Raw genomic sequence first — 115,343 nt, 5'->3', positions numbered from 1 at the left:
CCTGGGCATAGGCCGGGGAAATGGTGCCCATTTCCAGGATGCCACGACTCACCGCGTTGAAGGTGTCCGTGGCCTTGAACAGTGCGCCGGCCTCGTAAAGTTGCAGTTTCAGGCGGCCATCGGTGCGCTCTTCGAGCACTCGTTTGATGCGGCCAAGGCTGTCAGTGTAGGAGCTGCTGGATCCGGGCCAGTGGGACTGAACCTTCCAGGTGAAGGTGTCCTGGGCTGCAGCGGGTGCTGCCGAGAGCGCGGCGGTAATACCGAGGGTAAAGGCTGACGCATACACCGTCAGAGTCTTGCGAGCAGTAGCAAAGAGTTTCATGAGCTTGCCTCGTTGATTGTTGTAGTGGCTTTGCCTTGTTTCACTGTGCAGAACTCACAACTGCAGGGTGAATTGTATTCTCTGAATCTATCACATCATTCGGGCTTTGCAATAGGATGTTTGTCGTTCCGATTCGCAGCTGCGCGTGGTCGAAGAGTAGCTCAAAAGAACCGTTTTCACCGTCGCGGACCTGCGACATCAGCGCCTGACGCCTGATCATGGAAGGCTGTAAGCGGCTTTGATAGCCAAAAAGTTCCGCACGCTACTCGTTGCACTTTTCATTTTTCGTCGATCTTCCTCTATTGTGTTTTGCTAGATGAAACAACCTTTCAAATATATTGACTCAAAACCGTAAGGCGTGACAAATTACAAAAACAACAGAACTACAAAGACAACATTAGCCGCCTGGCCCATCTGGAATGAATGTCTGATGAATGAGGAAAGCCGCCACATTACCCACGGGCAGGATCTGCCCGGTTTTCACAGTCTGCTTGGCTACCGTCAGGCGTCCTGGGAGGAAAATGAAGCGGTCATCGAGCTTGAGTTGACGCCCGTGCATCTGAATCTTGGCGGCGTTATCCATGGTGGTGTGCTGACGTCGCTGTTGGACATAGCCATGGCACAGGCCGGAACCTACTGTCCCTTTCCGGGCCGGATGCGCAAGGCAGTCACCCTGTCGCTTACCACCACGTTTACCGGCCAGTGATCCGAGGGGGTTATTCGGGTAACCGGCAGAAAACGCGCCGGAGGGCGCCGGATCTTCAACAGCACCGGCGAAGTGCATGACGACAAAGGCAACCTGCTGGCCATTGGCGAGGGCACCTTTCGTATCCGCTCTGGCAGCGACAAGCCAGAGGGTGTTCCGATCTGACGGCCGGCCTGGCAGCTCGATGGCCGAAGAACCAATACCAACAAGAGGAAGCGGACATGTTCGATCTGTCTGATAAAGCGAAAGCGCTACAGTCGCAGCTCAGGGCCTTCATGGATGAGCACATCTATCCCAACGAGCACCTGCATCACGAGCAGATCGCTCAGGCCGAGAACCGCTGGGCTCCGGTTCCGATCATCGAAGAACTGAAAGCGAAAGCAAAGGCCGAGGGCCTCTGGAACCTCTTTCTCCCCGAGAGCGACTACGGTGCCGGGCTGAGCAATTACGAGTACGCCCACCTGTGCGAAATCATGGGGCGCTCGGAGATGGCGCCGGAAGTGTTCAACTGTTCCGCACCTGATACCGGCAACATGGAAACCATTGCCCGCTTTGGCAACGCCGAACAGCAGGAGCAGTGGCTCAAGCCGCTGCTTGCCGGGGAAATCCGATCCTGCTTCTCGATGACCGAGCCCGACGTGGCTTCCTCCGACGCCACCAACATCGCCTGTGAAATCCGTCGTGAGGGTGATGAGTATGTGATCAATGGCCGGAAGTGGTGGTCCTCCGGCGCCATGACCACCACCTCGAAAATTGCCATTGTCATGGGCAAAACCGACCCCACCGCCGAGAAACACAAACAGCAGTCGATGATCCTGGTGCCCCTGGATACGCCGGGTGTGAAGATGATCCGACCGCTGACCGTGTTCGGTTACGACCATGCGCCTCACGGCCACGCCGAGATTCACTACGACAACGTGCGGGTACCGGCCAGCAATATTCTGCTAGGCGAGGGCCGGGGCTTTGAGATTGCCCAGGGCCGGCTCGGGCCGGGCCGGATCCACCACTGCATGCGCACCATCGGTGTTGCCGAACGGGCCCTGGAGTTGATGTGTCGGCGTGCCGGCGAGCGAGAGGCCTTCGGCAAGCCGCTGTCGAGTTTCGATTCCATCCGCAAGGACATCGCCCGCAGCCGCATCGAAATCGAGCAGGCGCGCCTGATGACACTCAAGGCGGCGCACATGATGGACACCGTGGGCAACAAGGTGGCGCGCCAGGAGATTGCCATGATCAAGGTGATCGCACCGAGTATGGCGCTGAAGGTACTCGATCGGGCGATCCAGGTTCATGGCGGTGCCGGAGTCAGCCAGGATACCTTCCTCGCTTCAGCCTGGGCCAAGGTACGGACGCTGCGGCTGGCGGATGGTCCGGATGAGGTGCACCTGGACTCCGTGGCCAAGATGGAACTCCGGCAGTACCGCTGATTCACCGGCATGAGGATCAAACCATGACCAATTCGCTGTTTGATATGACCGGCAAGGTCGCTGTCATTACCGGCTCAACCAAGGGCATTGGCCGCGCTATTGCCGAGGAAATGGCACGTCTTGGCGCCAGGGTGGTGATTTCCAGCCGCAAGGCGGACGCCTGCGAGCAGGTGGCTGCCGAACTGAAAGCGCAGGGTTTCGAAGCCATGGCCGTGCCCTGCCATGTGGGCCGGAAAGACGATTTGCAGAATCTGGTCGACCGGACCAACGAAGCCTGGGGCCCGATCGACGTGCTGGTGTGCAACGCGGCCACGAACCCCGTATACGGCACCACGGCGGAGATGACCGATGAGGCCTGGGACAAGATCATGGACACCAACGTGAAGGGCACCTTCTGGCTCACCAACATGGTCCTGCCCCAGATGGCGGAGAAGGGTGAAGGGGCGGTGGTTCTGCTGTCCAGCATTGCCGGCCTTCGGGGAAACACCACCATCGGAACCTACGGGGTGTCGAAAGCCGCCGAGGCGGCCCTGGCCCGCAACCTGGCGGTGGAGTGGGGGCCAAAAGGGATCCGCGTTAACAGCATCGCCCCGGGCCTGATCAAGACCGACTTCGCCAAGGCCCTCTGGGAAGATCCGGTTCGGGTGAAGCGGGCGGAGGACAAGACCCCGCTGCGCCGGATCGGTGATCCGGTCGATATCGCCGGCCTGGCCGTGTTCCTGTCCACCAGGGCGAGTGCGTACATCACCGGCCAGGTTATCGTTGCCGACGGTGGCGAGACCATTTGCTAACGGACTCTATAGAGACGCTATGACAACAGCACCAGAGCTGGTAGACGTTTTACCGGCACACAGGTTTGACGAGGAGCGGCTGCTGGCCTGGCTTCAGGGAGAACTGCCCGAGGTGGGTGAGCGGCTGGACGTTCGGCAGTTCCAGGGTGGACAGTCCAACCCGACGTTCCTGCTGGATACCGATGGCGGGCAATACGTCCTGCGCAAGAAGCCGCCCGGGAAAACCCTTCCCTCGGCCCATATGGTGGAGCGCGAATACCGGGTTATGAAGGCCTTGGCAGACCACACCGGGGTACCGGTTCCCAGGGTGAGGGTGCTGTGCGAAGACAGCGCCGTTATTGGGACACCGTTCTATGTCATGGACTTTCTGCACGGCAGGATCATCAGTCATTCGGCATTGCCGGACCTGGTCCGGGAGGACCGCCTGCTGGCCCACCGCTCGGCCGTCGATACGCTGGCGACCCTGCACTCGGTGGACGTGAACGCGATCGGCCTCGGAGATTACGGCCGTCCGGAAGGTTACGTGGCACGACAGGTAGCCCGGTGGAGCAAGCAGTATCTGGCTTCGAAGACGGACGAGCTGCCCGCCATGGACAAGCTCATGGCCTGGTTGCCGGAGAATATTCCGGCCGCGGACGAAACCGCCATCGCCCACGGCGACTACCGGTTCGGCAACCTCATGCTGGCGCCGGACAAGCCCGAGGTGATCGGGATCCTCGACTGGGAGCTGTCGACGCTGGGCCATCCGCTGGCCGATCTGGCCTACTTCTGCCTGCCGTACTATCTGCCCTCCGATATGGAAGGCATGCGCGGTTTGCAGGGAGAGGATCTGGAGGCATTGGGTATTCCCGATGAACAGACGACGATCGCCCGCTACTGCGCGCAGACCGGGCGCGACGGTATTGATGACTGGCACGTGTTCCTGGCGTTTTCCCTGTTTCGGCTGGCTGCGATCCTGCAGGGGGTCTACAAGCGGGCGCTGGACGGTAACGCCGCCAATGCCAACGCGCTGAGTGTCGGCAAGCGGGCCAGCCTGTTGGCGGACATCGGCTGGCAGATTGCCAGCGAGCACCAATGAATAATAGCTGGCTGCACCTGTGGCCGACTGACTGAACCCTGGAGAGCAACACGCATGTTCACACGCCATTTCAAGGTCTGGCCCCGAGAACTGCCCAAGACCATGACCCTGCCGGAAACCAGTGTTTTCAGGAACCTGGAAATATCTGCGCTCCGCTACCCGGACCATAACGCGATCATCTTCTACGATGCGCCCCTTACCTACCGACGTCTTCTGTCGGAAGTGGAAACCATGGCGGGCTACCTGCAGTCACAGGGCGTCGGTAAGGGGGATCGGGTGCTGCTCTACATGCAGAACTCGCCGCAGTACGTGATCGCCTACTACGCCATCCTGAGGGCAGACGCCGTGGTGATTCCGGTCAATCCGATGAACCGTGCCGCCGAGCTCGAGCATTTTATCGCCGACACGGGAGCCTCAATCTGCCTGGCCGGCCAGGAGCTGGCGGACTTCATCATTCCTCTGTTGCCGGAAACGGATCTGAAGCAGGTTGTGGTGGCCTCCTACAGCAGCTACATCAAACCGGATACCGATCTCGATCTTCCGGCGGAAGTTGCGGCCCCGGTCTGGTCCCGGGGTGTACGGGGTGTGGTGACCTGGGAGGCTGCCCTGGCGGCCGGGTACGAGCCGTCAGCCCACACGGCTGGACCTGCCGATCTGGCCGTCATCCCCTACAGCTCGGGTACGACCGGTGCGCCCAAGGGCTGTATGCATACCCATCGCTCGGTCATGGCAACGGCGATGCACCGTGCCTTCTGGAACCTGAGCACACCGGATACGGTGCAACTGTCCACACTGCCGTTCTTCCATGTAACCGGCATGACTGGCTCCATGAACAGTCCCATCTACAGCGGTTCGACGTCGGTGACCATGACACGCTGGGACCGCACTACGGCTGCCCGTCTGATCGAGCGCTACCGGGTGACCGGCTGGACCAACATCGTGACCATGGCGGTGGACTTCCTGTCGAATCCGGACATTGGCCAGTACGACCTCAGCAGCCTGAATACCATCGGCGGGGGAGGGGCGGCCATGCCGGCGGCGGTGGCGGAAAAACTGAAAACCATGACGGGGCTGGACTATATCGAGGGCTACGGCCTGTCCGAGACCATGGCGGCCACGCACATTAACCCGGTCAAGCAACCCAAGGCCCAGTGCCTGGGTATCCCTGTTTTCGATGTGGACAGCCGGATCATCGATGTGGATACCCTGGAGGAAAAGGGCCCCGGTGAAACCGGTGAAATTGTATCGTCCGGCCCTCAGGTCACCATCGGGTACTGGAACCGGCCGGCGGAAACCGAAGCCGCGTTCGTGGAGATCGACGGCAAGCGTTTCTTCCGTACCGGGGATCTCGGCTACTACGACGAGGACGGCTATTTCTTCATGGTGGATCGGGTCAAGCGCATGATCAACGCGTCCGGTTTCAAGGTCTGGCCCTCCGAGGTGGAGGGTCTGATGTACCGGCACCCGGCCATCCACGAAGTCTGCATCATCTCTGCACCAGACCCGAAACGGGGTGAAACGGTCAAGGCCTGCATTGTCCTGACACCCGAGGCGGAGGGAAAAACCTCGGCAGAAGACATCATCAACTGGTGCCGTGAGCAGATGGCGGCCTACAAGATACCGACCATTGTGGAGTTTGTGGAGGCACTGCCGAAATCCCCTACTGGCAAGCTGATGTGGCGGGCCCTGCAGGAAGAGGAATGGAAGCAGAATGCCTGAACAGGCGGAGAGTCGAGCCTCGTTCGGGCTCCCGCCGATCCGGGCCCGTCAGGCAACATACATCATCAGAGTCTCTGCCACACAGGCAGGCCTGTCTTCACCCCGGATCTCAATAGTGGTCTTGTAGGTGGCTAGCTGGCGCTGATCATCCACCTGATCAACAGAGAGTAGTTCCACGCGGGTACGAATGTCCGAGCCGACTTTCACCGCCGATGGGAAGCGCAGCCGGTTCAATCCGTAATTGATGGTGGCGGACGGCCCGATCACTCGTATTGCCTGGGGGTTCAGTTTCGAGATGAGCGAGACCGTGAGATACCCATGGGCGATGGGGCTTTTCCAGGGTGATTCGCGCCTGGCCCGCTCAACATCAATGTGAATCCACTGGTGATCACCGGTCACATCGGCAAAGGCATCGACCATCTCCTGGGTGATGGTGAGCCAGGGGCTGTGGCTCTCCAGTTGCCCCGCCAGACCTGCCAGTTCCGTAAGATTTATCTCTTTCATGAGCGCTCCCTGGTGATCACCGTTGTCCGCCTCCGGATTAAAAAAGGGGTGGTCTGGCGACCACCCCTCAAAAAGGCCTCAAAATGACAAGGCCCCAGGCTCACCGATGAGGGGATTCTAGCTTGCCTGTAAAAGAGTGGCGTAAGCCTCCAGATGGAAGTCGTCATCGCCGAGCTGATGATTGATCATCACCAGGCGCTTGGCGTAGTGGGCGAAGTTGTACTCCCAGGTCATGCCGATACCGCCGTGGGACTGGACGCCCTGTTCGGAGATGAACTGGCCGCTGCGGCCGATCACGTTCTTGGCGGCGGCCAGGATTCGACGACGCTCGTCGCTCTGGGGCTCGTCGGCCACGCTAGCCGCCAGGATGGCCATGGAGCGGGCCTGTTCCAGCTCGGACATCATGTCCACCATCCGGTGCTGAAGCACCTGGAATTTGCCGATGGGCACGCCGAACTGCTTGCGCTGCTTCAGGTATTCCAGAGTCAGGTCACAGGCCACTTCCATGGCGCCCACGGCTTCACCGCACAGGGCGGAAATGGCGCGTCCGGTCTGGTATTCAATCACTTCGGCAGCTTTGCCTTCCTCGCCGAGCAGGACTTCGGGACCCAGCTGAACGTTGTTCAGGAACAGGTCACAGCCTTTGGAACCGTCAATCGTCGGATAAGTCCGGCGCTCGAGGCCTTCGGCGTCAGCCGGAATCAGGAACAGGCTGATGCCATCGGCATCGCGGCTGTCACCGGAAGTTCGGGCAGATACCACCAGCACGTCGGCACAATGCCCGCCGATCACGACCGCCTTGCGACCATTCAGCAGATAACCGTCACCAGACTTATCGGCGCGGGTTTCCACATCGTTCAGGTTGTAAAAGCTCTGGGGCTCCTGAAGTCCGACAGCAGCCCGAAGCTCACCGCTGGCAATGCCGCCAAGCCACCGTTCCTGTTGTTCGCTGTTGCCGGCCTGACTGATCAGCCCGCCGCCCAGAACCACCGATTGCAGATAGGGCTCAACGCAAAGGCCGCGGCCCAACTCGGTCATCACGCTCTGTACTTCAACACCGGTTCCGCCAAAGCCCCCCAGCTCTTCCGGGAAGGGCACGGCCGTCAGCCCCAGTTCACCCAGCTGTTTCCAGAAATCGGCGCTGAAGCCCAGCTCCGATTCGCTGAACTCCAGGCGCTTTTCAAAACTGTATTCACCGCGTACCAGGCGGGCCACGGTGTCCTGCAGCATCTGCTGCTCTTCATTCAGTCGGAAATCCATGGTCGCCTCCTTAAAGCCCGAGAATCATTTTCGACACGATGTTCTTCTGGATCTCGTTGGACCCGCCGAAAATCGACAGCTTGCGGTTGTTAAAGTACTGGGGAGTAACCGGGGCGGCGTTCTCGTCCGACAGGAAGTCGCCCTCGTAATCCAGGTTCAGTTCCTCTTCCACGAAGGGAATGGCGTAGGGGCCAATGGCCCGGCGAGCCAGATCGTTGATGGTCTGGCGAATCTCGGTGCCGCGGACTTTCAGCATCGAGCTTTCCGCTCCCGGCATGCCGCCGCCCTCCACGGACGCGATGATCCGCAGGTTACTGATCGCCGCGGCCATCAGATCGATTTCAACCTGGGCGATACGCTGGCTGAAGGTGGCGTCTTCGATCAGGGGCTTGCCGTTCTTCAGACGACGGCTCGCCAACCCTTTCAAGTGCTCAAGTGCGGCTTTGGAAATGCCAATGCCGGCCAGGCCGGTGCGCTCGTAGGTGAGCAGGTACTTGGCGTAGGTCCAGCCCTTGTCTTCCTCGCCCACCAGGTTTTCTACAGGAACCTTCACGTCCTCGAAGAACACTTCGTTGACTTCGTGCTCGCCGTCCAGAGTGATGATCGGGCGCACGGTAATGCCCGGGGTGTTCATGTCGATCAGCAGGAAAGAGATGCCCTCCTGGGCTTTCACTTCGGTGTTTGTGCGAACGAGGCAGAAAATCATGTTGGCGTGCTGGCCCAGGGTGGTCCAGGTTTTCTGGCCATTCACAATGTAGTGGTCGCCCTCGCGCACGGCCCGGGTCTTGAGTGAGGCCAGGTCCGAACCGGCGCCCGGCTCGGAGTAGCCCTGACACCACCAGTCCTCGCCGCTGAGGATTCTTGGCAGGTACCTCTGCTTCTGCTCTTCGGTTCCAAACTTGATAATCACCGGCGCCACCATGTTGACGCCGAAAGGCACGGAACGGGGCGCCCCATAGCGAGAGGATTCCTCATCCCAGATGTGCTTCTGAACCGGGCTCCAATTTACACCGCCGTATTCTTCCGGCCAGTGAGTGGCGTACCAGCCCTGCTCGCTGAGTATTTTCTGCCAGCGCTGGTGGTCTTCCTTGGACAGCCGGCGGAACCCTTTTACCTTGGCGGCGATATCCCCCGGCAGCTTTTCATCCAGGAACGCGCGGACCTCATCGCGGAAGGCGAGCTCCTCGGTAGTGTAATTCAAGTTCATGAATAGCCTCTCTTGCTTGAAAGCGAAAACATATACCGCGTGGCAGAATATCTACATATTCGGAGATAAGAGCGGTACATGTCAATATAAATGCAAAAGTGTGTACCGCTAGGCGAAACATGGTATTCGGTGAGGAAGTAAAATCCAGGGCTTACCGAAAAGTCTTTCGCTGTCCATGCACTCTGAACCCCGTATTACATTGCGGAGTTTTAACCCGGAGTTGAGCTTGCATCCGGCCTGAAAGGCTATATGTTTGTATGAGCAAGTGCCTTTCCGCTATCAGCGCAGACACCAATTATGGCGAGTTGTTCCATTAACAGAAGCACCCTGAAGTTCAGCCTGCTGGCATTGCTGGTGACAGGCCTGCTTGTGGTGTTTCTCAATGGAACGTCGCATCCGGCACTGGATCCCCAGCTGGACGATCACTTTGCCCCCACGCTGATTTCAGCGGATGGGACAAGCGACCCTTCGTCGCCAGATGCATCTTTCTCGATCACCTCGCCCCTTCTGTTCCCTGCAGGGGACTTCCGGGCCGTCTACTCGGCCAGCCTCGACTTTATCCAGCCACCGTTTCGGCTGCTGAGCTATCCGGCGCTGCCTCAGGGCCCGCCCAGCCTCGTTTAACTCTGACCAACACGGATTGGTCCCTGCAGACGCAGGGGTCTCCAACCTGAATTCAGATTTACGAGGTTTGTCATGAACAGTGTATTCAACGCATTGCCAGTTCAGGATCTGGCACGGACCGGCGCGCTGCCTACCGCAAAACCCCAGTCCCACATCGGAAGCGACGATTCGGCCGTTCACCTGCTGAGGGATTTCGCTGAGCATAGATTGTCCGTCTTGAGTTCCGATATGTCCGTCTCCGAGGCGAGGCTGTGGATGAGGCTCGCCGACACGTCCTTTAAAGTAGTGGAAAACCAGGCGGGCGATTGCCTGGGGATTCTGGCCATCGAGGATGTGAATGGTGAGAAGGCCATGAGTGTCGCCAATCGACAAGGCGTCCCCCTGAAGGACGTTCGAGTGCGGGATATCATGCGCCCGATAAGCGAGTTGCCAGCTATTCATTATCGGGATTTGCGCGCGGCAACCGTGGGAGATCTGGTCAGTACATTCCGCGAAGTCCACGAAGGGTATCTGCTGGTGCTGGATGACGACAGGCGTCAGCCTTCACGTTCCTTTCTGCGCGGGCTGGTTTGTGCAGAGGAGCTGTTGCAGCGACTGGATCTCGCCATCGACCTGGATCACCGGGCAACCAAGTTCTATGAGATTGTCCATGTGGTAAAAGGCGGCTTCTGAGCTGGTTGATGTCTCCGGCGCAAATGAGGCGCCGGAGACACGTTGTCTTCAGCAATAGCATCGAAAAAATCGATGTTTCTGGCCCAGAAAACCGTATTGAACCGATGCGGTAATCACGTGACACTCTCTACGACTTTAGTCACACCAAAGGACGCCCATGCAGGACGCCCAACAAAAATGCCGGATGCGAGTTCCAAGCCTCTTGATGATTCTGGCATTGGGCCTGATTTCACTGCCTGCCTATGCCTCTGACGCCAACCCTGCTCCCCTGTTCTGTGAGTCGGGTTTCTGCCCGCTATTGTCGGATGTCACAAGCGACGGAGGTCTGGAGGGCGGGCTCTCTGATGGCAACCGCTCACAGGGTTTCAGTCTTCACCAGAACGGCATTCTTTCAGGTATCAAAGGCTTCTCGGGACTGGTCCATTGCGCCAGTTTTCCGGTCTTGCCGCAGGCGCCACCTGCCACCTGAGCCCCCAAGTCCAGAGGGCGTTCCTGCCCTTCGCAACAACCTTTCGACTCAAACGACTTCCATCACCTGGAGGATTTTCCATGGCTATACGGAAGCTGCTGATCGCCAATCGCGGAGAGATTGCGGTCAGGATTGCCCGGGCCTGCAGTGAACTGGGTATACGCTCGGTCGCTATTCATTCGGAGGCTGACGAGTACTCCCTGCACGTCAAGAAAGCCGACGAAGCCTATCAGATCAGCAAGGACCCCCTGTCGGGTTACCTGAACCCACACCATATTGTGAATATGGCAGTGGAAACCGGCTGCGATGCCCTGCATCCCGGTTACGGATTTCTGTCCGAGAATGCCGAGCTTGCAGCTATCTGCGAGCAGCGGGGCATCACCTTTGTGGGGCCTTCTGCGAACGCGATTTCATCCATGGGTGACAAGACTCAGGCGCGCCAGACCGCCGTTGCTGCGGGCGTGCCGGTGACTCCAGGGTCGGAAGGCAACCTTGCTGATGTCGAGGATGCCGTGGCCCAGGCCGCCGATATCGGCTACCCGGTGATGCTGAAGGCCACCTCCGGCGGGGGCGGCCGGGGTATCCGCCGCTGCGACAACGAAAAGGAGCTTCGGCAGAACTACGAGCGGGTAATCTCCGAGGCTACCAAGGCGTTTGGTAGTGCCGAGGTGTTTCTCGAGAAATGCATCATCGAGCCCCGTCACATCGAGGTGCAGATTCTGGCCGATACCCACGGCAACGTTGTGCATCTGTACGAGCGTGATTGCTCCATTCAGCGCCGCAACCAGAAACTGATTGAGCTGGCGCCGTCGCCGCAGCTGGAGGAAAGCCAGCGCGAATACATCGGTGATCTGGCCAAGCGGGTGGCGAAGCAGTGCGGGTATGTGAATGCCGGCACCGTTGAGTTCCTGCTGGACCACGACGGCAGTTTCTACTTCATGGAAATGAACACACGGGTCCAGGTGGAGCACACCATCACCGAGGAAATCACCGGGGTGGATATCATCAAGGCCCAGATCCGGATCGCGGCCGGGGAACCGCTGGGCCTCAGGCAGGAAGACATCTCCTACCGGGGATTCGCAGCCCAGTTCCGTATCAACGCCGAGGATCCGAAGAACGGCTTTCTGCCAAGTTTTGGCCGCATCAGCCGCTACTATTCGGCTGGCGGCCCGGGCGTGCGCACCGATGCCAATATGTACACCGGTTACGAAATTCCCCCTTATTACGACTCCATGTGCGCCAAGCTGATTGTCTGGGCCATGGATTGGGACGAGTTGATTGCCCGCTCCCGACGTGCTCTCGGGGACATGGGCATTTACGGCGTGCAGACCACCATCCCCTACTACAAGCAGATTCTGGAGCACCCGGATTTCCAGGCCGCTGACTTCAATACCGGCTTTGTGGAACGCAATCCCCAGTTGCTTGAGTACAGCAGCAAAACCCGCCCGGAATCCATCGCCACAGCCATTGCCGCCGCCATTGCGGCGCAGGCGGGCCTGTAAAAGAACATCGGAGAGATCCCAATGACCAAGCGCAAGATTCATATTACCGACGTTATTCTCAGGGACGCCCACCAGTCTCTGATCGCCACCCGCATGCGTACCGAAGACATGCTCCCGGCCTGCGAGTGGCTGGACCAGGCCGGCTACTGGTCCCTGGAGTGCTGGGGCGGCGCCACGTTCGACGCCTGTGTACGTTTTCTGAAGGAAGATCCCTGGGAGCGCCTGCGGACTTTGAGAAAGGCCCTGCCCAACACCCGCCTGCAGATGTTGCTGCGCGGCCAGAACCTGCTGGGGTATCGCCATTATGGTGACGACGTGGTCGAGGCGTTCGTGGCCAAGGCCGCCGAAAATGGCATGGATGTGTTCCGCGTTTTTGATGCCCTGAACGATGTGCGCAATCTGGAGACCAGCATCAAGGCCGTCAAGAAGGCTGGCAAACACGCCCAGGGCACCATCTGCTACACCGTGAGCCCGGTGCATGGCACCGATGCCTATCTGGAGCAGGCCAAGGCCATGGCCGACATGGGCGCGGACAGCATCGCGATCAAGGATATGGCCGGGCTGCTGACGCCGGCGGTAACCGCCGAGCTGGTCGGCAAGCTGAAGCAGACCCTGGATTTGCCGGTGTTCCTGCACTCCCACGCCACATCAGGTATGGCTCCCATGTGCCAGTGGGCGGCCATGGAAGCCGGCGTTGACCATATCGATACCGCCCTGTCGGCCTTTGCCGGCGGCACCAGCCATCCGCCCACGGAATCCCTGGTGGCGGCGCTGCACGATGCCGGCCTGGAAACCGGCCTGAACCTGGAGCTTCTGGACAAAGCCACCCGCCACTTCCGGGAAGTGCGCAAGAAATATCACCAGTTCGAGAGCGCCTATAACGGTGTCGATACCTCGGTGCTCCTGTCCCAGGTGCCGGGTGGCATGATGTCCAACCTGGCCAACCAGCTGAAGGAACAGGGTGCGCTGGATCGTATCCAGGACGTCTTCGAGGAAATCCCACGGGTACGCAAGGATCTCGGTTACCCGCCGCTGGTAACACCCACCTCCCAGATCGTGGGTACCCAGGCGGTGATCAATGTGCTGGCCGGCAAGCGTTACGAGTCCATCACCAACGAGGTGAAGAAATACCTCCAGGGCTGGTATGGTCAGGCGCCGGCGCCGGTCGACAAATCGCTCCAGCAGCGCGCCGTGGGCAAGGAAGAGCTGATTGAAGAGCGCCCTGCCAACCTGATTCCCCGGGAGCTGGACGAGCTGCGTAAACAGGTGGGCGATCTGGCAACCAGCGAGGAGGATGTGCTCACCTACGCCATGTTCCCGGACCAGGCCAAGGCGTATCTTGAGCAGCGGCGTGACGGCACGCTGCAGCCGGAGCCCCTGGAGCCGATTCCCACCGGTTCTTCGGGCGGCTCGGTCTCCAGCAAATTCAAGATCACGGTTCATGGCGAGAGCTACGATATCCACGTCACCGGCGCCAACCCCTCCGGTGAGAATGAGCGTCGTTTCTATATGACCGTTGACGGCGTGCCGGAGGAAATTCATCTTGCGTCATTGGGAGAAGATGGCGAGGGCGCCCGCTCCAGCGGTGGCCGGGCGACCGCCACCAAGGAAGGTCATGTGACCACCAGCATGCCTGGCAACATCGTGGATGTGCTGGTGAAGGAGGGCGACGAGGTTCAGGCTGGCGACCCGGTGCTGATCATCGAGGCCATGAAGATGGAAACGGAGGTGAAGGCCACCATCTCTGGCACCGTGCAGAGCGTCGCTATCAAGAAGGGAGACCGGGTTGTTCCAGGCGAAGTGCTGGTGGATATCGAATAACGAACAACGTCTGCCGAACCCAAAAAAGCCCCTCATGATGAGGGGCTTTTTTATTACGTGTCAGTCCAGCTGGGACAGGAATCAGCTGAACGCAGCGATACCGGTCTGGCCACGGCCCAGGATGAGCGCGTGGACATCGTGCGTGCCTTCATAGGTGTTCACCGCTTCCAGGTTCATCACGTGGCGAATCACGTGGTATTCGTCGGAAATGCCGTTGCCGCCGTGCATGTCCCGGGCAACCCGGGCGATGTCCAGGGCCTTGCCACAGTTGTTGCGCTTGAGCAGCGAGATGGCATCGGGTGTGACGGTGCCGGCATCCATCATGCGGCCCAGTTGCAATGCAGCCTGAAGGCCAATGGTGATCTCGGTCTGCATGTCCACCAGCTTTTTCTGGATCAGCTGGTTGGCGGCCAGGGGCTTGCCAAACTGTTTGCGCTCCAGAGTGTAGTTGCGGGCCGCGTGCCAGCAGAATTCGGCGGCGCCCAGAGAGCCCCAGCTGATGCCGAAGCGGGCTTTGTTGAGGCAACTGAAGGGGCCTTTGAGTCCCTCTACCTCAAGGTGGTTCTCTTCCGGAACAAACACCTCGTCCATGAAAATGGAGCCGGTTTCCGAGGCCCGCAGGGAAAACTTGCCCTGTATCTTCGGTGTTTCCAGGCCTTTGGCGCCCTCACGCTCAATCACAAAGCCGTTCACCTTGCCGTCGAGTTTGGCCCAGACTACACAGACATCGGCAATCGGCGAGTTGGTGATCCAGGTTTTGGAGCCGCTCAGCAAGTAGCCACCGTCAACTTTCTTGGCCCGGGTTTCCATGCCGCCGGGATCGGAGCCGTGGTTGGGCTCGGTCAGGCCAAAACAGCCAACGTACTCGCCGGAGGCCAGCTTGGGGAGGATGCGCTTCTTCATCGCTTCCTTGCCATAGGAATAGATCGGATACATAACCAGCGAGGACTGCACACTCAGGGCCGAGCGGTAGGCCGAATCCACCCGTTCGACTTCCCGGGCGATCAGGCCGTAGCAGACATGGTTCAGCCCCGGACCACCGTATTCTTCTGGCAGGGTCGCGCCCAGCATGCCGAGTTCGCCCATCTGGTTGAAGATGGTGCGGTCGAACTTTTCGTGCCGATTGGCCTCGGTGATTCCGGGCATCAGTTGCTCGTCACAGAAACTGCGGATGCTGTCTCGGACCTGACGCTCGGTTTCGTCCAGTTGGGCGTCGAAACCCAGCAGATCATTCCAGGGTGCGGAAGCCATTGTGTACTCTCCTGAAAGCGAATATCGGAAGCCCGACGCTAGGGGCGAGGGACCAATCTGTGCTATCTTTGTATCAACTGTGTTTCATTAAGCGAAACACAGTTTTGTAATTTGCTTCCGAAAGACTAATCCGGGTGTTGTGGAAATGCAAGCAGTGTTCAAGCCTGACCGGGTGCCCCAGTGCTGAGCGGTAAGCTGCAGTGGCTGGTGTCGATGGCGGTGGTTACAGAGCTGGTGGCCATCTGTGTCGATAGCCGCGAGCTCAGTGCTGTGGCCGGCGTCATGTTTGTCACCGCCTTTCTGGCGGGGGCCGGTCGCCTGCAGGGGTACGCCCGCATGCTTCTGGTTATCGCCCTGCTGACGCTGGGCGGTCTTGCCTGGAGTGGCTCTCTGCACGCCGGACAACTGCTGAAGTCGGCGTCTGACGCTGCTTTCTATTCCGCATTTCTGGGTAGCCTGGGCATGATGCAGTGCCTTGTTCGCCGGTTCGAGGTATTGCGCCGGATTCACGATGTGCTGCTGGGTGGAAAGCCTATACTGCTTTATCCCAAGTACGCCCTGGTCAGTTGCGGCGTTGCCACGGTTCTGAGCTTCGGCATGATGAACCTGCTATGCGGAAGCCTCTCTGAAACCCTGCGTGAGCGCGGCATCGGTGGTGAGTCTCGCCTGCAGTGGTTGCGCAGCGTTCTGATCAGTGCCCTGAGGGGGTTTGCTCTGGTGCCGCTGGTAGCACCCACCAGTGTGGCCGTGGCCATTCTTACCCGTGAATTGCCGCAGCTTAGCTGGTCACAGCTGCTGCCATTCGGTCTGGTCGCGGCGCTTCTGATGGTACTGATTGGCTGGGTACTGGAGCAGCGCCGCTTCCGGAAAGTCAGCAGTGAGCGCATCGCCGTGGAAGGCTGGCTGCCGGGCACCGGGCGTCTTCTGTTTCTTATCCTGCTGGTATTCACCGTTATGGCGGGCCTGGTCGCGACAACCGGTTTCAAGGTGTCGGTGGCGGCCATGTTGTCGGTGCCGACCGTGACGCTGCTGTATATGTTCTGGCAGGAACGGGGGCTGATGCCGGTTCTCAAGGAGGGTGCCGGCCAGGTCTGGGCCATGCAGAATGAAATGGCCATCTTCGCCGCGTCTGCCATCCTCGGTGTTGCCCTGTCTGCGGTCATTCCGGCGGATGCTCTAGCCGGCCTGGTCGCCACCGGTGGCGGCGTTTTCCTCGTCGCGATGGTTGGCATGCTGATGCTGCCCATGTTCTCCATGGTCGGAATCATCCCCATCACCGTTCTCAGTGTTCAGGCCGGTTTGCTGCCTCAGCTTGTCGCCGAGGGAATGGAGTTGCTGCCGGTCGCCGTGGCTTTGGTGATCGGCTTTTCCCTGGCCATGATGCTGTCGCCCTTTGGTCCGTCGGTCATGTTGCTGTCCCGGTTCGGGCAGATCCCCCGGTGGGTTGTGGCGTTTCGGTGGAATGGCCTGTTTGCGCTGATCGCGCTGCCTGTGCTGCTGGTTCTTACGGCGCTGGTGGCCTGGCTGGCGCCGATCCTGGACTGACCGGCGCTGCCAATGGCGTGGATCAGTAGCCCCGTTGGGTATCCACGATCCCCGTAATGGCACGGCCCTGGGCATGATCGCGGATCTTGCCGGTGATCTGCTCGATGGTGGCATCCCGGAGGGTCCGGGCCGAGATGTGAGGGGTGATGGTGATTTCTTTCCGTTGCCAGAACGGATGGCTCTCGGGCAGTGGCTCCTTCCGGAACACATCGAGGGAGGCGCGGAGCAAGGTACCGTCGTCCAGGGCCCGGAGCAGGTCGTCCTCGACCAGGTGTTCGCCACGGCCAACGTTGATCAATACGGCGCCGGGCTGAAGCTGGCTTAGCAGCTCATAATCAATGATGTCCCGGGTTTCGTTGGTCAGGGGCAGCGTGTTGACCAGAACCCTGGTGGCTTGCAGAAAGTCACCGAGCTGGTCCGGGCCGGCATAGGTGCTTACCCCATCCAGGCTATGCTCCCCGCGGGCCCAGCCACTCACCTTGTAATCCAGATCAGCCAGCGTTCGGGCCACCCGCTTGCCGATGTGCCCCAGCCCCATGATGCCCACCGGCCACTCGCTGCGTTTGATCGGTCGATGGATCTTCCAGATGTTCTGTCTCTGCTGCTCCCGGTAGGTTTCCATCCCGCGGCTGGCTTCCAGCAGCTGATGCAGCACGTACTCCGCCATCTGCACCGACATACCCGCGTCTTCCAGGCGCACAATCGTCAGGTTTTGGGGCAGGTTGGCAACCTTGAGCAGACCATCAATACCGGCACCCAGATTGAATACCGCTTTCAGATGCTTTTCCCGTTCGAACAGGGCCTCTGGTGGTTGCCAGACAATGGCGTAGTCCGCGTCAACCGCAGGCCCTTCCGGATCCCAGACGTAAACCTCGGCTTCCGGCAGCATTGCCTTGATGGGCACCGTCCAGCGTTCGGGTTTAGGGTCGCCTGCCACAAAAAGAACCTTCATGTTGCCTCCGGGGGTCGCCACAGGGAGTGTTGACTGTTAATTTGTTTTGCGATGCAGAATAAGATATCGGGCTAATGCTTTAAAGTCGGTATCATATACCGCCATGCGATTCCCAATATGAAACATAAGTGATAAGTGTTTCATATTTGGTACGGATTTTGAAAAGACTTTCTGGTACTTGATTTCTGCAGCGATTAAAATGCTTCATCTTTAGTTATTCATCGGATTAATAGACCGGTTTCCGGAGCGGGCGACGCGGTTGGAGGGCGTCCCATTATGGCAGGCAAAAAGCAGATCTCACCCGAACTGAAAGTGGCATCCACTGACGGTGAGCCCGTGAAGCCGGAGAAAGACCGCAAGTTTGTCGAGGCTCTGTCACGCGGCCTGGACGTGCTGCGCGCCTTCAGCCAGGGGCCTGTCATCCTCGGCAACCAGGACATCGCCCGCATCACCGGGCTGCCCAAGCCCACCGTGTCGCGGATGACCTACACCCTCACCAAGTTGGGTTACCTTAGCTACAACACCCAGCTGGAAAAGTACCAGCTCAGTTCAGGGGTGCTGGCGTTGGGTTATGCCTACGTGTCCAACCTCAAGGTTCGCCAGCTGGCCAAGCCCTACATGGACGAGTTCGCCCGCCAGACCAATATGTCCGTGGGGCTGACCTGCCGGGACCGGTTGCACATGATTTACGTGGAAAACCGCCTGCCACCGGAAGCCTCCCTGTTGCGCATGGACATCGGTCTGAAACTGCCCATGGCCACCACCTCGGCCGGCCGCGCCTACTACTGTGCCATCAGTGACAAGGCCCGCTTGGTCATCGACGATGCCATGGCCGCCAAATTCGGAGACGACTGGCCCGAGAAAAAGGCCGGCCTCGACCAGGCCATGAAGGATTACAAGGAACATGGCTTCTGCCTGTCCATAGGCGAATGGGACCGCAACATCAACTCCGCCGGCGTGCCCATCCACCTGCAGGACGGCACCATCATGGCTCTGACCTGTGCTGCACCGTCCTATCTGGTCCCGGCCGAAAAGCTTCGTGGTTCCATTGCCCATCAGCTGGCCATGCTGGCCGGCGATATTGAATCTTTGGGTGTCTGATAACAGCCGTGAAGTTACGAAGGGAGGTGGCGAGTAGGTCCTACAGAAACCGTGCGGAGCCATGGATGGCGGAGCCGAGCGTACACGGACGTATTCACAGCGTGTTTCTGTAGGGCCTACTCGCCACCTCCCGACAAGCTCCAAACCAAAAAAACCGCAGAGTAAAGACTGCGGTTTTTTTGTGCCTGTAGTTTAATGGATGGTTGAAACCACCAACGAACTTGTATTAAATCGTACGCATGTTTCGCTAGTTAAAATCATATTTCAGAAAGAATGCGAGGAGAAATCATGTCTGAGGTCGTTAGCTATAACCGGGAAGGCAACATCGGCGTCATTACCGTGAACTACCCGCCGGTAAATGCCCTCGGCCAGGCTGTTCGTTCCGGTCTGCTCGCAGCCCTGGAACAGGGGCAAAAAGATGCGGAAGCCAAGGCGCTTCTGCTGGTCTGCGAAGGGCGCACCTTCATTGCCGGTGCCGACATCCGTGAATTTGGCAAGCCCATGCAGGAGCCTACACTGCCGACACTGGTCAACACCTTCGAAAACAGCGACAAGCCGCTGGTCGCCGCCATCCATGGCACGGCCCTGGGTGGTGGTCTGGAAACCGCGTTGAGCTGCCATTACCGGGTAGCCCTGAGCAGCGCCAAGGTGGGCCTGCCGGAAGTGAAACTGGGGCTGCTGCCCGGCGCCGGTGGCACCCAGCGCCTGCCGCGCCTGACCGGTGCCCAGAAGGCATTGGAAATGATCACCACCGGTGAGTTCGTCGGGGCCAAAGACGCCCTGGCCCTCGGCATTCTGGATGCCGTGGAAGATGGCGACGATATCCGCGCTGTCGGCATGGCCTACGCGCAGAACGTGATCGACGAAGGCAAGCCGGTGCGCCGCGTTCGGGACATCACCGACAAGATCGACGCGGAAAAGGGCAGCGATGTTTTCGGCCAGTTTCGCGAAGGCCTGAAAAAACGGGCCCGCGGCCTGTTCTCCCCGTTCAAGTGTGTCGATGCCGTGGAAGCAGCCTTCAACCTGCCTTTCGAGGAAGGCATGAAGCGCGAGCGTGAACTGTTCATGGAGTGCATGGAATCGCCCCAGCGAGCGGGCCTTATCCATTCCTTCTTTGGCGAGCGTGAGGTCTCCAAAGTCAAGGGGCTGTCCAAGGACACGCCGGTTCGTGACGTGAAAAGCGTGGGCATCATTGGCGCCGGCACCATGGGCGGCGGTATTGCCATGAACTTCGCCAACGTGGGTATTCCGGTCACCATCGTTGAGGTTAAACAGGAAGCGTTGGACAAGGGCCTGGCGATCATTCGCCGCAACTACGAGAACTCTGCGAAGAAGGGCAAGCTCACCCAGGAACAGGTCGAGCAGCGTATGGCGCTGATCACGCCGAGCCTGACCTACGACGATTTCCGGGATGTTGATCTGGTGATCGAGGCGGTGTTCGAGAACATGGCCATTAAGAAGGAGATCTTTGCCAAGCTGGATGAGGTCTGCAAACCCGGCGCCATCCTGGCCTCCAATACCTCCACCCTCGACATCGACGAGATCGCATCCGCCACCAAACGTCCCGAGGACGTTGTGGGCATGCACTTCTTCAGCCCGGCCAACGTGATGAAGCTGCTGGAGAACGTGCGCGGCAGCAAGACTTCCGACGAGGTGAAGGCCACCGTGATGGCGGTCGCCAAGAAGATCAAGAAAGTCGGCGTCATGGTCGGTAATTGCTACGGCTTCGTCGGCAACCGGATGCTGCACAAGCGTGGTACCGAGGCCATGTCCCTGGTGGATGAGGGTGCCACCCCGCAACAGGTAGATAAGGTTTTGACCGATCTGGGCTTCCCCATGGGGCAGTTCGCCATGTCCGATCTGGCCGGTATCGATGTCGGTTACCGCATCCGCGAGGAGCGCCGCAAGGCCGGCGAGGATATCCCGGCCAGCTGGATGGACAAACTCGCCGAGCAGGGCCGTCTGGGCCAGAAGACCCAGGCGGGCGTCTACAAGTACGAGGAAGGCAGCCGCAAGCCGATCCCGGACCCGGAGGTGGAGCGGCTGATCGAGGAGTTCCGCAAGGAGCAGGGCATTACTCCGCGCGAAATCTCCGACCAGGAAATCCTTGAGCGTTGCATGTATGTAATGGTCAACGAAGGCGCCAAGATCCTCGAAGAGGGTATCGCTGACCGTCCCATCGATATCGACATCGTCTGGATCTATGGCTACGGCTTCCCGGCCTACCGCGGTGGCCCCATGTTCTGGGCTGATCAGGAAGGCCTGGACACCATTCTTTCGGCAGTGAAGAAGTACCAGGAAGCCGTTGGTGGTGAGCAGTGGGAGCCGGCGGCTTTGCTGGCGAAGTTGGTTGCTGAAGGCCGTAAATTCGGCGATCTTTAAAGGAGTATTGCTATGTCTGATGCAGTCATCGTTTCCACTGCGCGCACCGGTCTTGCCAAATCCTACCGGGGCTCTCTGAATAACACCCACAGTGTTGATATGGCGGGGCACGTGATCAAACACGCCGTTGATCGTGCCGGGATTGATCCGGCCATTGTGGAAGACGTGATCATGGGGGCGGCCTACCAGGAGGGCGCACAGGGTCGCAATATTGCCCGTCTGGCGGCCATTCGCGCCGGTCTTCCGGTGACTACAGCCGGCTTCTCCATCAACCGGTTCTGCAGCTCGGGGCTGCAGTCCATCGCCCTGGCTGCCCAGCGCGTCGTGTCCGAGAAGGTGCCGGCCATGGTGGCCGGGGGCGTTGAGTCCATCTCCCTGGTGCAGAACGACAAGATCAACCGCTTTCACGCCACCAACGAGTGGCTGATGAAAAACAAGCCGGAGCTGTATCTGTCGATGATCGAGACGGCGGATATCGTGGCCGAGCGCTACAATGTCAGTCGCGAAGCCCAGGATGAGTATTCGCTGATTTCCCAGCAGCGCACGGCGGCGGCCCAGCAGGCTGGAAAGTTTGACGATGAGATCGTGCCTTTCGATGCCACCATGCTGGTGAAGGACAAGGAAACCGGTGAGGTCAGTGAAAAGCAGGTGACCCTGACCGGGGACGAATGCAATCGCCCGAGCACCACGCTTGAGGGCTTGGCGGGTCTGGAGCCGGTGCGCGGCCCGGAGCAGTTCATCACGGCGGGCAATGCCAGCCAGCTGTCGGACGGCGCCTCGGTATGCACCGTAATGAACAGCACCTACGCCGAGAAGCACAACATCGAACCCATGGGGATTTTCCGGGGCTTTGCTGTTGCAGGCTGCGAGCCGGATGAGATGGGCATCGGCCCGGTGTATGCGATCCCGCGCCTGCTCGAGCGCAACGGTCTGACCATGGACGACATCGATCTGTGGGAGCTGAACGAAGCCTTCGCGTCCCAGGTGATTTACTGCCGTGACCGCCTGGGCATTCCCATGGAGAAGCTGAACGTAAACGGTGGTTCGATCTCTATCGGTCATCCCTTCGGTGTCACCGGCGCCCGCCAAACAGGCCACGCGCTGATTGAAGGCAAGCGCCGGGGCGCGAAATACGTGGTGATTACCATGTGCATCGGCGGCGGTCAGGGTGCTGCCGGCTTGTTCGAAGTGGTTTGAAGCCGACCTGTATGAAATCGGGGCCAGAAAAAGCGTTTTTCTGACCCCTTGTTCACCTAAAGGGGAGAAACATGGACAGACAAGCAAAAGCCGTCGTCTGCCGGGAATGGGGCCAGCCTGTTCAGGTGGAGACGATTACGGTGGAAGGCCCCAAGCGGGATGAAATCACCATCAAGATCGCGGCCTGCGGCGTCTGCCACAGCGATCTGTCTGCCACGACGGGCAAGATTCCCTACCCGCCTCCCCTGGTATTAGGGCACGAAGCCGCCGGTGTGATTGTTGAAGTCGGTGAGGGCGTCACGGCCTTCAAGGAAGGCGACCATGTGGTGAGCACCTTCATCTCCATGTGCGGAAAATGCAGCCAGTGTGTCCGTGGCCGCCCGGTTCTCTGCGAGAACGCCCGCAAGGCCATGTTCAACCTGCCGGATGGGACGGTGCGAACCAAAGGCGCGGACGGCGAGCCCCTGAATGTCTTTGGCGCCTGCGGCGTGATGGCGGAGTTCGCCACCATGCACGTGGACAACTGCGTCAAAGTGGATGAAACCGTGCCGATGCAGAACGCCGCCCTGGTAGGCTGTGCCGTGATGACCGGTGTCGGTGCTGTTTTCAACACCGCAAAACTGGAACCTGGTTCCCGGGCGGCTGTGTTTGGCATCGGCGGCGTTGGCCTTAACGCCATTCAGGGCTGCGTGACCGCTGGCGCCGAGATGATCGTGGCGGTAGACAGCAACCCCGTCAAGCTGGCGATGGCCAAAGAGTTCGGCGCCACCCACACCGTGAATATCAACGAGGTGGAAGACGCCGCCAAGGCCGTGAAAAAAATGACTGGTGGCGTCGACTACGCCTTCGAATGCGTCGGTGCCGGGCCAGTGGTGGAACAGGCGTATAAGAGTCTCGGCCGTGGTGGTACCGCCGTGGTGGTGGGCGTAGCAGATCCGAAGGACAAGACCTCGCTGACCACGCTCACTCTGCCCGCCGATGAGCGCACCCTGAAAGGCAGCTGGCTGGGTTCGGCCCGTCCACAGCACGATTTCCCCAGAATCCTGGGTCTATACAAGGCTGGTAAACTCAAGCTGGATGAACTGGTTACCCGAACCTACCCCATAGAGGACGCCGTGCAGGCGTTCGATGATATGGTGGCAGGAAAGAACGCCCGAGGCGTTATCGTATTTGAATGAAGGGGGAAGCATGAACGAGCTGAACAGGAACTACATCAACGGCCAATGGGTTAGCTGGGCCGGTGACATGATCGACGTTCACGAAGCGGGCACAGGCGACGTGATTGCTCGCGTTCCCGCCGCTGGCGCGGATGAAATGGAACAGGCCATTGCCGCCGCGGATGCCGCTTTCGAAAGCTGGTCGGAAAGCTCCCTGGACGAGCGGATCAAGGTGCTGGAGCAGCTGCACGCGGGCCTGAAAGAGCGCGCGCCGGAAATTGCCGAGACCGTCTGCCGGGAAGTGGGCATGCCCATCAAACTGGCCACGCAGATCCAGGCCGGCATGCCGGCTGCAGTGACCAAGAGCTACCTGAAACTGCTGCCCGACTACCCGTTTACCGAACAGTCCGGCAACTCCGAGGTGCAGTACACCCCGGTGGGTGTGGTTGGCTGCATTACCCCCTGGAACTACCCGCTGCACCAGGTGATCCTGAAAATCGTCCCGGCGATTGCCGCCGGTTGCACCGTAGTGCTCAAGCCTTCCGAGATCGCTCCCCAGACGGCGTTTATCCTCGCCGAGATCCTCGATGGCACCGACTTGCCCAAGGGCGTCTTCAACATGGTGTGCGGCTATGGCCACACCGCGGGCGATACCCTGATCAAACACCCGGATGTGCGCATGGTGTCCTTCACTGGTTCCACACGCACCGGCAACCTGATTGCCCATGCCGCTGCCGATGACTTCAAGCGTTATGCCCTGGAAATGGGTGGTAAATCGGCCTCTGTGATCCTCCCGGACGCGGACCTCGCGGCAGCCGTCAAAGGCACCATCAACAACTGCCTGCTGAATTCCGGTCAGACCTGCACCGCACTCACCCGCATGCTGGTTCCGGCCGACAAGCACGACGAGGCCTGCGAACTGGCCGCCGCGGCTGTGGCCAAAATGACGCCGGGTAATCCGCTGGAAGAAACCACCCGCTTGGGCCCGCTGTCCTCTGCCCAGCAGCGTGACAAGGTGATCGATTACATCAAGCTGGGTATCGAGGAGGGCGCCAAGCTGGTCGCCGGTGGCCCGGAAGCGCCCGAGGGATGCGAGAAAGGTTACTTCGTCAAGGCGACCGTCTTTGGTAACGTCAAGCCGGACAGCCGCATCGCCCAGGAGGAAATCTTCGGGCCGGTGCTGTGCGTTATTCCCTACAACGATGAAGCCGAAGCGGTGAAAATTGCCAACGGCACCCAGTACGGGCTATCCGGTGCGGTCTGGTCTGGCGACGATGCCAAAGCCAAGAAAATCGCCAGCAAACTGCGCACTGGTCAGGTATTCGTCAATGGTGGCGCGTTCAACCCGATGGCACCGTTCGGCGGGTTTGGCCACTCTGGTATTGGCCGGGAATTCGGCAAATGGGGCCTGGAGGAGTTTCTGGAAGTTCGGTCGCTTCAGCTGTAAACGTCTATGTGCCTGGCCTGCTGAGACGCGGGCTGGGCCCGAGGTGGGGTACCTTTTCTTCTGGGAAAAACAACTCGCTTTGCTCAGACATTTTTTCCCGCCAGAAAAGGTACCCCACCCCGGACCTGAGCGCGTTCTGAGTCATCCGCTCTATGCTTTTCCTCCAAGCAAAATCCGCACGGCCGTACAGGCATCCTCCAATTCGGCCTCCCTTGGTTCGCGCCCAGCGATGATGTCGCTGTACAGGCAGGATTCTGCCAGTCTAATCATGAAGTAAGACAGGCTGAAGATGTTCATTGGCGGCTTGATGTGACCAGCTGCTACCTGGTCCTTCAGCATCCGTGTGTTGGTCTCCACTGTACGGGTGTGGAGGATCGACTGGGACGAGGTAAGGATCTTCAGGGCGTATTCCGGGTCCTGGTTGATAAAACGGCGCAGCGGCTCGAAACGCAGGATGGTGGAGTTGGTGCGTCGGTATACGCCGACGATATAGTCCACACCGACGCCAGGTGTCTCCGTCATGGCCTGTCGCCAGAGAGGTTCGTACAGAGACCAGAGAATCTCGCCGACCAGCAGATCCTTGTTGCCCACCCAGCGAAACAGGGTAGCCCGGCCAATTCCGAGTTCATCGGCCAGCGGCGCCAGGTGAATGCGTTCACCCTTGAGCCACATGCGACGTGCCCGCTTGAAAGCCTCGGCCGGTGTTGCCCTGGTTACGGTTTTGTCTGCCACTGAAACCTCATGCCCGAATTTGGATTCATTTTAACGGCTAAACCCGGAGCCGGCTATGTGGGCGGTTTCCAAAGGTCGTGATGGTTTTGTGAACTTTTCCGCCTACACTCTGCTCTGAACGCAACGAACGATACAGGGAAGGCAGTGAGCCCCTTACGATGACACGAACGGTACTGATTATCGAAGACAATCCCGGCATCGGTGAGCTGGTGCGTATGCAGGTGTCGGATCTGGGTATGAAGGCGGTTCTGATGGACCGGGGTGATACCGGTCTGGAGCGGTTCCGTGAGGGTGGCATCGATCTGGTGATCCTGGATTTGATGCTGCCCGGCCTGGATGGTCTCGCCGTGTGCCGGGAGATTCGTGCCTGCCCGGGCTACGTACCAGTTCTGATGCTGACGGCAAAAAGCACGGAACTGGATCGGGTTCTGGGCCTGGAAATGGGCGCGGACGATTACCTGACGAAACCTTTCAGCGTGGCGGAGCTGGCAGCCCGCATCAAAGCGCTTTTCCGACGGGTAGACGCACTCTCTCAGGGCTCGTCCGCAAGCAAGGAAGTTGAAGAGATTCAGGTGGATGGGCTAAAAATCGACCCGGTTCGCCGGCGGGTCTTTGTCGATGAGAAGGAGGTGGACCTGACCGCCCGCGAGTTCGACCTGCTCTGGCACTTTGCCTCCCATCGGGGCCGGGTTTTCAGCCGGGCCCAGTTGCTTGATGCCGTCTGGGGCTACAACCATGAGGGCTACGAGCACACCGTGAACACCCATATCAACCGCCTACGCAACAAGATTGAAGCCGACGCCGCCGAGCCCCGATATGTCCAGACGGTCTGGGGCGTTGGCTATCGGTTCATGGATTGATCATGGCCCTGTCTGTCTTCAGAACCCTCTATGCCCGGCTGGCCATTGGTCTGTTCCTGTTGTTGCTGGTGGTAGGAGGCCTCTTCACCTTTCTGAGCCTGTCTTCGGTGCGGGAATACTCGGCCGCGGTGAACCAGCAACTGAACCGGGATCTTGCCCGTAATCTGGTGTCGGACCGCAACCTGGTCACCGACGGCGAGCTCAATCGGGACGCCCTGAAGCAGCTGTTCGAGCTGTACATGACGATCAATCCGAGCATCGAGATCTATCTGCTGGATACTGACGGCAACATCCTTTCCTACTCTGCGGATCCGGCCAAGATCAAGCGCAACCGTGTGTCCCTGGAACCAATCCAGACCCTGATCGAAAACCCTGACGCCTATCCGCTTCCCGGTGATGACCCGCGCAGCCACGACCGGCGAAAGGTCTTTTCGGTAACGCCCGTTCCATCGGCTGAAAACCCGTCAGGCTACCTCTATGTGGTTCTGCGGGGTGAGGAATACGATCTGGCCGAGAGCATGGTGCACAGTAACCGCCTCCTGCAGATGGGCGCAGGCGCGCTGGCGGTGAGCCTGTTCGTCGGTTTGCTGGCCGGCCTGGTGTTTTTCCGGCTGCTGACGCGTCGGCTGTCTCGGTTGACCGAAAGGGTAGAATCCTTCGAGCGGGAAATGTCTCCAGAGAGCACGTCTGCGGTTGCTGGCAAGGGCGATGACATTGATTATCTGGCCGCCCGGTTTGATCAGATGGCGCAGCGGATTGTTGCCCAGCTGGATCTACTGAAGCACAAGGATGCCCAGCGCCGCCAACTGGTTGCCCAGGTCTCCCATGATTTGCGAACGCCCCTGGCGTCCGTTCAGGGTTATATCGAAGCCTTGAGGCTGAAACAGGACACGCTTGGCGCCGATGAGCGTGCCCGGTTCCTGGATGTGGCCCTGGCCGAGAGTCACAGGCTAGGTCGCCTGGTGGAGGAACTGTTCGAGCTTGCGGCGTTGGATGCCCGGGAAAAGCAGCCGAAAACGGAACCGTTTGTGGTTGCCGAACTCCTGCATGATGTGGTGCAGAAACATCAGCCTGAGGCGGAGCACGCGGGTGTTGAGCTCTCGATTGTCTCCGTGGCGCCGGTCCAGGTGCTGGCGGACATTGCCATGACCGAGCGAGTGTTGGATAACCTGATCAGCAACGCCATCAGCCATTCGCCAAAGAACTCGGCGATTACGCTGGGCGTTGGCGAAGGGGAGGGCGATGCCATGATCACTGTCGCGGACGCCGGGCCCGGCATCAATGATGAGGACCTGGAACACATCTTCGAACCTTTCTATCAGGCTACTGGCGCTTCCCGAACAGGACATGCCGGCCTTGGCCTGGCCATTGCCCAGAGAATGGTGTCACTGCAGCAGGGAAAACTCTCTGTTCGCAACGCCGATGGGGCCGTGTTCACGGTCTGGCTCCCCCTGGCCGCCGAAAAATCCACAACGTTATGAATTCGTAACACCTGATGAACGTTTTCGTGAATCCGCGACCTTACGCTTTAGGAATGGAATCACGTTAAGGAGAAGTCTGATGAAACGCAAGATTGTGGGTATTTTTTCGGCACTGGCGCTGGTCTCTGTCGCCGGACTTGTCACCACCAACGCGATTGCCGAAAAGTCGGAGTCGCAGATGAGCATGTATGCACCGGATCAGCCAGGCCTGGCGGTGGCAACTTTCGCTGGTGGCTGTTTCTGGTGTGTCGAAGCCGGGTACGAAAAACGGGTGCCGGGCGTGGTGGAAGCTGTCTCCGGCTATGCCGGTGGCGACGAGGCAAATCCTTCCTACAAGCAGGTTGCCTCGGGGCAGACTGGCCACACCGAAGCGGTACAGGTCTATTACGACCCGAACGAAATGACCTACGAGGGGCTGTTGCAAGCGCTCTGGCGGATGATGGACCCGACCGATAATCAGGGCCAGTTCGTGGACCGAGGCCAGCAGTACCGGCCCGCTATTTTCTACCACAACGCCGAGCAGAAGCGCCTGGCCGAGGAAGCCGTTGCAGAGTTAAAGGCTTCCGGCGTTTACGAGAAGCCCGTGGTGATTGAAATCGTGCCATTTGAGAAGTTCTATGAGGCCGAGGAATACCACCAGGATTACTACGACAAGAACCCGGTGCGTTACAACTTCTACACCTTCAACTCTGGCCGCTACCAGTTTATCGAGAAGGTGTATGGTGAAGACTACGAGCTTGATTACACCCGTTTCCAGGAGAACGCCACGGTGGATTCCAGTGACAACCTGGTGGGCAGTGACAGCGGCAATAAACAATCCGGCCAGATGGGCAGTGGCTTTGACCAGGAAAGCTTTGAAAAGCCGAGCCAGGAGGCGCTGAAACAGCGCCTGACCGATATGCAGTACGAGGTTACACAGGAAGACGGCACCGAGCCTGCGTTCAATAACAAGTACTGGGACAACAAGAAGCCAGGGCTTTACGTGGATATTGTCTCGGGCGAACCCCTGTTCTCATCCCGCGACAAGTACAAATCCGGCACCGGCTGGCCCAGCTTTACCCGGCCGATCACCCCTGATGCAGTGGTGGAACGTGAAGACAATTCGTTCTTCATGACCCGCACGGAAATCCGCAGCGTTCACGCGGACTCCCACCTTGGGCATGTGTTCAATGATGGTCCCGCGCCGACCGGGTTGCGCTACTGCATGAACTCTGCGGCGATGGACTTCATCCCGCTGGAGCAGATGGCAGAGGCCGGCTATGGCAAGTGGATTGACGACGTCAAACCGGCATCATAGCCAGAGATCCCCGATACGGGTCTCCCGGCTGAAATGGTGCAATACCTGTGCTTGCAGCAATTCGGCGGTGGCAACCGCATCAATCAGGGCGTTATGGGCGGCATAATGGGGCAGCCCATAACGCAGCCGGCTGTCAGCCAGTCGAATGGACACGGGCTTTTTCCCCAGCAATCGTTGCCAGCGTGACGGATTACGGTCCGGGTGCAGATGCGCCTCGATAGCCATGGTATCGATCAACGGAAACCGGATGCCTTCCCCCAGTCGCCATTGCAGTGCGACGTCAAAGAACGATCTCTCGATGTTGCGATAGTGGACCACGGGAATACGACCGTTCAGGCAGGCAAACAGGTCCTTCAGGATATCTTTCATATCGGGTGCCTGGTCGATATCACTGTGGGTAATGCCGTGAATCGTGATTGAGGTCTGGTGCAACGGAAGCTTGGGCCGCACGATCCAGTGGCGGGCCTTTCCCAACTGGATGCCATCGAGGGTGAACGGTACAAGGCCGATACTGACAATCGAATGTTGACTGGCGTCCAGGCCGGTCGTCTCGAAATCGAGCGCGACAAAAGGCACGTCGGACATGGGCGTCTCCGGCGACACACACCCGCTTTCGTAAAAGGCTTTCAGAATCGGTGACTTGCTTTGCTCAGCCAGGGCTTCGAACTGCTCGGGCCATGGCAGGCGTGTAACAGAATTCCCGGCCTGCTCCTCACTAGACATTACGAGCCACCGTGGCGTGATACCGGAATTTCAGGAACTTCTGGGCACCGCTGACCACCTGGAAGGCGTCTTTCAGATGGCTGCGCTCAAACGGTGAAAGGTCCTCGGGCCGAACGTTGTTGTCCGGCTGCCGGCCAGCCTCGATGGCCAGGGCCTGGTGGCGGATGCGAACGATGGAGATGAACTCCAGGGCGTCCCTAAGGTTGCCCAGATCATCCTCCAGCAGCAGCTTGGTGTTGCCGATGGCTTTCAAACGCTCGAACGAGTTCTGTGCGCGGGAGCCGCAGGCCAGGGCGTGAACCCGGATCAGGTCTGACAGGGGCGCCGTACCCCGACGTTTCAGGTTGAAGGTCTTCTGGTGCTTGCCATCTTCTTCCAGCACGAAAGTCCGGAAAAAGCCGATCGGGGGCGTGCGGTTCAGGGCATTGCGGGCCAGCATTGCCAGGAACCGCTGGCTGTTGCTGGCCTTTTCGGCCACCAGAGTTTTCAGTTGTTCGGCAAAGTCGGTTTCCCCGTAGATACCGTCCAGATCAAAGAAGATGTTGCTGTTTAACAAGGCTTCGGCCTTGGGGTTATCAATCCAGTCGGTGAAGTAGTCCTTCCAGACCCGCAGTGGCTGCCGCCATTTCTGGTTGGTGGCCATGATGTCGCCGGTGCAGTAGGTGTAGCCGCACTCCGCAAGGCCATCGCTGACAAATTTCGCCAGTGCCAGGAAGTACTCATCGTGCTCTTCCGGCACGAAGCTGTCGTCCAGAATCATGGCGTTATCCTGGTCGGTAACAACCAGCTGTTCGTCCCGCGCCATGGACCCCAGCGCCATAAAACAATAGGGCACGGGTGGCGGCCCCAGTTTCTCCTCGCCCAGGGCCAGCAGGCGCTGGGTAAAGCTGCGCCCGATCCCGGCCATGGCACTGCCAATCATGTGGGAGTTGGCGTCTTCATTCACCATGCGAACAAAGCTGTCCCGCACATCCAGGCTGATTTTCTTCAGGCCTTTCACATCCTGCTGGTGGTAGATGTTGCTGACCAGGTAAAGGCTGCTCTGGCTCTCGTACTTCACGATGTCAGACAGCGCAATGACGCCGCGAACCTCATCACCATCCATCACCGGCAGGTGGTGCACATTGTTGTGCAGCATGGTGAGCATGGCCTCAAAGATGAATATGTTCGAACGGATGGTGATCAGATCCTCCGACATGATCTCGCTGATAGGCGTTTCGGAGGCTAATGCCTCGCTGAGGGCCCGGGTGCGCAGGTCGCGGTCGGTGATGATGCCCTTGAGCAAGGGCTTGTCGCCCTCCTCGTCCATCAGCAGCAGTGCCGAGACGCCGTGCTCGGTCATAATCCGCGCTGCTTCCTGCAGTCGGACGGTGTGGGGGGCGGACACCGGCTCCCGGGAAATCAGCCGGGTGACCTTGGAGGTCATGAGCTGGTTGGATTTTTCCCGCCGGGATACAGCGGAGCGCAGGCGGCTTCGGTCCTCGATCTCAACGAAATCGGCAAAGTTGTCGTCGTTTTCCCAGAGGTACTGGAACGTATCGTAAGGAATCTTGTACAGCAGAACGTCTTCGAGGGCTTTGGCGGGAAAGCGAACTTTCCGGTTCATCAGCAGGCCAAACTGGCCGAAGACTTCACCCTCGCTGATCCGGTTGTAGAGTTCTCCGGTGCGCCGATAGATCTCTACTGCACCACTGCGTACGTAGAACAGCCAGCTGCTGGGATCACCCAGTTCCAGAATCTGGCTCCCGGCCTTGAAGTAAACAACCTCTATGTCGCCAACCACCCGGTCGAGCAGTTCCTCGGTCATCTCGTCGAACGGCGGGTATTGAGCCATGTGATTGCGGATGTCGACCAGCTCGGCCTGCATAAAACTCCCTGTTCTGGCGAAGAAAAAGTGATTGTCAGTCAAGGAATATAGCAGTGGCAGAAGCCTGCGACCATGTCGACCTTTGATGGATTTCATTGACCGGTTACCCCGGTGTTGCTAGCCTTGCCACACTTTTTTCAGGTGTCCGTCGCAAAGCGCGACGGATGAAACGGGAAATCGGTGAGCCTGGCACAGCCAGTGCAAGTCCGATGCTGCCCCCGCAACGGTAAGCAGGACAACGGCAATCTATGCGCCACTGTGTCTCCAAGACATGGGAAGGTGATTGCCCGGGAACCCCAGGTTCCGCCTGCCAGCCCGGAGACCGGCCTGGAAAAACACCCGATGTTGCGGTGGGCAACCTGGGTGGGTGATATGCCGGTTCCGCTTTTCTGTTGCCAGTCTACCGCCTGCCCCTTCTCCCTGTTCCGCAACGAAAACCAGATTCCCGTGCGGGTGCGCGCGGAGTGCGGAGCAAGCTCTATGTTCAGAATTCAATGCCCTGTTTTGTTGGCCGGCGTTTCCCTGGCCGCCCTGCCTCTGGCCGTTTCGGCCCAGTCTTCTCCAGAATCCGATGCCCTGGATCCGATCGTGGTTACCGCGACACTGGGCCCCAAGACCGTTGGCGAGAGCCTGTCTTCAGTGACGGTCATCGAAAAAGAGGATATTGATCGGCAACAGCCCGCGGAATTCCGCGACCTGCTGCGCGCCCAGCCGGGGATCAACGTGGTATCGGACGGCAGCTACGGCAAGACCACCAGCGTTTTCCTGCGCGGCGCGGGCAGCTCAGGTACCGTGCTGCTTCTCGATGGTATCCGCCTGCGCTCTGCCTCCGCGGGTATCCCACCCTGGCAGTTTTTGCCTCCCGAATTGATGGAGCGGGTTGAGCTGGTGCGGGGCGCGAAGAGCTCCCTCTATGGTGCCGATGCGGTCGGTGGCGTCATCCAGGCGTTCACCCTGGAACCCGAGGCCGGGCGCCAGGGTTGGGGCGAGCTGAAAGGCGGTTCCCATGAAACCCGTGAGGTAACGGCCGGACTGGCTGGCCGGGAAGGCCGTTCGTCGTTCCTGGCCGGTGGCGTTTATTCGGATACCGATGGCACGAACCTGCGTGCTGGCGGCGAGGACAAAGGATTCCGGAACGCTGGGGGCCTGGCCAAACTGAGCCACAGTTTTGACCAGGGCGGCGGCGCAGGGCTGACGGTGTTCCAGTCTGAAGGTAATACCGAGTTTGAAGGCGGTGATACCGATTTCCTGATCCGTGCCATGGGGCTGCATCTGGAAGCGGTTGCCAGTGACTACTGGCGCACACGGATCCAGTTCTCGGAAGCCCGTGACGAACAGGATACCTTCGGAGCCAATCCGAGCACGTTCGACACCCTGTCTCGCTCCGCGCGCTGGGAAAACACCCTGACGGCCGGTGTTCATGAGCTGGTTCTGGGTACGGAGGTCATGCTTGACGAAGTCGATGGCACCAGTAACTTCACAGAGGACAGCCGGACCAACAGCGCGGTTTTCGGTCAGGGCCGTTTGAACTTTGATGCCACCGATCTGATGCTCAGTCTGCGTCTGGATGACAACGAGGCCTATGGCAAAGAGGAGACTGGCGGTGTGGCCTTCGGTCACCAGCTGGACCGCGCCCATCGCTTTCGCCTCAGCTATGCGACATCGTTCCGGGCACCCACCTTTAATGACCTTTACCTGACGGTGCCGTTCTACACCGGTAATCCTGACCTCGATGCGGAAGAGGGGCAGATGGTCGAAGCCGGTTTCTCCGGGCGATATGACCAGTGGTACTGGGACATTGCGCTTTATCAGAACGACGTGAAAGACCTGATTACCTACGTGTCTGACCCGGTGACCTTTGAGGGCACCATGGAAAACGTCGAGACGGCCAGAATCCGTGGCGTTGAGGTTTCTTCCGGTATCGAGACGGCTGACTGGAATCTGGCGGCAGCAGTAACCTACGCGGATACCGAGAACCGCGATACCGGCGCCCGTTTACCGCGCCGTGCAGAAAAGAACCTGCGTCTGGATATTGATCGCCTGTTCTCCCAGTGGTCTGTGGGCGCCAGCTTTATTGCTGAGAGTGACCGCTACAACGATGCGGCAAATACCAGTCTGCTCCCGGGCTATGGCACGGTAGACCTGAGAGCGGCCTGGAATTTCCAGCCTGGCTGGTCGGCCTCGTTCAAGGTTGATAACGTGCTGGATCGTCGCTATGCCACCAGCATCGGGTATGACAGTGCGACCTTCGCGCCGTTCGACTACCTGGCTGCTGGCCGAACCTTCATGGCCTCGGTGCGCTATGATTTCCAGCAGTAAATTCATTGATCTGAGAGGCTTCCGCCCTCTATGAGGCACCTCTGGCTCGCTGCACTGTGTGTACTGTCTCTGCTTGCGCCCTCGTTGGCGCTGGCCGAGGGACCCTGCGCACGCGATGCACTGAACCAGAAGGTATGCCTGGCCGAGCCAGCGCAGCGTATTGTTTCTCTGTCACCGGGCGCCACGGAGCTGTTGTTCTCCGCCGGTGCCGGCGAAAAGGTCGTGGCGGCGAGTGCCTGGAGCGACTACCCGCCAGAGGCGGAGAACTTACCGCAGGTGGGTGACAGCAATCGTCTGAACCTGGAAGCGATCGTTTCAATGGCACCGGACCTGGTGGTGGCCTGGGTGGATGGCAATTCCCGCAGCCAGCTGGCACGGCTTTCGGGTCTTGGTATTCCGGTTCTCTGGCTTGCTCCGCGAACCTTCGACGACATTGCGATGGCAGTATCCGATCTGGCGTTGCTGACGGGCTCACCCGAACTCGGCAACGAGCGGGCCGAAGCGTTTCGCGCAGAGATGGCCGAACTGAAAGCCCGGTATGCCGATGCCAGACCGGTCAGGGTGTTCTATCAGATATGGGACCAGCCCCTGATGACCGTGAACCGGGAAGAACTGATCAGCAAAGCCATAACCCTGTGCGGCGGCGTGAATGTGTTTGGCGAGCTGCCACGGCTGGTGCCCCGGATCAGCCGGGAGGCGGTGCTCGAAGCCAACCCCGAAGCCATTATCACGGCCGGCTCGTCGGATGACAGGCAATGGCTCGAGGCCTGGCGAGAGTTCCCGGGCCTTGCCGCGGTAGCCTCAGGCAACCTCTTCCTGGAACCACCCGATCTGCTGGCGCGCCCCACGCTACGTATGGCAGACGGCGCCAGACACCTGTGCCAGACCCTGGAGCAGGCCCGTGCCAATCTCTAGCCCGTACAAACCGCTTTTTGTTCTGTTGCTGGCGGGTTTTCTGGCGGCTCTGCTTTCCGTCAGTATCGGCAGCACCGCCATCGGCTTTGGGGACACTCTGCGGGTGATAACCGGCAGTGGCACTGAACTTCAGCAAACGCTGATTCTTGAATTGCGTCTGCCCCGCACCCTGAGTGCCTTTGCAACAGGCGGTTTGCTGGCCGTAGCCGGGGCTTTGATGCAGGTTTTGTTGCGAAATCCCCTGGCCGACCCTTATGTGCTGGGGCTGTCTGGCGGTGCCGCCGTGGGTGCGTTACTGGCCATGCTGGCCGGCGCTGCCGGTTTCCTGGTGTCCGGCTCCGCGTTTGCCGGTGCCATGCTGGCCACCTTGCTGGTGTTTGGTCTGGCCCACGGCAGTGGCAGCTGGACGCCCTCGCGGCTGTTGCTCACCGGCGTGGTGGTTGCCGCCGGTTGGGGCGCCATCATTACCCTGATCCTCTCGATGACCCCGGCCAGTCGATTACCGGGCATGCTGTACTGGCTGATGGGCGATCTTTCCAACGCAGCCACGCCCTGGCCGGGACTGACTATTCTTTTGCTCGTGTGCCTGATGGTGTTTCCGCTGGGCCGGGCCCTGAACGTGTTGGCCCGGGGTTCCCTGCAGGCGGCGGCGTTGGGCGTTTCGGTGCGGCCACTGGAATGGTCGATTTACCTGATGGCCAGCCTGCTGACCGCATCCGCCGTCACCATGGCCGGTTCGGTTGGCTTTGTCGGCCTGGTGGTGCCCCACATGTTGCGGCTGGCGCTGGGGAACGACCAGCGGCTGATTCTGCCGGCCTGCGCACTGGCCGGCGGCACGCTGCTGGTGCTGGCAGACACGCTGGCGCGGGTAATGATTGCACCGGAGCAATTGCCGGTGGGCGTGATCACCGCACTGATCGGTGTGCCAACCTTCCTGTACCTGCTGTATCGGAGCCGATGATGACACGCCTGGCCACCGAAGCGCTGATGATCGATATTCCCGGGCGAGCCTCAGGTGCCCCCCTGAATCTGGCCATAGAGCCCGGGCAGGTCTGGGGCGTTCTTGGCCCTAACGGTGTGGGTAAAACCACCTTGTTGCATACCCTGGCAGGATTGCGGGAGCCCAGAAGCGGGCAGCTGCTACTCGACGACACCCCGCTGCACGACATCCGCCGCAAGACCGTCTCGCAGCAGATGGGCCTGGTATTCCAGGACCGGCAGGATGGATTCCCGGCCACGGTCCTTGAGACCGCCCTGATCGGCCGCCACCCCTGGTTATCCCCCTGGCAGATGGAGAGTGGCGAGGATCTCGCGATTGCGGAAAAAGCACTGGAAGCGCTGGACGTCATCCACCTGAAGGATCGCCTGGTGAACACCCTCTCCGGCGGCGAACGCCAACGGGTCGCCATTGCCACCCTGATGACCCAAAGCCCGGAAATCTGGCTCCTCGACGAGCCGACCAATCACCTGGATTTACAACACCAGACCGCCGTTATGAAGCTGCTTCGCCAACAAGCGGCGGAGGGCAAGGCAATCTTCATGTGCCTGCACGACCTGAACCTGGCCGCCCGATGGTGCGACCAGATCCTCCTCCTGTACCCCGACGGGCAGGCCTGCTGGGGCCCGGCCCGCGACATGCTGGTAACCTCTGCACTTGAGAGCCTGTTTGGTCAGCGTTTGCTATCTGCCGAACTGGATGGCTTTCCGGTGTTTGTGCCGGGCTAGATTGCGAGGCTTTATCCACGCCTCAGTTACTGGTTATATAGTCACTACATTCCCAACAAGGCCATCACCATGACGTCCCCACTTGTAACCACCGACTGGCTGCAGGAAAACCTCGATAACGACCGTTTGGTTTTGATCGACGCGAGTATGGCTACGGTGATTGGCAAGGAGCCGATCGTTTACGACCATCCGGTTTGGATACCGGGGAGTTTACAGATCGACCTTGAAGGAACGCTCTGCAATAAGGAATCGTCCCAGCTCCATGCGTTTCCAACCGAAGACCAGTTCACGCAGGAAGTGCGCAGACTGGGGATAACGCCCGAAAGCATGGTGGTGCTCTATGACAACCAGGGAATCTACTCGGCGCCCCGGGCCTGGTGGATTCTGCGGTCGATGGGCCTGGACAATGTTTTCGTGCTGGATGGTGGCCTGCCTCTGTGGCTGGCGGAGGGGCGTGAAACGGTGTCGGCTCCGGTTCAAGAAGCGGCTTTTTCCGGCTCCTTGTCGGGCCGTCTGGACTGTGAACGGGTTCGGGATTCCGCGTTCGTGTATCAGCACCTCGACGACGAGCAAGTCTCGGTAATTGATGCGAGATCCCGGGCGCGGTTCCTGGCCCAGGCGCCGGAACCGCGTCCGGGTGTGCGCGGCGGCCATATACCGAACTCTCTCAACCTGCCGTTTACCGAGGTGCTGGATGGTTACCGGTTCAAACCGGTCAGTGAGCTGAAAACAACGTTCAACCAGCTTGCGCCGAATCTTCAGCCTGGAAACGGGCATCAACTGGTGTTTTCCTGCGGCTCCGGCATCACCGCCTGCATCATTCTGCTGGCGGCGGAGCTGGCCGGGTATGACCAGCTCTCTCTATACGATGGTTCCTGGGCGGACTGGGGCAGCGACGAATCGCTGCCGGTGGCTTGAGCCAGGAGGGTTTTCTTGTATTACGGGCTGTCAGGCCATGCGCTTCATGATTCGGTCGCCCAGCAGGTACTGGTGCGCCAGGGCAGCCGCCACGTGTAGGCCAATCATTACCCACAACACGTTGGCCAGTAATTCGTGCACGTCTTCGCCGCTCTCTTCCAGCCATTCCGTTTCCGGACCGTAGCCAAAGACTGTCCAGCCGAAAAAGGTAACCGGATCGCCTTCACCGAGGGACGTCGCCAGGCCTGACAGCGGCATCAGAATCATCAGGGCGTAAAGCGCCAGGTGTCCCAGTTTGGCCAGGGTTGCCCAGTGTGCCGGTGGTGACAGACGTGAGCGGTTAAGCCAGCGCCACAGGCCGCGAAAGATCACCAGCCCGAAGATGGTCAGGCCCAGGCTCTGGTGCCAGGCCATCAACGACGCCTCGGAGAGGGAATGTTCCAAAGCCTCAAACCAGACTTCGCTGGCAAGCATGACCAGCAGCAGAACCGCCATGATCCAGTGCACAGCCCGGGAAACGGCACCATAGCGGTCGTCAGCGTCCATCAATGTCATCGTGATTCTCCTTGATCAAATGATGGCGGGGCACCCTCCGGGCCCCGCGCCTGCTGATGGTGATCAGCTCCGGTGTCCGCCGCGAACCGGGGCGCCGTACTGGTTGAACTCATGCTCCCGGATCAGATTCTGCTCGGCATCTCGCAGCTGAACCCGGTAGGTGCCATCGGTTGTTTCCTCAACGGACACTTCCACGCCCGGGCCGAAGCGTCTCAATGCCTGGCCATAGGCCATGATGCGCATTTCTTCGGTGCTGTACTGTTTGAGATCGGAACCCATGGCTTTGCCGTGGTGGCGATTCTCGTAACGATCGTCACAGTCACCCCGCCCGTAGTCGTCATCGGCAGACGCAAGTAGTGGCGTGGCGCTGAGCAGTGCAGCAATGGAGAGAGCAGCAATGGTGGTAGTTTTCTTCATGGTCGAACTCCTTGGTTGGTGAAACCCATGACGGAATGTCATCGTTGGTCGGGAGTTATTGCACCAAGGAAACGTCGCAGAATTGTCTCGGTGACCCATCGAGTTTGTCGCAACTTGTCGCAAGGCCGGGATTTGCGACGGTTTTTGACAAGATCGCGCCCATTGGGAAACTCGACTCCCCTATAATCGGGGCAGACGGTAATCCAACGGAGTAACGAGTGAGCGACTCTCCCACCATTCTGGTCGTCGATGACCATCGAGACATTCGCGATCTGGTCGGCCGCTATCTGCAGGAGCATGGTCTGCGGGTGCTGCTGGCGGATGGCGGTGATGCCATGAAGCGTCAGTTGCGACAGCAGTCCGTCGATCTGGTTGTGCTGGACATCATGATGCCCGGCGACGATGGCCTCACCCTCTGCCGTTACCTTCGCGAGCACACCGAATTGCCGGTGATACTGCTCACTGCCATGAGCGAGGAAACCGATCGCATCGTCGGCCTGGAAATGGGCGCAGACGATTACCTCACCAAACCCTTTAACCCTCGGGAGTTGTTGGCCCGCATAAAAGCGGTTCTGCGCCGCACCACGGCGTTGCCACCGCAACGTAGCCCCATGGCCGGTCAGTCCCTCACGTTCGAGGGCTGGACGCTGGACGTCGACCGCCATCAACTCATCGATCCGGAAGGTGTCGAGGTGTCGTTGAGTACCGCCGAGTACAAGCTTCTGCTCGCCTTCCTTGAACACGCCGGCCGCGTGTTGTCCCGTGATCAACTGATGGATCTGACCCTCGGCAGAGAGGCGGATGCCTTTGATCGAAGCATTGATAATCATGTCAGCCGCCTGCGCCGAAAGATCGATCCGGACGCCCGCAGCCCCAGGCTGATCAAGACGATCTGGGGCGGTGGCTACCAGTGGATCGCACCGGTCGAAGGGGCTGAGCAATGAGACTCTGGCCAAGGCGCGCCGGTGGGCAGCTGGCGCTGTTGCTGATTCTGGTGCTGCTGGTGGCCCAGGTTATCACCATCGTTATTCTGGCGGGTGAACGCCAGGGTGCGCTGCGCAGTGCGGGCCTGGAACACGTCCTCCAACGGGTTTCTGATGGCTACACCCTGGCTGATACCACGGATCCGGAACGTCAGGAGCGTATCCTGCGGGCACTCTCCAGCCCGACCCTGCGGCTTTCCATCGATTCTGAGCCCTATCTGACCGAGGACCAGGCCTCCGGCATGACGCGCCGGCTGGCCGGGGAGCTGGGGTTGCCCGTTGAGCAGGTTCGAACGGCCATGGAGGCGGACGAGGATGACTGCCGGCCCGATCGCGATGACCACCGGAAACGTGAGCGGCATGACGATGAGGATGATGAGCACCATGAATATGAAGAACATCGTGATGATGACGACCATCGGGATGAACGGCATGAATGCCCCCCGGTCCTGGGGGTTTCCCTGGCCATGTCCTCTGGCCAGTGGTTCAACGCCCAAGCGAGGCCACCAGCGCCTTCCTGGCTCTGGCTAAAGGCCACACTCACCAGCGTCGGGATTACCGCCGTGCTGCTTACGCTGACCCTGTTGCTGGCGGTCCGTCGAATTCTGAGGCCAATGAATGAGCTGAGCCGGGCAACCCACGCGTTTGGACGCGGGGAGAAAGTCCGGATTTCTGAAAAGGGGCCAGAGGATGTTCGTGAGGTAACCCGCGCCTTCAACCAGATGCAGGATCAGGTTGGCCGCGCCCAAGAAGACCGGGCAAGGCTGCTGGCGGCCCTGGCCCATGATCTCAGGACACCCATCACCTCCATGCGGCTGCGGGTGGAAATGCTGCCGGAAGGCGAGGACAGGGATCGCCTTCTGGATGCCCTCCGGGAGATGCAGCATCTGGCCGAGGCCACCCTCGACTTCATCCGGGGCAGCACCACCGAACAGCACCGCCGTTATGATCTGGCCACCCTGCTGGACAGCCTGTGTGGAGACCTACAGGAAATGGGGCTGGCGGTTCACTGCCAGGACAGTCCGAGATGTGTGCTCCAGGGACAGCCCGAAGCCGTCAAACGTGCCCTGCGCAATTTGATTGAGAACGCGGTTAATTACGGCGAGCAGGCGGACGTAACCCTGGCAACAACGGACACCGAAGCGGTTGTGACGATTGTTGATCAGGGTCCGGGTATTCCTGAAGTGGAACGGGAGCGGGTTTTCGAACCGTTTTACCGTTTGGAACAGTCCCGCAGCCGCGAGACGGGTGGCGCAGGCCTGGGACTGGCCATCGCCCGCACGCTGATCCGGGGTATGGGCGGCGACATCCATTTTGACGCCGGCCCAGACGGCAAAGGCCTCAAGGTGTCCGTCACTTTGCCGCTTTAATCGAGCCATCTGCCTGGGCGGGGCGTGGTAAAGCGTTTGATCCTGTCCGGCGGCGTGCAGCCGGGTTTCATTTGTTCATCGGAAAGCAAAAGGTAGTTGTCACGGTGAGCCGTGCCCACGGGAATGGCACCGTCTTTCGTGAAGCAGGGCAGCTCAATTTGATCGGCCACGAGCAGGTAGCTATCCGGTGTTTCCTTCATCCACAACCAGGCATTGCGGTTCTCCTGTTCCCGACCGGTGAAGAAACTGAAATGGGTGAAATCGCGCTTTGAAAACAGCAGGAACTGTTCCCGGAAGTCGATCATACCGAGCTGACCGCCGGCCGGGATATGCTGTTCTGCGGCGGCCAGAACGTTGCGGGGGGTTCGAAGTGGCTCAAGAATTCGATAGCCCCAGGTGCCCAGCAGCAGCCAGGTGATCATCATGGCCAGGAACAGACGCCCGAGGGCACGGGAGCGCCAGAACCCGAACAGACTGATCAGCCAGGCCAGCCCGATAACGAAGATGAACGTCCCTGCCTCATGAAGTTTGGCCGGATCGGTGCTGTAGTTGGCCACTTTTTCAACCAGCCTGGGGTGGTCGTTCCAGGCCAGGATGCCAACTGCCATCAACGCAACACCGAGCAGGAACTGTAAACCCGTCAGGATGGGCGGAAACCAGCGTGCTGGCTTCTGGGCACTGAGAAGCGGGGCGAGAATCAGCGCGAGCATGGGCAATGCGGGCAACAGGTAAACACCGCGCTTGCCGGGGCTGAGGCTGAAAAACACGATAACCAGGGCAATCCAGCCCAGAAGCACCGGAATAATCGGGCGGTACCGGGCGGTTTCAGACAGGGGCCGGATCAAGGCCAGCAGCAACAGCGGAAGCGGAAACCACAGCGAGGGGATTACGCTGGTGAGGTAATAGTACCAGGGCTGGATATGGCCCCATGAGTCGGCATAGCGTTCGCCGGTCTGCTTGAACAGGATATTGTTCCGATAGGCCAGGGCCTCTTCGGTGCCGAGATTGTTAACGTAAAGCACCACGGGAATCAGCCAGGCGGCAACCACTGCCAGCATGGCCAGCGGGCCCAGTGCGCAGCGCCAGGTGAGCGTGCCACGGAACAGTGCGCGATCGCGAAGCTTCATGATCAAGATCGGAATGAGCATCAGCGCCGGCAGGAAGCCAACCCCTTTGGTGATGATTCCGAGCCCCATAAACGCCCAGCCAACGAAGTACCAGCCCCAGGCAGGCCCGGTGAAAAAGTGTCGGATCAGGCCGTAGCAGGCAACCGCAATCCAGCAGGCGACCATGGCGTCGATCTGGGCTTTCTGGGCCTGGATCACGAACTGGGGCGCAAGCATCAGCAACATGACGGCAATGGCACCGGTCCGCTGGTTCCACAGGCGGGTGCCCAGATCAAAGACCAGTCCCAGTGTCAGCAGGCTGCAAAGCGCATTGGGGAGAAGGAATGCAATCTTCAGGTTGCCGGTCAGCCAGTAAAAGAAGGCAATACTCCACATGAACACCGGTGGTTTGTCCGGGTAGAACTCACCACCCCGCATGGGGATAAGCCACTGCCCGGAGGCGACCATTTCACGGGCCACTTCCGCAAACCGCGGTTCGTCGGCAGGCCAGGGGGAGCGCAGTCCGATCCCGGTAAAAAACACGACTGCAGCAATGGCGAGCAGTAACAGCAGGAGTTGATTGCGGGACAGATTGAACAGGGTGTCCGGCAGGTGACGAACGGAGGAGGATGCAGGCATGGTTCGGTCTCAGAGAGAGTCGGAAACGGAATCGGCCAGCGTCCTGGCCCTCTGGTTGTGATAGAGAAAAGCAGCAATGAGCGAGGCGAGAATGAAAAAGCCGATGCTCACCGCAAGCTGATAGGCATTGGCATTGCCGATACCGGCACCGGCCAGGGCAAACACCAGCATCTGGGGCAGGTAGCCCAGTGTGCTGCCAAAGAGAAACGGTGAGAAACGGATCCCGGAGCAGCCGGCGACAAGGTTGGTCACCAGGTTACTGCCCACGGGCAGCAAGCGGACCATGAGAACTTTCAGCAGGGTCTGCTCCCGGAACAGGCGATCAAACTGCTGCATCCGGTGGCTGAACCGCACGCTTAACGGCGTTCGCAGCAGCCAGCGGGCGGTCATGAAACAGCCGGTGGCCCCAATGGCGGCGGCCAGGGTCGACAGCAGCGTCCCGTTGAGTCCGCCCAGCGAAAAACCCAGCACGAAGGCGAGCAACTGACGTGGAGCGCCGAGGCCGGTAAACAATGCGCCGGCCAGGGTAATCACCACCAATCCGCCGAGACCATGGCTGTGGAGATAGTTCGCCACTTCATTCTGGTCGGCAATGAAGTCGAGCCATCCGTTATGGATGGTCAGATAGCCAACCAGCACAAGGGCGGCGAAGGCCAGCCAGCGGGAACCGTTGATCATGTCAGGAGCGCTCCGCCACCGACCCCTGTGGATCGGCCTGACCGGCACTGCTGATGACAGGAACGCGGGTGCGGTGCAGCAACCACAGCACACCGAGCAGGTCCAGAATGCCGGCCCAGGTCCGGTTCCAGGCGTTGTATTTGGAGATGCCGGCCGTGCGTGGGCGGTGGTTGACCTCCACGATGGCAATGTCACCGCCAATTCCCCGTACCAGAGCCGGGATGAAACGGTGGCCGTGGTCGAACCAGGGCAGTTTGAGGAAGGTTTCCCGTGGAAACAGCTTCAGGCCGCAGCCGGTATCGGGCACGCCATCATGAAGCAGCGCATCCCGCACGCGGTTCGCAAGGCGGGACTGGAAGCGTTTCCAGGCGGTGTCCTTGCGATTCTTGCGATAGCCGGCAATACAGAAATCCGGGTTGCGCAGGGTGTTGGCTTTCTGGAGCATGGCGGGGATGTCGGCCGGATCGTTCTGGCCATCGCCATCCATGGTAACGATGAGCCTGCTCCTTGCCTGCCGGATACCCGATGCCAGGGCACCGCTCTGGCCGATGCTGCGCTCGTGACGAATGGTCAACAAGCGGCCACCGAGGGCCCGGGCGGTTCTCACGGCTGTGTCCAGCGTGCTGTCGGTGCTGCCATCATCCACCAGCACCACCTCGAAGCCGTGATAGTCACGCATCACCCCGTAGGCCTCGGTTAGCAGGGTAGCGATGTTGGCTTCTTCATCCTTGGCAGGGATAACCAGCGACAGTGTTCTTTCCTGACCCATGTAGAGACATCCTCGAAAACGGAATATCAACCGGGCCGTCTGGCGGCCCTATTCACTTGGGGCGGAGTATCCTCTTCAAACCTTAAAACAATCTTAAACCTGCCTGAGACGAGAGGGGGCCCGGGCTGGCAGCCAGATGCTGACGCACAGGCCGGAGTTGCCATCCGACCGGTCGCCAAGTGTGAGCTGGCCACCGTGGAGTTCCGCAATACGCCGGGCGATGGCCAGCCCGAGACCCGCGCCGCCACCGAGGCGCTGGTCCAGTCGGACAAAGCGGCTAAGTGCCCGTTCGCGGGCCTCGGCGGGTATGCCCGGCCCCTGGTCGCATACGGTGATGTGGTAACCCTCGCCGGAAGGCGTAAGGTGTGTCTCAATGGTGGTGTGTTCAGGGCTGTACTGTATGGCGTTGGCCAGCAGGGAGCGCATGAGGGTGTTGATCAGCGCGCTGTGACAGCAAACCAGAGCCTGACCGGCATCGTCCTGGAGCACCGGGTCGATGTGCTTTTTCAGGGCCAGAGGTGCCACATCGGCGATGCTCTGTTCCACGATGGCAGACAGGTTGTGGTATTCCGGGGTGAAATCGGCACCGGAGTCGACTCGGTTGAGCAATAGCATCTGCTCAACCAGGTGCACCATGCGGTCCACGGACTGGATCAGGTCACCATACTGTTCCGGATCCTTCTCGTAGACCTTTTCCAGGTTCAGTCGCAGGGCGGTCAGTGGCGTTCGCAGCTCATGGGCGGCATCGGCAGAGAACCGTCGTTCCCGTTCCAGGGCCTGGTTGAGGCGTCTGAGCAAGCCATTCACTGCCTGCACCAGGCCGGCGACTTCCTTCGGCGCCTGGCGGTCGTCGAGGGGGTGGATGTTTTCCGGGGCCATGTTGCGGATCGGGCGCTCAAGCTTCAGGAGCGGCCTGAAGCCGAACTGGATAGCGGCGCTGGCGGCAAGTAGCAGCAGGGGAAGGGCGATCAACAGGGGCAGGATGTTCCCCAGGGCCAGTTCCTCGCTGAGCTCCTCCCGAATATCCTCACGCTGTGCTGTCCGGATCCAGAAGCCGGTTGCCGGGTCCTGAAGAGTGAACACGCGCCAGCGAAAGCCACTGGATTCTGCCCAGGAATAGCCGGGTGTCAGTCCTTCGGTATCGTCGGCTTTGAGGGTATCCAGCAATGGTTCGCGGTCGGGGGTCCAGACCTCGAACGCCAGTTTCTTCTCGTACTTGTGCCCGGTGCCGCCGGGCAGGATTTCATTATTGTCGGCTTCGAAATCCACTCCTGGCGTGTCGGCTCGGGGCAGCTCCAGGGTTTCACTCAGGGTCTTGGGCAGCTGCTCTACAGACTGGGTGTCGGCCAGGTGCTGCACCAGGCCCTGGACGATCCTCGTGCTCTGTGCCAGTTCGGCGTCAAACAGTTCCTCCAGCTCGTGGTTGCTTTCGATGTAGCTCCAGGCTGCGGCTACAAGCGCAATCAGCAGAACGGTGGAGGTAACCAGCAGCGTCAGGGTGCGGGTCAGGGACATTCGGTCACCCTGGCGGCAGCCTGGCTGTCGAGCAGGTAGCCCACGCCGCGTATGGTCCGGATGGTCTCCTTGCCAACCCGGCGGCGCAGGTGGTGGATATGCACCTCCAGGGCGTTGCTTTCTGCGCCGTGATCCCAGCCGTAAAGTTGCTCCTCCAGCCGTCGTCGCGTGGCGACCTGGTCTGGGTGTCGCATCAGGTAGTGAAGAATCTGGAATTCACTGCGGGGCAGTGTGGTGGTCTCGTCGCCGTACGTCAGTTGCCCGGAATCAGGGTTGAGAACCAGCTGGCCCACCGTCAGACCATTCTGCGGCACGGACGAGCCCCGACGGGTGACCGCCCGGATTCGGGCCTTGAGTTCCGCCATGGCGAAGGGCTTGGTGAGGTAGTCATCGGCACCGGCATCCAGACCGGTCAGCTTTTCATCCAGGCCGGCCCTTGCAGTCAGGATGATTACCGGCGTTTGCACACCCTGTTTCCGGGCTGTCTTCAGAATGTCCAGGCCATCTACACGGGGCAGGGTCAGATCAAGGATCGCCAGATCAAAGTGTTCGCTGGTGAGCGCGCCCAATGCCTGCTGGCCGTCGTCGAGCCAGTCCACCGTGTTCTGTCCGTCACGCAACATCCCCAGCATGGTATTGGCCAGGTGATGGTCGTCTTCTACAAGCAATATCCGCATGGCAGGTCCTGTTACCGCTTTGGTGATCATTCTGGCACAGAAATCTTAAGGCCAGCTTAAGAAAACTTCTGGCGGCTCTTAAGCCTGGGTTAAGGCTGGCGCTCTAGTCTGGAAGGCGTACCCAAAGGGAGGCCTTTTATGACAGACCCGCTGATGATGTCCACGTGTTGTCCCCCGGATTCCGGGGAGGTGGTTCCGGTCATCCGTTGTGCCGGTCGCTGGTTTAACGAGATCCGTCCTGACACGGCCATGGCCGAGACGGTTGCGGGTTTTATTCGCCGCCGCTTCCTGCATGCCTATGGCGCTGAACCTTCTTTGCGCATACCTGCGCTCCTGGCCCTGACCACGGCCCAGGGCACACTTCTGGCAGCGGTCGGTGTTCGAAACGCTGCGTTGGAAAAGCTGTTTCTGGAAGACTATCTGTCGGTGCCGGTGGAATCGATGATGCGGGTTGCGGGTGTCGAACGCCATCGGATTGCCGAGATTGCCCATCTGGCCGGCGTTGAAGCCGGCGTCAGCCGTTTTCTGTTTGCCTCGCTGTCGGTGTGGCTGGATGGAGCCGGTTATGACTGGGTGGTGTGTACCGGCACAGACCAGCTGCGCAACAGTTTTCACCGCCTGGGCATTGACACCGAGGTTCTGGCGACGGCGGATCCTGCCCGGTTGCCCGATGGGGGCGCCGGCTGGGGGCGTTATTACGACCATCATCCGGTGGTGATGGCCATCCGGGTAGCTGATGGCATGTCAGCCCTCCGGAGTGCTGGTCTGCTCAGGCTGATTCAGCCCGTTGAGTCCGAAGCCGCCGGGAACGAAGCGATGGCAGGAGGCTCCTATGGCCACATTGCCTGAACTTCTGCAACGCCAGGCCGATAAGCAACCCTCAGGGATCGCGCTTCAGGGGCCCGATTCAGCGTTCAGCTATGCCCAGATGATGCAGGCGGCCGCTGCCCTGGCCGATCAGCTGACACGGTTGGGTGTCCGCCGGGCCGGTTTGTGTGGCGACAATTCCGTGGCCTGGATTCTTGCGGATCTGGCGTGCCTGCTGGCCGATGTGGTGTGTGTGCCGGTGCCGGTTTTTTTCTCCAGAACACAGACTCAGCATCTGACTGAACGTGCTGACCTTGATTGCCTGCTGTCTGCGGACAGAATCGATGGCGGCGAACACATCGGCCATGGCGTCTGGTTAAAGCATCTGCCTGTGTCTGCTGCCGGGGTCTGGATGCCGGAGCAGACTGCAAAGATCACCTTCACCTCTGGCAGCACCGGCAACCCCAAGGGCGTTTGCCTGTCGGTAGCCCAGATGACGGCCACCACGCTGGCATTGAAGGAGCGGCTGGATGGGGTCGAGCTTGAGAAGCACCTGTGCATCCTGCCGTTGGCCACACTGCTGGAGAACATTGCCGGTGTTTATCTGCCCCTGCTGATGGGCAGCACGGTGATGGTCGCTCCCTTGCAGGATCTGGGCATGACCGGCAGCAGTGGCCTGGAATTCGGGCGGCTGGTGCAGGGCATCAACAGACACCAGCCACACTCGCTGATCCTGGTTCCAGAACTTGCCATGGCGCTGGTGTCTGCGGCCGAACAGAAGCATCTTAAAAGCGATTCGTTCCGGTTTCTGGCGGTTGGCGGCGGACGGGTTTCCTCTGACCTGCTTGCCCGTGGCCGCGGTGCCGGCCTGCCCCTATACGAGGGTTACGGGCTGTCCGAGTGCAGTTCCGTGGTGGCATTGAACGTGCCAGGGACCGAACGCGAAGGGTCGGTGGGCAAACCACTCTCCCATGTTCAGGTAAAGGTGGAAGAGCGCGGCCACATTCTGGTGGCGGGCAATACCCATCTTGGCTACCTGGGGGATGAACCGGCAGGCGATGAATGGCTGGATACCGGTGATCTGGGTGCCCGGGATGCCGACGGTTTCCTGTCGGTCAGTGGTCGCGCGAAGAATCTTCTTATCACCAGCTTCGGCCGCAACATCAGCCCCGAATGGCTGGAAAGTGAGCTGATCCAGGCAATCGGCGCGCGCCAGGCGGTGGTGTTCGGTGATGGCGACCCCCGGCCTTCCGCCCTCGTGGTGGCGCAGGATGGCCGCTCACCGGACGCGTTGCGTTCCCAGCTGGAATCCCTGAACGACACCTTGCCCGACTACGCCCGTTTGTCCGGTGTCTATATCCGCCGTCAGCCTCTGAGTCAGGCCGACGGTTATCTGACCGCAAACGGACGGCCTGTACGCCAGCAGATTCAGGCCGACCTGCCGAGCCTGCTGGCCGGCGCATTTCCGGTTTTCATGAACCTTTCCATCTCAACCCCTGATTTTTCAAACACGCCAGGAGGATCTTTCATGGCATTTTTCGATCGACTGCAGTCCGAAACCGCGCAAGCCCGCGCCCACGTAACCGGCGCGCCCGTTATTGCAGCCATCCGCGAGGGTCGGTTCGATCTGACCGGCTATACCTGGTTCCTGACCCAGGCGTATCACCACGTCAAACACACCGTGCCTCTGATGATGGCCTGCGGCGGCCGTCTGCCCGAGCGTCTGGAATTCGTGCGCAAGGCGCTGGTGGAGTACATTGAGGAAGAGTACGGCCACCACGAGTGGATCCTCAACGATCTTGCGGCCTGCGGAGAAGACAAGGAAGCCATCCGTCATGGCAGCCCGGATACCTCCATCGAACTGATGGTTGCCTACCTTTATGACCGCATCAACCGCGGCAACCCGGCGGCGTTCTTCGGCATGGTTCAGGTGCTTGAAGGTACGTCGATTGAGCTGGCGACACCGCTTGGTGAGGCCATTCAGAAGCAGCTCGGGCTGCCGGATGAGGCCTTCAGCTATCTGTACTCTCACGGAGCCCTGGACCAGGAGCATTTTGAGTTTTTCCGGAACCTGATGAACGACATCACCGATCCGGAAGACCAGCAGGCCATCATTGAAGCGGCGCGCATGGTCTACCGTCTGTACGGCGATATGCTGCACAGCATTCCGTTGCCTGCGACTCGCAAGGAGCAGCATCATGAGGCTGCATGACCGGGTGTTCCTGCTGCTGGGTGGCACCGGCGGTATTGGCAAGGCACTGGTGGAACCTCTGGTCAGGGCCGGTGCCCGGGTGATTATTGCTTCCCGGCACCCGGAAAAGCTTGAGCACCGTGAGGGTGTCTCGCTTGCTCACCTGGACCTGGCAGCGCCGGATCTCGACCAGCAGCTGGATCGCCTGGGCGATGCCTATCCGGACATTGATGGCGTTATCCACTGTGCCGGGCAGAACCGGTTTGCCAGCCTGGGCAACATGGCTGTCAGTGACCTGGATGCACAGATCGCCGTCAATCTCCGGTCAGCGATGATTGTGGCCCGGCATTTTGCACCAAGGTTTGAAAAAGCGGGCCAGGGAGCGCTGGTGTTCGTGGGTTCTACCTTCGGCAGCATCGGTTTCCCCGGTTACACCGCCTACTGCGCCAGCAAGTTCGGTCTGCGGGGCTTCACCGAAGCACTGCGCCGGGAACTGGCCGATACCCGGGTCCAGGTCGTCTATGTGGCACCCCGCGCCACCGCCACGGATATGAATCCGGAGGCAGTGAACGAGCTTAACCGGGCCCTCGGCAATGCCATGGATGCGCCTGAAGCGGTGGCGTCGCAGATTCTCGCTGCCATGGAAAATGACGATCGCCGGCGCTACCTGGGCTGGCCGGAGAAGCTGTTTGTGGTGATCAACGGCATCCTGCCGCGAATTGTCGACAAGGCGATGCTGAAGCAATTGCCGGTCATCCGGCGGTTTCTGAATCCGGGAGTGTTGTCATGAAACGAGTGCTATTGGTGATTCTGTGCCTGGCGGCCCAGCCACTCTGGGCGGCGGCTCTGGAGACCGAACTGGCAGGTATCCAGCATCGCTGGGCGGAGATTCAGTATCAGGTACCGGCGGACGAGAAAGAGAAAGCCTTTGAGGGTTTGGCTGATGAGGCAGAACAGTTCGTCGCCCATTATCCGGGCCAGGCAGAGCCGTTGATATGGCAGGGTATTGTGCTCAGCACCTACGCCGGTGCCAAAGGTGGCCTGGGGGCCCTGGGGCTGGTGAAGGAGGCCCGTAAATCATTGGAAGCGGCCCTTGAGATTGATCCGGACGCGCTGGATGGTTCAGCCTACACCTCTCTTGGCAGCCTTTATTACCAGGTCCCTGGCTGGCCCCTGGGCTTTGGTGATGATGATAAGGCCCGGCAGTATCTGCAGAAAGCATTGGCCATCAATCCTGATGGCATGGATGCCAATTTCTTCTTTGGCGATTTCCTGCTGGACCAGGGCGAGCCGGAACGCGCCCGGAGTTATCTGCAGAAAGTCCTCGATGCACCCGACAGGGCCGGACGAGACGTCGCCGACGCCGGTCGGCGGGAAGAAGCCAGGAGCCGCCTGGACTCGCTCTGATTCGTCCTCTTCAGAACGGGTTTGCTTCCTGTCAGCGTGGGCTACACTCTTTAATGGAGAGGGGTGAATCGTCCGTCAGGAGGACGTGTTGTCCATGGCGTCAAGGTCCGGTAACGGGCAGCAAACTGCTTTGTCTGCCCGTTTTTTTCAGAAGCTGGCCTCAGGGGTTCCTGGAGTCCTCTTCGTATATTGGGTGAGTTCGGAAGGAGATTCCCACCGCTGTCCTTTTATCAGCGAACATGTGCAGTCGCTCTTTGGCATTGATCCCGCAGATCTGAGTGATAACGCGGATGCGATTTTCGCCATGATCCATCCGGAGGATGTTGATGCCGTTATGGCCAGTATCCGTGCCTCGGCAGACAGGTTGAATACCTGGAGCTATCGGGCCCGGCTCAGGCTTGAGCATGGCGGTTACGAGTGGTTCGAGGTTAATGCGGAGCCCGAGCGCCAGCCTGATGGCGGCACGCTCTGGTACGGCCAATTCCACAACATCCAGCACTACAAGAACCTGGAGCAGAGCCTGCGCGAAAGTGAGGCGGAGTTTTCCTTCCAGGCCGGGTTCCAGCGACTGATTGCCCGTCTCTCCACCGAATTCATCAATCTGGGATTTGGCACCATTGATCAGTGTATTGATGAACTTCTGAGATCCATCGGAACGTTTTTCAAGGTAGACAGGGCCTACCTGTACTGCTTTTCCGATGACTATTCCGTGATGACCAATACCCATGAGTGGTGCAGGGACGGTGTGCCCGCTCTGATCGACACACAGCAGGAGGTGTCGATCGACAGTTTTCACTGGTGGCAGGAACAGATCGAGGGGATGGTGAGTGGCAGCCGGGTGGTGTTTATTGAAGATGTCGACCGACTGCCCCGGGAAGCTGCTCCCGAGCGGGCACTGCTTCAGGAGCAGGGGGTGTCGTCGATGTTCTGCGTGCCTATCCGGGTACGCGGACGGGTAACGGGCTTTTTCGGCGTTGACTCCCTTCGCCGAAGAACCTGGCGTCTGGACCAGGCCGACCTGTTGATTATTGTTTCCGGCCTGTTATCGGGTGCCCTGGAGCGCAACCGCCTGGAAGAAGAGCTGCTGAACCAGTCCATTCGGGACCCGCTGACCGGCCTGCACAATCGCCGTTACCTGATGCCGAGGCTGGATGAAATGCTCGGCCGGAGCAACCGCCGGGGTGAGCGCTTCGCCCTGGCGATCTTCGACATCGATCACTTCAAAAAGATTAACGACTCCATCGGACACCTCGGCGGGGATTATATCCTGCAGCGGTTTGCCGACATTCTGATCAGCCAGACACGCTCCATGGATGTGGTTGCCCGCTTCGGCGGGGAAGAATTCATTGTTGTCTTCAGCGCTGTAGAGCACGGCGATGTACGACAGCTCGTCCAGCGAATTCTCGAAGCTGTGCATGAGGAGCGTTTTGTCTTTGATGACGATGAGATACCGGTGACCGTCAGCGCAGGTGTGGCCGGAATAGAGGAGTTCGTTGAGCGCCCTGCATCGCCGGATGCTCTTATCGCCGGGGCGGATTACCGACTGTACCTGGCCAAGGAGGCAGGGCGGGATTGTCTTGTTGATGCATCAGGAACATTCCGCATATAAAAAAAGATCATTTCACCTCATATTACCAAATAGTATATCCTTAGATTAAAATGGATATTTGGATCATTCAGAGGTGACTGCCATGAGCAACCCGATCGTTCAGCATTTTTTTGATGAACCCACCAATACGTTCAGTTACGTGGTGCGTGACCCGGACAGCCAGGCCTGCGCCATTCTCGATTCGGTCCTGGATTTTGATTACGCCGCGGGTCGCACCGATGTTCGCTCTGCCGATGAGATTATCGAGTACATCCGCAGCAACGATCTGAAGGTCGAGTGGATCCTGGAAACCCACGTCCACGCGGATCACCTGTCTGCCGCGCCCTACCTGCATGAGAAGCTGGGTGGCAAGACCGGCATTGGTGCGCACATTCGCGACGTACAGGAAATTTTCGGCAAGGCGTTCAATGCCGGTACCGAATTCCAGCGCGACGGAAGTCAGTTCGACAAGCTGTTCAAAGAGGGCGACACTTTTGCTATTGGCGGTCTGGAAGGACGCGTTCTGCATACGCCGGGGCATACCCCTGCCTGTCTCACTTATGTGATTGGCGATGCGGCTTTCGTCGGGGACACCCTGTTCATGCCGGACTTTGGCACAGCTCGCTGCGATTTCCCCGGTGGCGATGCCCGCACCCTGTACCAGTCCATCCAGAAGGTGCTGTCCCTGCCTGCGGAAACCCGAATTTTCCTGTGCCACGATTACAAGGCGCCCGGCCGCGATGAGTACCAGCACATGACCACCGTTGCGGAGCAGCGCGCCGCAAACATTCACGTCCACGAAGGTGTCTCCGAGGAAGAGTTCGTGAAAATGCGCACCGAGCGGGATGCGACCCTGGATATGCCACGGCTGATTCTGCCGTCCGTTCAGGTGAACATGCGGGCAGGCCACATGCCGCCGGCCGAGGACAATGGCCAGGTTTACCTGAAAGTACCGGTTAACCTGTTCTGAGATTCCTGATGAATCTTAAACGTTATCTGCCGATTCTGGACTGGGCGCCAACATACGGCCGTGATCAGGCCACCAGTGACCTGGTGGCCGCGATCATCGTCACCGTCATGCTCATTCCCCAGTCGCTGGCCTATGCTCTGCTGGCCGGGTTGCCCGCCCAGGTGGGGCTGTACGCCAGTATCCTGCCCCTGGTGATTTACGCCGTCTTCGGCACCAGTCGGACCTTGTCCGTCGGGCCTGTGGCCGTGGCCTCGCTGATGACGGCGGCGGCCCTGGCACCGCTGGCCGAGGCAGGAACTCCGGAATACGTGGCCGGTGCCGTTCTGCTGGCCGTTATGTCGGGGCTGATGCTGACGCTGATGGGGGTGCTTCGGCTCGGGTTCCTGGCCAATTTTCTGAGTCACCCTGTGATTTCCGGCTTTATCACGGCCTCTGGCATTGTGATTGCGGCCAGCCAGTTGAAGCATATATTCGGAATTCAGGCCTCCGGCCATAACCTGTTGGAAATCGGTCAGTCACTTTTCCAGTCCATTGGCGATACCAACCTGGCCACCCTGTCTGTTGGCGCCGGGGCGCTGTTGTTTCTGGTGCTGGCCCGCAAACGCTTGAAGCCACTTCTTATGGCGATGGGCCTGGCACCGAGAATGGCCGACATTCTGACCAAAACCGCGCCCATTCTGGCGGTTCTGGTGACCACCCTGGTGGCCTGGCAATTCCAGCTTGATGGCCAGGGTGTGCGACTGGTCGGGAATGTACCCCAGGGGCTCCCGGAGTTCACCATGCCGAGCCTGGATATGGGCTTGTGGCAGCAACTGTCGGTCAGCGCCTTGCTGATCAGCGTTGTCGGTTTCGTGGAGTCGGTGTCCGTGGGTCAGACTTTGGCGGCCAAACGGCGCCAGCGCATCGATCCTGACCAGGAGCTGATCGGCCTGGGGACCGCCAACCTGGGCGCCGGCTTTTCCGGGGGTATGCCGGTTACCGGTGGTTTCTCCCGTTCCGTCGTCAACTTTGATGCCGGGGCCGAGACCCCGGCCGCTGGCGCCTACGCCGCCGTCGGTATAGCCATGGCGACGCTGTTCCTGACACCGGCCATCGCCTATCTGCCCCAGGCGACGCTCGCCGCCACCATTATTGTTGCGGTAGCCACACTGATTGATCTTCCGGCCCTGGGTCGAACCTGGCGCTATTCCCGCACCGACTTTGGAGCCATGCTCGCAACCATCGTGCTGACCCTGGTGCACAGTGTCGAGGCCGGTATTATCGCCGGGGTGGCGCTGTCCATCGGGCTGTTCCTGTATCGAACCAGTCGGCCCCACAGTGCGGTTGTTGGCCGTGTGCCCGGTACCGAGCATTTCCGCAATGTGCTTCGTCACGATGTTGAACTGTGCCCGAAGGTGACCTTCCTCCGTGTAGATGAGAGCCTGTACTTTGCCAATGCCCGGTTTCTCGAGGAAACCGTGATGGATCTGATGATCCGGGAGCCAGAGCTCAAGGACCTGGTGCTGGTGTGTCCGGCAGTGAACCTGGTGGATGCCTCTGCGCTCGAAAGTCTGGAGGCCATCAACGAGCGTATGAAAGATGCAGGGGTCAGATTGCATCTGGCGGAAGTGAAAGGCCCGGTAATGGACAAGTTGAAAGGGACGGAACTGCTTTCCCATCTGGGTGGCGAGGTTTTCCTGAGTACTTATGAAGCCTGGCAGCGCCTGACCGACCTCGGCAAACTCGAAAAACAGGTCGCCTGATCAATCTGGGCTCGCTTGCACCGGGGGTGGGGCGAGCCGCTATGATGTCATTCCCGACCCCGTTGCTGCGGTAAGTTCACTATGGGCATGACTGAAAACCTGCTATCCACCAGCCAGTGGATCATCACGCTTCTGCTCTTTCTGGTGATTCTGGTCCGGGCGCTGCGCTCGATTGACTGGCAGGCCTTTCGCAAGGACAACGCACTCCAGCACTCGTTCTTCGGTGCTGCCGTGGTGCTGGGTTTTGTCTGGCAGTTGCGGGCCGGCATTTCACCCGGCCTCGCCATCCACGTTTTTGGTATCACGGTGATCACGCTGATGCTGGGGTGGGCCCTGGCAGTGCTGGCGGGCCTTATGGCACTGGTGATCACGGTGATCACCGGTCGCGAGCCTCTGATCATGTTTGCCGCCAACGGGCTGATCACGGTGATGGTGCCTGCCATTGTCAGCCACGGCATCATGCTGTGGGAGCGCCGACGGGATTTTCGGAACTTCTTCGCCTACATCTTCTTCTGCGGGTTCTTCGGTGCGGGCATTTCTGTAGCGGCGGCCGGCACGGTCATGTGCCTGATGCTGTGGACCAGCGGCGTCTACACGTTTGATGAACTGGTGCACGAGTACATCCGTTACCTGCCACTGTTCATGATTCCTGAGGGATTTGTGAACGGCACCTTTGTAACCGGCCTGATGGTGTTTCATCCCGACCGGCTGACCACGCTGGACCAGAGACGGTATCGCTAGGGTGATCCGCCCTAGCGACCCTCGCCCCGGGCCACAACGGGATTGAGCATGTCACCGCTCTTGCCGGACTCTGCCTGTGCCCGCCAGTGACGGGTCCAGCCCAGCACTTCACCGGAAGGCATGGGGCGGGCAATGCCGTAACCCTGAACGAAATTGCAGCCCATCCGGCGCAGTGCCCGGGCATGCTCCATGGTTTCCACGCCCTCGGCCAGAACCGGGTGGGCGAACCGCTGGGCCAGGAAGATCACGCTCTCCACAATGGCATGGTCGCTGGCATCCTCAAGCATGTTCCGAACAAAACTCTGGTCGATCTTGATAATGTCCACCGGCAGGGTGCGCAAATAGGTCAGCGATGAGAAGCCGGTGCCAAAATCGTCCAGCGCCACCTGAAGGCCAAGGCTCTGGCAATGCGCCAGAACATTGCTGGCCCGTTGGGTATCCTCCAGGGCGGTTGATTCCAGCACCTCCAGGGTGATCTGGCCGGGCGCTATCTCGGGATGGCTGTGCAGATAACTCTCAAGATAGTCGGCAAAGGAGCGGTCCATCAGGTGTTGAGCGCTGATGTTGATGCTGACCGCCAGATCCTCGCCAGCCTCTTTCCAGGTGTTCATCTGGTGAATCGCTTCTTTCAGTACCCACTGTCCCAGTGGTACTTCCAGATGACTGTTCTCCACAATCGGCAGAAACTCGCCCGGTGAGACAAGCCCTTTCTGGGGATGATTCCAGCGGATCAGCGCCTCGAAACCGAACAGCTGGCAATCGGTCACGCGGATCTGGGGCTGGAAAAACAGTTCGAACTCCTCGTTTTCCAGAGCACGTGTGAGTTCCATCAACTGGTTGCGTCGGTTCCGGCGATGTTCGTCCAGCCCGGGATCGAAAAAGTGATACTGGTTGCGGCCTTTTTCCTTGGCGGAATACATGGCCTGGTCGGCGTGACGAATAAGGCCTTCCGCCTCTGATCCGTCTTCCGGGTAGCGGGTGATGCCAAGACTGGCTGTGAGGGTGACGGTTTGATCGCCCACGGCGACGGGGTCGCCTACAGTGGCCAGGATCCGCTGGTACACCGCATCGTGGTTGTCGTCCCCCTGCAGCAGGAGGACGAATTCGTCGCCACCGATGCGAGCCACGGTGTCGCCGCTCCTCAGAGCACGGGTCAGTCGCTCGGCGAGGGTTCTGAGGGCCTGGTCGCCCGCCAGATGGCCCCATTTGTCATTGATAGCCTTGAAGCCATCCAGGTCCAGATAGCACACGGACACAGTGCGATGTTGCCGGTCGGCGTGATTACGGGCCGTGCGCAGGCGCTCTTCCAGCAACTGGCGGTTGGGCAGGCCGGTCAGGTCGTCGTAGTTGGCTGCCCGGTCCAGCTCACGCGCATGGTTCTTGAGCGCCGTGATATCAGAGAACGCTGCCACGTGGTAATACTGCCCCGGCTCCTCCAGATGGACACGGCTGATGGAAAGCAGTTCAACATACTCTTCACCGTTTTTCCGCCGGTTCCAGATTTCGCCCCGCCAGTGGTCGGTTTTCTCGATGGTGCGCCACATGGAGCGGTAGTACTCACCGGAGTGGCGGCCAGAGCTGAGGATCGCCGGGTTCAGTCCCAGAACTTCCTGCCGGCTGTAGCCGGTGATCCGTGAAAACGCGGGATTCACATCCAGGATCCGATTGGACTGGTCGGTGATCAGGATGGCTTCGTGGCTGCGATCGAACACGCTGGCCGCGATGCGCAGGCCCCGTTCGCCGTGCTTCCGGTCCGAGATATTGTTCTGAATGGCGATAAAGCCGGGTGCGACGCCCTGTTCGTTGCCGATTGGAACGCAATAGGTATGCACCCAGTAAGGTTCGCCGGCCCGGGTGTAATGGAGGATGTCTTCCTCAATGACCTCGGCCTTGTGCAGCTTCTGGTTGATGCGTTTGATGGTGTCAGGGTCTGTGTCCGGCCCGTACAGCACTTCCTTTGGCAGACGTCCGCGCACCTCCTCAAGCTGATACCCCGTGTGCTCCTCAAAACTGGGGTTTACCCATTCAATGCGACCGGCATCATCCAGCATCACCAGAAAATTGGGTGTGACCGACGCAATCATTGCCAGGCGATTGGGGTCGATGTCTGCGGGCGGTGCAATCGTGGTGGGGGATCTGGGCATGAGAGTAAGTAATGTGTGCTCCGGCGTGTCAATTTACGAACTCCCCTCCCTGTGAGACCTGTCGTAAGTGTCAGGGCATGCTACCGGAATAGACCTGAAAAGCCATGGGTAAATGGTCTGGATGAGTTGATAGATGTCAGTTTTGCGCCAATTACCTATCGGTCAGCGCCAGCGCGAGTGTTTCTGGAGTTTGCGTTGCAGGGTGCGGCGGTGCATGTTCAGAGCCCGGGCCGTGGCAGAGACGTTGCCCTCGTTCTCGTTGAGAACCCGCTGGATATGCTCCCACTCCATTTCCTCGACTGAAGGCGGCTCCGCCCGGAGATCGGGTGGTGCATCGATCGGCTCGAACCCGGCCAGCAGCTGGCTGACCGTGACCGGCTTGCAGAGGTAGTTTACCGCGCCCCGGCGCATGGCCTCGACCGCTGTGGCGATGCTGCCGTAGCCGGTGAGCACCAGTATTTCCAGATCCGGATGCATATCCAGGAGCTCTGGCAGAAGCTGGAGCCCGCTTTCGCCTGCCAGGTTCAGATCAAGAACGCACCGATGGAAATGTCCTTCCGACAGGAGAGTTTTCGCCTCCTGGTGCCCGTGGGCAAGCTGGGCCTCAATACCCTGGCGGGCAAGTGAACGCTGAAGCACTTGCAAAAAAGCGTCGTCGTCATCAATCAGTAGCCAAGCCTGTTGTTTGCTCACGCCTGTTCTCCCCATGGGCTGTTGGTCGCTGACGCTATTGGCAGCTCAATGATGACGGTGGTGCCTTCGGCGCTGCCGCGGGCTTTCAGGTTACCGCCAAGACGCTGGATGGTAGCGTTGGAGAGGAAAAGGCCAACTCCCAGCCCGTTCTCTGAACTGACCACCCTCTCCCCGAGCGTACCTTCCGGGGTGGATTCCAGACCGTCGCCGTGGTCCTCGACAACCAGTTCCATCAGGCCGTCGGCACTTTCCCGGGCGGACACGGCGACCCAGGACGGGCTGGCTGTCACCGCGTTGGCCAACACATTGAGCACGGCCTGATCGAGGGTGGCGTCCACGGCCACCGGGCAGTCCGGCACCGGCTGTCGCCATTGAATGGCTGCACCCGGCCATAGCAGAGTCGCAGATTCCCGGAGTCGGGCAACCCAGTCCCGGGCGCTCAGGGTCTCCAGTTGTGCGGTTTTGGCCTGCATGGCGGCGGTGGACAGCTGTTGCAGGTGGCCGCTGCACAGCCCCAGTTGCGTTTCCATCAGGGTAAGGTCGTCCGCCAAGGGGTCGTTGCCGGCAACTGCCGATTTCATTTCCTCCACCAGCAGGGTCATGGTGTTCAGTGGTGTGCCCAGACGATGGGCGACGGCAGCGGCGGACAGCCCCAGGGCGATGATCTGTTCATCCCGAAGCCGAGTCTCCCGTATCTGGGCAAGCTGGGCCTGTTGCTGGCGCAAACGTCGGGCCAGCGCGCCGACAACCAGGAGCAGGATAGCGGCAGTGGTGGCGAAGGTGACCCACATGCCAACAAGATGCAGTTGGGCGAGGTTGGCACTGTGATGTTCGTGGGTTATCGGGGTATGCCAGATCACCAGGCCGGTGTAGACCGCCACCCCTGCGACGGTGACGGCAATACTCTGGCCCAGAGGCACCAGCACAATGGCAACGGCGATGGGCAGCAGTAACAGGGAAACCAGAGGGTTGGTGTAGCCCCCAGTCAGGTAAAGCCAGGCTCCGATCAGAAGCAAATCGACGATCAGCGCCAGGCTGACGGCCTTGGTCGAGCGCGGCGGGCGCCGGGTGAACCAGAGCCAGGCCAGGGTCGCCAGAACGCTATAGGCAAGAGGCAGGATAACCGCTTCGGCCCGATGTGCCAAGGTTACCATGGTTTCCGCCACGGCAATAGAAATCAGCTGCAGCGCAACAATAGTCAAACGCATGCCCAGCAGATAGCGGGCAGTCTGTTGAAAACCGGTCTGTGAGTGGGTTAGCCATTCCATGCATCGGATTCTATCAGCAGTGCCGCCAGAGCGGCGGGAAATCGCATCCCAGATTGCCTGGCGTCAATCGGCGAAGAAACAGGCCAGCTGCTGACGCACAACATCACCTCGCAACTGCAGCGGTCGGTTGCCGACATCATAAACCCTCACGGCAGCGGCTGGTGCTGTGGAGCGTGTTCCAATTTCGGGAGATTCGCCAAGAATGTCCGGAGAGTACCGGCACTGATCGGCCTCCGGGAACAGAGCAGCAAAGGCAATGCCTGTCTCGACCAGATCCTGGAAAAAATGCGAGCCATAGGAAAGGTCTGGCACCATGTGCCCGGCGTTCTCCGATACTTCCACCAGAGCGGCTACCCCGGCAATGTCCGAGAAGCGCACGGGAACGCCCAGTTCTGGGCTGGACGTGCCCCAGCGCCCGGGCCCGATCAGCAGGGTCGGAGCATGTGTTGACCGAACCTGCTCGCCAACAAGGCGGGCTACCTCGAAGCGTTCGCTGGTTGAGAGCTGGCTGTAAATGCCTGCATCCACGCGGATGACCCTGTTCAGGGTCAGGTTGATGTTGCCTCCCATGAAGTGCCCCTCGGTGCGGAAAAGCAGATTCTTCCCGGGAATGTTGTCTGGCAGGTTGACCGGTCCGGTTTCCCCCACGGTAGCCAGGGGGCGGCACTGAACCAGATTGAACGACGGATCGCCATCTTGATCGAGATGCAGCGTGAATTCCACATCGACCGGGTGCCGGTAACCTGCTTCCAGGGTTTTCAGCAGGCAGGAAAGTCTTTTGATAAAGGCGCCCTGCTGTACCAGCGGCCGGAATGTCAGGCGCCAGACCGGGCCTTGCAGGCCTATTCGTTCGGCCCGGTTGGTGGCCTCCCGGTCCACTTCCGCCAGGTGTGACATGGGCAGCTCCACGGCGCTTTCCAGCACCTGGCTGAGTGGCCGGGTATCGAGTGCGCCGTCCTGCAGGTCTAGAAGGTCCACCAGATGTTGGGAGAACCGGTAGGACTCATCCTGGTTGCGAAAAGGTTGGCGCAGGGGATGGTCCAGTGCCATGACACAGGCATGGTCGCCTTCGATGCGGTCCACCGCCCGGGTTCCCAAGCCCATCACCAGCCGAACCATGCCCGCTTTCGGGTCCATGTTGCTGTCCCAGGCAAAGGTGTTGCGGGAGACGCCAACGCCGGCTGCATCGGGGAGATAGTAGCGGCCGTGGAAACGGCCGTTTACCCGTTGGATCAGCAGCGCCATGGGCTCTTCCCGCTGATCCAGGCCTCGCTGCTTGCGGTAATGCAGAGCGTCTTCACTCATGGACGATGCATACACCTGTCGGATGGCATCTTCCAGAGAGGCCAGACGATCTTCCGGTGAGCCCTGGTTGACCAGGAACACGCTCTCGTACTTGCCGGCGAAGGCGTTACCGAAACCATCTTCTTGCAGGCTCGATGAACGCACCAGAATCGGATACTGGCCGTAATGATCCAGGAGCCGTTCCAGCTCGGGCCTGATCTCATCGGGAAACTGGCCAGCAAGAATAGCCTCCTGCAATGCCGGCGCCTCTGCCAGGTAACCGGCTTCCGAACGCTGGCGCATGATTGCCGACCACAAGCCGTTGTGCACCAGGAATGCGTAGTAGGCATCGGTGCCGAGGTAACTTGAATCGTGAGGCTCCAGGTAGTGTTGCCACAGCGCCGGTTCTTCCTTCTGCAAAATATCTCGCGCGATCAGCATGCCGGTTGCCTTGCCCCCGATGGAGCCACTGCCGACCAGACGGCTTCGAATCCCGAGCAGGTCTTCCAGCGACAGATAACGTCTGGCCAGCTCCAGAATTTGCGGATCGCGGCTGATCAGCACTTGCAGAACCTGGGTCTGTAACTCGGCAATGCCGTTTTCGTCCTGTTCAGACAGCGCCCGGCTTGCGTCCTGAAACAGGCGGTCCCAGTAGTCGAGCAGAGGCTGGCGGTGCAGGTGCTCCCGTTCCAGGCTGGCCTGCAACCGGGTTGCATCGCTGCTGTCGGTGATTGGCTGGAAACGACCATTTTCCTCGCGGTGAGGCAGGAACATGGTGGGCGATTGCCGGCGCCACGCCTTGATGGGGTGAATCTGGACGTTGTCGCCATGGCGATGGACGTCGATCATTACCTGGGTGGTTTCGCGAATGCGGTCCAGAGTCATTCGGGAGTGCCGGTCCGGGTGCAGGGCAAACCAGGCAACGGTATCCAGTTCAAACAGGAACGGGCAGATTACCCGGAAGAAGTTGCCCACCATGGCATCTGTGGCCCAGGCATTGAGCAGTTCGCTGAGGCTGTCGCACACGTAAAATGCGCCCCGGCCATGCTGCTCGATCAAATGCCAGACCCGGCTGGTAAAGCTCTCGAAGCCTCCGAGCGCGTCGATCTTGATGGTCCGAACCGCGTCGTGCTCTTCGATTATGGGAGGGTGCTCGCCAAAGCGCAGATAAATGATCTGCCTTCCGGCATCCGCGGCGGCGTTCAGAAAGGGCAGTACGAACCGGCGATAATCTTCAAGGTCGGAGACCCGCCAGACCACGTTATCGCCGATTCGCAAACGATCGAGAACCTCATCCAGCCCGGCCAGGCCGGTGGAGACCTTATCGGCAGGCTGGAGAGGTTCTTTGTTGCTCATGGACAGATCAGATCACGCCCATGGCGTTCATCGCCCTGGCCACACGGAGGAAACCGGTGATGTTGGCGCCCAGCACATAGTTGCCCTCGGAGCCGAACTCGGCGGCGGTTTCAAAACAGTTCTTGTGGATATCGATCATGATTTCCTCAAGGCGCTTCTGGGTGTAGTCGAAGGTCCAGGAGTCGCGGCTGGCGTTCTGCTGCATTTCCAGGGCAGAGGTGGCAACCCCGCCGGCGTTGGCGGCCTTGCCCGGGCCATAGGCCAGCTTTGCGCTCTGGAAGATGTCGATGCCCTCCGGTGTAGTGGGCATGTTGGCACCTTCGGCAACGGCAATGCATCCGTTCTCAACCAGTGTCTTGGCATCTTTGCCGTTGAGTTCGTTCTGAGTGGCGCATGGCAGGGCTACGTCACAGGGCACACTCCAGATATTGCCGCCTTCAACGTATTTTGCGTCTTTGTGAAACTCAGTGTAGGCGCTGATACGACGACGCTCTACCTCTTTGATCCGTCTGAGCGTCTGCAGGTCAATGCCTTTTTCGTGCACGATCATGCCGCCCGAATCGGAGCATGCAACAACCCTGGCGCCCAGTTCGTGGGCCTTTTCGATGGCGTAGATAGCCACGTTGCCGGAGCCTGAAACCACCACGGTTTTTCCGTCCAGGGAGTCGCCACGGGCTTTCAGCATTTCCTGGGTGAAGAACACCGTGCCATAGCCGGTTGCTTCGGTACGGGCGCGGCTGCCGCCCCATTCCAACCCCTTGCCAGTGAACACCCCGGATTCATAGCGGTTGGTGATGCGCTTGTACTGGCCGAAGAGATAGCCAATCTCGCGGCCACCCACGCCGATATCGCCGGCTGGAACGTCGGTATACTCGCCGAGATGACGATAGAGCTCGGTCATCAGGCTCTGGCAGAAACGCATGATTTCATCGTCGGATTTGCCCTTGGGATCAAAATCGCTGCCGCCCTTGCCGCCCCCGATGGGCAGGCCGGTCAGGGCGTTCTTGAAGATCTGCTCGAAGCCCAGGAACTTGATAATGCCCAGATAAACGGAGGGGTGAAAGCGCATGCCGCCTTTGTAGGGGCCCAGGGCACTATTGAACTCGACGCGGAACGCACGGTTGATGTGGATCTCGCCATTGTCGTCCTGCCAGGGCACACGGAAGATGATCTGGCGCTCGGGCTCGCAGATACGCTGGATGATTTTTTTCTCGGCGAACTCGGGGTATTTCACGAGAACAGGGCCGAGGGTCTCAAGAACCTCATGGACAGCCTGGTGAAATTCGCTTTCACCGGGGTTTCGGTGCAGTACGTCCCGGAAGATGGGTTCCAGCTTCTCGTCGAGTTTTGCAGTCATGTCAGTCAAGCCCTCGGAATACGCCTATAGAACGCTGCAGCAAGGCGGCAGCATAGAAAAAAGGGAATCGATTGCACCACAAAGGTGCATATAAGGGCAAGTGGGCTCATTGGGCAGTGACTTTCCACATGGGAATACCTCCAATTGGGTGCGGCATTGTGTCCCACGCCAGGATGGCCCTGGCGCCATAGACTATGGCCTTCGAGCAAGACCCTCTTGATGACTTTGGCAGTAAGAAGGATTCCTGACAGATGCCTACCAAACTCCTGGTTCGTTGTATCGGGCTCAGCCTGGCCGGTTGTACCTTGTCCCCGTTTGTTCAGGCCGAAATTGAACAGGTGGATCAGATGCTTATCCGGGTGACGGAGGGGCAATCTTCGGAAATCGCCCGGCTGAATGAATCCGCATTAAGCCAGGAGCCGGTAGCGCGTCTGTCTGTCGACCCTTCAGTGTCGCTTTCCCGGATGGGCGGTCGCGGGCTGGAACCGGTCATTCGGGGCCAGAGTCAGGAGCGGGTGGATGTGCTTCTGGACGGCATTCGCGTTGAAGGGGCCTGCCCGAATCGCATGGACCCGCCGACCAGTCGTTTGAGTTCGGCGCTGGCGCCCTTGCTGGAAGTGCGTACCAGCAACCAGACCCTGCGCTGGGGCCCGATTACCGGTGGCCAGGTGGTTGCCACTACCGCGGCGCCGGTGTTTGACGGCTCCGGGACCACGGGTCATCTGACTGTTGGCGGCGCTGACAACGGCAATGGCAAGCTGGTCAATGGCAGTGCCGCAGTGGGCAGCGACAGTGCCTGGCTTCGCCTCGCAGGGGGATACGACGAGGCGGACGATTACGAGGACGGCGACGGCAACGAGGTCCGCAGCGCCTACAAGAACTCCGAGGCTCGCCTGGATGCGGCGTGGAAGGCGGATAATGGTTTCTTCATCAAGGGTCTGGTGAGCCGGCAGGAAGAGCGGGATGTCAAATACGCCGGCTCCGGCATGGATGCGCCGAAAACCGATACCGACATCATGCGCCTGGAGCTCGGTTCTCCGCTGGCGAACGGCAACTGGAACCTGCTGGCCTGGCAGGCGGATGTCGACCACATCATGGATAACTTCAGTCTCCGTGAATCCATGATGAAAATGCTGACGGATTCCGAGACCGAAACCCGGGGCTTGCGTCTGACCCTGGATCAGAGCCCGGATGCCCGAACAGACTGGGCCATTGGCGCCGATGTTGAGACCAATAACTGGTACGCCGAACGGTTCGGCGGAGCCGATCTTGATGTGCTCACCTCCGTACTCTGGCCCGACGTGGATCGAGACCGCTTCGGCCTCTTTGCCGAGCGCTTCTACCGGGTAACTCCCGAATTGAAGCTTGGCGGTGGCGTGCGCTACGACCGCGTGGAAATGTCTGCAGCGGCAGCCGATGATGTGTTCGGCAGTGGCATGATGGCCATGTCCGCGGCCGACGCCTACGAGTCGATCTACGGCACCACGAACACCGATGTTGCCGATGATAATTTCAGCGGTTTTGTCAGCAGCGATTGGCGATTCTCTCCGGTCCAGTCGATGATGGTTACGGCCAGCCACAGCGTCCGCAGCCCGGGCGTGACGGAGCGTTACATTGCCAGCTGGAACAACATGGACCCGTCCAGGCGCTGGGTAGGCAACCCTGCACTGGACCCTGAGACCCACCGCAAGCTGGAACTGGCGATGCCCGGCCAGAGTAACGGCTGGAACTGGCGTCCGGCCGTGTGGGTGGATCAGGTGAATGATTTTGTCCTGCGTACCCGCAATGCTGACCAGGTCAGCGTCTACCGCAATATTGATGCGCGGCTGATGGGCGTTGAAGCACAGCTTGGGTGGAGCAATGGCACCTGGAACACCAACAGCAGCCTGGCATCGGTTCGGGGTGAAAATCGCGACGATAACCAACCGCTGCCGCAGATTCCGCCGGTGCAGTTTGTTCAGACCCTTGGCTGGCAGCGCATGGGCCATGCCCTTGAACTGGAGTGGGTGCTGGCCCGCCGCCAGGATCGGGTAGATCTGGAATCCGGTCAGGATCCCGGCACGTCCCCGGGTTATGGCGTGCTGAACCTGTCCGGCAGTCACCCTCTTGCAGACTATCTGAGTGTTACCTGGGCCGTGGATAACCTGTTCGACAATACCTGGGCACCCCATGTCAGTCGGGCCAACACTGATCCATTTAATCCCGAAGCCGTAAGAGTTAATGAGCCTGGCCGGACCCTGCGTGCCGCACTGACAGCCAGGTGGTAAGACCTTGTATGGCGGTTACCCGTTTCTCATAGCTGGCGGGTGACATTGATGCCCCGGGTGGATCCAACTCCTCCACCCGGGGCTTTTTTGTTCCTGCTCAATGTAAGCCCTGCCTCAGCCTGTTAAACTTCTTGTTAATTAAAGAATATGCTTATAACCAAAACAAGGTGGCTGTATGCATCCGGCGGGACGCTTTTTCAATGTGATTGTGTTGGCGCTCATGCCTGCGTGGGCAACGGCTCAACCGGATTACGAGGTTGTGGAACGAGTCACTCTCCGTGAAACGATCCATCTCGATGGCGTCATTGAGGCCGTACAGCAAAGTACCGTCTCTGCCCAGACCAGTGGCACTGTCCAGAGCCTTCCCTTCGATGTGGATGATTCCGTGACCGCCGGTGAGCTGATTGTCCAGCTGGAGGACAGTGAGCAGCGATCCCGTTTGCGCCAGGCACAAGCCGGGCTGGAAGAGGCCGAGGCCGCGCTGGTGGACGCACGCCAGCGGTTTAACCGGATTGAGGCAGTCCACGAACGGGGCCTGGTATCCCGGCAGGAGTTTGATCAGGCCCGTAATAATCTGGTCGCGGCCAGGGCCCGGGTAGAGCGCGCCAGGGCTGCGGTTGCCGAGGCTGAGGAGCAACTTTCCTATACCCGTGTGGTGGCGCCCTATGGCGGCATCCTCACCGAACGCCACGTTGAGGTTGGCGAAGCGGTCAATCCCGGCCAGCCGCTGCTCAGTGGCTTGTCCCTGGAGCAACTGCGGGTTGTCGTCGACCTGCCCCAGAAATACGCCGAACTGGCACGCACGGAGCGTCAGGCCCAGGTTACCCTGGCCGACGGCCGGGTGCTGGAAACCGGTGAAATGACTTTCTATCCCTATGCGAATCCGCAAACCCACACCTTCCGCCTGCGGATGCGCCTGAGTGAGCCCAACGGTTCCCTGTTTCCCGGCATGTTGGTGAAAGTCAGCGTGCCGGTTGCCACCCGGGAGGCCCTGTGGGTTCCGTTCAGCAGCCTGATTCAACGCAGTGAACTCAGGGCGGTATTTGTGCTCGATGATCAGGATCAGCCCAGGCTGAGGCAGGTTCGCACCGGGGCGCGAGACAATGGCCGGCTGGAGATTCTTGCGGGCCTGAGCGAGGGCGAGCGGGTAGTCACAAATCCGTCTGTACTGGTGGGCAGCGAGCGACTGAATCCGCTTGAAAGAACGGGCGAGGAGTCGAATCCGTGAGCCGTGATCTGCCGCCCGTTGGTCCATCCGGTGCCATCGCCCGGGTTTTCCAGAACAACCATCTGACACCGCTGCTGGCCATTCTGGCAATTATTCTGGGCATCCTGGCCATGGTGGTCACGCCCAAAGAAGAAGAGCCCCAGATTGACGTCACTATGGCCGATATCATGGTGGCCTTTCCCGGCGCCAGCACCCGGGAGGTGGAAAGCGCGATTGCCACGCCTGCCGAACAGGTGATGAGTGAGATCCAGGGCGTAGAGCACGTTTATTCCGTGTCCCGCCAGGGGCAGGCGGTGATCACGGTGCAGTTCGAGGTGGGTATTCCGCGGCAGGAAGCCCTGGTGCGGCTGTACAACCAGGTGTACTCCAACCAGGACTGGCTGCCGCCCAACCTGGGCGCGACCCAGCCGGTGATCAAGCCCAAGGGCATCGATGATGTGCCGGTGATGACACTCACTCTCTACGATCCGGTCAACGGCCATACGGGCGAGGAACTGACCCGTCTGGCGCACATGCTGGAAGTGGCCTTGAAGCGGGTTCCCGGCACCCGGGATGTCTATACAACCGGTGGCATTCCGGATCGCGTCGATATCCGCTTTGATCCGGCATTGTTGGCCGGCTTCAACCTGACCATCGACGATATCCGTAACGCCCTGGCGGCGGCCAACACCAGCAGCCAGGAGGCCCGGATTACCCAGGATAACCTGTCGATACCTGTCCAGGCCGGAACGCTTCTGGAAACCGTGGAGGATGTCCGGCGCCTGGTGGTGGGTATGTACAACGGCGCAGCGGTGTACCTGGAAGATGTGGCGGATGTCAGCCGCGGTGGCACCGTGGTGGACCAGAGCGTGATGACCGGATTCGGGCCGGCCCACGAGGCCGGCCCGGTGAGGTTTACCCGGCGGTGACCCTGGCCATCGCCAAGAAGCCGGGCGAGAACGCCATCAACATCACCACGGCCATTGAAGAGCGTCTGGAGCAGTTGCGCAACCGGGCCCTGCCGGAATCCGTGGAGGTTCTGGTGACCCGTGATTACGGTGTGACCGCCTCCCAGAAAGCCCGCAAACTGATTACCGATCTAATCTCCGCCACCCTATGCGTTGTGCTGCTGGTGCTGGCGGCCATGGGTTGGCGCCAGGCGCTGATTGTCGGCATTGCGGTGCTGATTACCCTGCTGCTGACCCTGGTGTTCTCCTGGGCCTGGGGCTTCACCCTGAACCGGGTCTCCCTGTTTGCGCTGATCTTCTCCATCGGCATTCTGGTGGACGACGGCATCGTGATCACCGAGAACATCAACCGGCGCATCCAAAACACCCGGCGAGCGGTGAAGGACATTATTCCCGTTGCGGTAGACGAGGTGGGCACCCCCACCATTATGGCCAGCCTCACCATCATGGCGGCTCTGATTCCGATGGCGTTTGTCAGTGGCCTGATGGGCCCCTACATGAGCCCGATTCCGATCAACGCATCGGCCGGTATGGTGCTGTCGCAGATCGTGGCCTTTGTGGTGGCGCCCTGGTTGGCTTTCAGGCTGCTAAAACACAAGAAGGGCGAGCAGGCCGCCGAAGCCGAGGAGGCTTCCAGCTCTGCCGATGGCGTCAGTCCATTGTCCCTGCGAATTTTCCGAACCGTGCTCGGGCCGTTCCTGGGCGAGCATCCCTGGCGGCGCCGTTTGCTGGCTCTGGGTGTGGTGGGCCTGACCCTGGCGGCCACCTCCCTGCCGGTGTTCCAGGCAGTGATCCTGAAGATGCTGCCCTTCGACAACAAGTCCGAGCTGCAGGTGGTGGTGGATATGCCCGAACGCACGCCCATGGAGCAGACCCAGCGGGTGTTGATGGAAATGGGCAGCTACCTGGAAACGGTGGATGAGGTGGCCAACTGGCAGACCTACGCCGGCACCGCATCGCCGATCAACTTTAACGGTCTGGTCAGGCAATACTACCTGCGTGGCGACCCTTACCACGGCGATATCCAGGTCAATCTGGTTCATGAGGAGCGCCGGGACCGGCAGTCCCACGAGATTGCCCAGTCCCTCCGGGGTCCGCTGACTGAAATCGGCAAGCAGTACGGTGCCAGCGTCAAGATTGTTGAGGTTCCGCCTGGTCCGCCAGTGCTGTCACCCGTGGTGGCCGAAATCTACGCGGTGGATGAAACCCGCCGGGCGGAACTGGCCCGGCAGGTGGCCGAGGGCATGACCGAGGTGGATGGCCTAGTGGATATCGATACCACGCTTGAGGCACCCACACGGCAGTGGGAAGTGGTTGTGGATCGGGACCGCGCGGCAAGGCTTGGCGTGTCCCAGGCCCAGGTGGTCGGTGCCCTCCAGACGGCCCTGGGCGGTACCAGTGTCAGCTTCCTGCACGATGACCATGCCAAGTACCCGGTTCCGATCCGGGTGATCCTGGGTGAGGGCGACAAGGCCCAGCCTTCGGTCCTGCTGTCCCTGAACGTGCGCAGTCGTGATGGCAACTTGGTTCCTTTGGCGAGTATTGCAGACGTTCGCGAGGCCGACTGGATGGGCGCGATCTACCACAAGGATTTGCTGCCGGTGACCTACGTGACGGCGGATATGGCTGGAGAGGTCGATTCGCCGCTGTACGGCATGTTTGCCATGGTCGAGCGCCTGAACAAGCAGGAAGGGGCGCCGGAGCAGTATTTCATCGATCAGCCCCCGTTGCCGGAAAAAGGCACCCTGAAATGGGACGGTGAATGGCAGATTACCTACGAAACCTTCCGGGATATGGGGGCCGCCTACAGCGTGGGCGTGTTCATGATCTTCGTGTTGCTGGTGGCCCAGTTCCGCTCCTACATCCTGCCGCTGGTGATCATGGCGCCCATTCCCCTGACGATGATCGGGATCATGCCCGGCCATGCCCTTCTGGGGCGGGAATTTACCGCGACCAGCATGATCGGCATGATTGCCCTGGCCGGAATCATCGTGCGCAATTCCATCCTGCTGGTGGTGTTTATCCGGCAGTTGATCGAGGAAGGTGTCGAACTGGACGAAGCGGTGGTCCTGGCCGGCGCGGTGCGCATCAAGCCCATCGCCCTGACGGCGATTTCGGCGATGGTGGGGGCGTACTTCATCCTGAACGATCCGATTTTCAACGGCCTGGCGATATCCCTGGTGTTCGGTCTGGCCATGTCCACGTTACTGACCGTGCTGGTGGTGCCCCTGCTGTATTACACCCTGGCGCGCTGCAAGTGGGTGTGACGCGGGGTGTTTACGCCTGGCATGGCACCAGGACGCTGTCGGAACTGATGATCCGGTTCCGCCCCGCGTTCTTGGCGTTATAGAGGTACTCGTCGGCACGGCCGATCAGGCTGCGAAGGTCGGCGCCGTCCGGACCAAACTGGGCAATGCCGCCGCTGATGGTGAGCCTGATGGCCTGGTCCTGATAGGACACGGGGTTTGACTCGATCTCATTCCGGATCTTTTCGGCCACCCGATGAGCCTGGTCTGCGGTGGTGTTGGTGAGCAGAATGGCGAACTCTTCACCGCCCAGTCGTGTGGCAAGATCGGTTGCTCTCAGCGATGCCCGCAGTGTGCCGGCAACATGCCTGAGCGCCCGGTCGCCCGCCTCGTGACCATGTTGATCATTGACCTGTTTGAAGTGGTCCAGGTCCAGCACCAGCATGGACAGCGGGGTTCCGTTGCGGAGGCTGCGTTTGCGCTCCTGCTCGAAAACGTCGCTCAGGCGTGCGCGGTTGGCGAGACCTGTCAGCGCATCGGTCTGGGCCATTTTCAGCAGGCGTGATTCGGATTGCTCGCGGGTGATCTCGTAAATGTGGGAGAACGCGAGAATGGTCAGCGACATCAGCCCCATATTGGCAACCGGAAGCGGCTGCATCATCTCCGGAGCATCGTGGTATTTGAAGAAGAAAATCACGGCCGCCGTACCCATGAAAACAGCGGATACCAGGAGGCCCAACCGCCGCCCCATCAGAAGATGGGAAAGGATGGGGATCAACAGGACCCAGGCGAATACGGTGGTTGTGGCGCGGGGCGATGTGAGTGCGAACATCATGGTGATGCAAAAGGGCAGGATGAACGCCAGGATCCAGCGTTCAAGGTGCTTGGTGTTTCGGATCGCCCAGAAAATGACAACCGAGTAGCACGCCATGCCAATCTCGGCAAAGGCCAGGGGGTAGTTCCCTCTCTGTATGTTGAGCATAAAGAACAGCAGACCGCTGATTGCTGTGAGGATCAGCAGCGTTTTTAGCACGGCTTTGCGGTACGGACGGGCAAGGTGCTTCTGTGATTCCCTATAGCTTTCCATGGGTCTGGTCTGGGTATCCGGGGCGCTGGAGCGATATGTATAAAGAGAATGCACATACCGCAGGATTCGGCTATTAGAGCAGAAATCAGGCAGTGTAGCCTTTGGTCTTCGACTAAAGTCTACATCTCAGAGGTTCCTTAACGAGTCGGCCAGTAGCGCTGCATTTCCACGAACAGGAAAGAGGCGCTCCAGGTGATCAGAACCAGTCCGGCCAGCGACTCTATGCCGGTGAGAAAGCGCAGAATACCGAAAGGTTCGATATCGCCGTAGCCAAGAGTCGTGAAGGTGGTGAAGGAAAAGTAGGCGCAGTCCAGGATGCTGCCGCTGAAATTGCCGGTTAAATGGCCCCAGCCCTCGGCGTGGTGCATGAAATAGAAGGCACTGGCAAAGATCCAGACCTGGAGGGTGTGAGCGGCAAGAATGCCGAAGACGGCAGCGATCAGTCGGAAACGGTGGCTCTGGCGCATTCTCGACAGAAGGCTGCTTAAATTCAGGAGCACTTCGTGATGGATCAGCACCACAACGGCAACGATCAGCCCGTTAATGAGCGTTGCGTTGAGAAGATTGACATGGTGTTCTGCTGCCAACAATGATGCTCTCCGTTGCCATGACTGAAAAAACACTGCGTAAAATTGACGCAGGAATTCGGCTAGTCCGATCCGAAAACGAGCCCTGATTGTATAGTAGTCTGAACCCGACAGCCCAATGGGCTTTATTTACCTTAGCTGGCCTGCAAGTAATGTCCAAAAGACTGATTCCCCTGTTGATTCTCGCCGTCGGTATCGCCGGTTTCATGATTCTCAAAATGACCCGCCCGGAGCCTGCAGAGGTCAGTGCCACCGAGCGCAGTTGGCGTGTCCAGGTTCAGGAAATTGAGCCGGGCACGCATACCCCGGTGCTGCCCCTTTATGGCGAAGTACTGGCGCCGGAGCAACTGACAGTGACAGCAACCCTGGCCGGTCGAATCGGTACGCGGCCCGTGACCGAGGGGCAGCGGGTCAAGGAGGGCGAGCTTCTGGTGGCACTGGACGATGCCGATATCCAGCCTGCGCTGGCCCAGGCCGAAGCACAGGTCAAAGACCTTGAAGCCCAGATCCGATCGGAGCAGGTCCGGTATCGGAATGATCAGACGGCGCTGGCCAGCGAACAGGCCATTCTGGAAAACGCCCGGCGGCAGCTGGAGCGTACCCGGTCGTTGGTGAATCGCAACCTGGCTTCCCGCGAGGCACTGGAAGCGGCCACGGACGCCGCGGCCAGAGCAGAGCTGACGGTAAATGCCAGGCAACGGGCAATCGAAGAGCATCCGGCGCGGCTGCAGAGCCTTCAGGCGAAACTCGCCCAGGCAGAGGCAAACCTGCTCAGCACCCGACGGGATGCCGAACGGGCCCGGATGACGGCGCCCTTTGACGGCATGGTGACCGACATCCGGGTGGCCGAAGGTGACCAGGTCAGCCGCAATGAACCTCTGTTATCGCTGTACCCCGTAGATGGTCTGGAACTCAGGGCCAGGGTGCCGGAGATGTTCCGGGGCGAACTTCTGGATGCCCTGCAGCGGGGGGAAACACTGATTGCCACCAGTGCCGGAGATCAGCACCGGTTTCGTCTTGCCCGCTTTGCCGGAACCAGTGATCCGTCCGGAACCGAAGCCATTCTCGAACTGCAGGGGGATCCCCGTGGGATCCGTCCGGGCGGTTTAATGCCCGTCAGGCTTGAACGGGCGGCACGGAGCAATACCGTGTCGATTCCGTTCAGTGCTCTTTATGGCGCCGACAGCGTTTACCTGATGTCTTCAGACGGCCGGATGCAGCGCGCCCGAATAGAACGTATTGGCGAGGCCCGGGGCAGCAATGGTGAGCGCCGTCTGCTGGTATCCGGTGAAGCCCTGGTATCTGGCGCGCAACTGATTACGACGCATCTGCCCAACGCTGTCACCGGCCTCAAGGTGGATGTGGCAGATTCCGGAGTGGCATCGCAATGAGGCGGAAAAAAGGCGTCATCGGCTTTTTCGTTCATCACCGGGTTGCTGCCAACCTGGTCATGCTGGTGATGCTGCTCGGTGGTGTGCTGGCTCTGACCCGCATGAACATCCAGTTCTTCCCCACCTTTGCCCTGGACGTGGTCAGTGTCCGGGTGGTCTGGAGTGGTGCGTCCGCCGAAGACGTGGAGCAGGGCATTACCAACCCTCTGGAGCAGCGCCTGCGCAGCGTCGATGGCCTGAAAAAAATGACCTCGACCTCGGCCCAGGGGGTTTCCTCCATAACCCTCGAATTCGAAGAAGGCACCAATCCGATCCAGGCCCTGGATGACGTACGCCAGCAGGTGGATGAATTCACCAATTTCCCGGCGGAGGCGGAGGAACCCCAGGTAACCCGCATTGAACGCTACGAGCCAGTGGCCCGGTTGCTTGTGTACGGCGATGTGGACCGCAGTGAGCTGCGGCAGATGGCCTACCGTTTTGAAGATGAACTGCTCCAGCGTGGTATTGACCGGGTTTCGATCCGCGGCTTGCCGGAGCAGCAGATCAGCATTGATGTGCCGGTTGAGCGGCTGGAAGCACTGGGGCTGTCACTGGAGCAGATTGCCGAGCGCGTGGCCGCCATCTCCCGGGACCTGCCTGCCGGCATGATGGCGCAGCAGGATGCCACCCGGGAACTGCGGGCCGTGGAACAGCGCCGAAGCCCCCAGGAATTCGAGAACATTCCGGTGCTCAGTGGTGAGCGGATCCAGCTCAATCTGGGCGATGTGGCGATTATCCGGCAGGAGGCCCGCGAGAGCCAGGTGACCCTCGAGAAGGACGGCAAGCCGGCCGTTGAACTCCAGCTGCAGCGATCGGAAAACGGCAATTCGCTGGCAGCGGCCCAGGTACTGGAAACCTGGCTGGCCGATACCCGGCCGGTGCTGCCGCCGACGGTAAAGCTGGAGGTGTACGATGAAACCTGGCAGCTTCTGGATGATCGTATCTCCCTACTGGTGAACAACGGGCTGGGTGGCCTGGTTCTGGTGGTATGCCTGCTTTACCTGTTTCTCCCCGGTCGGGTTGCCATGTGGGTGGCTGTGGGTATTCCGACGGCGTTCCTGGCGGCCATGGCGGTTCTCTGGCTGATTGGGGGTTCCATCAACATGATCTCCCTGTTCGCCCTGATCATGGCGTTGGGGGTGATCGTCGACGATGCCATTGTGGTGGGCGAGGATGCCGACGCCCACTCCCGCATGGGCGAGGAATCCATCTACGCCTCGGAAGGGGCTGCCAAACGTATGGTGTGGCCCGTGCTGGCCTCGTCTCTCACGACGGTTGCGGCCTTTATGCCCCTTCTCGTGGTGGGCGGTGTCATTGGCAACATTCTGGGCGATATTCCGCTGGTGATGATCTGCGTTCTGGTCGCGTCCCTGCTTGAGTGTTTCATCGTATTGCCGGCGCACTTGCGTCATGCCTTCGTGCCCAGACGTAAGAAAAAAGCGGGAGAGGCAGAACCCGAGCCAAAAGCACCGGGTCCCGTGGAGCGCTTCCGGCGGGGGTTCGAGCAGCGTTTCGACCGTTTCCGGGAAGGCCGGTTTCGCCGGTTCTCTCGGTATAGCCTGGAACACCGGGGGGCTACCGTGGCGAGCGCGGTTGCCCTGGCAATCGTAACGGTCGGTCTGCTGGCCGGTGGCCGGCTCGGATTCAACTTTTTCCCAACACCGGAGCCTTCGGTTTTCTACGCCAATGCCAGCTTTGTGGCCGGAACGGATCGCGGCACCGTTGAGGAGTTCCTGACCCAGATGCAGCGAACGCTCAATGAGACCGAAGAGGCGCTTGGTGGTGATTTCATTTTGCATGCAGTCACTACCCGGGGCGCAACCCAGGGTGCCGAGGGCAGTTCACGTAGCGGCGATGAACTGGGTTCGATGATGATCGAACTGGTGCCCTCCGATCGCCGTTCGGTTCGTAATCCGGAATTTATCACGGAGTGGCGCAGCCGTCTGGAGACACCGGCCGGGCTGGACAATCTGACGATTTCCGAACGTCAGGCCGGGCCGCCGGGCCGGGATGTGAATGTGCGTTTGACCGGCGACAACGCGGAGAATCTGAAGCGTGCCGCGGATGAACTGGGGCAGGCGCTCTCGACGCTGCCCGGTGTTCTGGACGTTGAGGATGACATGCCCTGGGGCAGGGAACAGCTGCTTTACCAGGTCAGCGCTTATGGCGAGGCACTCGGATTGACCACCTCCGATCTCGGGCGCCAGCTAAGGGCTGCCTTCGACGGCCGGATCGCCCAGATCTACCAGGATGGCCGGGATGAGGTCGAAGTTCGCGTGCAACTGCCCAAGGATCAGCGGGAGCGCTTGTCGACGCTGTCCCGTATCACCGTGCGGGTGCCGGACGGTCGTTTTGTTCCCCTGACCCAGGTCATGAACCTGGACCACCGTCAGGGCTTCCAGGCCCTGCGGCATGCTGAGGGCCGGTTGGCGGTTGAAGTCACCTCGGGGCTGAATACCCGGGTCAGCACCACCGACCAGATTCTGACCAGCCTTGAAGCAGATGCACTGCCGGATATCGCCAGTCGCTACAATGTGCGTTACAGCTTCGAGGGCCGTGCGGCCGACCAGAGGGAGACCCTGGGAGACATGCAAACCGGACTGGTTATCGGGCTGGCGCTGATGTACGTGGTACTTGCGTGGGTGTTTGCCTCCTGGAGCCTTCCGCTGATCGTTATGGCCATCATCCCGTTCGCCCTCGTGGGCGCGTTGCTGGGGCACTGGCTGATGGGGCTGCAACTGACCATTCTTTCCCTCTTCGGGTTGTTTGGTCTTTCCGGGATTGTGGTCAATAACGCCATCATCCTCGTAGCTTTCTACAACCAGCAGCGGAAAAAGGGTCTGGGAATCACCGATGCGCTTAACGAGGCCGCGGTACAGCGGGTTCGTGCGGTTATGTTGACTTCCCTGACCACCATCGGCGGGCTGCTGCCGTTGATGTTCGAAACGTCCCTGCAGGCCCAGTTCCTGATCCCCATGGCCACCTCTATTGCCTTTGGCCTCGGGCTATCGACCTTGCTGGTCCTGTTGGTCATACCGGCGTTGCTGTCCTGGCTGGAGCAGTTCCGCGAGTGGCGTGCGCGCCGGCATGGAACCTATGCTGATCCTATCGGGGCGGCGGATTGACCACCTGGCTCTGATTGACCCGGGCAAAGCCGTCGCCTCAACTCGTCAGACAAGGAAACTATGGTGGACTCTCTGCTTTCGGCCCGTGGCCTGAACAAGCAATTCCGCAGCGGTAATGAACCGGTGCCCGTGCTCAGGGGCCTCTCTCTGGATCTGGAACGGGGTCAGTCACTGGCGCTGACCGGTCGATCCGGATCCGGCAAGAGTACCTTGCTGAACATACTCTGTGGTCTGGAGAAACCGGATTCAGGGGTGGTTCAGGTGCTTGGCGAGACGTTTGGTGCCCGGTCAACGGAGGCCGAGAGCAAGTCTGAACTTCGCTGGGGGACTCTTCGCCGACAGCAGATCGGGGTAGTCTTTCAGGAAGCCAACCTGATGCCGGCCCTGTCTTTGCTGGACAACGTCCGTTTTCGCGCCCGGCTTGCCGGCCAATCCGAGGATGGATGTCAGGACTGGCTCGAGCGCCTGGGGATCGGCGAGCTTGCCGACCGATACCCGGATCAGGTGTCCGGGGGACAACGCCAGCGCGCGGCACTGGCCATGGTGTTTGCCATGAAGCCGGCCCTGATTCTTGCTGACGAACCCACAGGCAGCCTGGACCGGCACACGGCAGAGGCCGTGATCGGGCAGCTTTTCGAATTGCAGGCCCGCCATGGCTGCGGACTGATCCTCGCCACCCACGATCCGGAACTGGCTGCCCGCTGCAGCCAGCATCTGGATCTTGGCCACGTGCCGCAAACCTGAGCCCGCCATGACCCTGTTGGCCGCCCTGTTCAGTCATTACCGCCGCCATCCGCTTCAGCTGCTGGCCCTGGCAGCCATGATTGTGCTCGCCACCATGCTGTGGACGGGCGTGCACCATCTCACCAGCCAGGCCCGGGCCAGTCTTGATCAGAGCGAATCGGCGGTGGCCGAACGCCAGCAGATTGCCCGCCAGGACGGTAAACCCCTGACTGTGGAAGATTTTGTCGAGCTGCGCCGAGCAGGGCTCTGCGTGATGCCCTGGTGGGAAGTGCCTTCGCCGCAAGGCGGTCGGGTGGTGGGTATCGACCCGTTGGCGGCCGGATGTTTTGAGAGTCCCGACAGCGAAGAGGCGCCCTGGCAGGGTGAACTGGATGGTCGTCCCTTTGTTGATATCAGTGAAGCGGCTGAACTCGCCGGGAAGAACGAAGGTGGATTGACGTTGCTAATCTCCGATCCCCACATTAACGGGGCACTTCCTGAAGGGTATCGATTGGCGCCGTTTCGGGTTGGCCCGGATACCGGAGAGCTGGGCGACAGCTTTCTGCTGAATCTTGACGCGCTGGGCGTGCTGGTTCTGCTGATTACCGCCTTGCTGGTTCGCAGCGTGTATCTGCTGGGGATGGCGCAACGTAGAGACAGCTTCGCTTTGCTGCACCGGTTTGGCGTCCCTCAAGCCCGAATCAACCGGCTGCTGGTCGTGGAGATTCTGTTGTTGGCCCTGCTGTGTATTGTGCCTGGTATCTGGCTGGGTCGCTGGCTGGCGACCGGGCTGGGTAGCGGATTCGGGCGGGCCCTTGAGGGGCTGTTCGATCAACCGTTGTACGCGGGCCAGGGTGGCAACTGGCTGGTCCCACTTGCAACCATGCTGGCGGTGGTTCTGGTGGCTTGCCTGGCCGATTTTCTCCGTCCATGGGCCCGAGCGTTTGCTGGAAGTAGCCGCCGGTCCGGCGGTTTGGTGGTGCTGGTGCTTATAGCTGGCCTGGCCTTGTCAGCCTGGGTTACGGATCTACTCTGGCTTTTTATCGCCGTGGCCCTCGTGTTTGTGGCTGCCGGGATCCTTGCACCGAGACTGATTGCCTGGCTTGCGGATTGGCGGTCCAGGCACGACCGGAATCTGCAGGTCCGCTGGCGCCATCGGGAGGTATCAGTGCTGGCGCGGCGTCTGGCACTGCCATTGGTCGCTCTGCAGTTCGCCATGGCCATGGTTCTGGCGGTTCAGGCTCTGGTGACGACCTTTGAAAGTACATTTGATCGATGGCTCGCGCAGAGACTGGAGGCGGATTATTACATCGAAGTTCCTGAATCAGCGGATGCGACCCTCGCGGTGGACTGGCTCGCTGAGCAACCTGAACTCGCAGCGTCTGGCCTGTGGCACCGGGTGATTCGCGGCCGTGCAACTTTGCCGGGCAACGGGGATGAGGCAGGCACAGAGGTGGACGTCTTTGCCATCGGCCCTGTAGGCCCACTGGTGACCGGTTGGCAGTTGCTTGAGTCAGCGTCACGGCCCTGGCAGCGACTGCAGCATGGCCAGGGCGTGATGGTGAATGAACAGCTGGCGCGCAGGCAGAATGTACAGGTCGGCCAGTCCCTGGAGGTAACCCTCGGAAGCGGTTCGTTCGAGTTTCCCGTGCTGGCCACCTACCCGGACTACGGTCGCCCCGCTGGCGAAATCCTGATTCATCCTTCGGTGCTTCCTGAAGACTTCGCAACCGGTTTCCAGAGCCTGTCGGTATCGCCCGGAAATCTCGACATCGAGGAAGTGACCGGTGGATTAAAGCGGGTATGGCAGGTGGATGAGCTGACGGTCCGGGACAACCGGGCTATTGAAGAACTCGCCACGGCCATCTTTGACCAGACCTTCCTGCTGACCCGGGCCATGACTACCCTGACCCTGATACTGGCGGCCATTGCCCTGTTGATGATGGGCTGGGTCTTCTTCTCCACCCGGGCCTGGTATTTCCGGCTTTTGGTCGTCTGGGGACTATCCGTGCGACAAGCATCGGCCCAACTGATCCGGCTGTCAGTGTCGTTGACCGCTGCAATTACCCTGCTGGCCCTGCCGCTTGGCATCTGGCTGACGTGGGTTCTGGTGCATCGCATTAATCCTATCGCGTTTGGCTGGTCCCTGCCCATGGCGGTCTATCCCCGGTTCTGGCTGGAGCTTGGGGTGTTGAGTCTGCTGATTGGCCTTAGCATCGGCCTGCTGATGATGCGCCAGTTGAAATCACCGACGGTTGCCCCTGTGAACGCCAACGCGCTGGCGGGAGGTGAGCGATGAGACGCTGGATACTGATGTTGTCCATCGTGGCTCTGGCCGGTTGTTCGGAGTCACAACAAGAAGCAGGGTTCGCCGGACTGGCGGGTGTCGCAGAAAACGACGCCGAAGTGCCCTTCCTTCAGCCCGGGCCGGGCGACCGCCTGATATTTCCCGATGATTTCGGCCCGCACCCGCAACACCGGATCGAATGGTGGTATCTGACCGCCAATTTGAGGACTGAAGAAGGTGAGCCGTTGGGCCTGCAATGGACCCAGTTCCGCCAGGCAATTACGCCCAGGCCGGCAGATGCTGAACCTCCGGAGGCAGCCGACTGGCCCCTGGAAGCGGCCTGGATGGCCCATGCCGCGGTGAGCTTTGATACCCGGCACTACTTTGCAGAGAAGTTGGCCCGGGGTGATGTCGGCCATGCCGGCGCACAGGCGCAGCCACTGGTCGTCTGGCTGGACGACTGGCAGCTTGAGGCAACATCCGAAAGCGAGTCATTGCTCTTGCAGGTGGCGGCGGATGGCTGGTCCTACGATTTGTCCCTCTCGATCAATGGCAAGCCTGTTGCGCACGGTGATAACGGCTTCAGTGCCAAATCCGCTGATGGTGAGGGTTCGATGTATTTCAGTCTGGTGGACCTGCACATCGAGGGTACGGTCACGCTGGGTAATGAGACACTTGAGGTTGCGGGCAAGGGCTGGTTCGACCGGGAGTGGAGCAGTCAGTTTCTCAAATCTGGCCAGCAGGGCTGGGACTGGTTTGCGCTGCACCTGGAGTCGGGTGACAAATTGATGGCTTTCCAGCTTCGGGAAGAAGGCGGAGGTTTTCGTTCCGGAACCTGGATTCCGGAGGATGGCGAGCCCGTAGCGCTTCAGCCCAGTCAGCTTCGCATTCGCCCGGAGGAACCAGACGCCCGGGGCTTTCCCCGCCTTTGGCGTCTGGAGGTTCCGGATTATGGGGTGAGCCTTGAAATTTCGGCTCCCCCTGGAAACTACCTGAATGACGGGCTTTACCCTTATTGGGAAAGCCCTGTCACCGTCGCCGGCAGCCACTCTGGCGAGGGCTACATGGAATTGACCGGCTACGGCGACTGAACACTCAGTGCTTATTCGACCGCGGTTGCCCCGATCCGGTGGATGCTCAGGTCCGCCCCGTTGAACTCTTCTTCTTCGGTCAGACGCAGTCCGGAAATGGCGTTGATAACCCCATAGACAATCAGACCGCCCACAAAGGCCACCACCACGCCGGCCACCGAGCCGATGATCTGGGACATCAGGCTGACGCCGCCGAGACCACCAAGCGCCTCCTGGCCAAAGATGCCGCAGGCAATCGCGCCCCAGACACCACAGACACCGTGCAGGGGCCAGACACCCAGGACATCGTCCAGGCGCTCTATCTTGGCCTGGGCCCACTCGAACAGATACACGAAGATAGCGCCGGCGACACCGCCCGTTACCAGGGCGCCTACAGGATGCATCAGGTCTGAGCCGGCACACACGGCCACCAGCCCGGCCAGTGGGCCGTTGTGGATAAAGCCCGGGTCCTTGCGGCCCAGCAGCATGGACACCAGGATGCCGCCTACCATCGCCATAAGGCTGTTTACGGCGACCAGGCCGCTGATGCCGTCCAGGGTCTGGGCGGACATGACGTTGAAGCCAAACCAGCCGACGGTCAGGATCCAGGCGCCCAGGGCCAGGAAGGGAATGTTGGAGGGGGCAAAAGCCACCACCTTGCCATTACGGTAGCGACCATTTCGTGCACCGAGGACCAGAACGGCCGCCAGGGCGATCCAGCCGCCCACTGCATGCACTACAACGGAGCCGGCGAAGTCGTGAAAGGACGCACCAAACTGGTTCTCCAGCCAGCCCTGGAAGCCATAGTTGCCGTTCCAGATCAGCCCCTCAAAGAAGGGGTAGATAAAGGCGACAATCAGGCCAGAGGCAATCAGCATCGGATAGAACTTTGCCCGTTCAGCGATACCACCGGAGACAATCGCGGGAATGGCTGCGGCGAAGGTCATCAGGAAGAAAAACTTCACCAGATCATAGCCGTTGGCCGCGGTCAGCTCGGCGGCACCGCTCATGAAATGGCTGCCGTAGGCAATGTAGTAGCCGATGAAGAAATACGCCACGGCAGAGATGCCAAAGTCGGTCATGATCTTCACCAGGGCGTTGACCTGGTTCTTGTGGCGAACGGTGCCTACTTCCAGAAAAGCAAAGCCGGCATGCATGGCCAGCACCATAATGGCGCCGATGAGGATGAACAGCGTGTTGGCGCTTTCAGTCAGGGTGTGTACTGCACTCGTGATGTCCACGGGTTTTCGCTCCTGATGTTGTGTGTCCGGCCTCTAGCGGGCCGCTTTACGTTGAGTTGTGCATTGATGAGGTGCAGCTAAAGCAAGAGCTGTTCCAAAATAATGCATTTCAAGCGCGGAAGGGCAGTTGGGTGGTTCTGGAAAGATGTGAGAGACGTGTTTTAGAGCCAAAGTGCACTAGCATTGTGCGTTTTGGTGTCGGGCGCACCAAAATAGAGTGCGCTTACCAGCTGATTTCGTTTGATGTCGAGCTGTCGGATTCGATCCCGAGTGCCGACTGGTCATCGTCCGATTCGGACTGGATCAGTTCCCGGAGGCGAACCTCCTGTTCCTGCATCGGGCCGGAGAGATCAATGATGATTTCCACGCGCCGGTTCTTGGCCCGGTTTTCTGCTGAGCTATTCGGAACTCTGGGTTCGGTATCCGCCAGTCCGGTGACGGAAAGTCGCGTGGGTTCAACCTGGTCCCGGGCGACCAGCACGTTGGCCACCGCGGCGGCCCGGGCAGCCGACAGATCCCAGTTGCTGTAGAAGCGGTCGGTACGGATAGGCACGTTGTCGGTGTGGCCCTCAATGGTCAGGTCGCCGGGGATGCCCTCAATAACCTCGGCCATGTCCAGCAACAGGCCCTCAAATTCCCAGGTCAGCTGAGCCGAACCTGAGGGAAACGAACCTTTTTCTTCCACCCGGATCACGATCCGCCGCTGATCCTCGCTTACATTGATGCGCCCATCGGCGATCGCCGGCTCCAGCACCTTGAGGATTTCGTCCATGGTTTCCTGCAACTGCTCTTCCATGGCAGCCTCCACGGCCATGTCGGTCGGGCTTTTCAGGGTCTGCAGCTCGGGGGCTTCCTCTGTGGTGGTCTGTTTGACCTCGTTGACCACGGTGGGCTCGGGCGGTGCGGGAGAAAACTTGTCGAAAATGGGGCTGGTACCCTTGGGTATTTCCAGGGCCGGCACATCCCGCTGCACGCCGAAGGCTTTGGAGAGTTCACCGGCGATCTGCTTGAACTTCTGGGCATCAATCTCCGAGAAAGACAGTAGCAACACGAAGAAGCACATCAGCAGGGACATGAGATCGGCGAAGGTAACTACCCACGCCGGAATCCCCGGTTTTTCCTCTTCAGGCAATTCATCCATGGTCAGGCGCCTTCAGCTGCAGCCGCTTTCTCGCGTTCCTTGGGGGGCAGGTAGCTCGACAGCATCTGCTCGATGATCCGGGGATTGGTGCCTTCCTGAATGGCCACCAGGGCATCAATGTACAGCGACTGCATACGCGCTTCCTCGGTCATCCGCAGGGAGAGCTTGTCGGCAATCGGAGTAGCGATCATGGTGGCAATCATGGCGCCATACAGTGTGGTCAGCAGTGCGACCGCCATGGCCGGGCCGATGGACTTCGGGTCTTCCATGTTCGACAGCATCTGAACCAGACCAATCAGCGTGCCGATCATGCCCATGGCCGGCGCCACATCGGCCATGGCCGTGAATACCTTGGCGCCAGATCGGTTGTGGTCGAGGGTCATCAGGCGCTCCTTGTTCAAGAGCTCCTTGATGGTCTTGCCGTCCTGACCGTCCACCAGCATCTGTATACCCTGGGCCAGGAACGGGCTGCTGATCTCTCTATCCTCCAGCCCAAGAACGCCCTCTTTGCGGGCCACGTTGGCGATATCCACCAACTCTTCAATGCTGGCCTGGGTTTCCGGCAGCTTGAACTTGAAGGCCCGGGCGGCCGCTTTGAAGGCGCCAAGAAACTGGGCGACGCTGAACTTGGCCAACACCACGAACATGGTGCCACCCACGACAATCAGCAATGAGGCAGGGTTGATAAATACAGAAGGTGAAACACCAAGAATAACGGCGGATGCAATCAGCAGAATAGCGCCGGCAAGACCGATGAGAGTGGCTAAATCCACGACAACTCCAGATTTGATTCAGGTGTTCCTACAGCAGGGGCGGGAGAATACCGTCAGTTCAGAAATTAATCAATTCGCACTGACCCGGTTTTCAGATTCTTCCTGATGTTCCTTCCACGCAGCGTAGCGGAGCAGATCGGATTCTACCAGTTTCAGACACAGGGCCACGACGCCGGCATCGTCGATAAATCCGAAGCCGAACAGAAGGTCGGGAATGACATCCAGCGGATTCAGCACGTACAGGAGTGCCCCTGCCACTGCCGCGATTGTCTTCCAGGGTACGCTCCGGTAATTGCCGTACCAGTAGTCGCGGATCATGGAAAACATCAGCTTGATGTCGCCGCTGAAGCGTGCCAGCTTGCCGCTACCCTTCACCTTTTCTTCAATCGCGCGTTGTCTTTCAAGCAGAGTCTCAAGGTCGGACCGGTGTACCTTGCTGGCCTCGGCATCGAGTTGTTCCCGGGCATCTTTCTGGTTGAACACTGCCATTGCGTAGGTTCCTTGCTTGTTACCTGAGTGTTCATGATCGCGCAGCCATGCCTGCAATGCCAATGGTGCGATGCTTACCGATGCTTGTACTGGGTCGGGCAATAGCCCCGACTCACCCCTTCGGGCCGCAACTGGCGGTGTTTGGTGCTGCGTCCGGTTACCCGCTTGCGCCAGAGCCGGAAGCTTGAAGGCTTGAGCTCACGTCGCATCAGGCGGATGACGTCTTTCTCCTGAAGGCCATAGAGGGCTTCGATGGCCTCGAAGGGGGTGCGATCTTCCCAGGCCATCTCGATAATGCGGGAGAGGTCTGCAGAGTCGAATTGCGCGGACATGGGGTGCTCTCGGTTTTGTTCAGGTTTCCGGAGATTACGTCCGCATCGGCCGCTCGTCTCACCCGCATCGGTTTATTGATAATGCTTGTGCAGCCGGGCCGGGATCTGGGCGAGCTGTTTGTCCACCAGTGAGCGCACGGCTCTGGAAATGGGCCGGGTATCCAGGCCCGGCTCGACCACGTTCAGCAGATAGGCAACCGCCTCTGCTGTGGCCAGGTGTTGCTTGCCCGGGGCCTTTCGGATGGCGTAGGCAGACGCCGGAGGTTCCGCCAAATGGAAGCGGGGCAGCGCCGCCAGGGCAGGATTCTGATGCAGGATCTTTGCGGCCTTACGCCAGGTTCCGTCCAGAATGATCCAGTGATGGATGTCATGGAGGTTTGCGCATTCGAGGGTGTCGCTGCCGGGACCGGGGAACAGCAGTGCGGAATGTCCGGCTTCTGTGTGTGGATTGAAGCCGGCCTGGTCAAAATCGTCTGGCGTCTCGCCCTGGAACACGTCGACTCTGGCGAGGCATTGGGCCAGTATGCGCACCGTACCCTTGGGGTGACCAACCTCGGTTGGGTGTTGAAGGACCGAAACCCGGGTGCGGTTCGGCACCGGGGCACAGGCTTCACAGACACAGATATTCAGGTGCATGCCGCAATCGGCACAGATCGGCCTGGGCAACGCCTGTTACCCCACAAAAATACGTTTTGCCAACCCGGCGCCGCGCCAGCCCTGGATGGCCAGGGTGCTGACCAGCCCACCAATCATCGCGCCCACCACGCCGCAGGTAAGGATGTCCTGGCCGGTGAGATAGAGCCCGGGAATGTCGGTTTTCGGTTTCAGCCAGTCCTGTTCGAAGCGCTCAGGGTTGTGGTCCAGACCGTAGAGCTCGCCCCGACCATAGCGGCAGAACCAGGCGGTAGACAGCGGCGTGGAGGTCTCCACGTAATCCACTTTGCCCCGAAGCTGCGGGAGTTTCTCGTACATCACTTCCAGCAATTGGTCGGTAATTTTCTGCTTAAGGACCTCATAGTCTTCCCCGCGCTTGCCCCAGGTAGTGTCCTGCCAGGGCTCGAACATCTCCCAGGTGGTTGGTGCGACAATCTCGATGGTGGAGGTGCCAGGCCAGCGGTTCTGGTAGTCCGGGTCCTTGGCTGCCGGGAAGGAAATATACACCACCGGAAACTCGGTGTTTTCCGGATCATCCAGGAACTGTTGCACGTTGCTGTCGTGATCGGCGCTCGGGTAGATCCAGAAATTGGTGCGCGGCAGCCCGAGCGCTTCCGGAGTTCCTTTCAGGCCGATGTAGAGCCCGATATGGGGCATGGAGGGAATAATGTGCCGGCGTTTGCGCTTGTAGCCGATTTTTTCTGCGGCCTCAGCCGGCAGCAATTTTTCAAAGGTGTTGATCACCCCGGCGTTGCTGATGACCATTGGTGCCCGGATTTCCTCACCGTCGGCCATGCGCACGCCGGTTGCCTTGCCCTTCTCGACCAGGATGTCAGTCACATCGGCGTAGGTGAATACCTCACCACCGGGCTGCTGGATGACGGGGATGATGGTTTTTGCGATCTCCGAGGCACCGCCTACCGGATAGAAACCGCCGTAGAGGTAGTGCTTGGCGATCAGCGCATGAACCATAAAGCTGGATTGCCTCGGTGTGACGCCGCAATCTCCCCACTGGCCGGTGATGGCACCGATCAGTTCCTGGTTGTCGGTCAGCTCGCTCAAAACGTCCCAGGTGGTCTTGTTGAAGTAATCCGGCAAGGCTACATCCAGGCCTTTGTGAACGAGCGGGCTCAGAAGCCCGGGTGTAAGCTTGGAAAGCGTATACCACTGCATGCCGTCGGCCACCTTGCCCAGCAGTTTTACATACTGGTCGATGGCCTCCTTTTCATCGGGGAAGGCATCCAGCAAGGAGAGTCGCAGGCCCTCCTTCCCAGCGCGCAGATTCACGACCTTGTCTCCCAGAAAGAAACGGTCGTAATTCTCGTCCATGGGTGCCCATTCCAGTTTGCCGTCGGTAATGTAATCGAACAGCCGCCGGCCCAGGGTATGGGGTGAGCCCATATCGCCAATATAGTGAACACCCACGTCCCACTCGTAACCGTTGCGGGCGTAGCTGTGGGTGTAGCCTCCTGCAGTGTAATGCTGTTCAAGGACCAGTACCTTATTGCCGGCTTTGGCCAGGCAAGCGGCCGTTGTCAGGCCGCCAATGCCGGAGCCGATTACAATGGCGTCGTAAGGGCCTTTCAGTCGGTTGGCCCGGTAACGGGTACCGATCCGGATCGTACTGGGTTTGAGTTTTCGGGAAGACGGACTGCTCACTTCTGCGCTTTCTACCACCATGCTTTGCCCCACATTTCCGGATTGGCCCAGTTCTCTGGATTGTTCCAGGCCCGCTTGTGGTTGTAAGTATCCAGATTGTAGGTGTACAGCGTCAGTGCACCGTTATCATTTTCCAGTTCGGCATGGCGACGGAAGCCAAGGCCGATGAAGTCCGTAAACGCCCAGTCGGGAGCCTCTCCCACAAGAACCGCAATCTGATGGGTGCCATAGTTCCTGAGTTGTCCCAGCAGAAGGGCGCCTTCGTCATGGGGCAGGTGTTCGAGGGTTTCGGTAACGAGGGCCAGGTCTGCCACCCGGTCCAGGAACAGGTGGGCATTGGGGTCGATGGTGTCCAGTGTGTGAACGTCAACGCCCTTCTGATGTTTCTGCCAGATCCGTGAGACTTCGGTCGCGAGGTTGCCGCAACTCAGCAAGGTAGAGGGAGAGCTGGTATCGATGATGCGAGCCAGGGTCTCACGTGCCGAATTGCCGTTGTCCTTCCTATCCGTCATGGCTGTTCGCCTTATTGCTGCAAGGGCCAGTCTGCCGCATCCACTGTGTGTAGACCTACGGGCTGTTCCGCGTGTCCGCCCCAGCGGTCAATGAAGGTGCCGGTGGGATCGTACTGCTGCGTCTGTTTTTCCAGATTGAATTGCCGCAGGCCTCTCGGGTCCGCCCCCACGCCAGCCAGGTACTGCCAGTTGCCGTAGTTGCTCCCTACATCATAGTCGATCAACTGCTCTTCAAACCATGCCGCTCCGTATCGCCAGTCGAGGCCCAGTTCGTTGATGAAACAGCTTGCCACCAGTTGCCGGGCCCGGTTGCTCATGTAACCGGTTTCACGCAGCTGATTCATGGCCGCGTTTACGATTGGGTATTCGGTGTTGCCCTGGCACCAGGCCTTGAAACGGTGGCCATAGAAGGTGCCGTGTCGACGCTTGCGCTGGACGCCATCCCGGCGGAACAGGTTGGCGCCGTGTTTCAGGGCGTACCAGTAGAAGTATTCCCGCCAGAGCAGTTCGAACCAGAGCCAATAGGTGGATTCGTTTTTGGTCTCGCTGGCTTCGTACTCTGTGATGGTTTCCGCCACTTCGCGAACCGAGAGACTGCCGTTGGCCAGCCAGGGCGAGAATTTTGAGGAGGCGTCCCAGGAGTCCAGGGCGTTGCGGGTCTCCTTGTAGCGGTCAATGCTGTGGTTGCCGTACAGGAATTCCCGAAGCCGCTCCACGCCGGCTGTTTCACCCCCCATAAACTGCAATGGATGCATCGGCTCTGGTATCGGCGGGCAGTCGCCGCGATTGTCCTCCGGGAACCCTGGTGGCGGAGGCAGGGCTGTCAGAGTGCGGATACGCAAACGCTCGGTACAGCGTTCTCCGGTTTTCTCAACCTGCTTGCGGAACTGGGAAAAGGTGTCCGGCAGATCCTGCAGGGTCATGGGCAGGGAGCCCTCGGTAAACAGGCTCAGGGTTTCGAATTGCTGGAACAGGGTCTGTGGCAGTTTGTCCTTGATCGCGCGCCACTGGCCAGCTTCCCGGGTGCCCGGCAACCGCGACCGGACAACCCGGGCAATACGGTGGGCATGCACCAGCTCGGGGACCACGGCTTCCGGCTCGCCATAGGCAATATGCAGGCGCTGGCCAAGCGTCCGCAGGGTTCGCTCCAGCGCCATCAGGCTCTGCCAGAGGAAGCGCCAGCGATGATCGCCCATGGCTTTGCTTTGCAGTGGCCCCGGTGCGAACCAGCGGGGATCAACAACGTAGACACATAAAAGCACGTCGGACTTCGAGGCCGCCAGCAACGCGGCGTTGTCGTGCAGGCGAAGATCCCGGGTAAACCAGTAAAGCGTATGCAAGGTTGATGCTCCTTGGCCTTTTGATTCAACCCTTCAGATACGTACCAGATTCGGAAAAGTTTTTGGGGGCGCAACAATGATATGTGATGTGCGTGGGAACTTCGCAGGTAGGTGGTGATCTTTCGAGGATTTTGATGAGACTGGCCGTGGATCTCTTGCACCAACGCTGCCCTTGCGGGGCAGCATGGTGCAGGGTTCGAGGATCGAGAGAAGTTCTACAGCTCCTGAGCCGTCGGCCGCAGGATGATTTCATTGATATCGACATCCGCCGGCTGCTCGATGGCATAGACAACTGCCCGGGCCACGGCATCGGAATCAATGGCGACTTCGTAGAGCTCATCCGCCGCCTTTTTCGCGTCGGGATCAGTGATGGTGCTGGTGAGCTCGGTGGCGACGGCACCCGGCGAGATGTTGGTGCTGCGGATCTCGTCGCCGCCTTCCATACGAACGCCTTCGGACAGCGCCTTCACCGCATATTTGGTGGCGCAGTAGACGGCGGCACCGGGGAAGACCTTGTGCCCGGCGACCGACGACAGGTTGAGGATGTGCCCGCTGTGCTGTTCCCGCATGGTCGGCAGTACAGCGGCGATACCATACATCACGCCCTTGATGTTGACGTCTACCATCTGTTCCCACTCATCAACCTTGAGGGCGTCCAGCGGTGCCAGGGGCATCAGCCCGGCGTTGTTGACCAGCACATCGATCCTGCCAAACGCCTCTTTTGCCGCGGCGGCCAGAGACTCAACCTGATTGCGGTCGGTCACGTCGGTGACCTGCCAGATGGCTTCGGCGCCCCGGGATTTGAGATCTTCCGTCAGGTCTTTCAGGCGGTCCTCCCGGCGTGCTGCGAGTACCAGCTTGGCGCCCCGGTCTGCCAGGCGGCGGGCCGTGGCTTCACCGAGACCACTGCTGGCGCCGGTAATAATCACTACTTTGCTGTTGATCGGGTCATTGGTGTTGCTCATGGTTTGTCTCCTTTGGGAATAAAAGCGCTGTTCAGGCGCTTTTTTCGAGTTCTATCAGTGTCGGGTAGTCGGTGTAACCGTGTTCATCACCGCCATAGAAGGTGCTGTCGTCCCAGTCGTTCAGGGGCGCGTTCTGGCGGAAGCGCTCCGGCAGATCCGGGTTGGCGATAAACGGGCGGCCGAAGGTGACCAGATCGCACCGGCCTTCGTCGATACGCTTTCGGGCCTCGTCGGCGGTGTAGGCGCCATTGGCAATGTAGGTGCCCTTGAAGCCGGCGCGGATCGCGTCGATGACTTCTTCCGGGCGGCCGTTCGCGTGATTGCCCTGGAAGGAGTCTTCCACCACTTCGATGTAGGCAATGCCCAGGTCGTTCAGGTGCCGGGCGAAGGTACCGAAGGTTTCGGCCGGGTTGTCGTCGTCCATGGCATTGAAACTACCCGTGGGGCTGACGCGGACGCCGACCTTGTCCTTGCCCCAGACGTCGATAACCGCTTCGACGACCATCAATGGCAGGCGCAGACGGTTTTCCACCGAGCCACCGTATTCGTCAGTGCGATGGTTACTGCCGCTCTTGATGAACTGGTCCAGCAGATAGCCGTTGGCCGCATGGACTTCAACGCCGTCAAAGCCGGCTTCTTTTGCGTTCAGCGCACCCTGGCGGTACTGCTCGACAATGTCGGTCATTTCCGCGGTTTCCAGGGCCCGGGGCTCCGGGATATCCACCATGCCGGAGTTGGCACTGATGAAGGTCTTGGCACCTTCGGGCTTGATGGCAGAAGGCGCAACGGGCTTTTCACCGTTCGGTTGCAGGTCCGGATGGGATATCCGGCCCACGTGCCACAGTTGCATGTGAATTCGGCCGCCGGCCATGTGCACCGCCCCGGTTACCTTCTTCCAGCCTTCAATCTGTTCCTGCGAATGAATGCCGGGGGTAAAGGCATAGCCCTTGCCTTGCGGCGAAACCTGGGTGGCTTCACTGAGAATCAGGCCAGCGCTGGCCCGCTGCTGATAGTAGCGGGCGTTCATGTCGTTGGGGATATCCCCGGGCTGGCTTGAGCGGGAACGTGTCAGTGGTGACATCAGAATCCGGTTGGGCAGGGCCAGTTCGCCCAGATGGTGCGGTTGAAAAAGTGGATCGTTCTGGTTGCTCATCGGGCATCCTCCTTCAGGATCAAATGATATTAATTAGACCAGTCTACTAGTCGGCAATCGAAAAAAATTTCAGCCGATGTTCAGGCAGTGTTTGAAAAAGACTCGCACGAACCTCTCCATGGGTTCGGTGGACTTGAGGACCTTCGAACGCAGGATGGCGCCTTCCCAGCCGGACAGAAGAAAACTGGCGGCGTCTGCCGCGTCGATGTCGGCGCTGATGTCTCCGGCCTGCTGGGCAGCACGGATGCAATGCTCAAAGCGTCTTTCCCAGCTGGCGAAGACCGAGTCCAGCCTCTGCCGGAAGGCTTCGTTCTGTCCCGCCAGTTCCTGGCCCAGGTTGCCGATCAGACAGCCCCGGGTGTACTCGCAGCTGGTCATGGTTTCAAAGCCGGTGTCGAAGTAGGCGCGCAGCCGGTCGACCCAGGAGCGGCTGGTGTCATTGAGAATCCGATCCAGTTTGGCGTCGTATTCCTCCGCGAAGGTATCAATGACCGCCAGGCCGAAATCATTCTTGCTGCTAAAGTAGTGGTAGAACGACCCCTTGGGTACGCCAGCTGCGGTCAGCACGGCGTTGATGCCTGTCGCACCAAAGCCTTTATGGCCGATCAGGTCGGCGCCGGTGTGAATAATGTGAGTGCGGGTGTCGGTTGACGTCATATCTGCTATAGTAGACCAGTCGTCTAGTAATCGTCAAACCGTCAATCTGTCAATTCATCATACAAAGGGAATCAGCAATGCCCGAGATTCCTGACAGAACCAGAGGAGCATGCCAGTGATCAAATCCCGTGCCGCGGTGGCCTTTGAAGCCAACAAGCCGCTGGAAATCGTTGAAGTGGATGTCGCCCCGCCGCAAAAAGGTGAAGTGCTGGTGCGCATCGTTGCCACCGGCGTCTGCCATACTGATGCCTACACCCTGTCGGGCGCCGACCCGGAAGGCCTGTTCCCGACCATCCTCGGCCACGAAGGCGGTGGTATTGTGGAGGCCGTGGGCCCGGGCGTGAAAAACCTGGAAGTGGGTGACCACGTGATTCCGCTTTACACCGCCGAGTGTGGCGAGTGCAAGTTCTGCACCTCCGGCAAGACCAACCTGTGCGGCGCCGTTCGGGCCACCCAGGGCAAGGGCGTGATGCCGGACGGCACCTCCCGCTTCTCCTACCAGGGCAAGCCGCTGTACCACTACATGGGTTGCTCCACCTTCTCCGAGTACACCGTGTTGCCCGAGATCTCCCTGGCCAAGATTCCCAAGGAAGCGCCCCTTGAGAAGGTGTGTCTGCTCGGTTGCGGCGTGACCACCGGCATCGGTGCGGTGATGAACACGGCCAAGGTGGAAGAAGGGGCAACGGTAGCCATCTTCGGCCTGGGTGGTATCGGCCTGGCGGCTATCATCGGTGCCACCATGGCCAAGGCCAGTCGCATCATTGCCATCGACATCAACCCTGGGAAGTTCGACATCGCCAAACAGCTGGGTGCGACCGATGTGGTCAATCCCAACGACTACGACAAGCCGATCCAGGAAGTGATCGTTGAAATGACCGACGGCGGCGTGGACTATTCCTTCGAGTGTATCGGTAACGTCAAGGTGATGCGCGCCGCCCTGGAGTGCTGCCACAAGGGGTGGGGCGAATCCGTCATCATCGGCGTCGCCGGCGCCGGCGAGGAAATCAGCACCCGTCCGTTCCAGCTGGTCACCGGCCGGGTCTGGAAAGGCTCAGCGTTTGGCGGCGTGAAAGGCCGTACCGAGTTGCCGGGCTACGTGGAAAAAGCCGAAAAGGGCGAGATTCCGCTGGATGTGTTCATTACCCACAACATGCCGCTGGAAGACATTAACAAGGCGTTTGACTTGATGCACGAGGGTAAGAGCATCCGGTCGGTTATTCATTTCTGAGTCGGTCGGGAGCGGGTCAGCGCGGCCTGGCTTGCTCCCTGACTTTGCTCTTGTCAGGCATCCATGAATCGTTCGCTCAACGGGAGGGTCCCTTCTGTCGGGGAAACAACCAGAAGGCGAACCATTTCGTCATTCTGGGCATCAACACATAACTCATTAACCCCATCACCACGATTGTGACGATCATCGTCCGCAGCAAGAGTGGCACCTGGGCCAGCAGGTCTCCGAAAATGACGAACACCAGGGTCACAGCGGGGTAAAGTGCCAGCCAACTGACAATAGTCATCTTCCATTTGGGTGGTGGTTGCACCGGGTTCTGGCCGGGCAGGGTGAACCAGGTCACGATGCCGGAGGTGACTTCCCGTTCGCTGGGCTGCACCAGCAGGCTTTCGATCTGTTCCAGCAGCTCGGCGCGTTCTTCCGATTCCTCCCAGGCGGTCAGGGTTTCCCGGTCCCGGAACTTGAAGACAATCCGGTACTCGGGATCGTCAGGGGAAGCTGGCCGGAACATGGCCGTGCCCAGGTAACCTGGAAAACGGGACGCCCGCTCGGTCATCTGGCTACTTAACGCCTCAAACGCTTCTTGCTGGCCCTTCCTGACCCTCCGCGAAACAACTACGGTGAGGGGCGCCGTTGAATCCTGTTCGCCAATGGCAGACTGATTATCGGTCATGTTCGATATCCCCCATAGTCCAAAAAAGGGGCCCGCCGAAGCGGGCCCGAAAGAGGAGCAACAATGATGCCCGGTTAACTGCCCGTGGCGCGCAGGTACTGAACGTTGAACATATTGGGCGGCGACATTTCAGGATCCACCTGGCCCTTGAACTGGCCGGTGGTGCAGTGGCTGGCCTGCACGTCGATCATGCTGAAGCTGTCGTCGATGGAAACACCCGTGCCCTTGTTCTTGGCCAGGTGATAGTCCGGATGGGCCTGACCAATGGTGAAGGTCTTCCAGAGGCTGCCTTTACGGTCATAAGACACGGTGCGGGGAATGGTGAAGGTCTGCGCGTCCATAAAGTGCACGCGCTTGGACAGCGGATGGCTCTCATCGACCGGCACAGACTCGACCTCATAGACCTTGCGAAGCTGCCAGGTGATATCCGGGAAGCATCCGCCCTGGCCGCTGAAGGCAACCACCTGGTAGCCGTCGCTGTCACTGTGGGTTTCAGAGTCCAGCTTGAGCTCATTGTGGTTGTAGAACGGCATCAGCATGTAACGGGTACCCTTGTAGGTCCAATCCATGTCGGAAATCCTGCCGTTGTAGCCTTCGAAGTCCTCGATCATCAGGTCGGAGCCCAGGAACGCATCGGTGACCTGGCCGGTGGCCAGACGACGTACCCGGCGCTGGAAACCCAGATAAAGCCAGCTGTTGTCACGCTTCAGGTCGTCTGCGGCACGATGGATCAGCAGCTGGGTATCGCGCACATCGGCAGGGTCCAGCACCTGCACGTAGATGGCCCGGAACAGGTCGGAGGGGTTCGGAGTGATTTCCGGCGTGGGTTCCTGGTTCACCCGACCCTTGTAGTTGAGGAAGTGGAAGTTGAACTTGATGGTCCGCTCCACGTCGCCCGAGTTCATGTCACGGTACTTCCAGTAGAACGGAGAGATAGCGGCGCTGTCGCCCCAGTTGTAGCCGTACTTGTAGTTCCAGGCGAGCTTCTCACCGGCACGAGGATCTTCGGCACTCGGCTCTTCCGGGAAGGGCCGGCCGGCCTGCCAGCCGTTGATCTCACCCACCTGATCACCGAGGGTTACCTGATCCATGGCCACCCGGGTAGCCTCCACGTAGCTCGGGTGCAGGTCGAATGAGGTGGTTTCGCCTACAACGATGGTGGTCCAGCCCTGTTCGATAAAGCCGTAGAAGGCCGGATCGATAATGTCCTTGAATTGGGCGACATTGGTCTGGTTGATGACCATGCCCGGCTCAAGACCTTCGAAGCTTGGAGTTTCGGTCTTGTAGGGATAAAAAGACTCGGTAATCACCGCCTCGTCCGCGAACGCGGTGGTGGCTAGGAAGCTCACGGTGCAGCCCGCGAGCAGTGTGCGTTTGAAGGTGTTCATTGTTCTGTTTCTCATGATGGTACCTCGTGATCAGAAGCTGTAGCGAACGGTCAGTTGGACTTCGTCTTCTTCCTGCGCCATACCGATCGGACCGGACTTGAAGCGGCCGAGGGGCTCAAAGCCACCAACGCCCGCGGACTCACCTGGTTGGTGATTGACCACACCCGGTGTTTGGGTGAACGGATCCCAAGGGTTACAGGATCGGCAGTCGTCGAATTTGCGGGCACCGTCCCCGACTTTCACGTTCGCGCCGGCGGAGACCTTGAACCGGTCCGTCACGATCCAGTCGACACTCGGGGCCAGTGTGGTGGCCTGGGCGCGGAAGTCGTGGGCGGTGATCAGTTTCGGAATCAGACGGTTGTTCATGTAGAAGCCCTGAATCAGCAGGGTGCCAATCCAGTTGTGCTCCCAGTCCGGAATGCCGGCCTCACCATAGGTTCTCTGCTCACGCTCATGATCAAGAATGTGCTGGCCGAAAATCTGGCCGGAGAACAGGAACGACTGGTTTTCGTTCAGGAAGGGAATGAACACGTTCTTGTCTGCGCCAATAACGTAACGTGCCACGTCAGACTCGGAGTAGAGCCTCTCGCGCAGGGTGTTGGCGAACTCCTCGCCAGAGGTGTAGGCGGTCTCGAACCGGAACACGGTATCGATGCCTTGGGAGTAGTAGTCCAGGGAGCCACCCACCAGGTTGACCCGCGGGAAGTGGATATCAAAGGCGATCAGAGACGGATAAACGTCTGTCGTACCGTCAAACGGGTTCTGGGCTGGAATGCCGCCACGAAGCGAGGGCAACTGGGAACGGTAGGTCAGGGCGTTCAGGGAGAAACCCAGGTCGCCATAGACACCTTCCAGTTTCAGGCCCAGCTGGGTATTGGACAGCTTCCAGCTCGGCATATTGGCGCGGCGGATACCGATCTGGCCGGGGCCGAAGTCGGTGGCCAGACCACCATCGGGTGTGGCGCCTGCAAAGTTGGCCACGGTGCTGCCATTTTCCCAGAGGTTGTTCATGCCCCGGAAGAAACAGCCGGCGTCGAGGATCACGTTGGGCTGGCCGCACTGGCCGATGTCGTGGGGACGGAACTCGTCGAAGTTCCACACCACCTGGAAGTTCAGGTCGTCAAAGGCAAAGCCTTCGAACACTTCCGTCGGGCCCATACGGTAGTCCGTTTTCAGGATCCACATGGGAATCCGGATATCTTCCAGCTCGTCGTAGATGTTGTTGCGGGAATAGTCCACCGGGTTGATCACATCCAGGACCCGGAACAGATCGGTGCGGCCCCAGATGACCTGCTGTTTACCCAGACGGGTGCTGAGTACGTTGCCACTGTCGAAGTTAAGATCGAAATCAACATAGAGTTCCCGGATGAAATCCAGACGGTCATTGAACTCCTGGAAACGCAGCTCATCTTCGTCCTTGTCGAGGTAGTCATCGATACAGCCGCGGCTGTCGACGTCACAGGGACGTACGGGTACGCCAAAAGCAACGCCGTTGTCCTGATCATGCAGGTGCTCGCCGAGAACTACCATGCCGTCGTTGGGGTTCTCATTGATGTCGAAACCGAAGAGCGGTGTGGGCGCAATACCGCCTCCGTGAGGAACCGAGCCCTGGGCAATGTCCTGGAGCTGAATCGGCCCGCCGGCTTCACTGCCGTATTCGTCATCATTGAGGTCGTAGACACCGTCGTAAGTACCGCGAAGCGTGCCGTTTACGGAGACATTGCTGAAAATGCCCACGTTCCCTATCCGTTTTTCCCCCTCGAGCTGAATGGTGTTCCGGAATTTGGAGAGCCCCACTCCGTCACGTGCGTAGGTTGCGTTCTCATAGAAGCCATTGATCCTGGTATCCTCCGCGGCAACAGTGCCGGGCAGCGCAGCCAGGGTGAGCGCAGTGGTGCTGGAGAATACAGCGCACCACAGACTCAGGCCTTTTATTTTTGTTTGCATGGCAGATCCTCGTTTGGGTTGTTATGGAGCCTTGCCCCGGGTCAGGCCCGGGACGTTGCTCCGGCTACGTATCCTTCACCGTCCTGACGGTTGCTGGCCGGTGATGGAGTCGGTTCTGGACGTTGACGGTCGGCATGGAGAATGCCGTCTTCGTCTGCGTAGACGTTGGTAATGAAGCGGGGCTTGAACACCAGCACCCAGGAGGGCACCAGCAGCATGGCGGCGATGCCGTTGATGACGATCATCACGCAAAGCAGCATGGCGGCGTCGGACTGGAAGCGCAGGTCAGAGAAAATTACCCACATGATGATGCCGGCCATCAGGGTGAGCGCGGTGAAACTGATGGCCATGCCGGTAGTGGCGATGGCCCGGCGTACCGCTTCGCGCAGCTCGCCACACTTGGCCATCTCCTCGCGTATGCGATCCATCATGTAGATGGAGTAATCAATGCCGACGCCTATGCCGACGGCAATCACGGGCACGGTATTGATGTCGATACTGAGTCCGTACAGGCCCATGTAGGCATAGGTCAGGGTGGTGGCGAACAGCATTGCCAACAGCATCATCAGGCCGGCGTGCCAGGAGGTATAAAACAGCATCACGAAGGCGAAAATGAGCAGGAACACTAGCGGCAGCACGATCATGTTGGTGTCGAACGCCGATTCGTTCATGGCTGCGGCAACGCCGAGCGTTCCGCCGGCCAGCCGGATGGTCAGTCCCTCGACGCTGTCACCGTTTTCGGCGATCCATTCCTTGGCCATGTGAATGGCCCGGCGGATGGTTTCGCCCTGGCGGTCCTTGTAGAAGAACACCAGATTGGCGACACGGTCGTCGGTATCATTGAACTCATCCAGCGCGCCGGGAATCGGGCTTGATGCCATGTAGGTGAACATCAGTCCGCCCACATAGCGCTGGTCGTGGGGAATCTGGTACCAGCGTGGATCGTCGTTATGCATCAGCCGGTTTACCTGCTTCACCAGGTCGGGCAGACCTTTGGATCCGCCAACACCGGGATCGGTGAGCATGTGCGCCTGGAAGTCCGACAGCGCCTTGAGCACTTCCGGCCGCTTGAGGCCGCCTTTCTCGTCGGTTTCGGCGATCACATACAGCTCCTCGGAACCGGGGAAGCGGTCATTCACCACGCGGGAGGAGATGTTGTAATCGTGGTCCGGGTACAGGATCGGAGAACCGGGTTCGGAGTCGCCGATCTGGACGTTGGACGCCGCAAGGACGCCGGCACCCATCAAGACTGCCGCCGCTGCCAGTACAATTTTTGCCCGTCCGGGGCGAGTCACGGTTCGTGAGCAGCTGCTGCCGATATAGCGCAGGGCGGTCTCGCGCATCTCGGCATTCTTTGGTGTGGGCAGGATCGAAAGCAGCAGGGGAACACCGATCAGAACCGTAAATACAACGGTGATTGCCCAGAGAGAGGCATAGATCCCCAGGTGGGTGTTCAGGGGAATCGAGCCGATGGCGATCAGTGACAGGCCGATGGCATCGGACACCACGCCCAGGGAGCCGGGGCGGAACAGGCTGTCAAAGGTAGCCTTGGCGGCCTTTGGGCCCTCGCCCAGCTCGCGGGTTTCTGCGTAATAACGTTCTACCAGCTGAACACCGTGGCTCATGGCCCGGGCAGCAATCAAAAAGGGGATGACCAGCCCGAGCGGGTCCAGGTTGTACCCGAGCAGGCTGATGATCCCAAGGCCCCAGATCGTGGAGATCAGAACGCCGCCCAGGGGAATCAGCACCCCATAGGCTTTGCGGAAATGGAAAACCAGCAGTGCCAGCATGGCCAGAACGGTGAAGATGAAGATCTGCAGAATCTGGTCCATGTAGGTGTAGGCCCAGCCAACAAGTACGGGCTGGCCTGTGGCGTAGATGGTGACGTCGTCACCGGCCTCCTGCTCGCGGAGCTGCTGCAGTTGCGCGAATGTCTTCTCGTAGTCGAGCTTGCCTTCGATCAATTGTGCTTTGACTAGAGCCATTCTGAAATCCGGAGACACCAGAGGCCCATAGACTCTTGGGTTTGCGGCCACTGCAGCCTTCATTTCACTCAGGGCCTGTTCGGAATACTCGCCTCGGGTGGAGTCGTAGTAGGGCTCGGAGTTAATGCTGCCTACTTCAGTCAGCCAGATCTCCCGGGAATTGCGGTGCGTAACGCTCGCAACCAGGTTGTGGTTCACGCCGGGCAGGTTATCGACCGCCTGTGTTACCCGGTCGATGGTTGCCAGGTTCTCATTGGAAAAGATGTCGCCTTCGGCGAATTCAACACCGACCACCAGAACGTTGGCGCCGCCAAAATCGTCCTTGATGCTGTTGTGCAGCTCGATGTAAGGATGCTGCTGGGGCAACAGATCGGCGAAGTCCGTGAAGATTTTCAGCCCCGGAATCCGTAGCACGAAAAACAGCGTCAGGATGGCGATCAGCGACAGGACCTTCCGAGGATTCCTGAAAATCCAGAGTTCCAGCTGGTGCAGGAAGTGCGTGAATCTGTGCAGTCCGGCCATGATCAGTTACCTCGGTTGTTGCTGGCCACTGAGGCCACGGGAATGTCGAGTTGAAGGAGCAGACCGCGGCCTCCGGCTACCAGGAGCTGGTTGTCTGCGAGAACCACGCCGTCGCGCAGGTAAAGGGGCTGGTTGGGTGTTTCAAGACCTGTCCAGCTGCCTCCGGACAACGCCAGAACCGTGGCGTTATCACCCAGGGCAAACAGGGCATTGCCGGCCTTGACGAAGCCAAACACCGGCATGCTGGTGTCGGTAGGCTGGCGGTCCCAGGTTTCTCCGCCGTCGGTGGTGTGGTAGATAAAACCGTTCAGGCCACCAACCCAGCCTTCGTCTGCTGATTCGAAGTAAGCTGCATGGGGATAGAATTCGTCCGGTAGATAGCCGGCGTAATCCCAGGTCTCGCCACCATCCAGGGTTTTCAGAACCAGGCCATATTCTCCGGTCGCAAGTGCCGTTTCCGGATCGAGGAACTGGAGGTTGGTCAGAATGGCGTCCTCATTCAGGGAAGTTTCCTGCCAGGTCGTACCCTGATCCGATGAGCTCTGCAGCGTGGTGAAACTGCCGCCCGCCCACCAGGTGCCGTCGGGCGCGCAATCGGCGGTCATCATCTGCTCCTGGCTCGGAAGCTCATGGGCAGTCCACTGGGTACCGGCAGGGTTCCCGTGCCAGAGCTGATTGTTGAAGGTCAGGGCGATGAAACTGCCGTCCGGGCAGGCATCAAGGGAAAGAAAACTCTCGGTGGTTTGCACCGGGACCCGTTGCCAGTCCGAACCGCCGTTCTCGCTCACAAGCAACGCGCCGTTGTTGCCGGCGATGGCGACAATTTGATCGTTCCGGGCGACGGACTGGAAAAAATCGGTTCGCTGAATGGCTTGCTGGGACTGTTGTCGTACCGCTTCAAGATTCAGCGGCGCCTCGCAACCGGTCAGCAGCGCGGACGCACTCGCAAGAGCGAGCGTGACTGGAACTTTGCCGCGAGGATATTCCATGGGGTATGGCATGTTATGTCACCGTCTTTGTTTTTGTGGAAAAGCGACTGACGGTGGTTCAGCAACGGCTGTGCCAGAACGGATTTAAACGATCTAAGCTTTTGAAAATAAGATTAAAAATGCTTTGTGCTTGGCAGGTTTTGATTTTCGATAACGTGGGATCACAGCGTTGATTTTTATCAAATGATCAAGCGCTGGGCTGGGTTGTCCATTTCGTCATAGTCGGTGTGAAGGAGGTGCAACTTCCATGTCGCAGATACTCTTTGAAGAATCAGCTTTCATCGAGAATGCCAGTTTTTTTAAGGCGATAGGCGAGAGCGGGACGGGTCAGCCCCAGAATTCGAGCAGCCCCTGAGACATTCTGATTCGCCTGTTCCATGGCCTGCCGCATCAGCGTTTCTTCCACTTCCTCCAGGCTGATTCCGCTGTTGATGATATGATCAGACCAGCTTTCCTCCTTGCCGGCAGCCTGGCCGACGCAGACATTACCGTCTGCATCGATTCGTTCTATGGGCATTGGCTCCGATGGAGGAGGCGAGACGAACAGGGCATCCTGACTGATGGATTCGTTGTTGTCAGTTAGGATGACACCGCGCTCGATGACATTCTCAAGCTCCCGTATATTGCCCGGCCACTGATAGTTCATGCACAGCGCCAGGGCTTTGTCCGATAACCCCAGAGTGCGTTTTTCATACTGGGCGTGGAACTTCTCCAGGAAGTGGCCAGCCAGCAAAGGCAAATCTTCAAGTCGTTCCCGCAACGGTGGGATTTTTACCGGGAAAACGTTCAGGCGATAAAACAGGTCGGCTCTGAAACGGCCGTCCTCGACCGCCTGTTCAAGGCTCTCGTTGGTGGCGGCGATCACTCGAACGTTGACCTTTCGGGTGCGATTGTCGCCCACTCTTTCAAGTTCACTTTCCTGTAATACTCTGAGCAGGGTGGCCTGGGCTCGGGGAGTGAGCTCCACAACCTCGTCCAGAAAGATGGTTCCACCGTTGGCGCGTTCGAAACGCCCTTCTCTCGACTGGTTCGCACCCGTGTAGGCGCCTTTTTCAACGCCGAAAAGTTCCGCCTCAATCAGATCCGGCGGAATGGCCGCGCAATTCACGGCGATGAAGGGCCCATCAGCCCTTGCGCTTCGCAAATGGACGCTGCGAGCTATTACTTCCTTGCCGACGCCTGTCTCGCCCAGGAGAAGTACCGACACCTTTCCCTGTGCGGCCTTGTCAATCATCCGGCACACCTTGTTATAGGCTGCGGACTGGCCAATGCCGTAATACTGGCCTTCTTGCCGCTGAAAGGAGCTTCGCAAGGAGTTTAATTGTGCCTGACGATCGTAAAGCTCTTCGATGATCGGATCCGCTTTGAAGTAGCGGGAGAACTCTTTCCCGTCCTTCCATTGCTCCGCAGGTTTACCCTCGATCATGCATTTTTCATCGCCACAGCCCCGGCAGCTGACTTCCCGGAAGATGATTTCCCGGCCCATGAACGATGAGGTATAGGCGCAGGCATACCCCAGCAGTACCCAGCAGGCCGGTTCTTTCATAAGACCCAGCTCGGTCTTGCAGATCTCCACTTCCCAGGAGTCGATCCATTCAAGGCGTCCGTAAAAATCTCCGGTTTCCTGGTCCAGATCGATCTCCAGGGGAACGACTTTCACCATACCCTTCAGCGAGTGAAGTTGCGGACCGGCCAGAAAAATATCCAGCTCACTGCAATGAGGCCTCAGCTTGCGGGCCAGCTCAGCATCCTTGAGCCCAGAGAGATAGCCAAGCCTTAGGAAGAATCCCTTGGCTCTCTCAATGCCCATGCTATTAACGATCTCGCGACGGAATGCTGCCAATGAACTGAGATTCATCAACAGCATACGCTGTTCGCCAAACCAGATTTTGCCCTCCGTGGATTGAAACTGGATCTGGTCCTTGAGATCCCTGAAGTCTGAATAACTCAGCTGTGGCTTGTAGCTTGCAGCCATGGTGTTCACCCCTTTTGTTGTTGTCGGCGGGGACTGCTCTTTTCGGAGAGCCTGTTGGCATTTCGCTTAAATAGTTAATACCTGATCGATGTCACAAATCAACCAAATGATAAAAAACTGCTTGCAGCAGGGCGAGATCAGAGCGTCTCAGCATTTGGTTATTCGGGCGGGGGAAATTGATCATTTAGTAAAAAGATAGCCGCGGAAGCAGCAGGTATTCTCCAAGAACTATTCACGCTGATTCATTTCGAATGACTGATAACTGTTTGAAAAAACAGTTGGATGGATATTTGCGCTCGGCTTTTTGACGGGTTTGGCACACGCGTTGCTCGTCCCCTCCCAGACAACAACAAACCCAGTGGTGCAAATCATGACCAGCGAGACACGAGCCAAATCCTTTGACGAGATGACCCGCTATATCCGGGTTCGCAGCGAGCCGGGCGACAAATTCGTGGAATTCGACTTTGCCATCGGTCACCCGGAGCTGTTCGTCGAACTGGTTCTACCCAGGGAGGCGTTCGAAATCTTCTGCAAGCACAACAACGTGGTCCACATGGACTCCGACATGATCCGCCAAATCGACGAAGACATGGTCAAGTGGCGGTTCGGGGAGCGCGGCCAGCGTTAATGAGCAACATCCATCAACGTTCTGTTCCACAAAAACAACACGGTAAGGTTGATATGACTATCGAAATAAAGACCAACTCGGTGGAGCCCATCCGTCAGACCTACGGCCACATCGCACGCCGTTTCGGAGACAAACCCGCCACCCGCTACCAGGAAGCCAGTTACGACCTGGAGGCGAAAACCAATTTCCACTACCGCCCCCAGTGGGATCCGAATTACGAGCTCAACGACGAGCGGCGTACCGCGATTCGCATGGAAGACTGGTATGCGGTGACTGATCCGCGCCAGTTCTACTACGGGGCATACGTCGGCAATCGCGCCAAGATGCAGGAGGCCGCCGAGACCAGCTATGGCTTCTGCGACAAGCGTAACCTGCTGACCCGTCTGCCGGAAGAAACCCGCACCATGCTGCTGCGTCTGTTGGTTCCCCTGCGTCACCTGGAGCTGGGCGCCAACATGAACAACAGCAAAATCGCAGGTGAGGCCACCGCAACCACGGTATCCCAGATGCATATCTACCAGGCCATGGACCGTCTCGGTATCGGCCAGTATCTCTCGCGAATTGCCCTGATGATTGACGGGACCACCGGTGCCGGGCTCGACGAGTCCAAGGGTTACTGGATGGACGATGCGCTCTGGCAACCCATGCGCAAGCTGGTGGAAGACACCCTGGTTGTCCAGGACTGGTTCGAGCTGACCCTCATTCAGAACGTGCTGATGGACGGCCTGCTGTTCCCGCTGGTTTACGAAAAGATGGACCAGTGGTGGGAAGAGCAGGGTGCCGAAGACGTTTCCATGCTCACCGAGTTCATGCGCGACTGGTACAAGGATTCCCAACGCTGGACCAACGCCATGGTCAAGGTGGTTGCCGGCGAAAGCGAAGCCAACCTCCAGCAGCTCCAGACCTGGGCCGACCAGTGGGAGCCGGAAATCTACAACGCCCTGAAGCCGCTGGCGGAAGCATCCGTTGGCGTGGAAGCCCTCGATGAGGTCAGGGCGCAACTCGCCACCCGTCTCAAGAAGTTCGGGCTCAACACCCAGGGAGTATCGGCATGAGCCAGCTCGTATTCATCGCATTCCAGGACAACGACAACGCCCGCTACATGGTGGAAGCCATTCAGGAAGACAACCCTGAAGCGGAGGTTCAGCACCAGCCGGCAATGATCCGGATCCAGGCCGAAAAGCGCCTGGTGATCAACCGGGAGACCATGGAAGAAAAGCTGGGCCGCGACTGGGATGTCCAGGAAATGCTTATCGATGTCATCAGTATTGGCGGCAACGTCGACGAAGACGATGACCACTTCATCCTTGAGTGGAAATAATCGGGAGACACATCATGGCTGTTAAAAACAAAAAGTTGAACCTGAAAGGCAAGTACCAGTACCTGACTCGGGACATGGCCTGGGAGCCCAGCTACCAGAAGAAAGAGGACATCTTCCCGGACGAGCAGTTCGAGGGTATCAAGATCACTGACTGGTCCCAGTGGGAAGACCCGTTCCGTCTGACCATGGATGCCTATTGGAAGTACCAGGCGGAAAAAGAGAAGAAGCTGTACGCAATTTTTGATGCCTTTGCCCAGAACAACGGCCATCAGAACATTTCCGATGCCCGCTATGTCAACGCCCTGAAACTGTTCCTGACCGGCGTATCACCGCTTGAACATGCGGCGTTCCAGGGTTATGCCAAAGTAGGCAGACAGTTCAGTGGTGCCGGTGCACGCGTGGCCTGCCAGATGCAGGCCATTGACGAGCTGCGTCATTCCCAGACCCAGCAGCACGCCATGAGCCACTACAACAAGCACTTCAATGGCCTGCACGATGCTGCCTACATGCACGACCGGGTTTGGTTCCTGTCGGTGCCCAAGTCGTTCTTTGACGATGCTCGCTCGGCCGGCCCGTTCGAGTTCCTGACCGCTATCTCGTTCTCCTTCGAGTATGTGCTGACCAACCTTCTGTTCGTGCCCTTTATGTCCGGCGCCGCCTACAACGGCGACATGGCCACGGTGACCTTTGGTTTCTCGGCTCAGTCTGATGAGGCGCGGCACATGACCCTGGGCCTTGAGGTGATCAAGTTCATCCTGGAGCAGCACGAGGACAACGTGCCCATCGTTCAGCGCTGGATCGACAAGTGGTTCTGGCGCGGGTTCCGCCTGCTCAGCCTGGTCAGCATGATGATGGACTACATGCTGCCGAACAAGGTTATGAGCTGGGCCGAGGCCTGGGAAGTCTATTACGAGCAGAATGGCGGTGCCCTGTTCAAGGATCTGGAACGCTATGGTATCCGTCCGCCCAAATACCAGGACGTGGCCAACGATGCCAAGCATCACCTGAGCCATCAGCTGTGGACCACCTTCTACCAGTACAGCCAGGCCACCAACTTCCACACCTGGATTCCGGAAAAGGAAGAAATGGACTGGATGTCCGAGAAGTACCCGGAGACTTTCGACAAGTACTACCGTCCCCGCTACGAGTACCTGGCGAAAGAAGCCGCCGCTGGCCGGCGCTTCTACAACAACACCCTGCCGCAGCTATGCCAGGTGTGTCAGGTACCCACCCTGTTTACCGAGATGGGTGCGCCCACCAAGCTGAGCCATCGTCAGCTGGTGCATGAAGGCGAGCGCTACCACTTCTGCTCCGAAGCCTGCTGCGACATTTTCAAGGATGAACCGGAGAAGTACGTCCAGGCCTGGTTGCCGGTGCACCAGATCTACCAGGGCAACTGTGAGGGTGCCGACGTCGAGACAGTGGTGCAGAAGTACTACCACATCAATATCGGCGAGGACAATTTCGAGTACGTAGGGTCCCCAGACCACAAGCATTGGCTTTCCATCAAGGGCCAGAAACCGGCTGACCAGAGTAAAGACGCAGCCTGACAGTGACCCGGGAATCGCCCGGCTGCCTGGGGCGTCGGGCGAACCACGCACAAAAACAACAAGGTGACCACCATGAGTGTTAACGCGTTATACGACTACAAGTTCGAACCGAAAGACAAGGTTGAGAACTTCAATGGCATGCAACTGCTGTATGTCTACTGGCCCAATCACTTGCTGTTCTGCGCGCCGTTTGCGTTGCTGGTGCAGCCGGATATGACGTTCGGCGATCTCGTCGAGACCGTTATCAAACCGGCAGCTGCCGCCCATCCGGATGCCGCCAAAGCCGACTTCCTGAATGCCGAGTGGCTGCTGAACGATGAACCGTTCACGCCGCGGGCTGACGCCAGCCTGAAAGACAACGGCATTGATCACAAAAGCATGCTCACGGTCACCACGCCGGGGCTGAACGGCATTGCCGACGTCGGTTACTGAGCGGGGAGAAGTGCCATGAGTCATACCGTGACTATCGAGCCTATCGGCGAGCAGATTGAAGTGGAGGACGGCCAGACCATCCTCCAGGCCGCGCTCCGCCAGGGTGTCTGGCTGCCCTTCGCCTGCGGTCATGGCACCTGCGCAACGTGCAAGGTCCAGGTGTTGGAAGGCGACGTGGAGATTGGCGACGCCTCGCCCTTTGCCCTGATGGACATTGAGCGGGACGAGGGCAAGGTGCTTGCCTGCTGTGCCACCGTTGAAAGTGACGTGACCATCGAAGCAGATATCGATGTCGATCCGGATTTCGAGGGATACCCGGTGGAGGACTACACCGCTACCGTGACAGACATCGTCGACCTGTCGCCCACCATCAAGGGTGTTCATCTGAAGCTGGACCGCCCCATGACGTTCCAGGCCGGCCAGTACATCAATATCGAATTGCCGGATGTGGACGGCCCCCGGGCTTTCTCACTGGCCAACCCGCCCAGCAAGTCCGACGAAGTGGAACTGCACGTTCGCCTGGTGCCTGGCGGTGCTGCCACCACCTACATCCATGAACAGCTCAAGGTCGGCGAAGAGCTGAACCTGTCCGGCCCCTACGGGCAATTTTTTGTCCGCAGCTCCCAGCCGGGCGATCTGATCTTCATTGCCGGCGGCTCCGGCCTTTCCAGCCCGCAGTCCATGATTCTGGACCTGCTGGAGCAGAACGACGAGCGCAAGATCACCCTGTTCCAGGGTGCCCGGAACCAGGCCGAGCTTTACAACCGCGAGTTGTTCGAGGCGCTGGCCAGGGATCATGAGCACTTTACTTACGTGCCCGCACTGAGTGATGCCGACGACGACACCGATTGGCAGGGCTTTCGGGGCTATGTCCATGAAGCCGCCAAGGAGCACTACGACGGGCGGTTTGCTGGCAACAAGGCCTACATGTGTGGACCGCCCCCGATGATTGATTCCGCAATTACCGCGTTGATGCAGGGACGGTTGTTCGAGCGGGACATTTTCATGGAGAAGTTCCTGACGGCTGCAGATGGTGCGGAAGACAACCAGCGTTCGGCGCTTTTCAAGAAGATCTGATGCGGAGGAAGCATGGCGGTATTCCATGTGGTCAACCGCACGACCGGCGACCGGTTCCGGTGTGAGGAGGACCAGAGTGTTCTCAAGGCCATGGAGCTGGTTGGCAAGAAGTGTGTCCCGGTGGGTTGCCGGGGCGGTGGCTGCGGGTTTTGCAAGATCCGCGTTGTTGAAGGCGAGTTCCGGTGCGGAAAGATGAGCAAGGCCCACTGCCCCCCGGAGGCTCTTGATAAAGGGGAAGTCCTGGCCTGCCGGATCTACCCGAGAACCGATTTGATGATCGAGTGTATGCCGCAACCTGCAGCGCCACTCGCCGAACAGACAAAAACAAAACCGTAGAGGTAATCGTCATGAAAAAAGGTGTTATGCGTCCTGGTCACGTTCAGATTCGCGTTCTGGACATTGAAGAAGCGGTAAAACATTACACAGACCTGATGGGCCTGATTGAGACAGACCGCGACGAACAGGGTCGGGTTTATCTGAAGGCCTGGACCGAAGTGGACAAGTTCTCCGTGGTACTGGTTGAGGCCGACGAGCCCGGTTGTGATTTCATGGGCTTCAAGGTTGTGGATGAGGCAGCGCTTGTTCAGCTGGAAAAAGACCTGGTGGCTTACGGGCTGGATGTAGAGCAGATTCCCGAAGGCGAGCTGAAAGACTGCGGCCGCCGGATCCGCTTTACCGTGCCTTCGGGCCACGCGTTCGAGCTATACGCCGACAAACTCTACACCGGCAAATGGGGTGTTACCGAGGTTAATCCCGAGGCCTGGCCCCGTGGCCTTTCCGGCATGAAGGCGGTGCGATTTGACCATTGCCTGTTCTACGGGCCGGAACTGGCGGCTGTGTATGACATCTTCGTGAACGTGCTCGGGTTCCATCTGGCCGAGCAGGTGCTGGACCCGGAAGGCACCCGGATTGCCCAGTTCCTGACCGTGTCCATGAAGGAGCACGACATTGCTTTCATTCACCATGAAGAGAAAGGCAAGTTCCACCACGCGTCCTTCTTCCTCGAAACCTGGGAAGACGTCCTGCGGGCCGCAGACCTGATTTCCATGACCGATACCTCTATTGATATCGGGCCCACACGGCACGGCCTGACCCACGGCAAAACCATCTATTTCTTCGATCCGTCGGGCAATCGCAACGAAGTCTTCTGTGGCGGTGACTACACCTATCCGGACCACAAACCGGTGACCTGGCAGGCGGAGCAGCTCGGCAAGGCCATCTTCTATCACGATCGCCAGTTGAACGAGCGGTTCCTGACAGTTCTGACCTGACACCATCCAGCAACAGGATTTAGCAGCAATGAAAGAGATCAAACACTACATCAACGGTCAGTACGTGGGCTCCGCCAGCGGCAAGCTGTTCGACAACGTGAACCCCGCCAACGGCAAGGTCATTGCCAAGGTGCACGAGGGTGGTCGAGACGAAGTCGACGCCGCTGTGAGGGCAGCCCGGGCGGCCTTGAAAGGCCCCTGGGGCAAGATGACTCTGGACGAGCGCACCCGCATTCTGCATCGGGTGGCCGATGGCATCAACGAACGCTTTGAGGAATTCCTGGAAGCCGAGTGCCTGGATACCGGTAAGCCGAAATCCCTGGCTAGCCACATCGACATCCCCCGGGGTGCGGCCAACTTCAAGGTGTTCGCGGACATGATCAAGAACGTGCCCACGGAATCCTTCGAAATGGCCACGCCGGACGGCGCGGGTGCCCTGAACTACGCCGTTCGCCGTCCCAAGGGTGTGATCGGTGTGATCAGCCCCTGGAACCTGCCGCTGCTGCTGATGACCTGGAAGGTCGGGCCGGCCCTGGCCTGTGGCAATACCGTCGTCGTCAAACCGTCGGAAGAGACACCGACCACCACCGCCCTTCTGGGCGAGGTGATGAGGGAAGCCGGTGTGCCGGATGGCGTCTACAACGTTGTTCATGGCTTCGGTGGTGATTCCGCTGGCGCCTATCTGACCGAGCACCCGCAGGTTGACGGGTTCACCTTCACCGGTGAGACCGGCACGGGTGAAGTCATTATGAAGGCGGCTGCCAAAGGTATCCGGGATATTTCCCTGGAGCTGGGCGGCAAGAATGCCGGCCTGGTATTCGCCGATTGCGACATGGACAAGGCCATCGAGGGCACCATGCGCTCTGCTTTTGCCAACTGTGGCCAAGTCTGCCTGGGTACCGAGCGAGTTTACGTTGAGCGGTCGGTTTTCGACGAGTTTGTCGGTCGCCTCAAGGAAGCCGCGGAAGGTCTGAAGATTGGCCCGCCTGATGATGCAGAAGCCAACCTGGGGCCGCTTGTCAGCCTCGAACACCGCGAAAAGGTGCTCTCTTACTACCAGAAAGCCGTCGATGACGGAGCAACCGTTGTGACCGGTGGTGGTGTTCCTGAGATGCCTTCCGAGCTGGCGGGCGGAGCCTGGGTCGAGCCCACCATCTGGACCGGCCTGCCGGACGATTCGGCGGTCGTTACGGACGAGATCTTTGGACCCTGCTGCCATATCCGCCCGTTCGATACCGAAGAAGAGGCAATCGAGCTGGCCAACAGTCTCCCCTACGGCCTGGCATCAGCAATCTGGAGCGAAAACATCACCCGCGCCCATCGCGTCGCGGGCCAGATTGAAGCCGGCATTATCTGGGTAAACAGCTGGTTCCTGAGAGACCTGCGGACACCGTTCGGTGGCAGTAAGCAGTCAGGGGTCGGTCGTGAAGGTGGTGTGCACTCCCTCGAGTTCTACACCGAAATGAAAAACATCTGCGTCAAATTGTGAGGGCGTCATGAATGCACCTGTAGACAGCCCTGAAATCGGGCGTGAAATTGTTGCCGCAGGCTACCGCACCAACGTGCACGACCATGGCGAAGGCGGTTTCCCCGTGATGATGATTCATGGCTCCGGCCCCGGTGTGACGGCCTGGGCAAACTGGCGCCTGGTGATTCCGGAACTGGCCAAACACCGTCGCGTTGTGGCGCCGGATATGCTGGGCTTCGGCTACAGCGAGCGCCCGGAAGACCAGATCTACAACCGGGAGCGCTGGGTCAAGCACGCCCTGGGCGTGATGGATGAGCTGGGCCTGGAACAGGTCGACCTAGTGGGGAATTCCTTCGGGGGAGGTTTGGCCCTGGCGCTCGCCATTGAGCATCCAGAGCGGGTACGCCGCCTGGTGCTGATGGGCTCAGCAGGGGTCAGCTTCCCGATTACCAAAGGCCTGGACGAGGTGTGGGGGTACGAACCTTCGCTTGAGACCATGCGCCGTTTGATGGACGTGTTTGCCTTCAACAAGGGCCTGCTGACCAGCGAGCTGGCGGAGATGCGCTATCAGGCCAGCATCCGGCCCGGTTTCCAGGAGTCGTTTTCGGCCATGTTCCCGGCTCCTCGTCAACGTTGGGTCGATAACCTGGCTAGTAACGAAGACGACATCCGGGCGCTTCCCCATGAAACCCTGATCCTCCATGGCCGGGAAGATGAAGTCATTCCTCTCGACGCCTCTTATCGACTGGCTGAACTGATCGACCGCGCCCAGCTGCATGTATTCGGTCGCTGTGGCCATTGGACCCAGATTGAGCATGCCGGCCGGTTTGCCCGGTTGGTCAATGATTTCCTGAACGAGGCCGATCAGGCCGCTGCCGGAGGTAACTAATGGAACAGACGAAAATTCACGCCTTTGGCGACGAGCTCTACCAGGCAATGATGAAAAGGGAAGCGGTCAGCCCGCTGACCAGCCGTGGTGAGGATATCACCATTGATGATGCCTACCACATTTCCCTGCGCATGCTGAAACGTCGTCTGGCGGATGGCGCCTCGATTATCGGCAAGAAAATTGGCGTTACCAGCAAAGCCGTACAGAACATGCTCAACGTCCATCAGCCGGATTTTGGCTATCTCACCGACGACATGGTGTTCAACAGCGGTGAAGTCATGCCCATCAGCGACCGGCTGATCGCGCCGCGCGCAGAGGGCGAAATTGCCTTCATCCTGAAAAAGGACCTGACCGGTCCGGGCGTGACCAACGCCGACGTTCTGGCGGCCACGGAATGCGTGATGCCCTGCTTCGAGATTGTCGATTCCCGCATCCAGGACTGGAAGATCGCCATTCAGGACACCATTGCTGACAACGCTTCCTGCGGTCTGTTTGTGCTCGGGGACCAGGCGGTATCGCCTCGCAAGGTGGATCTGGTTACCTGCGGCATGGTGGTCGAGAAGAACGGCAGTGTGATCAGTGCGGGCGCCGGGGCAGCGGCCCTGGGTTCGCCAGTGAATTGTGTCACCTGGCTGGCGAACACGCTGGGTGAGTTCGGTATTTCCCTTAAGGCCGGCGAAGTCATTCTTTCCGGCTCGCTGGTACCCCTTGAGCCGGTCAAGGCCGGTGATTACATGCGGGTCGACATCGGCGGCATCGGTAGCGCATCCGTGCGCTTCGCATGACCGAAAAGAACAATGAGGAACAGGCTATGAGCAAGAAAATCAAGGCAGCGATCATCGGCTCGGGCAACATCGGCACCGATCTGATGATCAAGATCCTGCGCAATGGCAAGCACATTGAAATGGGCGCCATGGTCGGTATCGATCCGGAATCGGACGGTCTGGCCCGGGCTGCCCGCATGGGCGTGGCCACCACCCACGAAGGCGTCGACGGACTGGTAAAGATGCCGGAATTCGCCGACATCGATATCGTATTCGATGCCACCTCCGCCAAGGCCCATATGCACAACGAAGTGTTCCTGCGCGGCCACAAAGAGAACATCAAGATCATTGATATGACCCCGGCAGCGATCGGTCCCTACTGTGTGCCGGTGGTGAACCTTGAGCAGCAGCTCCAGGAAGGCAACGTCAACATGGTCACCTGTGGCGGCCAGGCCACCATTCCGATGGTGGCCGCGGTATCACGAGTCGCCAAGGCCCACTACGCGGAGATTGTCGCGTCGATTTCCTCGAAGTCCGCCGGCCCTGGCACTCGCGCCAACATCGATGAGTTTACCGAAACCACCTCCCGGGCTATCGAAGTGGTGGGTGGTGCCCAGAAGGGCAAGGCCATCATCATCCTGAATCCGGCCGAGCCGCCCCTGCTGATGCGGGACACCGTATACGTGCTCTCGGATGCGGCCGACAAGGCCCAGGTGGAAGCTTCCGTGGAAGAGATGGTCAAGGCCGTGAACAGCTACGTGCCGGGCTACCGCCTGAAGCAGAAAGTGCAGTTCGACGACATCCCCGAAGACCAGCCCATGAATGTCCCGGGCCTGGGCCGCTTCAGCGGCCTGAAGACCTCCATCTTCCTGGAAGTGGAGGGCGCCGCCCACTACCTGCCGGCCTATGCCGGTAACCTGGACATCATGACCTCCGCCGCTCTCGGTACCGCCGAGCGCATCGCCGAATCGCTGGTCAACTGAGGAGGGTATTCCCATGACATTCAATCCCGGCAAAAAACTCTACATCTCCGACGTGACCCTGCGAGACGGCAGCCACGCCATTCGTCATCAGTACTCCATCAAGAACGTGCAGGATATTGCCCGTGCGCTGGATAAGGCCAAGGTGGACTCCATCGAAGTGGCCCACGGCGACGGACTGCAGGGCTCCAGCTTCAACTACGGCTTTGGTGCCCACACCGACCTGGAGTGGATCGAGGCGGTGGCCGAAGTGGTTACCCATTCGAAGATTGCCACCCTGCTGCTGCCCGGCATCGGCACCGTCCATGATCTGGACAACGCCTACAACGCCGGCGCCCGGATTGTGCGCGTGGCTACCCACTGCACCGAGGCGGATGTGTCCAAGCAGCACATCGAACACGCCCGGAAGCTGGGCATGGATACCGTCGGCTTCCTGATGATGAGCCACATGCAGACCCCGCAGGGTCTGGCTGAGCAGGCCAAGCTGATGGAAGACTACGGCGCCACTTGCCTGTACGTGGTCGATTCCGGCGGCGCCATGAACATGAACGACATCCGCGACCGGTTCCGGGCTCTAAAAGACGTGCTGAAACCCGAAACCCAGACCGGCATTCACGCCCACCACAACCTCGCCCTGGGTGTAGCCAACTCCATCGTGGCGGTGGAAGAGGGCTGTGACCGGGTGGATGCCTCCCTTTCCGGTATGGGCGCCGGCGCTGGCAACGCGCCGCTGGAAGTCTGCATCGCCGCCTTCGACAAGATGGGCTGGGAGCACGGCACCGACGTGTACGCCCTGATGGACGCCGCCGACGACATCGTGCGTCCGTTGCAGGACCGCCCGGTTCGTGTGGACCGTGAAACCCTGGCGCTGGGCTATGCCGGTGTGTACTCAAGCTTCCTGCGCCATTCCGAAGTGGCGGCGCAGAAGTACGGCCTGAAGACCGTGGATATTCTGGTGGAGCTGGGCAAACGCCGCATGGTGGGTGGCCAGGAAGACATGATTGTGGATGTGGCGCTGGATCTGCTGGCGGCACAGAAGGAGCAGAACGCATGAGCAAGACATTGAGCCGTGAGCAGGTTCTGGCCCTGGCGGAACACGTGGAAAACGCCGAATTGCAGGCCCATGACATCACCAAGGTCACCAACGACTTTCCGGACATGACCTTCGAAGATGCCTACGACGTGCAGTGGGAGATCCGCCGTCGCAAGGAAGCCCGTGGCAACAAAGTCGTTGGCATGAAAATGGGCCTTACCTCCTGGGCCAAGATGGCCCAGATGGGAGTGGAGACGCCGATCTACGGATTCCTGGCGGATTACTTCAGCGTGCCCGACGGTGGAGTGGTGAACACCAAAGAACTGATCCACCCGAAGATCGAGGCCGAGATCGCCTTTGTCACCAAGGAGCCGCTGAAGGGCCCTGGCTGCCACATTGGACAGGTTCTGGCCGCCACCGATTTCGTGATCCCCGCGGTGGAAGTGATCGATTCGCGCTACGAAAACTTCAAGTTTGATCTGGTGAGTGTGGTGGCAGACAACGCCTCCTCGACCCGCTTTATTACCGGTGGCCAGATGGCTGATGTCGCTGATGTGGATCTGAAAACCTTGGGCGTGGTGGTCGAGAAGAATGGCGAAGTGGTAGACGTTGGGGCCGGTGCCGCGGTTCTGGGCCATCCGGCTTCCAGTGTCGCCATGCTGGCCAATTTGCTGGCAGAGCGCGGTGAACACATCCCGGCTGGCACCTTCATCATGACCGGCGGTATTACCGCAGCCATCACGGTTGAGCCCGGTGACAACATCACGGTCCGATACCAGGGCCTGGGTACGGTATCCGCACGATTCGAATAAGGAGGTTTTATGCCTGTCGCCCAGATCAACATCCTGGAAGGCCGGTCTGATGAGCAAAAGGAAGCGCTCATCAGAGAGGTCACCGATGCGCTTTGCCGGTCGCTAGGGGCGCCTGTAGAGAGTGTCCGGATCATCATCAATGAAATGCCGAAGCAGCATTTCGGTATCGGTGGTCAATCCGCTAAGAAGCTGGGGCGCTGAGTCCCAGCTTCTGGACAGGCCCGTTTTGGAGGAAATCGTGGACAAGCTGCCGGTATTATTTGTCTCATGTGA

At 59.5% G+C, this 115,343-nt stretch carries 97 protein-coding genes, 2 pseudogenes and 1 riboswitch (1 of these 100 running past the window's edge); of the genes and pseudogenes, 58 read left to right on the top strand and 41 right to left on the bottom strand.

The features are described from left to right. Positions 1-322, bottom strand: partial view of a TRAP transporter substrate-binding protein DctP gene (gene dctP, locus ABNF92_RS09810; protein ID WP_069182587.1) — the beginning only. The gene continues 725 nt to the left of window position 1, outside the view; 322 of the gene's 1,047 nt are visible here — the first part of the coding sequence; the start codon lies at positions 320-322; the stop codon falls past the left edge of the window. Positions 323-752: 430 nt separating this feature from the next. Here dctP and ABNF92_RS09805 point away from each other — a divergent pair. From ABNF92_RS09805 to ABNF92_RS09785, 5 genes and pseudogenes are all read left to right on the top strand, one after another. Continuing rightward, positions 753-1,193, top strand: a pseudogene (locus ABNF92_RS09805) (PaaI family thioesterase). Positions 1,194-1,249: 56 nt separating this feature from the next. Beyond that, positions 1,250-2,452 carry an acyl-CoA dehydrogenase family protein gene (locus tag ABNF92_RS09800; protein ID WP_291905316.1) on the top strand — a complete coding sequence of 401 codons (1,203 nt, stop codon included), beginning with the start codon at positions 1,250-1,252 and terminating at the stop codon, positions 2,450-2,452. 23 nt (positions 2,453-2,475) lie between these two features. Then, positions 2,476-3,243 (top strand): SDR family oxidoreductase, encoded by a 768-nt coding sequence (locus ABNF92_RS09795; protein WP_136631206.1) that lies wholly within the window; start codon positions 2,476-2,478, stop codon positions 3,241-3,243. Between the two features lie 19 nt (positions 3,244-3,262). Then, positions 3,263-4,321: a phosphotransferase gene (locus ABNF92_RS09790; RefSeq protein ID WP_305965503.1), complete on the top strand. Its 1,059-nt coding sequence runs from the start codon at positions 3,263-3,265 to the stop codon at positions 4,319-4,321. A 54-nt stretch (positions 4,322-4,375) separates the two neighbouring features. Further along, positions 4,376-6,040, top strand: coding sequence for a long-chain fatty acid--CoA ligase (locus tag ABNF92_RS09785; protein ID WP_349344043.1), 1,665 nt, complete (start codon positions 4,376-4,378; stop codon positions 6,038-6,040). Positions 6,041-6,088: 48 nt separating this feature from the next. Here the strand turns inward: ABNF92_RS09785 and ABNF92_RS09780 are convergent, their stop codons facing one another. The 3 genes from ABNF92_RS09780 to ABNF92_RS09770 all read right to left on the bottom strand — a co-directional run bounded on the left by ABNF92_RS09780 (position 6,089) and on the right by ABNF92_RS09770 (position 9,011). Then, a complete protein-coding gene (locus tag ABNF92_RS09780; RefSeq protein ID WP_209399272.1) occupies positions 6,089-6,544 on the bottom strand; it encodes a MaoC family dehydratase in 456 nt (151 codons plus the stop codon). Positions 6,545-6,661: 117 nt separating this feature from the next. Next, positions 6,662-7,804 (bottom strand): acyl-CoA dehydrogenase, encoded by a 1,143-nt coding sequence (locus tag ABNF92_RS09775; protein ID WP_349344042.1) that lies wholly within the window; start codon positions 7,802-7,804, stop codon positions 6,662-6,664. Positions 7,805-7,814: 10 nt separating this feature from the next. Beyond that, the gene (locus tag ABNF92_RS09770) at positions 7,815-9,011 is read right to left on the bottom strand and encodes an acyl-CoA dehydrogenase family protein (protein WP_349344041.1); all 1,197 of its coding nucleotides are present in this window, start codon (positions 9,009-9,011) and stop codon (positions 7,815-7,817) included. A gap of 297 nt (positions 9,012-9,308) precedes the next feature. On the opposite strand from ABNF92_RS09770, the gene ABNF92_RS09765 reads away from it, so the two are divergent. The 5 genes from ABNF92_RS09765 (at position 9,309) to oadA (ending at position 14,099) form a co-directional block, all read left to right on the top strand. Then, positions 9,309-9,635 carry a hypothetical protein gene (locus tag ABNF92_RS09765; protein ID WP_349344040.1) on the top strand — a complete coding sequence of 109 codons (327 nt, stop codon included), beginning with the start codon at positions 9,309-9,311 and terminating at the stop codon, positions 9,633-9,635. A gap of 72 nt (positions 9,636-9,707) precedes the next feature. Continuing rightward, entirely contained in the window at positions 9,708-10,307 is a 600-nt protein-coding gene (locus ABNF92_RS09760) for a hypothetical protein (RefSeq protein WP_153634255.1), read from the top strand. Positions 10,308-10,464: 157 nt separating this feature from the next. Beyond that, a complete protein-coding gene (locus tag ABNF92_RS09755; RefSeq protein WP_349344039.1) occupies positions 10,465-10,776 on the top strand; it encodes a hypothetical protein in 312 nt (103 codons plus the stop codon). Positions 10,777-10,856: 80 nt separating this feature from the next. Next, positions 10,857-12,278, top strand: coding sequence for an acetyl-CoA carboxylase biotin carboxylase subunit (locus ABNF92_RS09750; protein ID WP_349344038.1), 1,422 nt, complete (start codon positions 10,857-10,859; stop codon positions 12,276-12,278). A gap of 21 nt (positions 12,279-12,299) precedes the next feature. After that, complete coding sequence (oadA, locus tag ABNF92_RS09745) at positions 12,300-14,099, top strand: sodium-extruding oxaloacetate decarboxylase subunit alpha (protein ID WP_349344037.1); 1,800 nt, start codon at positions 12,300-12,302, stop codon at positions 14,097-14,099. Positions 14,100-14,180: 81 nt separating this feature from the next. Here the strand turns inward: oadA and ABNF92_RS09740 are convergent, their stop codons facing one another. Next, a complete protein-coding gene (locus ABNF92_RS09740; protein ID WP_349344036.1) occupies positions 14,181-15,350 on the bottom strand; it encodes an acyl-CoA dehydrogenase in 1,170 nt (389 codons plus the stop codon). A gap of 183 nt (positions 15,351-15,533) precedes the next feature. Here ABNF92_RS09740 and ABNF92_RS09735 point away from each other — a divergent pair, with 183 nt between their 5' ends. Next, complete coding sequence (locus ABNF92_RS09735) at positions 15,534-16,895, top strand: hypothetical protein (protein WP_349344075.1); 1,362 nt, start codon at positions 15,534-15,536, stop codon at positions 16,893-16,895. Positions 16,896-16,917: 22 nt separating this feature from the next. On the opposite strand, the gene ABNF92_RS09730 is transcribed toward ABNF92_RS09735, so the two are convergent. Beyond that, a complete protein-coding gene (locus ABNF92_RS09730) occupies positions 16,918-17,847 on the bottom strand; it encodes a glyoxylate/hydroxypyruvate reductase A (protein WP_349344035.1) in 930 nt (309 codons plus the stop codon). A 276-nt stretch (positions 17,848-18,123) separates the two neighbouring features. Here ABNF92_RS09730 and ABNF92_RS09725 point away from each other — a divergent pair, with 276 nt between their 5' ends. The 5 genes from ABNF92_RS09725 to ABNF92_RS09705 all read left to right on the top strand — a co-directional run bounded on the left by ABNF92_RS09725 (position 18,124) and on the right by ABNF92_RS09705 (position 25,131). After that, positions 18,124-18,948, top strand: a complete 825-nt coding sequence (locus ABNF92_RS09725; protein WP_014579059.1) for an IclR family transcriptional regulator — start codon at positions 18,124-18,126, stop codon at positions 18,946-18,948. 288 nt (positions 18,949-19,236) lie between these two features. Beyond that, positions 19,237-21,330, top strand: a complete 2,094-nt coding sequence (locus ABNF92_RS09720) for a 3-hydroxyacyl-CoA dehydrogenase NAD-binding domain-containing protein (protein WP_349344034.1) — start codon at positions 19,237-19,239, stop codon at positions 21,328-21,330. A 12-nt stretch (positions 21,331-21,342) separates the two neighbouring features. Then, on the top strand, positions 21,343-22,527 hold the full coding sequence (locus ABNF92_RS09715) for an acetyl-CoA C-acyltransferase (protein WP_349344033.1): 1,185 nt from the start codon (positions 21,343-21,345) through the stop codon (positions 22,525-22,527). A 71-nt stretch (positions 22,528-22,598) separates the two neighbouring features. Continuing rightward, entirely contained in the window at positions 22,599-23,705 is a 1,107-nt protein-coding gene (locus ABNF92_RS09710) for a Zn-dependent alcohol dehydrogenase (protein ID WP_349344032.1), read from the top strand. Positions 23,706-23,715: 10 nt separating this feature from the next. Continuing rightward, on the top strand, positions 23,716-25,131 hold the full coding sequence (locus tag ABNF92_RS09705) for an aldehyde dehydrogenase family protein (protein ID WP_349344031.1): 1,416 nt from the start codon (positions 23,716-23,718) through the stop codon (positions 25,129-25,131). Positions 25,132-25,281: 150 nt separating this feature from the next. Here ABNF92_RS09705 and ABNF92_RS09700 read toward each other — a convergent pair whose 3' ends face one another. After that, positions 25,282-25,863, bottom strand: a complete 582-nt coding sequence (locus ABNF92_RS09700) for a QsdR family transcriptional regulator (protein ID WP_209399263.1) — start codon at positions 25,861-25,863, stop codon at positions 25,282-25,284. 158 nt (positions 25,864-26,021) lie between these two features. Here ABNF92_RS09700 and ABNF92_RS09695 point away from each other — a divergent pair, with 158 nt between their 5' ends. The 3 genes from ABNF92_RS09695 to msrB all read left to right on the top strand — a co-directional run bounded on the left by ABNF92_RS09695 (position 26,022) and on the right by msrB (position 29,501). After that, positions 26,022-26,723 (top strand): response regulator transcription factor, encoded by a 702-nt coding sequence (locus ABNF92_RS09695; protein WP_349344030.1) that lies wholly within the window; start codon positions 26,022-26,024, stop codon positions 26,721-26,723. A gap of 2 nt (positions 26,724-26,725) precedes the next feature. Then, the gene (locus tag ABNF92_RS09690) at positions 26,726-28,204 is read left to right on the top strand and encodes an ATP-binding protein (protein WP_349344029.1); all 1,479 of its coding nucleotides are present in this window, start codon (positions 26,726-26,728) and stop codon (positions 28,202-28,204) included. A gap of 79 nt (positions 28,205-28,283) precedes the next feature. Further along, complete coding sequence (gene msrB, locus ABNF92_RS09685; protein WP_349344028.1) at positions 28,284-29,501, top strand: peptide-methionine (R)-S-oxide reductase MsrB; 1,218 nt, start codon at positions 28,284-28,286, stop codon at positions 29,499-29,501. On the opposite strand, the gene ABNF92_RS09680 is transcribed toward msrB, so the two are convergent. Further along, on the bottom strand, positions 29,496-30,224 hold the full coding sequence (locus tag ABNF92_RS09680) for a 3'-5' exonuclease (RefSeq protein ID WP_153634265.1): 729 nt from the start codon (positions 30,222-30,224) through the stop codon (positions 29,496-29,498). The two genes, msrB and ABNF92_RS09680, sit on opposite strands and share 6 nt — an antisense overlap. Further along, positions 30,217-32,091: a putative nucleotidyltransferase substrate binding domain-containing protein gene (locus ABNF92_RS09675; protein WP_349344027.1), complete on the bottom strand. Its 1,875-nt coding sequence runs from the start codon at positions 32,089-32,091 to the stop codon at positions 30,217-30,219. The genes ABNF92_RS09680 and ABNF92_RS09675 overlap by 8 nt, the downstream gene beginning before the upstream one ends. Positions 32,092-32,213: 122 nt before the next feature. Continuing rightward, positions 32,214-32,437, top strand: a riboswitch (cobalamin riboswitch). 134 nt (positions 32,438-32,571) lie between these two features. Between ABNF92_RS09675 and ABNF92_RS09670 the strand changes: the two genes are divergently transcribed. From ABNF92_RS09670 to ABNF92_RS09650, 5 genes are all read left to right on the top strand, one after another. Beyond that, positions 32,572-34,410 carry a TonB-dependent receptor gene (locus ABNF92_RS09670; RefSeq protein WP_136630727.1) on the top strand — a complete coding sequence of 613 codons (1,839 nt, stop codon included), beginning with the start codon at positions 32,572-32,574 and terminating at the stop codon, positions 34,408-34,410. Between the two features lie 30 nt (positions 34,411-34,440). Next, positions 34,441-35,325, top strand: coding sequence for a cobalamin-binding protein (locus ABNF92_RS09665; protein ID WP_349344026.1), 885 nt, complete (start codon positions 34,441-34,443; stop codon positions 35,323-35,325). Continuing rightward, the gene (locus ABNF92_RS09660; protein ID WP_349344025.1) at positions 35,312-36,286 is read left to right on the top strand and encodes an iron ABC transporter permease; all 975 of its coding nucleotides are present in this window, start codon (positions 35,312-35,314) and stop codon (positions 36,284-36,286) included. The genes ABNF92_RS09665 and ABNF92_RS09660 overlap by 14 nt, the downstream gene beginning before the upstream one ends. Further along, positions 36,286-37,050, top strand: a complete 765-nt coding sequence (locus ABNF92_RS09655) for an ABC transporter ATP-binding protein (RefSeq protein ID WP_349344024.1) — start codon at positions 36,286-36,288, stop codon at positions 37,048-37,050. The genes ABNF92_RS09660 and ABNF92_RS09655 overlap by 1 nt, the downstream gene beginning before the upstream one ends. Before the next feature lie 69 nt (positions 37,051-37,119). After that, complete coding sequence (locus tag ABNF92_RS09650; RefSeq protein WP_349344023.1) at positions 37,120-37,968, top strand: sulfurtransferase; 849 nt, start codon at positions 37,120-37,122, stop codon at positions 37,966-37,968. Positions 37,969-37,998: 30 nt separating this feature from the next. Here ABNF92_RS09650 and ABNF92_RS09645 read toward each other — a convergent pair whose 3' ends face one another. Continuing rightward, positions 37,999-38,523 carry a cytochrome b gene (locus tag ABNF92_RS09645; RefSeq protein WP_069182617.1) on the bottom strand — a complete coding sequence of 175 codons (525 nt, stop codon included), beginning with the start codon at positions 38,521-38,523 and terminating at the stop codon, positions 37,999-38,001. 63 nt (positions 38,524-38,586) lie between these two features. Beyond that, the gene (locus tag ABNF92_RS09640; protein WP_069182618.1) at positions 38,587-38,940 is read right to left on the bottom strand and encodes a hypothetical protein; all 354 of its coding nucleotides are present in this window, start codon (positions 38,938-38,940) and stop codon (positions 38,587-38,589) included. A 218-nt stretch (positions 38,941-39,158) separates the two neighbouring features. Here ABNF92_RS09640 and ABNF92_RS09635 point away from each other — a divergent pair, with 218 nt between their 5' ends. Together ABNF92_RS09635 and ABNF92_RS09630 are read left to right on the top strand one after the other, a co-directional pair. Beyond that, the gene (locus tag ABNF92_RS09635; RefSeq protein ID WP_349344022.1) at positions 39,159-39,884 is read left to right on the top strand and encodes a response regulator; all 726 of its coding nucleotides are present in this window, start codon (positions 39,159-39,161) and stop codon (positions 39,882-39,884) included. After that, positions 39,881-41,293, top strand: a complete 1,413-nt coding sequence (locus ABNF92_RS09630) for a HAMP domain-containing sensor histidine kinase (RefSeq protein WP_349344021.1) — start codon at positions 39,881-39,883, stop codon at positions 41,291-41,293. Before ABNF92_RS09635 ends, ABNF92_RS09630 begins: the two co-directional genes overlap by 4 nt. Here the strand turns inward: ABNF92_RS09630 and ABNF92_RS09625 are convergent. From ABNF92_RS09625 to ABNF92_RS09605, 5 genes are all read right to left on the bottom strand, one after another. Continuing rightward, positions 41,290-43,038 (bottom strand): glycosyltransferase family 39 protein, encoded by a 1,749-nt coding sequence (locus ABNF92_RS09625; protein WP_349344020.1) that lies wholly within the window; start codon positions 43,036-43,038, stop codon positions 41,290-41,292. The genes ABNF92_RS09630 and ABNF92_RS09625 overlap by 4 nt on opposite strands. Positions 43,039-43,047: 9 nt before the next feature. Next, positions 43,048-43,716, bottom strand: coding sequence for a VTT domain-containing protein (locus tag ABNF92_RS09620; RefSeq protein WP_349344019.1), 669 nt, complete (start codon positions 43,714-43,716; stop codon positions 43,048-43,050). A gap of 1 nt (position 43,717) precedes the next feature. Continuing rightward, entirely contained in the window at positions 43,718-44,485 is a 768-nt protein-coding gene (locus ABNF92_RS09615; protein ID WP_136630666.1) for a glycosyltransferase family 2 protein, read from the bottom strand. 93 nt (positions 44,486-44,578) lie between these two features. Next, positions 44,579-46,000, bottom strand: coding sequence for an ATP-binding protein (locus ABNF92_RS09610; RefSeq protein ID WP_349344018.1), 1,422 nt, complete (start codon positions 45,998-46,000; stop codon positions 44,579-44,581). Further along, entirely contained in the window at positions 45,991-46,677 is a 687-nt protein-coding gene (locus ABNF92_RS09605) for a response regulator transcription factor (RefSeq protein WP_209399245.1), read from the bottom strand. The genes ABNF92_RS09610 and ABNF92_RS09605 overlap by 10 nt, the downstream gene beginning before the upstream one ends. 138 nt (positions 46,678-46,815) lie before the next feature. On the opposite strand from ABNF92_RS09605, the gene ABNF92_RS09600 reads away from it, so the two are divergent. From ABNF92_RS09600 to ABNF92_RS09565, 8 genes are all read left to right on the top strand, one after another. After that, positions 46,816-47,526: a thermostable hemolysin gene (locus tag ABNF92_RS09600; protein ID WP_349344017.1), complete on the top strand. Its 711-nt coding sequence runs from the start codon at positions 46,816-46,818 to the stop codon at positions 47,524-47,526. After that, on the top strand, positions 47,510-49,696 hold the full coding sequence (locus tag ABNF92_RS09595) for an AMP-binding protein (protein WP_349344016.1): 2,187 nt from the start codon (positions 47,510-47,512) through the stop codon (positions 49,694-49,696). The genes ABNF92_RS09600 and ABNF92_RS09595 overlap by 17 nt, the downstream gene beginning before the upstream one ends. Then, entirely contained in the window at positions 49,683-50,465 is a 783-nt protein-coding gene (locus tag ABNF92_RS09590) for an SDR family oxidoreductase (RefSeq protein ID WP_349344015.1), read from the top strand. The genes ABNF92_RS09595 and ABNF92_RS09590 overlap by 14 nt, the downstream gene beginning before the upstream one ends. After that, positions 50,462-51,082, top strand: coding sequence for a tetratricopeptide repeat protein (locus ABNF92_RS09585; protein ID WP_349344014.1), 621 nt, complete (start codon positions 50,462-50,464; stop codon positions 51,080-51,082). Before ABNF92_RS09590 ends, ABNF92_RS09585 begins: the two co-directional genes overlap by 4 nt. A 94-nt stretch (positions 51,083-51,176) precedes the next feature. Then, a complete protein-coding gene (locus tag ABNF92_RS09580; RefSeq protein ID WP_349344013.1) occupies positions 51,177-52,691 on the top strand; it encodes a diguanylate cyclase in 1,515 nt (504 codons plus the stop codon). 82 nt (positions 52,692-52,773) lie between these two features. Continuing rightward, positions 52,774-53,640, top strand: a complete 867-nt coding sequence (locus ABNF92_RS09575; RefSeq protein ID WP_349344012.1) for an MBL fold metallo-hydrolase — start codon at positions 52,774-52,776, stop codon at positions 53,638-53,640. Positions 53,641-53,648: 8 nt separating this feature from the next. Beyond that, positions 53,649-55,382: a sulfate permease gene (gene sulP, locus ABNF92_RS09570; RefSeq protein ID WP_349344011.1), complete on the top strand. Its 1,734-nt coding sequence runs from the start codon at positions 53,649-53,651 to the stop codon at positions 55,380-55,382. A gap of 81 nt (positions 55,383-55,463) precedes the next feature. Further along, positions 55,464-56,123 (top strand): energy-coupling factor ABC transporter permease, encoded by a 660-nt coding sequence (locus tag ABNF92_RS09565; RefSeq protein ID WP_069182635.1) that lies wholly within the window; start codon positions 55,464-55,466, stop codon positions 56,121-56,123. Between the two features lie 11 nt (positions 56,124-56,134). Here the strand turns inward: ABNF92_RS09565 and ABNF92_RS09560 are convergent, their stop codons facing one another. The 5 genes from ABNF92_RS09560 to gdhA all read right to left on the bottom strand — a co-directional run bounded on the left by ABNF92_RS09560 (position 56,135) and on the right by gdhA (position 64,225). Then, the gene (locus ABNF92_RS09560; RefSeq protein WP_349344010.1) at positions 56,135-58,267 is read right to left on the bottom strand and encodes an EAL domain-containing protein; all 2,133 of its coding nucleotides are present in this window, start codon (positions 58,265-58,267) and stop codon (positions 56,135-56,137) included. A gap of 162 nt (positions 58,268-58,429) precedes the next feature. Further along, entirely contained in the window at positions 58,430-58,960 is a 531-nt protein-coding gene (locus ABNF92_RS09555; protein WP_349344009.1) for a response regulator, read from the bottom strand. Next, entirely contained in the window at positions 58,957-60,228 is a 1,272-nt protein-coding gene (locus ABNF92_RS09550) for a HAMP domain-containing sensor histidine kinase (RefSeq protein WP_349344008.1), read from the bottom strand. Before ABNF92_RS09550 ends, ABNF92_RS09555 begins: the two co-directional genes overlap by 4 nt. A gap of 63 nt (positions 60,229-60,291) precedes the next feature. After that, positions 60,292-62,868: a PEP/pyruvate-binding domain-containing protein gene (locus ABNF92_RS09545; RefSeq protein ID WP_349344007.1), complete on the bottom strand. Its 2,577-nt coding sequence runs from the start codon at positions 62,866-62,868 to the stop codon at positions 60,292-60,294. Positions 62,869-62,875: 7 nt separating this feature from the next. Beyond that, positions 62,876-64,225 (bottom strand): NADP-specific glutamate dehydrogenase, encoded by a 1,350-nt coding sequence (gene gdhA / locus ABNF92_RS09540; protein WP_349344006.1) that lies wholly within the window; start codon positions 64,223-64,225, stop codon positions 62,876-62,878. 251 nt (positions 64,226-64,476) lie between these two features. On the opposite strand from gdhA, the gene ABNF92_RS09535 reads away from it, so the two are divergent. The 3 genes and pseudogenes from ABNF92_RS09535 (at position 64,477) to ABNF92_RS09525 (ending at position 70,934) form a co-directional block, all read left to right on the top strand. After that, the gene (locus tag ABNF92_RS09535) at positions 64,477-66,492 is read left to right on the top strand and encodes a TonB-dependent receptor (protein WP_349344005.1); all 2,016 of its coding nucleotides are present in this window, start codon (positions 64,477-64,479) and stop codon (positions 66,490-66,492) included. Positions 66,493-66,712: 220 nt separating this feature from the next. Then, entirely contained in the window at positions 66,713-67,720 is a 1,008-nt protein-coding gene (locus ABNF92_RS09530; protein ID WP_349344074.1) for an efflux RND transporter periplasmic adaptor subunit, read from the top strand. Next, positions 67,717-70,934: pseudogene (locus ABNF92_RS09525) on the top strand (efflux RND transporter permease subunit). Before ABNF92_RS09530 ends, ABNF92_RS09525 begins: the two are co-directional and overlap by 4 nt. A 10-nt stretch (positions 70,935-70,944) precedes the next feature. Here ABNF92_RS09525 and ABNF92_RS09520 read toward each other — a convergent pair. Further along, positions 70,945-72,000 (bottom strand): GGDEF domain-containing protein, encoded by a 1,056-nt coding sequence (locus ABNF92_RS09520; protein WP_349344004.1) that lies wholly within the window; start codon positions 71,998-72,000, stop codon positions 70,945-70,947. A 137-nt stretch (positions 72,001-72,137) separates the two neighbouring features. Further along, the gene (locus ABNF92_RS09515) at positions 72,138-72,587 is read right to left on the bottom strand and encodes a potassium channel family protein (protein WP_069182848.1); all 450 of its coding nucleotides are present in this window, start codon (positions 72,585-72,587) and stop codon (positions 72,138-72,140) included. A 152-nt stretch (positions 72,588-72,739) separates the two neighbouring features. Between ABNF92_RS09515 and ABNF92_RS09510 the strand changes: the two genes are divergently transcribed. Genes ABNF92_RS09510 through ABNF92_RS09490 form a run of 5 tightly spaced genes read left to right on the top strand, consistent with a single transcriptional unit; the run spans position 72,740 to position 81,243 of the window. Further along, positions 72,740-73,978 (top strand): biotin/lipoyl-binding protein, encoded by a 1,239-nt coding sequence (locus tag ABNF92_RS09510; protein ID WP_349344003.1) that lies wholly within the window; start codon positions 72,740-72,742, stop codon positions 73,976-73,978. Then, a complete protein-coding gene (locus ABNF92_RS09505) occupies positions 73,975-77,142 on the top strand; it encodes an efflux RND transporter permease subunit (RefSeq protein ID WP_349344002.1) in 3,168 nt (1,055 codons plus the stop codon). The genes ABNF92_RS09510 and ABNF92_RS09505 overlap by 4 nt, the downstream gene beginning before the upstream one ends. Before the next feature lie 60 nt (positions 77,143-77,202). Beyond that, entirely contained in the window at positions 77,203-77,886 is a 684-nt protein-coding gene (locus ABNF92_RS09500; protein WP_349344001.1) for an ABC transporter ATP-binding protein, read from the top strand. Between the two features lie 7 nt (positions 77,887-77,893). Continuing rightward, positions 77,894-80,164 carry an FtsX-like permease family protein gene (locus ABNF92_RS09495; RefSeq protein ID WP_349344000.1) on the top strand — a complete coding sequence of 757 codons (2,271 nt, stop codon included), beginning with the start codon at positions 77,894-77,896 and terminating at the stop codon, positions 80,162-80,164. Beyond that, positions 80,161-81,243, top strand: a complete 1,083-nt coding sequence (locus ABNF92_RS09490; RefSeq protein WP_349343999.1) for a lipocalin-like domain-containing protein — start codon at positions 80,161-80,163, stop codon at positions 81,241-81,243. Before ABNF92_RS09495 ends, ABNF92_RS09490 begins: the two co-directional genes overlap by 4 nt. Before the next feature lie 11 nt (positions 81,244-81,254). Here ABNF92_RS09490 and ABNF92_RS09485 read toward each other — a convergent pair whose 3' ends face one another. The 12 genes from ABNF92_RS09485 to ABNF92_RS09430 form a co-directional block, all read right to left on the bottom strand. Then, positions 81,255-82,463, bottom strand: a complete 1,209-nt coding sequence (locus tag ABNF92_RS09485) for an ammonium transporter (RefSeq protein WP_069182647.1) — start codon at positions 82,461-82,463, stop codon at positions 81,255-81,257. 223 nt (positions 82,464-82,686) lie between these two features. Further along, positions 82,687-83,604: a flagellar motor protein MotB gene (locus tag ABNF92_RS09480; protein WP_069182648.1), complete on the bottom strand. Its 918-nt coding sequence runs from the start codon at positions 83,602-83,604 to the stop codon at positions 82,687-82,689. 2 nt (positions 83,605-83,606) lie between these two features. Then, positions 83,607-84,377 carry a flagellar motor protein PomA gene (pomA, locus tag ABNF92_RS09475; protein WP_069182649.1) on the bottom strand — a complete coding sequence of 257 codons (771 nt, stop codon included), beginning with the start codon at positions 84,375-84,377 and terminating at the stop codon, positions 83,607-83,609. Positions 84,378-84,446: 69 nt separating this feature from the next. Continuing rightward, on the bottom strand, positions 84,447-84,866 hold the full coding sequence (locus tag ABNF92_RS09470; protein ID WP_069182650.1) for a YkvA family protein: 420 nt from the start codon (positions 84,864-84,866) through the stop codon (positions 84,447-84,449). A gap of 74 nt (positions 84,867-84,940) precedes the next feature. Continuing rightward, a complete protein-coding gene (locus ABNF92_RS09465) occupies positions 84,941-85,198 on the bottom strand; it encodes a TIGR03643 family protein (RefSeq protein WP_069182651.1) in 258 nt (85 codons plus the stop codon). A gap of 72 nt (positions 85,199-85,270) precedes the next feature. Then, positions 85,271-85,864: a tRNA-uridine aminocarboxypropyltransferase gene (locus tag ABNF92_RS09460; protein WP_349343998.1), complete on the bottom strand. Its 594-nt coding sequence runs from the start codon at positions 85,862-85,864 to the stop codon at positions 85,271-85,273. Positions 85,865-85,870: 6 nt separating this feature from the next. Further along, positions 85,871-87,532 (bottom strand): NAD(P)/FAD-dependent oxidoreductase, encoded by a 1,662-nt coding sequence (locus tag ABNF92_RS09455; RefSeq protein WP_349343997.1) that lies wholly within the window; start codon positions 87,530-87,532, stop codon positions 85,871-85,873. Next, a complete protein-coding gene (locus ABNF92_RS09450) occupies positions 87,523-88,023 on the bottom strand; it encodes a DUF6231 family protein (protein WP_349343996.1) in 501 nt (166 codons plus the stop codon). Before ABNF92_RS09450 ends, ABNF92_RS09455 begins: the two co-directional genes overlap by 10 nt. An 11-nt stretch (positions 88,024-88,034) precedes the next feature. Beyond that, on the bottom strand, positions 88,035-89,363 hold the full coding sequence (locus tag ABNF92_RS09445; RefSeq protein ID WP_349343995.1) for a DASH family cryptochrome: 1,329 nt from the start codon (positions 89,361-89,363) through the stop codon (positions 88,035-88,037). A 215-nt stretch (positions 89,364-89,578) separates the two neighbouring features. Beyond that, positions 89,579-90,328, bottom strand: coding sequence for an SDR family oxidoreductase (locus ABNF92_RS09440; RefSeq protein ID WP_069182655.1), 750 nt, complete (start codon positions 90,326-90,328; stop codon positions 89,579-89,581). A 31-nt stretch (positions 90,329-90,359) separates the two neighbouring features. After that, positions 90,360-91,481 (bottom strand): alkene reductase, encoded by a 1,122-nt coding sequence (locus tag ABNF92_RS09435; protein WP_305965552.1) that lies wholly within the window; start codon positions 91,479-91,481, stop codon positions 90,360-90,362. 69 nt (positions 91,482-91,550) lie between these two features. Then, on the bottom strand, positions 91,551-92,138 hold the full coding sequence (locus ABNF92_RS09430) for a TetR family transcriptional regulator C-terminal domain-containing protein (RefSeq protein WP_349343994.1): 588 nt from the start codon (positions 92,136-92,138) through the stop codon (positions 91,551-91,553). Positions 92,139-92,253: 115 nt separating this feature from the next. On the opposite strand from ABNF92_RS09430, the gene ABNF92_RS09425 reads away from it, so the two are divergent. Next, positions 92,254-93,366, top strand: coding sequence for an S-(hydroxymethyl)glutathione dehydrogenase/class III alcohol dehydrogenase (locus ABNF92_RS09425; protein WP_069182658.1), 1,113 nt, complete (start codon positions 92,254-92,256; stop codon positions 93,364-93,366). A 76-nt stretch (positions 93,367-93,442) separates the two neighbouring features. Here ABNF92_RS09425 and ABNF92_RS09420 read toward each other — a convergent pair whose 3' ends face one another. From ABNF92_RS09420 to ABNF92_RS09395, 6 genes are all read right to left on the bottom strand, one after another. Continuing rightward, positions 93,443-94,039 (bottom strand): antibiotic biosynthesis monooxygenase, encoded by a 597-nt coding sequence (locus tag ABNF92_RS09420; RefSeq protein WP_291905459.1) that lies wholly within the window; start codon positions 94,037-94,039, stop codon positions 93,443-93,445. A gap of 74 nt (positions 94,040-94,113) precedes the next feature. Next, on the bottom strand, positions 94,114-95,442 hold the full coding sequence (locus ABNF92_RS09415) for a DUF1329 domain-containing protein (RefSeq protein ID WP_349343993.1): 1,329 nt from the start codon (positions 95,440-95,442) through the stop codon (positions 94,114-94,116). A 15-nt stretch (positions 95,443-95,457) separates the two neighbouring features. Then, positions 95,458-97,374, bottom strand: coding sequence for a DUF1302 family protein (locus ABNF92_RS09410; RefSeq protein WP_349343992.1), 1,917 nt, complete (start codon positions 97,372-97,374; stop codon positions 95,458-95,460). A gap of 41 nt (positions 97,375-97,415) precedes the next feature. Then, positions 97,416-99,881 carry an MMPL family transporter gene (locus ABNF92_RS09405; protein ID WP_349343991.1) on the bottom strand — a complete coding sequence of 822 codons (2,466 nt, stop codon included), beginning with the start codon at positions 99,879-99,881 and terminating at the stop codon, positions 97,416-97,418. Positions 99,882-99,883: 2 nt separating this feature from the next. Next, positions 99,884-100,882, bottom strand: a complete 999-nt coding sequence (locus ABNF92_RS09400; protein ID WP_083231746.1) for a YCF48-related protein — start codon at positions 100,880-100,882, stop codon at positions 99,884-99,886. Positions 100,883-101,141: 259 nt separating this feature from the next. Continuing rightward, entirely contained in the window at positions 101,142-102,845 is a 1,704-nt protein-coding gene (locus ABNF92_RS09395; RefSeq protein ID WP_349343990.1) for a sigma 54-interacting transcriptional regulator, read from the bottom strand. 370 nt (positions 102,846-103,215) lie between these two features. Between ABNF92_RS09395 and ABNF92_RS09390 the strand changes: the two genes are divergently transcribed. From ABNF92_RS09390 to ABNF92_RS09320, 15 genes are all read left to right on the top strand, one after another. Continuing rightward, the gene (locus tag ABNF92_RS09390) at positions 103,216-103,473 is read left to right on the top strand and encodes a phenol hydroxylase subunit (protein ID WP_136630688.1); all 258 of its coding nucleotides are present in this window, start codon (positions 103,216-103,218) and stop codon (positions 103,471-103,473) included. A gap of 53 nt (positions 103,474-103,526) precedes the next feature. Next, positions 103,527-104,528 carry an aromatic/alkene monooxygenase hydroxylase subunit beta gene (locus ABNF92_RS09385; RefSeq protein ID WP_069182665.1) on the top strand — a complete coding sequence of 334 codons (1,002 nt, stop codon included), beginning with the start codon at positions 103,527-103,529 and terminating at the stop codon, positions 104,526-104,528. Then, positions 104,525-104,794, top strand: a complete 270-nt coding sequence (locus tag ABNF92_RS09380; RefSeq protein WP_069182666.1) for an MmoB/DmpM family protein — start codon at positions 104,525-104,527, stop codon at positions 104,792-104,794. The genes ABNF92_RS09385 and ABNF92_RS09380 overlap by 4 nt, the downstream gene beginning before the upstream one ends. 14 nt (positions 104,795-104,808) lie before the next feature. Continuing rightward, entirely contained in the window at positions 104,809-106,344 is a 1,536-nt protein-coding gene (locus ABNF92_RS09375; protein WP_349343989.1) for an aromatic/alkene/methane monooxygenase hydroxylase/oxygenase subunit alpha, read from the top strand. A gap of 72 nt (positions 106,345-106,416) precedes the next feature. Further along, a complete protein-coding gene (locus tag ABNF92_RS09370) occupies positions 106,417-106,776 on the top strand; it encodes a phenol hydroxylase subunit P4 (RefSeq protein WP_069182668.1) in 360 nt (119 codons plus the stop codon). 15 nt (positions 106,777-106,791) lie between these two features. Then, positions 106,792-107,853 (top strand): phenol 2-monooxygenase domain-containing protein, encoded by a 1,062-nt coding sequence (locus ABNF92_RS09365; RefSeq protein ID WP_136631159.1) that lies wholly within the window; start codon positions 106,792-106,794, stop codon positions 107,851-107,853. Positions 107,854-107,865: 12 nt separating this feature from the next. Continuing rightward, positions 107,866-108,189 carry a 2Fe-2S iron-sulfur cluster binding domain-containing protein gene (locus ABNF92_RS09360; RefSeq protein ID WP_136630691.1) on the top strand — a complete coding sequence of 108 codons (324 nt, stop codon included), beginning with the start codon at positions 107,866-107,868 and terminating at the stop codon, positions 108,187-108,189. Positions 108,190-108,200: 11 nt separating this feature from the next. After that, positions 108,201-109,124, top strand: a complete 924-nt coding sequence (locus ABNF92_RS09355) for a catechol 2,3-dioxygenase (RefSeq protein WP_136630692.1) — start codon at positions 108,201-108,203, stop codon at positions 109,122-109,124. A gap of 28 nt (positions 109,125-109,152) precedes the next feature. Further along, complete coding sequence (locus ABNF92_RS09350; protein ID WP_069182671.1) at positions 109,153-110,613, top strand: 2-hydroxymuconic semialdehyde dehydrogenase; 1,461 nt, start codon at positions 109,153-109,155, stop codon at positions 110,611-110,613. A 7-nt stretch (positions 110,614-110,620) separates the two neighbouring features. Beyond that, positions 110,621-111,481, top strand: coding sequence for an alpha/beta hydrolase (locus ABNF92_RS09345; RefSeq protein ID WP_136630693.1), 861 nt, complete (start codon positions 110,621-110,623; stop codon positions 111,479-111,481). Then, positions 111,481-112,266 carry a 2-oxopent-4-enoate hydratase gene (gene dmpE, locus ABNF92_RS09340; RefSeq protein ID WP_349343988.1) on the top strand — a complete coding sequence of 262 codons (786 nt, stop codon included), beginning with the start codon at positions 111,481-111,483 and terminating at the stop codon, positions 112,264-112,266. Before ABNF92_RS09345 ends, dmpE begins: the two co-directional genes overlap by 1 nt. Before the next feature lie 26 nt (positions 112,267-112,292). Further along, entirely contained in the window at positions 112,293-113,228 is a 936-nt protein-coding gene (locus ABNF92_RS09335) for an acetaldehyde dehydrogenase (acetylating) (RefSeq protein WP_069182852.1), read from the top strand. Between the two features lie 13 nt (positions 113,229-113,241). Then, positions 113,242-114,279, top strand: coding sequence for a 4-hydroxy-2-oxovalerate aldolase (gene dmpG / locus ABNF92_RS09330; RefSeq protein WP_153634300.1), 1,038 nt, complete (start codon positions 113,242-113,244; stop codon positions 114,277-114,279). After that, on the top strand, positions 114,276-115,070 hold the full coding sequence (gene dmpH / locus ABNF92_RS09325; RefSeq protein ID WP_069182675.1) for a 2-oxo-3-hexenedioate decarboxylase: 795 nt from the start codon (positions 114,276-114,278) through the stop codon (positions 115,068-115,070). Before dmpG ends, dmpH begins: the two co-directional genes overlap by 4 nt. A 9-nt stretch (positions 115,071-115,079) precedes the next feature. Continuing rightward, on the top strand, positions 115,080-115,271 hold the full coding sequence (locus tag ABNF92_RS09320) for a 2-hydroxymuconate tautomerase (RefSeq protein WP_069182676.1): 192 nt from the start codon (positions 115,080-115,082) through the stop codon (positions 115,269-115,271). Positions 115,272-115,343 lie beyond the last annotated feature (72 nt).

Source organism: Marinobacter sp. MMG032 (assembly GCF_040112695.1).
GTDB lineage: Bacteria > Pseudomonadota > Gammaproteobacteria > Pseudomonadales > Oleiphilaceae > Marinobacter > Marinobacter salsuginis.
This window is presented reverse-complemented; position numbering and strand designations above follow the sequence as displayed.

Coding starts and splice junctions, on each gene's coding strand:
- ABNF92_RS09800 (WP_291905316.1), top strand. CDS start 1,250: ATGTTCGATCTGTCTGATAAAGCGAAAGCGCTACAGTCGCAGCTCAGG.
- ABNF92_RS09795 (WP_136631206.1), top strand. CDS start 2,476: ATGACCAATTCGCTGTTTGATATGACCGGCAAGGTCGCTGTCATTACC.
- ABNF92_RS09790 (WP_305965503.1), top strand. CDS start 3,263: ATGACAACAGCACCAGAGCTGGTAGACGTTTTACCGGCACACAGGTTT.
- ABNF92_RS09785 (WP_349344043.1), top strand. CDS start 4,376: ATGTTCACACGCCATTTCAAGGTCTGGCCCCGAGAACTGCCCAAGACC.
- ABNF92_RS09780 (WP_209399272.1), bottom strand. CDS start 6,544: ATGAAAGAGATAAATCTTACGGAACTGGCAGGTCTGGCGGGGCAACTG.
- ABNF92_RS09775 (WP_349344042.1), bottom strand. CDS start 7,804: ATGGATTTCCGACTGAATGAAGAGCAGCAGATGCTGCAGGACACCGTG.
- ABNF92_RS09770 (WP_349344041.1), bottom strand. CDS start 9,011: ATGAACTTGAATTACACTACCGAGGAGCTCGCCTTCCGCGATGAGGTC.
- ABNF92_RS09765 (WP_349344040.1), top strand. CDS start 9,309: ATGGCGAGTTGTTCCATTAACAGAAGCACCCTGAAGTTCAGCCTGCTG.
- ABNF92_RS09760 (WP_153634255.1), top strand. CDS start 9,708: ATGAACAGTGTATTCAACGCATTGCCAGTTCAGGATCTGGCACGGACC.
- ABNF92_RS09755 (WP_349344039.1), top strand. CDS start 10,465: ATGCAGGACGCCCAACAAAAATGCCGGATGCGAGTTCCAAGCCTCTTG.
- ABNF92_RS09750 (WP_349344038.1), top strand. CDS start 10,857: ATGGCTATACGGAAGCTGCTGATCGCCAATCGCGGAGAGATTGCGGTC.
- oadA (WP_349344037.1), top strand. CDS start 12,300: ATGACCAAGCGCAAGATTCATATTACCGACGTTATTCTCAGGGACGCC.
- ABNF92_RS09740 (WP_349344036.1), bottom strand. CDS start 15,350: ATGGCTTCCGCACCCTGGAATGATCTGCTGGGTTTCGACGCCCAACTG.
- ABNF92_RS09730 (WP_349344035.1), bottom strand. CDS start 17,847: ATGAAGGTTCTTTTTGTGGCAGGCGACCCTAAACCCGAACGCTGGACG.
- ABNF92_RS09725 (WP_014579059.1), top strand. CDS start 18,124: ATGGCAGGCAAAAAGCAGATCTCACCCGAACTGAAAGTGGCATCCACT.
- ABNF92_RS09720 (WP_349344034.1), top strand. CDS start 19,237: ATGTCTGAGGTCGTTAGCTATAACCGGGAAGGCAACATCGGCGTCATT.
- ABNF92_RS09715 (WP_349344033.1), top strand. CDS start 21,343: ATGTCTGATGCAGTCATCGTTTCCACTGCGCGCACCGGTCTTGCCAAA.
- ABNF92_RS09710 (WP_349344032.1), top strand. CDS start 22,599: ATGGACAGACAAGCAAAAGCCGTCGTCTGCCGGGAATGGGGCCAGCCT.
- ABNF92_RS09705 (WP_349344031.1), top strand. CDS start 23,716: ATGAACGAGCTGAACAGGAACTACATCAACGGCCAATGGGTTAGCTGG.
- ABNF92_RS09695 (WP_349344030.1), top strand. CDS start 26,022: ATGACACGAACGGTACTGATTATCGAAGACAATCCCGGCATCGGTGAG.
- ABNF92_RS09690 (WP_349344029.1), top strand. CDS start 26,726: ATGGCCCTGTCTGTCTTCAGAACCCTCTATGCCCGGCTGGCCATTGGT.
- msrB (WP_349344028.1), top strand. CDS start 28,284: ATGAAACGCAAGATTGTGGGTATTTTTTCGGCACTGGCGCTGGTCTCT.
- ABNF92_RS09680 (WP_153634265.1), bottom strand. CDS start 30,224: ATGTCTAGTGAGGAGCAGGCCGGGAATTCTGTTACACGCCTGCCATGG.
- ABNF92_RS09675 (WP_349344027.1), bottom strand. CDS start 32,091: ATGCAGGCCGAGCTGGTCGACATCCGCAATCACATGGCTCAATACCCG.
- ABNF92_RS09670 (WP_136630727.1), top strand. CDS start 32,572: ATGTTCAGAATTCAATGCCCTGTTTTGTTGGCCGGCGTTTCCCTGGCC.
- ABNF92_RS09665 (WP_349344026.1), top strand. CDS start 34,441: ATGAGGCACCTCTGGCTCGCTGCACTGTGTGTACTGTCTCTGCTTGCG.
- ABNF92_RS09655 (WP_349344024.1), top strand. CDS start 36,286: ATGACACGCCTGGCCACCGAAGCGCTGATGATCGATATTCCCGGGCGA.
- ABNF92_RS09650 (WP_349344023.1), top strand. CDS start 37,120: ATGACGTCCCCACTTGTAACCACCGACTGGCTGCAGGAAAACCTCGAT.
- ABNF92_RS09645 (WP_069182617.1), bottom strand. CDS start 38,523: ATGACATTGATGGACGCTGACGACCGCTATGGTGCCGTTTCCCGGGCT.
- ABNF92_RS09640 (WP_069182618.1), bottom strand. CDS start 38,940: ATGAAGAAAACTACCACCATTGCTGCTCTCTCCATTGCTGCACTGCTC.
- ABNF92_RS09630 (WP_349344021.1), top strand. CDS start 39,881: ATGAGACTCTGGCCAAGGCGCGCCGGTGGGCAGCTGGCGCTGTTGCTG.
- ABNF92_RS09625 (WP_349344020.1), bottom strand. CDS start 43,038: ATGCCTGCATCCTCCTCCGTTCGTCACCTGCCGGACACCCTGTTCAAT.
- ABNF92_RS09620 (WP_349344019.1), bottom strand. CDS start 43,716: ATGATCAACGGTTCCCGCTGGCTGGCCTTCGCCGCCCTTGTGCTGGTT.
- ABNF92_RS09615 (WP_136630666.1), bottom strand. CDS start 44,485: ATGGGTCAGGAAAGAACACTGTCGCTGGTTATCCCTGCCAAGGATGAA.
- ABNF92_RS09610 (WP_349344018.1), bottom strand. CDS start 46,000: ATGTCCCTGACCCGCACCCTGACGCTGCTGGTTACCTCCACCGTTCTG.
- ABNF92_RS09605 (WP_209399245.1), bottom strand. CDS start 46,677: ATGCGGATATTGCTTGTAGAAGACGACCATCACCTGGCCAATACCATG.
- ABNF92_RS09600 (WP_349344017.1), top strand. CDS start 46,816: ATGACAGACCCGCTGATGATGTCCACGTGTTGTCCCCCGGATTCCGGG.
- ABNF92_RS09595 (WP_349344016.1), top strand. CDS start 47,510: ATGGCCACATTGCCTGAACTTCTGCAACGCCAGGCCGATAAGCAACCC.
- ABNF92_RS09590 (WP_349344015.1), top strand. CDS start 49,683: ATGAGGCTGCATGACCGGGTGTTCCTGCTGCTGGGTGGCACCGGCGGT.
- ABNF92_RS09585 (WP_349344014.1), top strand. CDS start 50,462: ATGAAACGAGTGCTATTGGTGATTCTGTGCCTGGCGGCCCAGCCACTC.
- ABNF92_RS09580 (WP_349344013.1), top strand. CDS start 51,177: ATGGCGTCAAGGTCCGGTAACGGGCAGCAAACTGCTTTGTCTGCCCGT.
- ABNF92_RS09575 (WP_349344012.1), top strand. CDS start 52,774: ATGAGCAACCCGATCGTTCAGCATTTTTTTGATGAACCCACCAATACG.
- sulP (WP_349344011.1), top strand. CDS start 53,649: ATGAATCTTAAACGTTATCTGCCGATTCTGGACTGGGCGCCAACATAC.
- ABNF92_RS09565 (WP_069182635.1), top strand. CDS start 55,464: ATGGGCATGACTGAAAACCTGCTATCCACCAGCCAGTGGATCATCACG.
- ABNF92_RS09560 (WP_349344010.1), bottom strand. CDS start 58,267: ATGCCCAGATCCCCCACCACGATTGCACCGCCCGCAGACATCGACCCC.
- ABNF92_RS09550 (WP_349344008.1), bottom strand. CDS start 60,228: ATGGAATGGCTAACCCACTCACAGACCGGTTTTCAACAGACTGCCCGC.
- ABNF92_RS09545 (WP_349344007.1), bottom strand. CDS start 62,868: ATGAGCAACAAAGAACCTCTCCAGCCTGCCGATAAGGTCTCCACCGGC.
- gdhA (WP_349344006.1), bottom strand. CDS start 64,225: ATGACTGCAAAACTCGACGAGAAGCTGGAACCCATCTTCCGGGACGTA.
- ABNF92_RS09535 (WP_349344005.1), top strand. CDS start 64,477: ATGCCTACCAAACTCCTGGTTCGTTGTATCGGGCTCAGCCTGGCCGGT.
- ABNF92_RS09530 (WP_349344074.1), top strand. CDS start 66,713: ATGCCTGCGTGGGCAACGGCTCAACCGGATTACGAGGTTGTGGAACGA.
- ABNF92_RS09520 (WP_349344004.1), bottom strand. CDS start 72,000: ATGGAAAGCTATAGGGAATCACAGAAGCACCTTGCCCGTCCGTACCGC.
- ABNF92_RS09510 (WP_349344003.1), top strand. CDS start 72,740: ATGTCCAAAAGACTGATTCCCCTGTTGATTCTCGCCGTCGGTATCGCC.
- ABNF92_RS09505 (WP_349344002.1), top strand. CDS start 73,975: ATGAGGCGGAAAAAAGGCGTCATCGGCTTTTTCGTTCATCACCGGGTT.
- ABNF92_RS09500 (WP_349344001.1), top strand. CDS start 77,203: ATGGTGGACTCTCTGCTTTCGGCCCGTGGCCTGAACAAGCAATTCCGC.
- ABNF92_RS09495 (WP_349344000.1), top strand. CDS start 77,894: ATGACCCTGTTGGCCGCCCTGTTCAGTCATTACCGCCGCCATCCGCTT.
- ABNF92_RS09490 (WP_349343999.1), top strand. CDS start 80,161: ATGAGACGCTGGATACTGATGTTGTCCATCGTGGCTCTGGCCGGTTGT.
- ABNF92_RS09480 (WP_069182648.1), bottom strand. CDS start 83,604: ATGGATGAATTGCCTGAAGAGGAAAAACCGGGGATTCCGGCGTGGGTA.
- ABNF92_RS09470 (WP_069182650.1), bottom strand. CDS start 84,866: ATGGCAGTGTTCAACCAGAAAGATGCCCGGGAACAACTCGATGCCGAG.
- ABNF92_RS09465 (WP_069182651.1), bottom strand. CDS start 85,198: ATGTCCGCGCAATTCGACTCTGCAGACCTCTCCCGCATTATCGAGATG.
- ABNF92_RS09455 (WP_349343997.1), bottom strand. CDS start 87,532: ATGGTGGTAGAAAGCGCAGAAGTGAGCAGTCCGTCTTCCCGAAAACTC.
- ABNF92_RS09450 (WP_349343996.1), bottom strand. CDS start 88,023: ATGACGGATAGGAAGGACAACGGCAATTCGGCACGTGAGACCCTGGCT.
- ABNF92_RS09440 (WP_069182655.1), bottom strand. CDS start 90,328: ATGAGCAACACCAATGACCCGATCAACAGCAAAGTAGTGATTATTACC.
- ABNF92_RS09435 (WP_305965552.1), bottom strand. CDS start 91,481: ATGAGCAACCAGAACGATCCACTTTTTCAACCGCACCATCTGGGCGAA.
- ABNF92_RS09430 (WP_349343994.1), bottom strand. CDS start 92,138: ATGACGTCAACCGACACCCGCACTCACATTATTCACACCGGCGCCGAC.
- ABNF92_RS09420 (WP_291905459.1), bottom strand. CDS start 94,039: ATGACCGATAATCAGTCTGCCATTGGCGAACAGGATTCAACGGCGCCC.
- ABNF92_RS09415 (WP_349343993.1), bottom strand. CDS start 95,442: ATGAGAAACAGAACAATGAACACCTTCAAACGCACACTGCTCGCGGGC.
- ABNF92_RS09410 (WP_349343992.1), bottom strand. CDS start 97,374: ATGCAAACAAAAATAAAAGGCCTGAGTCTGTGGTGCGCTGTATTCTCC.
- ABNF92_RS09405 (WP_349343991.1), bottom strand. CDS start 99,881: ATGGCCGGACTGCACAGATTCACGCACTTCCTGCACCAGCTGGAACTC.
- ABNF92_RS09400 (WP_083231746.1), bottom strand. CDS start 100,882: ATGCCATACCCCATGGAATATCCTCGCGGCAAAGTTCCAGTCACGCTC.
- ABNF92_RS09395 (WP_349343990.1), bottom strand. CDS start 102,845: ATGGCTGCAAGCTACAAGCCACAGCTGAGTTATTCAGACTTCAGGGAT.
- ABNF92_RS09390 (WP_136630688.1), top strand. CDS start 103,216: ATGACCAGCGAGACACGAGCCAAATCCTTTGACGAGATGACCCGCTAT.
- ABNF92_RS09385 (WP_069182665.1), top strand. CDS start 103,527: ATGACTATCGAAATAAAGACCAACTCGGTGGAGCCCATCCGTCAGACC.
- ABNF92_RS09380 (WP_069182666.1), top strand. CDS start 104,525: ATGAGCCAGCTCGTATTCATCGCATTCCAGGACAACGACAACGCCCGC.
- ABNF92_RS09375 (WP_349343989.1), top strand. CDS start 104,809: ATGGCTGTTAAAAACAAAAAGTTGAACCTGAAAGGCAAGTACCAGTAC.
- ABNF92_RS09370 (WP_069182668.1), top strand. CDS start 106,417: ATGAGTGTTAACGCGTTATACGACTACAAGTTCGAACCGAAAGACAAG.
- ABNF92_RS09365 (WP_136631159.1), top strand. CDS start 106,792: ATGAGTCATACCGTGACTATCGAGCCTATCGGCGAGCAGATTGAAGTG.
- ABNF92_RS09360 (WP_136630691.1), top strand. CDS start 107,866: ATGGCGGTATTCCATGTGGTCAACCGCACGACCGGCGACCGGTTCCGG.
- ABNF92_RS09355 (WP_136630692.1), top strand. CDS start 108,201: ATGAAAAAAGGTGTTATGCGTCCTGGTCACGTTCAGATTCGCGTTCTG.
- ABNF92_RS09350 (WP_069182671.1), top strand. CDS start 109,153: ATGAAAGAGATCAAACACTACATCAACGGTCAGTACGTGGGCTCCGCC.
- ABNF92_RS09345 (WP_136630693.1), top strand. CDS start 110,621: ATGAATGCACCTGTAGACAGCCCTGAAATCGGGCGTGAAATTGTTGCC.
- dmpE (WP_349343988.1), top strand. CDS start 111,481: ATGGAACAGACGAAAATTCACGCCTTTGGCGACGAGCTCTACCAGGCA.
- ABNF92_RS09335 (WP_069182852.1), top strand. CDS start 112,293: ATGAGCAAGAAAATCAAGGCAGCGATCATCGGCTCGGGCAACATCGGC.
- dmpG (WP_153634300.1), top strand. CDS start 113,242: ATGACATTCAATCCCGGCAAAAAACTCTACATCTCCGACGTGACCCTG.
- dmpH (WP_069182675.1), top strand. CDS start 114,276: ATGAGCAAGACATTGAGCCGTGAGCAGGTTCTGGCCCTGGCGGAACAC.
- ABNF92_RS09320 (WP_069182676.1), top strand. CDS start 115,080: ATGCCTGTCGCCCAGATCAACATCCTGGAAGGCCGGTCTGATGAGCAA.